Annotated in this window: 99 protein-coding genes, 2 tRNA genes and 1 riboswitch (1 of these 102 only partly in view); of the genes, 35 read left to right on the top strand and 66 right to left on the bottom strand. The window is 68.3% G+C overall.

What is annotated here, in order from left to right:
- The 3 genes in view from AC4D2R_RS15550 to AC4D2R_RS15540 are tightly spaced (at most 5 nt apart) and all read right to left on the bottom strand, a layout consistent with a single transcriptional unit that may run on beyond the window.
- Positions 1-945, bottom strand: the 5' portion of a protein-coding gene (locus AC4D2R_RS15550; protein ID WP_490941024.1) for an acyl-CoA dehydrogenase family protein. The gene continues 228 nt to the left of window position 1, outside the view; 945 of the gene's 1,173 nt are visible here — the first part of the coding sequence; it begins with the start codon at positions 943-945; its stop codon lies off the left edge, out of view.
- The gene (locus AC4D2R_RS15545) at positions 942-3,137 is read right to left on the bottom strand and encodes an acetyl/propionyl/methylcrotonyl-CoA carboxylase subunit alpha (protein WP_490941023.1); all 2,196 of its coding nucleotides are present in this window, start codon (positions 3,135-3,137) and stop codon (positions 942-944) included. Before AC4D2R_RS15545 ends, AC4D2R_RS15550 begins: the two co-directional genes overlap by 4 nt.
- Before the next feature lie 5 nt (positions 3,138-3,142).
- Positions 3,143-4,747 (bottom strand): carboxyl transferase domain-containing protein, encoded by a 1,605-nt coding sequence (locus tag AC4D2R_RS15540; RefSeq protein WP_490941022.1) that lies wholly within the window; start codon positions 4,745-4,747, stop codon positions 3,143-3,145.
- Between the two features lie 120 nt (positions 4,748-4,867).
- On the opposite strand from AC4D2R_RS15540, the gene AC4D2R_RS15535 reads away from it, so the two are divergent.
- Positions 4,868-5,479, top strand: coding sequence for an SACE_7040 family transcriptional regulator (locus AC4D2R_RS15535; RefSeq protein ID WP_490941021.1), 612 nt, complete (start codon positions 4,868-4,870; stop codon positions 5,477-5,479).
- Positions 5,480-5,555: 76 nt separating this feature from the next.
- Complete coding sequence (locus AC4D2R_RS15530) at positions 5,556-6,023, top strand: GNAT family N-acetyltransferase (protein ID WP_490941020.1); 468 nt, start codon at positions 5,556-5,558, stop codon at positions 6,021-6,023.
- Between the two features lie 82 nt (positions 6,024-6,105).
- Here AC4D2R_RS15530 and AC4D2R_RS15525 read toward each other — a convergent pair whose 3' ends face one another.
- Complete coding sequence (locus tag AC4D2R_RS15525) at positions 6,106-7,383, bottom strand: MFS transporter (protein WP_490941019.1); 1,278 nt, start codon at positions 7,381-7,383, stop codon at positions 6,106-6,108.
- A 116-nt stretch (positions 7,384-7,499) separates the two neighbouring features.
- Between AC4D2R_RS15525 and AC4D2R_RS15520 the strand changes: the two genes are divergently transcribed.
- The 5 genes from AC4D2R_RS15520 (at position 7,500) to AC4D2R_RS15500 (ending at position 11,550) form a co-directional block, all read left to right on the top strand.
- Complete coding sequence (locus AC4D2R_RS15520; RefSeq protein WP_490941018.1) at positions 7,500-8,099, top strand: DinB family protein; 600 nt, start codon at positions 7,500-7,502, stop codon at positions 8,097-8,099.
- A 9-nt stretch (positions 8,100-8,108) separates the two neighbouring features.
- Positions 8,109-9,422: a DUF2252 domain-containing protein gene (locus AC4D2R_RS15515; RefSeq protein ID WP_490941017.1), complete on the top strand. Its 1,314-nt coding sequence runs from the start codon at positions 8,109-8,111 to the stop codon at positions 9,420-9,422.
- 69 nt (positions 9,423-9,491) lie between these two features.
- Positions 9,492-9,848 carry a hypothetical protein gene (locus AC4D2R_RS15510; RefSeq protein ID WP_490941016.1) on the top strand — a complete coding sequence of 119 codons (357 nt, stop codon included), beginning with the start codon at positions 9,492-9,494 and terminating at the stop codon, positions 9,846-9,848.
- Positions 9,849-10,136: 288 nt separating this feature from the next.
- On the top strand, positions 10,137-10,559 hold the full coding sequence (locus AC4D2R_RS15505; protein WP_490941015.1) for a DUF6098 family protein: 423 nt from the start codon (positions 10,137-10,139) through the stop codon (positions 10,557-10,559).
- Between the two features lie 223 nt (positions 10,560-10,782).
- Positions 10,783-11,550, top strand: coding sequence for a GAF and ANTAR domain-containing protein (locus AC4D2R_RS15500; protein WP_490941014.1), 768 nt, complete (start codon positions 10,783-10,785; stop codon positions 11,548-11,550).
- A gap of 68 nt (positions 11,551-11,618) precedes the next feature.
- On the opposite strand, the gene AC4D2R_RS15495 is transcribed toward AC4D2R_RS15500, so the two are convergent.
- The 4 genes from AC4D2R_RS15495 to pdhA all read right to left on the bottom strand — a co-directional run bounded on the left by AC4D2R_RS15495 (position 11,619) and on the right by pdhA (position 16,586).
- On the bottom strand, positions 11,619-12,773 hold the full coding sequence (locus AC4D2R_RS15495; protein ID WP_490941013.1) for a glutamate--cysteine ligase 2: 1,155 nt from the start codon (positions 12,771-12,773) through the stop codon (positions 11,619-11,621).
- A gap of 227 nt (positions 12,774-13,000) precedes the next feature.
- Positions 13,001-14,431 (bottom strand): dihydrolipoamide acetyltransferase family protein, encoded by a 1,431-nt coding sequence (locus AC4D2R_RS15490; RefSeq protein WP_490941111.1) that lies wholly within the window; start codon positions 14,429-14,431, stop codon positions 13,001-13,003.
- A gap of 8 nt (positions 14,432-14,439) precedes the next feature.
- A complete protein-coding gene (locus AC4D2R_RS15485) occupies positions 14,440-15,447 on the bottom strand; it encodes an alpha-ketoacid dehydrogenase subunit beta (RefSeq protein ID WP_490941012.1) in 1,008 nt (335 codons plus the stop codon).
- Positions 15,447-16,586: a pyruvate dehydrogenase (acetyl-transferring) E1 component subunit alpha gene (pdhA, locus tag AC4D2R_RS15480; protein ID WP_490903824.1), complete on the bottom strand. Its 1,140-nt coding sequence runs from the start codon at positions 16,584-16,586 to the stop codon at positions 15,447-15,449. The genes AC4D2R_RS15485 and pdhA overlap by 1 nt, the downstream gene beginning before the upstream one ends.
- 191 nt (positions 16,587-16,777) lie before the next feature.
- Between pdhA and AC4D2R_RS15475 the strand changes: the two genes are divergently transcribed.
- Together AC4D2R_RS15475 and AC4D2R_RS15470 are read left to right on the top strand one after the other, a co-directional pair.
- Positions 16,778-17,251, top strand: a complete 474-nt coding sequence (locus tag AC4D2R_RS15475) for an Lrp/AsnC family transcriptional regulator (RefSeq protein ID WP_490903825.1) — start codon at positions 16,778-16,780, stop codon at positions 17,249-17,251.
- A 159-nt stretch (positions 17,252-17,410) separates the two neighbouring features.
- Positions 17,411-17,737 (top strand): hypothetical protein, encoded by a 327-nt coding sequence (locus AC4D2R_RS15470; RefSeq protein ID WP_490941011.1) that lies wholly within the window; start codon positions 17,411-17,413, stop codon positions 17,735-17,737.
- A gap of 99 nt (positions 17,738-17,836) precedes the next feature.
- On the opposite strand, the gene AC4D2R_RS15465 is transcribed toward AC4D2R_RS15470, so the two are convergent.
- Positions 17,837-19,474, bottom strand: coding sequence for a solute symporter family protein (locus AC4D2R_RS15465; RefSeq protein WP_490941010.1), 1,638 nt, complete (start codon positions 19,472-19,474; stop codon positions 17,837-17,839).
- A complete protein-coding gene (locus AC4D2R_RS15460; protein ID WP_490903828.1) occupies positions 19,471-19,893 on the bottom strand; it encodes a DUF485 domain-containing protein in 423 nt (140 codons plus the stop codon). Before AC4D2R_RS15460 ends, AC4D2R_RS15465 begins: the two co-directional genes overlap by 4 nt.
- Positions 19,894-20,125: 232 nt before the next feature.
- Here AC4D2R_RS15460 and AC4D2R_RS15455 point away from each other — a divergent pair, with 232 nt between their 5' ends.
- The 4 genes from AC4D2R_RS15455 to AC4D2R_RS15440 are packed head-to-tail and all read left to right on the top strand — an operon-like array spanning position 20,126 to position 24,016.
- Positions 20,126-21,313: a sensor histidine kinase gene (locus tag AC4D2R_RS15455; protein WP_490941009.1), complete on the top strand. Its 1,188-nt coding sequence runs from the start codon at positions 20,126-20,128 to the stop codon at positions 21,311-21,313.
- Positions 21,314-21,331: 18 nt separating this feature from the next.
- Entirely contained in the window at positions 21,332-22,051 is a 720-nt protein-coding gene (locus tag AC4D2R_RS15450) for a LytR/AlgR family response regulator transcription factor (protein ID WP_490903830.1), read from the top strand.
- Between the two features lie 8 nt (positions 22,052-22,059).
- Positions 22,060-22,500 (top strand): DUF485 domain-containing protein, encoded by a 441-nt coding sequence (locus tag AC4D2R_RS15445; protein WP_490941008.1) that lies wholly within the window; start codon positions 22,060-22,062, stop codon positions 22,498-22,500.
- A 58-nt stretch (positions 22,501-22,558) separates the two neighbouring features.
- On the top strand, positions 22,559-24,016 hold the full coding sequence (locus AC4D2R_RS15440) for a sodium/solute symporter (RefSeq protein ID WP_490941110.1): 1,458 nt from the start codon (positions 22,559-22,561) through the stop codon (positions 24,014-24,016).
- Between the two features lie 9 nt (positions 24,017-24,025).
- On the opposite strand, the gene AC4D2R_RS15435 is transcribed toward AC4D2R_RS15440, so the two are convergent.
- The 6 genes from AC4D2R_RS15435 to rpsB form a co-directional block, all read right to left on the bottom strand.
- Positions 24,026-24,607 (bottom strand): DivIVA domain-containing protein, encoded by a 582-nt coding sequence (locus AC4D2R_RS15435; RefSeq protein WP_490941007.1) that lies wholly within the window; start codon positions 24,605-24,607, stop codon positions 24,026-24,028.
- 55 nt (positions 24,608-24,662) lie between these two features.
- Positions 24,663-25,622: a phosphatidate cytidylyltransferase gene (locus AC4D2R_RS15430; RefSeq protein WP_490941006.1), complete on the bottom strand. Its 960-nt coding sequence runs from the start codon at positions 25,620-25,622 to the stop codon at positions 24,663-24,665.
- A complete protein-coding gene (gene frr, locus AC4D2R_RS15425; protein ID WP_120166711.1) occupies positions 25,622-26,179 on the bottom strand; it encodes a ribosome recycling factor in 558 nt (185 codons plus the stop codon). The genes AC4D2R_RS15430 and frr overlap by 1 nt, the downstream gene beginning before the upstream one ends.
- Before the next feature lie 102 nt (positions 26,180-26,281).
- A complete protein-coding gene (gene pyrH / locus AC4D2R_RS15420; RefSeq protein WP_490903834.1) occupies positions 26,282-27,022 on the bottom strand; it encodes a UMP kinase in 741 nt (246 codons plus the stop codon).
- A 135-nt stretch (positions 27,023-27,157) separates the two neighbouring features.
- Entirely contained in the window at positions 27,158-27,994 is an 837-nt protein-coding gene (gene tsf, locus AC4D2R_RS15415; RefSeq protein ID WP_490903835.1) for a translation elongation factor Ts, read from the bottom strand.
- Positions 27,995-28,104: 110 nt separating this feature from the next.
- Positions 28,105-29,025, bottom strand: a complete 921-nt coding sequence (rpsB, locus tag AC4D2R_RS15410) for a 30S ribosomal protein S2 (protein ID WP_490941005.1) — start codon at positions 29,023-29,025, stop codon at positions 28,105-28,107.
- A gap of 581 nt (positions 29,026-29,606) precedes the next feature.
- On the opposite strand from rpsB, the gene AC4D2R_RS15405 reads away from it, so the two are divergent.
- Positions 29,607-30,449, top strand: coding sequence for a murein hydrolase activator EnvC family protein (locus tag AC4D2R_RS15405; protein WP_490941004.1), 843 nt, complete (start codon positions 29,607-29,609; stop codon positions 30,447-30,449).
- A gap of 97 nt (positions 30,450-30,546) precedes the next feature.
- Here AC4D2R_RS15405 and AC4D2R_RS15400 read toward each other — a convergent pair whose 3' ends face one another.
- The 6 genes from AC4D2R_RS15400 to AC4D2R_RS15375 form a co-directional block, all read right to left on the bottom strand.
- Entirely contained in the window at positions 30,547-31,737 is a 1,191-nt protein-coding gene (locus tag AC4D2R_RS15400; protein WP_490941003.1) for an acyl-CoA dehydrogenase family protein, read from the bottom strand.
- 220 nt (positions 31,738-31,957) lie between these two features.
- Positions 31,958-32,031, bottom strand: a tRNA-Ile gene (locus tag AC4D2R_RS15395).
- Positions 32,032-32,165: 134 nt separating this feature from the next.
- Complete coding sequence (locus tag AC4D2R_RS15390) at positions 32,166-33,365, bottom strand: glycosyltransferase (protein WP_490941002.1); 1,200 nt, start codon at positions 33,363-33,365, stop codon at positions 32,166-32,168.
- 52 nt (positions 33,366-33,417) lie between these two features.
- Positions 33,418-34,293 carry a DMT family transporter gene (locus tag AC4D2R_RS15385; protein ID WP_490903840.1) on the bottom strand — a complete coding sequence of 292 codons (876 nt, stop codon included), beginning with the start codon at positions 34,291-34,293 and terminating at the stop codon, positions 33,418-33,420.
- Positions 34,294-34,365: 72 nt separating this feature from the next.
- Positions 34,366-35,043 carry a CDP-alcohol phosphatidyltransferase family protein gene (locus AC4D2R_RS15380; RefSeq protein ID WP_490941001.1) on the bottom strand — a complete coding sequence of 226 codons (678 nt, stop codon included), beginning with the start codon at positions 35,041-35,043 and terminating at the stop codon, positions 34,366-34,368.
- Between the two features lie 46 nt (positions 35,044-35,089).
- On the bottom strand, positions 35,090-35,905 hold the full coding sequence (locus tag AC4D2R_RS15375; RefSeq protein ID WP_490941000.1) for a phage holin family protein: 816 nt from the start codon (positions 35,903-35,905) through the stop codon (positions 35,090-35,092).
- Between the two features lie 437 nt (positions 35,906-36,342).
- Here AC4D2R_RS15375 and AC4D2R_RS15370 point away from each other — a divergent pair, with 437 nt between their 5' ends.
- A complete protein-coding gene (locus tag AC4D2R_RS15370; RefSeq protein ID WP_490940999.1) occupies positions 36,343-37,566 on the top strand; it encodes a multidrug effflux MFS transporter in 1,224 nt (407 codons plus the stop codon).
- Between the two features lie 88 nt (positions 37,567-37,654).
- On the opposite strand, the gene AC4D2R_RS15365 is transcribed toward AC4D2R_RS15370, so the two are convergent.
- Both AC4D2R_RS15365 and AC4D2R_RS15360 read right to left on the bottom strand, forming a co-directional pair.
- Positions 37,655-39,127: an SDR family oxidoreductase gene (locus AC4D2R_RS15365; RefSeq protein WP_490940998.1), complete on the bottom strand. Its 1,473-nt coding sequence runs from the start codon at positions 39,125-39,127 to the stop codon at positions 37,655-37,657.
- 69 nt (positions 39,128-39,196) lie between these two features.
- Positions 39,197-39,871 carry a hemerythrin domain-containing protein gene (locus AC4D2R_RS15360; protein ID WP_490940997.1) on the bottom strand — a complete coding sequence of 225 codons (675 nt, stop codon included), beginning with the start codon at positions 39,869-39,871 and terminating at the stop codon, positions 39,197-39,199.
- 123 nt (positions 39,872-39,994) lie between these two features.
- Between AC4D2R_RS15360 and AC4D2R_RS15355 the strand changes: the two genes are divergently transcribed.
- Positions 39,995-40,639 (top strand): TetR/AcrR family transcriptional regulator, encoded by a 645-nt coding sequence (locus tag AC4D2R_RS15355; RefSeq protein ID WP_490940996.1) that lies wholly within the window; start codon positions 39,995-39,997, stop codon positions 40,637-40,639.
- Between the two features lie 232 nt (positions 40,640-40,871).
- On the opposite strand, the gene AC4D2R_RS15350 is transcribed toward AC4D2R_RS15355, so the two are convergent.
- The 5 genes from AC4D2R_RS15350 to AC4D2R_RS15330 all read right to left on the bottom strand — a co-directional run bounded on the left by AC4D2R_RS15350 (position 40,872) and on the right by AC4D2R_RS15330 (position 47,165).
- Positions 40,872-40,944: transfer RNA gene (locus tag AC4D2R_RS15350), tRNA-Asn, on the bottom strand.
- 55 nt (positions 40,945-40,999) lie between these two features.
- The gene (gene dnaG / locus AC4D2R_RS15345; RefSeq protein WP_490903847.1) at positions 41,000-42,889 is read right to left on the bottom strand and encodes a DNA primase; all 1,890 of its coding nucleotides are present in this window, start codon (positions 42,887-42,889) and stop codon (positions 41,000-41,002) included.
- A 97-nt stretch (positions 42,890-42,986) separates the two neighbouring features.
- Complete coding sequence (locus AC4D2R_RS15340) at positions 42,987-44,270, bottom strand: deoxyguanosinetriphosphate triphosphohydrolase (protein WP_490940995.1); 1,284 nt, start codon at positions 44,268-44,270, stop codon at positions 42,987-42,989.
- Positions 44,271-44,357: 87 nt separating this feature from the next.
- Complete coding sequence (dusB, locus tag AC4D2R_RS15335; RefSeq protein WP_490903909.1) at positions 44,358-45,524, bottom strand: tRNA dihydrouridine synthase DusB; 1,167 nt, start codon at positions 45,522-45,524, stop codon at positions 44,358-44,360.
- 222 nt (positions 45,525-45,746) lie between these two features.
- Entirely contained in the window at positions 45,747-47,165 is a 1,419-nt protein-coding gene (locus tag AC4D2R_RS15330; RefSeq protein WP_490940994.1) for a YibE/F family protein, read from the bottom strand.
- A gap of 205 nt (positions 47,166-47,370) precedes the next feature.
- Here AC4D2R_RS15330 and AC4D2R_RS15325 point away from each other — a divergent pair, with 205 nt between their 5' ends.
- Positions 47,371-48,129, top strand: a complete 759-nt coding sequence (locus tag AC4D2R_RS15325; RefSeq protein ID WP_490940993.1) for an alpha/beta hydrolase — start codon at positions 47,371-47,373, stop codon at positions 48,127-48,129.
- An 88-nt stretch (positions 48,130-48,217) separates the two neighbouring features.
- Positions 48,218-49,033 (top strand): lysophospholipid acyltransferase family protein, encoded by an 816-nt coding sequence (locus AC4D2R_RS15320; RefSeq protein ID WP_490940992.1) that lies wholly within the window; start codon positions 48,218-48,220, stop codon positions 49,031-49,033.
- 90 nt (positions 49,034-49,123) lie between these two features.
- On the opposite strand, the gene AC4D2R_RS15315 is transcribed toward AC4D2R_RS15320, so the two are convergent.
- The 3 genes from AC4D2R_RS15315 to AC4D2R_RS15305 all read right to left on the bottom strand — a co-directional run bounded on the left by AC4D2R_RS15315 (position 49,124) and on the right by AC4D2R_RS15305 (position 52,656).
- Positions 49,124-50,032 carry a GNAT family N-acetyltransferase gene (locus tag AC4D2R_RS15315; RefSeq protein WP_490940991.1) on the bottom strand — a complete coding sequence of 303 codons (909 nt, stop codon included), beginning with the start codon at positions 50,030-50,032 and terminating at the stop codon, positions 49,124-49,126.
- Positions 50,032-51,420, bottom strand: a complete 1,389-nt coding sequence (locus AC4D2R_RS15310; RefSeq protein ID WP_490940990.1) for a glycine--tRNA ligase — start codon at positions 51,418-51,420, stop codon at positions 50,032-50,034. Before AC4D2R_RS15310 ends, AC4D2R_RS15315 begins: the two co-directional genes overlap by 1 nt.
- Before the next feature lie 147 nt (positions 51,421-51,567).
- The gene (locus AC4D2R_RS15305) at positions 51,568-52,656 is read right to left on the bottom strand and encodes a DMT family transporter (protein ID WP_490940989.1); all 1,089 of its coding nucleotides are present in this window, start codon (positions 52,654-52,656) and stop codon (positions 51,568-51,570) included.
- A 51-nt stretch (positions 52,657-52,707) separates the two neighbouring features.
- Between AC4D2R_RS15305 and AC4D2R_RS15300 the strand changes: the two genes are divergently transcribed.
- On the top strand, positions 52,708-52,959 hold the full coding sequence (locus AC4D2R_RS15300; protein ID WP_490940988.1) for an RNA-binding S4 domain-containing protein: 252 nt from the start codon (positions 52,708-52,710) through the stop codon (positions 52,957-52,959).
- 14 nt (positions 52,960-52,973) lie between these two features.
- Here AC4D2R_RS15300 and AC4D2R_RS15295 read toward each other — a convergent pair whose 3' ends face one another.
- Positions 52,974-53,648: an alpha/beta hydrolase gene (locus tag AC4D2R_RS15295; protein ID WP_490940987.1), complete on the bottom strand. Its 675-nt coding sequence runs from the start codon at positions 53,646-53,648 to the stop codon at positions 52,974-52,976.
- A gap of 222 nt (positions 53,649-53,870) precedes the next feature.
- Here AC4D2R_RS15295 and AC4D2R_RS15290 point away from each other — a divergent pair, with 222 nt between their 5' ends.
- Positions 53,871-54,683: an SGNH/GDSL hydrolase family protein gene (locus AC4D2R_RS15290; RefSeq protein WP_490941109.1), complete on the top strand. Its 813-nt coding sequence runs from the start codon at positions 53,871-53,873 to the stop codon at positions 54,681-54,683.
- Between the two features lie 119 nt (positions 54,684-54,802).
- Here AC4D2R_RS15290 and AC4D2R_RS15285 read toward each other — a convergent pair whose 3' ends face one another.
- The 3 genes from AC4D2R_RS15285 to AC4D2R_RS15275 form a co-directional block, all read right to left on the bottom strand.
- Positions 54,803-55,045, bottom strand: a complete 243-nt coding sequence (locus AC4D2R_RS15285) for a hypothetical protein (protein WP_490903857.1) — start codon at positions 55,043-55,045, stop codon at positions 54,803-54,805.
- A 147-nt stretch (positions 55,046-55,192) separates the two neighbouring features.
- A complete protein-coding gene (gene metX, locus AC4D2R_RS15280; RefSeq protein WP_490940986.1) occupies positions 55,193-56,335 on the bottom strand; it encodes a homoserine O-acetyltransferase MetX in 1,143 nt (380 codons plus the stop codon).
- Positions 56,336-56,341: 6 nt separating this feature from the next.
- Positions 56,342-57,658, bottom strand: coding sequence for a bifunctional o-acetylhomoserine/o-acetylserine sulfhydrylase (locus tag AC4D2R_RS15275; protein ID WP_490940985.1), 1,317 nt, complete (start codon positions 57,656-57,658; stop codon positions 56,342-56,344).
- Between the two features lie 68 nt (positions 57,659-57,726).
- A riboswitch (SAM riboswitch) is annotated at positions 57,727-57,843 on the bottom strand.
- A gap of 107 nt (positions 57,844-57,950) precedes the next feature.
- Here AC4D2R_RS15275 and AC4D2R_RS15270 point away from each other — a divergent pair.
- Positions 57,951-58,592: a VOC family protein gene (locus tag AC4D2R_RS15270; RefSeq protein ID WP_490940984.1), complete on the top strand. Its 642-nt coding sequence runs from the start codon at positions 57,951-57,953 to the stop codon at positions 58,590-58,592.
- A gap of 23 nt (positions 58,593-58,615) precedes the next feature.
- Positions 58,616-59,386: a glycosyltransferase family 2 protein gene (locus AC4D2R_RS15265; RefSeq protein ID WP_490940983.1), complete on the top strand. Its 771-nt coding sequence runs from the start codon at positions 58,616-58,618 to the stop codon at positions 59,384-59,386.
- Between the two features lie 4 nt (positions 59,387-59,390).
- Here the strand turns inward: AC4D2R_RS15265 and AC4D2R_RS15260 are convergent, their stop codons facing one another.
- The 6 genes from AC4D2R_RS15260 to AC4D2R_RS15235 form a co-directional block, all read right to left on the bottom strand.
- Positions 59,391-60,173, bottom strand: a complete 783-nt coding sequence (locus AC4D2R_RS15260) for a CPBP family intramembrane glutamic endopeptidase (RefSeq protein ID WP_490940982.1) — start codon at positions 60,171-60,173, stop codon at positions 59,391-59,393.
- 52 nt (positions 60,174-60,225) lie between these two features.
- The gene (gene hutI, locus AC4D2R_RS15255; protein WP_490940981.1) at positions 60,226-61,431 is read right to left on the bottom strand and encodes an imidazolonepropionase; all 1,206 of its coding nucleotides are present in this window, start codon (positions 61,429-61,431) and stop codon (positions 60,226-60,228) included.
- Positions 61,428-62,846, bottom strand: coding sequence for a formimidoylglutamate deiminase (locus tag AC4D2R_RS15250; RefSeq protein ID WP_490940980.1), 1,419 nt, complete (start codon positions 62,844-62,846; stop codon positions 61,428-61,430). The genes hutI and AC4D2R_RS15250 overlap by 4 nt, the downstream gene beginning before the upstream one ends.
- A gap of 10 nt (positions 62,847-62,856) precedes the next feature.
- Positions 62,857-64,065 carry an allantoate amidohydrolase gene (locus tag AC4D2R_RS15245; RefSeq protein ID WP_490940979.1) on the bottom strand — a complete coding sequence of 403 codons (1,209 nt, stop codon included), beginning with the start codon at positions 64,063-64,065 and terminating at the stop codon, positions 62,857-62,859.
- Positions 64,066-64,155: 90 nt separating this feature from the next.
- A complete protein-coding gene (gene hutU, locus AC4D2R_RS15240; RefSeq protein WP_490940978.1) occupies positions 64,156-65,853 on the bottom strand; it encodes a urocanate hydratase in 1,698 nt (565 codons plus the stop codon).
- Positions 65,850-66,518 (bottom strand): IclR family transcriptional regulator, encoded by a 669-nt coding sequence (locus AC4D2R_RS15235; RefSeq protein WP_490940977.1) that lies wholly within the window; start codon positions 66,516-66,518, stop codon positions 65,850-65,852. Before AC4D2R_RS15235 ends, hutU begins: the two co-directional genes overlap by 4 nt.
- A gap of 103 nt (positions 66,519-66,621) precedes the next feature.
- Here AC4D2R_RS15235 and hutH point away from each other — a divergent pair, with 103 nt between their 5' ends.
- Together hutH and AC4D2R_RS15225 are read left to right on the top strand one after the other, a co-directional pair.
- Positions 66,622-68,223 (top strand): histidine ammonia-lyase, encoded by a 1,602-nt coding sequence (hutH, locus tag AC4D2R_RS15230; protein ID WP_490940976.1) that lies wholly within the window; start codon positions 66,622-66,624, stop codon positions 68,221-68,223.
- A 101-nt stretch (positions 68,224-68,324) separates the two neighbouring features.
- Positions 68,325-69,155: a siderophore-interacting protein gene (locus AC4D2R_RS15225; RefSeq protein WP_490940975.1), complete on the top strand. Its 831-nt coding sequence runs from the start codon at positions 68,325-68,327 to the stop codon at positions 69,153-69,155.
- 29 nt (positions 69,156-69,184) lie between these two features.
- Here the strand turns inward: AC4D2R_RS15225 and AC4D2R_RS15220 are convergent, their stop codons facing one another.
- The 4 genes from AC4D2R_RS15220 to AC4D2R_RS15205 all read right to left on the bottom strand — a co-directional run bounded on the left by AC4D2R_RS15220 (position 69,185) and on the right by AC4D2R_RS15205 (position 76,946).
- On the bottom strand, positions 69,185-70,066 hold the full coding sequence (locus tag AC4D2R_RS15220) for an AfsR/SARP family transcriptional regulator (protein WP_490940974.1): 882 nt from the start codon (positions 70,064-70,066) through the stop codon (positions 69,185-69,187).
- 321 nt (positions 70,067-70,387) lie between these two features.
- Positions 70,388-74,548 (bottom strand): Pls/PosA family non-ribosomal peptide synthetase, encoded by a 4,161-nt coding sequence (locus AC4D2R_RS15215; RefSeq protein WP_490940973.1) that lies wholly within the window; start codon positions 74,546-74,548, stop codon positions 70,388-70,390.
- Positions 74,549-74,704: 156 nt separating this feature from the next.
- Positions 74,705-76,018, bottom strand: a complete 1,314-nt coding sequence (locus tag AC4D2R_RS15210; RefSeq protein WP_490941108.1) for an aspartate kinase — start codon at positions 76,016-76,018, stop codon at positions 74,705-74,707.
- 199 nt (positions 76,019-76,217) lie between these two features.
- Complete coding sequence (locus AC4D2R_RS15205) at positions 76,218-76,946, bottom strand: 4'-phosphopantetheinyl transferase family protein (protein ID WP_490940972.1); 729 nt, start codon at positions 76,944-76,946, stop codon at positions 76,218-76,220.
- A gap of 178 nt (positions 76,947-77,124) precedes the next feature.
- On the opposite strand from AC4D2R_RS15205, the gene AC4D2R_RS15200 reads away from it, so the two are divergent.
- Positions 77,125-78,132 (top strand): M20/M25/M40 family metallo-hydrolase, encoded by a 1,008-nt coding sequence (locus AC4D2R_RS15200; RefSeq protein WP_490940971.1) that lies wholly within the window; start codon positions 77,125-77,127, stop codon positions 78,130-78,132.
- Between the two features lie 137 nt (positions 78,133-78,269).
- Here AC4D2R_RS15200 and ectB read toward each other — a convergent pair whose 3' ends face one another.
- The 10 genes from ectB to gatC all read right to left on the bottom strand — a co-directional run bounded on the left by ectB (position 78,270) and on the right by gatC (position 90,126).
- Positions 78,270-79,589, bottom strand: a complete 1,320-nt coding sequence (ectB, locus tag AC4D2R_RS15195) for a diaminobutyrate--2-oxoglutarate transaminase (protein WP_490940970.1) — start codon at positions 79,587-79,589, stop codon at positions 78,270-78,272.
- Between the two features lie 569 nt (positions 79,590-80,158).
- A complete protein-coding gene (locus AC4D2R_RS15190; RefSeq protein ID WP_490940969.1) occupies positions 80,159-81,343 on the bottom strand; it encodes a cation:proton antiporter in 1,185 nt (394 codons plus the stop codon).
- A 3-nt stretch (positions 81,344-81,346) separates the two neighbouring features.
- Positions 81,347-81,829, bottom strand: coding sequence for a cation:proton antiporter regulatory subunit (locus tag AC4D2R_RS15185; RefSeq protein ID WP_490940968.1), 483 nt, complete (start codon positions 81,827-81,829; stop codon positions 81,347-81,349).
- A gap of 88 nt (positions 81,830-81,917) precedes the next feature.
- A complete protein-coding gene (locus tag AC4D2R_RS15180) occupies positions 81,918-83,045 on the bottom strand; it encodes an NAD(P)/FAD-dependent oxidoreductase (protein WP_490940967.1) in 1,128 nt (375 codons plus the stop codon).
- A gap of 98 nt (positions 83,046-83,143) precedes the next feature.
- A complete protein-coding gene (locus AC4D2R_RS15175; protein ID WP_490940966.1) occupies positions 83,144-84,343 on the bottom strand; it encodes a glycine C-acetyltransferase in 1,200 nt (399 codons plus the stop codon).
- An 18-nt stretch (positions 84,344-84,361) separates the two neighbouring features.
- The gene (gene tdh, locus AC4D2R_RS15170) at positions 84,362-85,405 is read right to left on the bottom strand and encodes an L-threonine 3-dehydrogenase (RefSeq protein ID WP_490940965.1); all 1,044 of its coding nucleotides are present in this window, start codon (positions 85,403-85,405) and stop codon (positions 84,362-84,364) included.
- Between the two features lie 230 nt (positions 85,406-85,635).
- Positions 85,636-86,559 carry an aminoglycoside phosphotransferase family protein gene (locus tag AC4D2R_RS15165; RefSeq protein ID WP_490941107.1) on the bottom strand — a complete coding sequence of 308 codons (924 nt, stop codon included), beginning with the start codon at positions 86,557-86,559 and terminating at the stop codon, positions 85,636-85,638.
- A gap of 247 nt (positions 86,560-86,806) precedes the next feature.
- Complete coding sequence (gatB, locus tag AC4D2R_RS15160; protein WP_490940964.1) at positions 86,807-88,321, bottom strand: Asp-tRNA(Asn)/Glu-tRNA(Gln) amidotransferase subunit GatB; 1,515 nt, start codon at positions 88,319-88,321, stop codon at positions 86,807-86,809.
- Positions 88,321-89,826: an Asp-tRNA(Asn)/Glu-tRNA(Gln) amidotransferase subunit GatA gene (gene gatA / locus AC4D2R_RS15155; RefSeq protein ID WP_490940963.1), complete on the bottom strand. Its 1,506-nt coding sequence runs from the start codon at positions 89,824-89,826 to the stop codon at positions 88,321-88,323. Before gatA ends, gatB begins: the two co-directional genes overlap by 1 nt.
- Positions 89,827-89,829: 3 nt before the next feature.
- Positions 89,830-90,126 carry an Asp-tRNA(Asn)/Glu-tRNA(Gln) amidotransferase subunit GatC gene (gatC, locus tag AC4D2R_RS15150; protein ID WP_198812287.1) on the bottom strand — a complete coding sequence of 99 codons (297 nt, stop codon included), beginning with the start codon at positions 90,124-90,126 and terminating at the stop codon, positions 89,830-89,832.
- A 192-nt stretch (positions 90,127-90,318) separates the two neighbouring features.
- Between gatC and AC4D2R_RS15145 the strand changes: the two genes are divergently transcribed.
- Entirely contained in the window at positions 90,319-90,690 is a 372-nt protein-coding gene (locus AC4D2R_RS15145; protein WP_490940962.1) for a nuclear transport factor 2 family protein, read from the top strand.
- A 10-nt stretch (positions 90,691-90,700) separates the two neighbouring features.
- Here the strand turns inward: AC4D2R_RS15145 and AC4D2R_RS15140 are convergent, their stop codons facing one another.
- On the bottom strand, positions 90,701-91,246 hold the full coding sequence (locus tag AC4D2R_RS15140) for a GNAT family N-acetyltransferase (protein WP_490940961.1): 546 nt from the start codon (positions 91,244-91,246) through the stop codon (positions 90,701-90,703).
- A 194-nt stretch (positions 91,247-91,440) separates the two neighbouring features.
- Between AC4D2R_RS15140 and AC4D2R_RS15135 the strand changes: the two genes are divergently transcribed.
- From AC4D2R_RS15135 to AC4D2R_RS15120, 4 genes are all read left to right on the top strand, one after another.
- Positions 91,441-92,715 carry a sugar ABC transporter substrate-binding protein gene (locus AC4D2R_RS15135; protein ID WP_490940960.1) on the top strand — a complete coding sequence of 425 codons (1,275 nt, stop codon included), beginning with the start codon at positions 91,441-91,443 and terminating at the stop codon, positions 92,713-92,715.
- Between the two features lie 108 nt (positions 92,716-92,823).
- Positions 92,824-93,696 (top strand): carbohydrate ABC transporter permease, encoded by an 873-nt coding sequence (locus tag AC4D2R_RS15130; protein WP_490941106.1) that lies wholly within the window; start codon positions 92,824-92,826, stop codon positions 93,694-93,696.
- Positions 93,693-94,580, top strand: a complete 888-nt coding sequence (locus tag AC4D2R_RS15125) for a carbohydrate ABC transporter permease (RefSeq protein ID WP_490940959.1) — start codon at positions 93,693-93,695, stop codon at positions 94,578-94,580. The genes AC4D2R_RS15130 and AC4D2R_RS15125 overlap by 4 nt, the downstream gene beginning before the upstream one ends.
- The gene (locus tag AC4D2R_RS15120) at positions 94,577-96,112 is read left to right on the top strand and encodes a glycoside hydrolase family 3 protein (protein ID WP_490940958.1); all 1,536 of its coding nucleotides are present in this window, start codon (positions 94,577-94,579) and stop codon (positions 96,110-96,112) included. The genes AC4D2R_RS15125 and AC4D2R_RS15120 overlap by 4 nt, the downstream gene beginning before the upstream one ends.
- A gap of 155 nt (positions 96,113-96,267) precedes the next feature.
- On the opposite strand, the gene ligA is transcribed toward AC4D2R_RS15120, so the two are convergent.
- The 6 genes from ligA to AC4D2R_RS15090 all read right to left on the bottom strand — a co-directional run bounded on the left by ligA (position 96,268) and on the right by AC4D2R_RS15090 (position 103,075).
- Positions 96,268-98,535: an NAD-dependent DNA ligase LigA gene (ligA, locus tag AC4D2R_RS15115; protein ID WP_490940957.1), complete on the bottom strand. Its 2,268-nt coding sequence runs from the start codon at positions 98,533-98,535 to the stop codon at positions 96,268-96,270.
- Between the two features lie 44 nt (positions 98,536-98,579).
- Positions 98,580-99,350: a PP2C family protein-serine/threonine phosphatase gene (locus AC4D2R_RS15110; protein ID WP_490940956.1), complete on the bottom strand. Its 771-nt coding sequence runs from the start codon at positions 99,348-99,350 to the stop codon at positions 98,580-98,582.
- A gap of 148 nt (positions 99,351-99,498) precedes the next feature.
- Entirely contained in the window at positions 99,499-100,662 is a 1,164-nt protein-coding gene (locus AC4D2R_RS15105; protein ID WP_490940955.1) for an adenylate/guanylate cyclase domain-containing protein, read from the bottom strand.
- Complete coding sequence (locus AC4D2R_RS15100; protein WP_490940954.1) at positions 100,659-101,246, bottom strand: PH domain-containing protein; 588 nt, start codon at positions 101,244-101,246, stop codon at positions 100,659-100,661. Before AC4D2R_RS15100 ends, AC4D2R_RS15105 begins: the two co-directional genes overlap by 4 nt.
- Positions 101,247-101,290: 44 nt before the next feature.
- Positions 101,291-102,172: a biotin--[acetyl-CoA-carboxylase] ligase gene (locus AC4D2R_RS15095; protein ID WP_490940953.1), complete on the bottom strand. Its 882-nt coding sequence runs from the start codon at positions 102,170-102,172 to the stop codon at positions 101,291-101,293.
- Positions 102,173-102,208: 36 nt separating this feature from the next.
- The gene (locus AC4D2R_RS15090; RefSeq protein ID WP_490940952.1) at positions 102,209-103,075 is read right to left on the bottom strand and encodes an SDR family oxidoreductase; all 867 of its coding nucleotides are present in this window, start codon (positions 103,073-103,075) and stop codon (positions 102,209-102,211) included.
- Positions 103,076-103,316: 241 nt separating this feature from the next.
- On the opposite strand from AC4D2R_RS15090, the gene AC4D2R_RS15085 reads away from it, so the two are divergent.
- Positions 103,317-104,900, top strand: coding sequence for an acyl-CoA carboxylase subunit beta (locus AC4D2R_RS15085; RefSeq protein ID WP_490941105.1), 1,584 nt, complete (start codon positions 103,317-103,319; stop codon positions 104,898-104,900).
- The gene (locus tag AC4D2R_RS15080; RefSeq protein WP_490940951.1) at positions 104,897-105,115 is read left to right on the top strand and encodes an acyl-CoA carboxylase subunit epsilon; all 219 of its coding nucleotides are present in this window, start codon (positions 104,897-104,899) and stop codon (positions 105,113-105,115) included. The genes AC4D2R_RS15085 and AC4D2R_RS15080 overlap by 4 nt, the downstream gene beginning before the upstream one ends.
- Before the next feature lie 76 nt (positions 105,116-105,191).
- On the opposite strand, the gene AC4D2R_RS15075 is transcribed toward AC4D2R_RS15080, so the two are convergent.
- Positions 105,192-106,445 (bottom strand): serpin family protein, encoded by a 1,254-nt coding sequence (locus tag AC4D2R_RS15075; RefSeq protein ID WP_490940950.1) that lies wholly within the window; start codon positions 106,443-106,445, stop codon positions 105,192-105,194.
- Positions 106,446-106,639: 194 nt separating this feature from the next.
- Here AC4D2R_RS15075 and AC4D2R_RS15070 point away from each other — a divergent pair, with 194 nt between their 5' ends.
- From AC4D2R_RS15070 to AC4D2R_RS15060, 3 genes are all read left to right on the top strand, one after another.
- On the top strand, positions 106,640-108,307 hold the full coding sequence (locus tag AC4D2R_RS15070; protein WP_490941104.1) for a DUF885 domain-containing protein: 1,668 nt from the start codon (positions 106,640-106,642) through the stop codon (positions 108,305-108,307).
- Positions 108,308-108,340: 33 nt separating this feature from the next.
- Positions 108,341-108,973 carry a Maf family protein gene (locus tag AC4D2R_RS15065; protein ID WP_490940949.1) on the top strand — a complete coding sequence of 211 codons (633 nt, stop codon included), beginning with the start codon at positions 108,341-108,343 and terminating at the stop codon, positions 108,971-108,973.
- 122 nt (positions 108,974-109,095) lie between these two features.
- Positions 109,096-110,937 carry an acetyl/propionyl/methylcrotonyl-CoA carboxylase subunit alpha gene (locus AC4D2R_RS15060; RefSeq protein WP_490940948.1) on the top strand — a complete coding sequence of 614 codons (1,842 nt, stop codon included), beginning with the start codon at positions 109,096-109,098 and terminating at the stop codon, positions 110,935-110,937.
- Between the two features lie 16 nt (positions 110,938-110,953).
- Here AC4D2R_RS15060 and AC4D2R_RS15055 read toward each other — a convergent pair whose 3' ends face one another.
- A complete protein-coding gene (locus AC4D2R_RS15055; RefSeq protein WP_490940947.1) occupies positions 110,954-111,619 on the bottom strand; it encodes a hypothetical protein in 666 nt (221 codons plus the stop codon).
- Complete coding sequence (locus tag AC4D2R_RS15050) at positions 111,616-113,139, bottom strand: serine/threonine-protein kinase (RefSeq protein ID WP_490940946.1); 1,524 nt, start codon at positions 113,137-113,139, stop codon at positions 111,616-111,618. The genes AC4D2R_RS15055 and AC4D2R_RS15050 overlap by 4 nt, the downstream gene beginning before the upstream one ends.
- Positions 113,140-113,331: the final 192 nt, after the last annotated feature.

Here is a 113,331-nt window from a genome sequence, read left to right as displayed (position 1 = left end):
GGAGGCGGCGTCGTAGTAGGCGAGCCGCGCCGTGTGCGCGCGGGCCTGCATCCGGGCGATCTTGAACTGGATGGACTGGTAGGAGCCGATGTTGGTGCCGAACGCCTGCCTTTCCTTGGCGTACTTCAGCGACTGCTCAACGCAGCCCTGGGCGGCGCCGGTGGCAAGCGCCGCGATGGCGATCCTGCCCTCGTCGAGGATCTGCAGGAAGTTCGCGTAGCCGCGCCCGCGGGTGCCCAGCAGGTTCGCTTCGGGCACGCGGACGTCCCGCAGCGTGAGCGGGTGCGTGTCGGAGGCGTTCCAGCCCACCTTGTTGTAGGCCTTTTCGGCGGTGAAGCCGGGAGTGTCCGAGGGCACGAGGATCGTGGAAATCTCCTTCTTCACTGTGCCGTTCGCGCCTTCGGAGGTGCCCGTCACAGCGGTGACGGTGACAAGGGTGGTGATATCGGTGCCGGAGTTGGTGATGAATTCCTTGGTGCCGTTGATGACCCACTCGGGACCGTTCGGTCCGTCCTCGAGCCTCGCGGTCGTCCGGGTTCCCGAGGCGTCGGACCCGGCCTCCGACTCGGTGAGGCCGAACCCGCCGAGGGCCTTGCCCGAGGCAAGGGACGGAAGCCACTGCTGCTTCTGCGCTTCGGTGCCGAACCGGTACACGGGCATGGCGCCCAGTGAGACGCCGGCCTCGAGCGTGATGGCCACCGACTGGTCAACCCGGGCCAGCTGCTCGAGGGCGAGGCACAGGGCGAAGTAGTCCCCGCCCATTCCTCCGTACTCCTCGGGGAAGGGAAGCCCGAACAGGCCCATGTCGGCCATCTGCTTGACCACTTCGTACGGGAAGCTGTGTTCCTCGTCGTGCTTGGCGGAAACGGGCGCCACTACCTCATCGGCGAAGTCGCGCACCGTGTCGACGAGGTCCTGGTATTCCTCGCTGAGTTCAAAGTTCATCGTGCTGGCACTTCCTTCACTGTGGGTTGCTGAGGTGACGGCTCTGTCTGGCCGTTCGTCGGGTCTTCCGCTGACCCGGGGCCGGCCGGCTCGACGTGGATGCTCGCCACAACCTGGTTGGCCTTGACGAGGTCGCCCGGCTTCAGGGTGAGGTGGACGGTTCCGGCCACGGCGGCCACGAGTTGGTGTTCCATTTTCATTGCCTCGACGCCAAGGAGCACCTGGCCCGCCTCCACGGTGTCGCCGTCGTTCACCGACACCGAGACGACTGTCCCGGGCATGGGACTGCGGACGAGCGGATCGGCCGCCGCTCCGGCGCGGGCCACCAGTGCGAGCTGTGCCTGCAGCCGTGCGCTCCGGCTCTGCCGGCGCACCGAGACGGACCAGCCGTCCTCCCCCAGCCAGGCCACTCCGTCGTGGTGGGCGGTTGCGGCGGGGGTGCGCAGGCCGTCGACGACGGCACCGCCGGCGCCGTCGAGCTGAACGCTCAGTTCGGTGCCGCCGTCGACGGCGACGGCATAGGTGGTGCCGGTGCCGGACGGCTGTCCATCCGGCACCGGCCGGAGCGTCACCTGCCGGACGTCGTCGGGCCCCACTTCGAGGCTCAGGGTGCGGGGCCGGGGCGCACCGACGCGGAAGCCGTCCCTGCGCTGCCATGGCGGCAGTTCCGCTGCGCCGTCACTCCCGGCGGCGTTCGCGGATGCGGCCGTCGGATCCGTCCCGGCGGCGCCCGCGCCGGAACGAACCGGTGTCTCGGCCTCGAGCATCCCCGCCGCGAGAACGGCGAGTTCCGCGTCGGTGACGGCCCGGAATGCCAGCTGCGGCATCTTCCGTTCGATGAGGGTCGTGTCGAGGCGGCCGGCACGGACGTCGTCGTCGCGAAGGAGCAGCCGCAGGTATTCGGTGTTGGTGTCTATGCCGAGCACAACGGAGGATCCGAGCGCCGCGTCGAGCCGGTTCAGTGCCTCGGTGCGGTCCCTGCCCCAGGCGATGACCTTTGAGAGCATCGGATCGTACGCTGCGGGGATCGTCAGGCCGGGCAGCAGCGAACTGTCGACCCGGATGCCCTCACCTGCCGGTTCCTCGAGCCGCAGCACGGTGCCCGTCGAGGGGAGGAATCCCGCCTCGGGGTTCTCCGCGTACACCCGAGCCTCGACGGCGTGCCCGGTGAGGGCGACGTCGTCCTGGGTGAAGTCCAGCGCCTCCCCGGCCGCGATGCGCACCTGCCACTCGACGAGGTCGATCCCCGTGACAAGTTCGGTAACCGGGTGCTCGACCTGGAGCCGGGTGTTCATCTCCATGAAGAAGAACTCCTCCGGTGCGGCGTCGGAGACAAGGAACTCGACCGTTCCTGCTCCGGTGTAGTCGACGCTGCGGGCCGCGTTGCATGCCGCTTCGCCGATCCGGGCCCGGGTGGCCTCGTTCAGCAGCGGCGAGGGCGCCTCTTCGATGACCTTCTGGTGCCTGCGCTGCAGGGAGCATTCCCGCTCCCCGAGGTGGACGACGTTGCCGTGGCCGTCGGCGAGGACCTGCACCTCGATGTGGCGCGGCGCGGAGATAAGGCGTTCGAGGAACAGGGTGTCGTCCCCAAAGGCCGATGCCGCTACCCGGCGGGCGGTCACCAGCGTGGCCGGGAGGTCCGCCCGGTCGTGGACGGCGTGCATGCCCTTGCCGCCGCCGCCGGCCGACGGCTTGATCAGCAGCGGGTAGCCGATCGCATCGGCCGCCTCCACCAGCTGCGCATCGGTGAGTCCGGGCTCGGCAAGGCCCGGCACCACGGGAACGCCGTGGCCTGCGACGTGGTTCTTGGAGCGGATCTTGTCGCCCATGACATTGAGGGCATGAACCCCGGGCCCGATGAACACGATGCCAGCCTCGGCAAGGGCCTGGGCAAACCCGGCGTTCTCGCTCAGGAAACCGTAGCCGGGGTGTACCGCTTCGGCGCCGGTGCGCCGGCACGCCGCAATGATCGCCTCGGCCTTGAGGTAGCTTTCGGTGGGCGACGCGGGGCCGATCCTCACGGCGGTGTCGGCCTCGCGGACGTGCCGTGCCTGCGCGTCGGCGTCGCTGTACACGGCGACGGAACGGATGCCGAGGAACCGCAGGGTCCGGATGACCCGGCAGGCGATTTCGCCGCGGTTGGCGATCAGTACCGTCGAAAAGACTGGCCGCTGGGGGGTTGTTGGGGGCATGGGGCTCACATCCGAAAGAGGCCGAAGGAGGTTTCCGGCAGCGGGGCGTTGGCGCAGACATCAAGCGCCAGCCCGAGCACGGTGCGGGTGTCCGCGGGGTCGATGATTCCGTCGTCCCAAAGCCGGGCGGTTGAGTAGTAGGGGCTCCCCTGCGCCTCGTACTGCTCCCTGATGGGAGCAGCGAAGGCAGCCTCCTCCTCGGCGCTCCAGGACTCCCCGCGGGCCTCGAGCTGGTCGCGCTTGACGGTGCTGAGGACGGAGGAGGCCTGGTTGCCGCCCATGACCGAAATGCGGCTGGCCGGCCACATCCACAGGAAGCGGGGCGAGTAGGCCCGCCCGCACATCGAATAGTTGCCGGCACCGAAGGAGCCGCCGATCACGACCGTCAGCTTGGGAACCCGGCAGGTGGCAACGGCGGTCACCATCTTGGCGCCGTGCTTGGCGATCCCGCCGGCCTCGGAGTCCTTGCCGACCATGAACCCGGAGATGTTCTGCAGGAAGATCAGGGGAATTCCGCGCTGGTCGCACAGCTCGATGAAGTGGGCGCCTTTGAGCGCCGATTCGCTGAACAGCACCCCGTTGTTGGCTACGATGCCCACCTTGTGCCCGGAGAGCGTGGCGAATCCGGTCACCAGCGTTGTTCCGTATTCGCGCTTAAACTCGTGGAAGAGGCTACCGTCCACGAGGCGGGCGATGACCTCGCGGACGTCGTATGCGGCGTTCACGTCAACCGGCACAGCACCGTAGAGTTCGTCCGGCTCCACCGCGGGAGGCTGGACGGGAACGGTGTCCCAGGCGGGCTGCGGAACGGGAAGCGTCGAGATGATGTCGCGGACGATCTCCAGCGCGTGGGTGTCGTTCTCAGCGAGGTGGTCGGTGACGCCGGAAACGCGGGAGTGGAGCTCGCCGCCGCCGAGTTCCTCGGCCGTGACGATTTCACCGATGGCGGCCTTCACCAGCGGCGGGCCGCCGAGGAAGATGGTGCCCTGGTTCCGGACGATGACCGTTTCATCGCTCATCGCGGGAAGGTAGGCTCCGCCGGCGGTGCAGGAGCCCATCACCGCGGCGATCTGGGGGATTTTCCGGGCGGAAAGGGTTGCCTGGTTGTAGAAGATGCGCCCGAAGTGGTCCCGGTCGGGGAACACTTCGTCCTGTTTGGGAAGGTAGGCGCCCCCGGAGTCAACGAGGTAGACGCAGGGAAGGTTGTTCTCGAGCGCCACTTCCTGGGCGCGCAGGTGCTTCTTCACGGTGAGGGGATAGTAGGTGCCGCCCTTGACGGTCGCGTCGTTGGAGATGACGAGCACCTGGCGTCCGTGCACCAAGCCGATGCCGGCGATCACTCCCGCACCGGGACTTTCGTCGTCATACATGCCGTTTGCCGCAAGCGGCGCTATTTCGAGGAAGGGGCTTCCTTCATCGAGCAGGACGTCGATGCGTTCGCGCGGAAGGAGCTTGCCGCGGGCGAGGTGGCGCTCCCGGGACTTCTCCGGCCCGCCGAGGGCGGCCTCGGCCAGGCGTTCGCGCAGTTCCTCCGCCAGCCGCCGCTGGGCGGCATCGTTTTCAGCGAAGGTCTCGGCGGTGGTGTCCACCTTCGACGACAGCGTCTCCATCGACTACTTCCTCAAATTGCTCTGAGTTAGTGTGCACTAACCGAGTTTTAGGTTAGTGGCTATTAACCGGCCTGTCCACCAGAATAGGGAGCACCCTCGTCTCCCAGTAAAGGATTACCCATGGAGTCACCGCCCGCAGTAGACCGGATGACGGGCCGCAGCATCGCCAAGGCTTCCCGCCGCGCCGCCCTCCTTTCGGCTGCGGCCCAACTCTTCGCCGAGCGCGGGTACAACGGTGTCTCGATCGAAGACCTCGGGTCGGCGGCCGGCGTCAGCGGACCCGCCGTGTACCGCCACTTCAGCGGCAAGCCCGCCGTGCTCTCGGCGCTGCTCACGGGAGTCAGCGAGGACCTGCTCGAGGGCGGCCGAACCGTTGTGGAGACCTCGGCCGATCCGGAGAGCGCCCTGCGCGGACTCATCGAGTTCCAGGTGGATTTCGCGCTCAGCAACGCCAACGTCATCCGGGTCCAGGACCGGGACCTCAGCAGCCTCTCCCGGGAGGACGAACAGACTGTCCGCTCGCTGCAGCGCCGCTACGTTGAGGTGTGGGTCGACGTGATGGCCGAGCAGGCCCCCGGCGCGGACCTGCTGCGCCTGCGCCGGAAGGCCCACGCCGTCTTCGGGCTGATCAACTCGACTCCGCACTCAAGCGCAGGAAGCAAGACCTCAAAGGATATCGCCGGGCTGCGCGGCCTGCTCGAAGACATGGCCTGGGCCGCCCTCAACGCCTAGCCCGCCATGGACCCCCGCTGCTAGTACGCTGGTTTCCAAGCAACGCCCGCACCGTCCCCTAACCGAAAGTTCCGCTGTGATTGAGCTCCGCCCCGTTGAAGCCTCCGATCTGGACGAATTTTTCGCGCACCAACTCGATCCGAGTGCAAACCACATGGCGGCGTTCGCGGCGAAGAACCCCGCCGACCGCGGCGTGTTCGACCACCACTGGCAGGACATCCTCAACAACCCGCGCATCACGGTGCGCACCATCCTCTCCGACGGCGTCGTGGTGGGCAGCATCCTTGCCTACCACGACGACGAGACACCCGAGATCAGCTACTGGATCGACAAGTCCCGCTGGGGGCAGGGCATCACGACGGCGGCGGTCGGCCAATTCCTCAAGGAAGTGACGGTCCGCCCGCTGCGCGCCCGCGCTGTGGCCGACAACGTCAGCTCCATCCGCATCCTTGAGCGCTGGGGTTTCGAGCAGGTCGGCGAGGCGCAGGGCTTCGCCAATGCCCGCGGGGCGGTCGTCAAGGAACTCATCCTCGAACTGCGCTAGCCGGTTCCCGCAGCTCTCACGCGGGGAACGCACACCGCCGGTTCGGGCGGCCCAGGCTGGCCGGCACGTGTGGTGAGCGCCCTCAGCCGGCCTCGGCTTCGCGCTCGGCGGCCCGGATGGCCGGCTCGGTGACGATCTTCATGCCCAGCAGCAGCGCGAGTGTCACAACCCCCATGATGGCGAAGACCGCAGGCAGCCCGAGAAACTGGGCGAGCAGCCCGCCGGCCGCGGCACCGGCCGGCATCGTGCCCCATGCCACGAGCCGGTAGGCGCTGTTGACCCGGCCCAGGAGCCGGTCCGGGGTGATCCGCTGCCGCAGCGACACGGAAATTACGTTCCACACCGCGATGGCCGCGCCGCCCACGAAGAAGGCGGTGCCGATGAGCAGCGGCTCCGCGGTCAGTGCCGGCGTGGCAATGAGGAGAGTGCTCGCAAGGATGGCCAGCGCCAGAGAACGTGAACGGCCAATGCGCTTCTCCGCCTGTTCGGCGACGAAGGAGCCCATCAGGCTGCCGACGGCAACGGAGGTCAGCAGCAGCCCGTAGCCTGGCGCCGAGAGGTTCATGGCCGAGCCCGGCCCCACGGCGAACAGCACGAGAACCGTGAATGCGGCATTCGAGGCGAAGTTGAATCCCCCAACCATGACCGCGAGGGTGCGCAGGAGCGGCCGGCTCCACAGGAAACCGAGGCCTTCGGCGATATCGGCGCGCACCGTCGATGAGCCGGTCCGCTCCACCCGGAACGACCCTCGGACGAACATCAAGGCGCCAACTGCACAGACCCACAGGGCCGCGGGAACGGTCAGGGCAAGGGCGGCACCAACAACGACGAGCGCTGCGCCCAGCGGCGGGCCGATGAACTGGTTCGCCGTCAGTTCAACGGCGAAAAGCCGGCCGTTGGCCCGGGACAGCGCGGAGCGGGACACCACCTGCGTCAGGATCGACTGGGCGGAAGTGTCGTAGGCGGTCTCGGAACAGCCGATGCCGAACGCCGCGAGGTAAAGCACCACCAGCGGATCGAGCCGCGTCAGGAGCGCAAGGGCAAGGGCCAACAGGAGGGCCGCACGGGCGGTGTTTGCCGCGAGCATGATCCGGCGCCGGTCGCTCCGGTCGGCGAGCGCTCCGGCCGGCAGGGCGAACAGCAGCCAGGGAAGCGACAGCGCGACGGCGAGCCCCGCGATCAGGGTGGGCGAATCGGTGAAGCGCAGGGCGATCAGCGGCAGGGCGACCTTGAGGATGCCGTCGGCGAGGTTTGACAATCCCGAGGCACTCCACAGGGTCCAGAAGGCGGCGCCAAGGGGCGGACCCTCACCGCCGGGCAGTCCCGGCCCGTGCTGTGCAGGCCCGCCGTCATCGTCCACCCGACGACAATTGCATTGACTCCCCCATTCCACAATGCTTCGCACCTGCCTCCGTGCCCCAAAAGGCGCGGAAAGCGCCGACGCCGGAGGCAGCGCCTCCCGGGTAGAGTGCGTCAATGGACGAGAAAGCAACCCTCCTCACGTACCTCCGCATCCGCCGGGCCGACCTGCTGGGGAAACTCGAAGGGCTCGGTGAATACGACATCCGCCGCCCGCTGACGCCGACCGGAACGAACCTCCTTGGGCTCGTCAAGCACGTGGCAAGCGTGGAACTCGGTTACTTCGGTGAGGTCTTTGGCCGCCCCAGCGGCCGCCTGCTTCCCTCGCTGGCCGAGGACGCCGAGCCGGACGCCGACATGTGGGCGGCCCCGGAAGAATCCAGGACGGAGATCATCGAACTGCACCGCTTCTCGGCCGCGCACAGCGACTCGACAATCGAGGCTCTTCCGCTCACCGCCGTCGGCGAGGTTCAATGGTGGCCGCCGGAGCGCCGGCGCGTGACGCTCCATCAGATCCTGGTGCACATGTGCGTCGAAACATCCCGGCACGCCGGGCACGCAGACATCCTGCGCGAACTCATCGACGGCGCCGCAGGCAACGGCCCCGACGATCCGAACGTGACACGGCGGACCAACAGGGAATGGGAGCGGCACCGCGCCAGGATTGAAGCGGCCGCCCGGCAGGCTGAAGCCGAAGCACGCGTCTCCGGGGCGTAGGCTGGGCGCATGGTCGACTCCGCGCACCGCCAACAGCACATTATCGACACCCTTGTTGAGGCCCACGAGGCGCTCATGGGAGCGGATCCGCGGGCCTTCCGGGCGCGCTTCCGGAAGATGGCAGCCGACCCCTACGCGTTCTACCGTGGCAGCGCCTCAATCTTCTATTCCGACATGGAAGACCTCGAGGACCGTTGGGCCAACGAGCGCACCGGCCGGGTCTGGATCCACGGTGACCTGCATGCGGGGAACTTCGGCACCTACATGAGCAACCAGGGCCGGCTCACCTTCGATGTGAACGACTTCGACGAGGCGTACGTCGGCCATTTCTCCTGGGACCTGCGCCGGTTCGTCGCTTCCCTGGCGCTGCTGTGCTGGCAGAAGGCGCTGCCGGCACAGGCCGTTACCGACCTCGCGGAAACCTATCTCCGCAGCTACCTCGACAGGGTCCGGGACTATGTCAAAGCCGAGGACGCCGACTTCGCCTTCGGGCTCCACAACACCGACGGCGCCATCCGCAGGGTCCTCCACGCTGCCCGCGCCTCGCGGCGGACGCAGATGCTCGAATCGCTCACGCGGGTCGAAGACCACGAGCGGCACTTCCGCGACAACGGGTCGACCCGCCGCCTCGACGAAACTGAATATGCCAAGGTCGCCACGGCGTTCGATGAGTACCTCACCACCATCCCGGAAAACGAGCGGTCGCGGCGCGGAGTGTTCTACGAGGTGAAGGGCATTGTCGGCCGGAACGGGTTCGGGATCGGCAGCGCTGGGCTGCCCGCCTACAACGTGCTGATCGAAGGCTATGACGAGGCGCAGGAAAACGACATCATCCTCAGCGTCAAGCAGTCGAACATCGCGGCGCCGAGCCGCATCGTCAACGACGAGCGCGTGCGGGACTACTTCATCGACGACGGCCACCGGGCTGTCATCAGCCAGCGCTCCCTCCAGACCCACACCGACCCTTTCCTTGGCTACACCACCATTGACGGCGTCTCCTATGTTGTCTCGGAGCTCTCCCCCTACAAGCGCGACCTCGACTGGGAGGACCTGACCGAGCCGGCCGACATGGACCCCGTGCTGCAGGGCCTGGGCCAGGCAACCGCGAAGATCCACTGCTCCACCGACGAGGACAGCGACCACGATCTCGTGCCATTCCGCACCGAGACAGCGATCATCGAGGCGATTGAAGGAAGACAGGACGAGTTCCTGAGCGACATCATCGAGTTCTCAATCGGCTACGCCGCCTCCGTTCGCGAGGACCACGCGCTTTTCGTCGAAGCATTCCGCGAGGGCAAGATCAGCGCCGTCCCCGCAACCTGAAGACCCGGCCCAAGACCCCGGCGCCCGGCAGGATCCCCCTGCCGCCCTGAAGGGCAGTAGGCTTGTGCCGTGAAAACTTTCCGCGCCGCCAGGATCATCGTTCCGCTGGCCGTTGCCTCGGCCGCTCTCCTTGGAGGGTGCGCCCAGGTCGAAGAGAAAGCCCGGGACGCCGTTTCCGAAGCCGCATCGGCCGGAGCCCGCGAGGTCCAGGAGCGGGCCTGTGCACTGGCGGAGGACGGATTGATCAGCGCCAGGGAGATGGAGGCCCTGTCGGGCCTTGTGCCCGCCGCGCGAACAGCGGGCGTCCCTGACACAATCCTTGCTCCGTTGGAGCGCATCACCGAGGCCGGCGACAACGCGCCCGACGGCGCAATCGACGACCTGCGCCGGGCCTGCGGCCAGACCGCGGAGCCGTCGGCCGGCTGATCCGCGCGCCCCCGCTGCCGAACCGGTGCCGCGTCGACCTCGATGGGTTTCCACTGCAGCTCGTGGTTCCTTGACCGCACCAGTTCCTTGACCGCACCAGTTCCTTGACCTCGCGAAATGCTTGACCGCAGCTCTCAGCGGCACGCATCGTTGAGTGTACTAAGCATGCTTACGGATTGCCCGTGAAGGAGATTTCGGTTTGCGGGAAACGCCGGCGTACCCTCGACGGGCGGCTGCCCGCCGTCCCGGTCGAGGGCCCGGCGATCCCGCCACCACAAGGAGGTAGCAATGGCAGCCAGGACGGACTCCAGCGTTGTGAAGGACCTCGGCGAACTGGAGCGGCTCGTTGCAGCCGGGGAAAACGTCTACATCAGGTACTCCGAGGGATACGAGGCCGACTCCGGCTCGCAGAGCACCGACTCGGAGAGCGGATTGACACTCCCCGGCCTGTCCGTCAACCCCCTGACCCCGGAGGGCTGGTGGACGCGGCCTTTGAGGGACTGGCTGGCCCGGCAGGTGTGCCAATACAGGCACCTGGGTGACAGGAAGGACCGCCACGCCTGGGTCCTCACGGGCCGGTGCGTTGGACGCGGGCCCGACTGCGAGCCGCTGCTGGTCGACGTTCAACCGCTCGGCAGGCTCGACGACGCGCTCCTCGGGGAAGCCGAGAGGGTGTACGAGGAGCAGTTCGCCGCCCGGCAGGGACCTTAGACTTCGTCGGCATTGCGCGCCCGCGCAACTGCCCCGAAAGCGTATGGCAAAACGCAGCGGCGGGAGAACTGGTGTTGCGCCGTTCCGGCCCGGGCGGCCGGGTCCCGGCCGGCTGGTGAGGAGTAGAGTGGGGAGTGTCGCTTAGCAGCAGGCGGCACAGGCACCCTTCCCGTCTTTGGCTTCAATGCCGGCACCAGGGCGTCGCGACCCTGGCGGGAGCGGTATGTCAATCGAGGAAGTCACTGGAGCCGAGTCGGCAGGGCAGGCCGCAGTCGGCGGCGACATCTCCGGACTGCTTCAAAACATCGTTCTGGAGTGCCGGGACGTCAAGGAGTTCCTTGACGACGTCGCGGGCCTGGCCGTTGACCAACTGGCAGGACCCGGCCGGGAGGTGCACTGCGGGATCACGCTGATGCGGCCGCGGAAGAGCGGTACTGTCGCCAGCAGCAGCTGGCAGGCGCAGGACATGGACGCGATACAGTCCTCCCTCGACGACGGGCCATGCCTGACGGCTGCACGCACGAACGAGACCGTCGACGTACCCGACCTCCAACAGGACCGCCGCTGGCCGGAGTACCGGGCCGCCGTGGCCAAGTACGGAATCCGGTCCATCCTTGGGGTCCCCATCCCGTTGGACGGCGACGCCGCATGCGGGCTCAACCTCTACTCGACCTCCCCCGCGGCGTTCGACGAAACCGCGGTCGACGCCGCCGAACAGTTCGCCCGTGAGGCGTCGAAGTCGCTCCGGTTGGCGGTGCGCATCGCCAACCTCACCGACAACGGCCGGAACCTCAAGGCGGCGATGGACTCGCGCACCACGATCGATCTGGCCGCGGGCATCATCATGGCGCAGAACAGGTGCAGCCAGGCCTCCGCAATGACCATCCTGAAGGCCGCCTCGAGCGCCAGGAACGTGAAGCTCCGTGACGTGGCGGCCGCCGTGGTCGACTCCACGGGCCATCATGCACCGTCTGCTCACTTTGAAAGCTGAACGGCGCGGTGCAGCGATCCGGTGCCAGCCCGCGGCGGGATGACCGGGTGTCCGGGCGGATGGATGGACTACCCGCGTCGGCCGTTCCGCACGGGCTCGACGGAGAACGCCCCAAGTGACGCGTCGTGCCGCCGGCCTATCGGTGCGAGTGGAAGATTGCTGATGAACACGCAGTCCGCGACAACGTCCCTCAGGTCCCCCCTCTGGTCGTAGGCCGCCCGCTGTCGGCGGGCGCCGGTTCCCCGGGCCAGGATCTGGCGTACGAGGGATTGCACGAGGGGCAGTTCGCCCTGCTCGCAGAGCACCGGCCGAACGTGATTGAGGAGTGCGGAAACCACGGCGGGCGCAGGGCGTGGTAGGTTCTCGACCGGGTGCAGCAGCTCCCCGTCGAGGCCGAACCGTCCAGCACGCCATGAGGCAACGCGCAGCTGGGCGGTGGGAACGGCGGGCGGGGGTGACCCTTCACGCCACTGCCTTGCCGCCGTCTCGACCAGGGCGCGCACCAGCGCCGCGATAAGCACGGTGTCGTCCGGATGGAGGCACACATCACCCACCCGCACTTCAACCGTGGGGTGGTTATGGCTGAGGCGGGCGTCGAAGTAGATCTGCCCAAGGTCAAGCGGCACATCCGAGTCGAGCAGGCCGTTGACGCACCGGTGGTAGTTCTCGGCCGACCCGAAGATGTCGCAGGGGCCGGCAGTGGGCCACCGGTTCCAGGCCTGCGTCCTGAAACTTGCGTAACCGGTGTCCTCACCATTCCAGAAGGGCGAATTCGTGCTCAGCGCCGCCAGCACCGGAAGCCAGATCCGGATCCTGTCCAGGACCGCCACGCCCTCCTCGTCGGACTCCACCCCCACGTGCACGTGGCAGCCGCAGGTGAGCTGTTCGCGCGCCGTCAGTTGGAACCGGTCCACCATTTCCGCGTACCGCCGCCCCGGGCTGAGGCGGGACTGGACAGGCAGCGGCGACGTCGCGATCGCGGCCACCCGGGCCCCCCCCGCGTGCGCCGCCGAATCGGCGGCAGCACGGCACCCGGTGATATGGGCCGCTAGTTCCTCGAGCGAGTACGAGGGCCGGGTGCAGGTTTCGATCTGCTCCTGCTTCATCTCGATCGTCAGGCCACCGCCCAGCGGCGAATCCTGGATCGCCTGCGCCAATGGGAGCGCAACGCCTTCCACTTCATCTACGAGGAGGAACTCCTCCTCAACGCCGAAGGACCGCATCAGGTAACCACCCCCGGGGGAAGCAGGAACAAAGGGACGAGCCGCAGCGGGCTGCGGGCGTGCGGAAATGCTGAAAGTGCGGCGAGCCCTCACGGAGCGCTCTTGGAACGGGAAACACCGGGCCGCTGCTTAACCCCAGTTGATCGGAAATCAAGGCTAAACCGGCTGCACCCGCCGTGCAAGGTCTTGCCCGGCCCGGGACTGGACGGCGGCCCGGGCCGGGACGGCTACACCATGGTGACGAGCATTCCCGGGTCGTTGAGGATGGTTCCGATGTCGGCCAGGAACCGCGAGCCCTGTTCGCCGTCGACGAGGCGGTGGTCGAAGGAGAGACTCAGCGTCAGCACCGACCGCAGGGCGATGCCGCCCTCGAACTCCCACGGCATGCGCCTCACCGCTCCCATGGCAAGGATCGCCGCCTCGCCGGGGTTGAGGATCGGCGTTCCGGCATCGATGCCGAAGACGCCGATGTTCGTGATGGAGATGGTGCCGCCGGAGAGATCCGCGGGCGCCGTGGTGCCGGCCCTGGCCGTGTCGGTGAGCTCCTTCAGTTTCCCGGCAAGCTCAAGGAGGCTGAGCCCGTGCGCGTTCTTGATATTGGGGACGAGCAGCCCCCGGGGCGTGGCCGCCGCGATGCCGAGGTTCACGTAGTGGTAGGTGACGATCTCCCCCGCCGTTTCGTCCCACCGCGAGTTCAGGCTGGGGTTCCGCGCCAGGGCGATGCACAGGGCCTTGGCGACGATCGTCAGCGGAGTCACCCGCGCGCCGGCGAACTGCCGCGAGTCCTTGATCCTGGCCAGGAGGTCGATCGTTGCAGTGACGTCGACGGTGAGGAACTCCGTCACGTGCGGCGCCGTGAAGGCGCTTGCCACCATCGCGGCGGCGGTATGCTTCCGCATCCCCTTGATCGGGGTCCGGGTCTCAAGGGCTCCCTCAACCACCCCGGAGGACGGCGCCTGCGAAGAGCCGTCCGGGACTGCGCCCTGCACGGGAGCAGGGGAAGGAACGCCATCGGCACGGGCCGCGCGGAGCACGTCCTCGCGCAGGATGAGCTGGCTCGGGCCCGTGCCTTCGATGTCCTCGAGGTTCAGGCCGAGATCGCGGGCGAGCTTCCGCACCGGCGGCGTTGACCGCGGCCGCTCGAGCCGCACCGTCGGGCCCGCAGGACCGGCCGGCGCCCCCCGCCCGGCATCCGGTGCCGGGTTCCGCAATGCCGGAGGCGGCGGAACGGCGAGGGCAGCAGGCGTGGCGGCCTCAAGCAGGCTGACGCCCGCGGGAGGGAAGCTGCGCGAGCGCCGGGCGGGTCGTCCGCTCTTCTCAACTGCCGCACCATAGCCAACGAGGTTCGGTTCCCGCTTGGCGGGAGCCTGGGCTCCTTCGAGGGAGCGCGCCTGGCCCTCGGACGCCGGCACCGCGGGCGCCGGAACCTCGAAGGAAACGATCGGCGCTCCAACCGCCACGACGCTTCCCGGCTGCTCGTGGAGCGCCGCAACGATGCCCGCGTACGGTGAGGGGAGCTCGACCACGGCCTTCGCCGTCTCGACGTCGGCAATCACCTGATTCAGTTCAACCGTGTCTCCGACCGCCACGTGCCAGCTGACGATCTCCGACTCGGTGAGTCCCTCGCCGAGGTCGGGAAGGCGGAATTCCTTGATCATCCCGGCGCTCACGCGTCGATTCCGCTCAGCGAGTTGGGCCGCCCCAGCGCGCGGTCAACCCCGTCGAGGATGCGGTCGAGGTCGGGCAGGTGGTGGAACTCGAGCTTGGAGTACGGGTAGGGAATGTCGAAGCCGGTGACCCGGACCGGAGCGTGCTCAAGGTGGTAGAAGCACCGTTCGGTGATGCTCGCTGCGATCTCGGCACCGAGGCCGCCGGACTGGGCCGCCTCATGGGTGATAACAAGGCGTCCGGTCTTCCGCACCGACGCTTCGACAGTGGCGAAGTCGATCGGGGCGAGCGAGCGCAGGTCGATGACTTCGATGGAGATGCCCTCGTCGCCCGCCGCAACCGCTGCGTCGCGGGCCGTGGGCACCAGCGGACCGTAGGTGACGAGGGTGACGTCGGTGCCGGGGGTGACCACGCGCGCCTGTTCCATTGACGACGACCCCGGGTCGGAGCCCTCATCGACCTCGCCCTTGGTGTGGTAGCGGCGCTTGGGCTCGAAGTAGAGGACCGGGTCGTCGCAGGCGATCGCCTGCTGGATCATCGTGTAGGCGTCCTGGGGGTTCGAAGGGCTGATGACCCGCAGGCCCGAGGTGTGGGTGAAGTAGGCCTCAGGTGATTCGGAGTGATGCTCGGGCGAGCCGATCCCGCCGCCAAATGGGACGCGGACGGTGATGGGCATCTTCACGGCACCCTGGGTGCGGTAGTGGATCTTCGCCACCTGGCACACGATCTGGTCGAAGGCCGGGTAGATGAATCCGTCGAACTGGATCTCCACAACCGGACGGTAGCCCCGGTAGGCCATTCCGACGGCGGTGCCCATGATCCCCGCTTCCGCGAGGGGGCTGTCGAGCACCCGGTGCGGGCCGAAATCCTTCTGCAGGCCGTCGGTGATGCGGAAGACACCGCCGAGCTTGCCGATGTCCTCCCCCATGAGGACCACCTTCGGGTCGGCGTCCATTGCGCGCCGCAGGCCGGCGTTGATCGCGCGGCCGAAAGTCATCGTCGACATCAGTTGCTCCCCTCGGAGGTTGCGCCGGCGGAGAACGACGCGAGATACCGCTCGTACTGGTCCTGCTGCCGCTCAAGCCAGGAGTTCGGTGTGCTGTACACGTGGCGGAAGACGTCGGCCGGGGCCGGTTCCGGCATCGAGAGGCATCCTGCCCGCAGTTCGGCGGCAACGGCGTCGGCCTTCGCCCGCACTGAATCGGTGTAGTCGGCGTCGAGAAGGTCCATCGAATCGAGGAGCGAGGCGATGCGTGCCAGCGGGTCCTTGGCGGCCCAGTCTTCAAGCTCGTTCGGGTCCCGGTACCGGGTGGGGTCGTCGGCCGTGGTGTGCGGTCCCATGCGGTAGGTGACGGCCTCAATGAAGGTCGGCCCGCCGCCGGAGCGGGCCCGCGCCAGGGCCTCCCGGGTCACGGCCAGGCAGGCAAGGACGTCGTTGCCGTCCACCCGGACCGAGGGGATCCCGAAACCCGGGGCGCGGTTCGCGATCGGCACATGGGCCTGGAGCCCGACCGGTTCGGAGATCGCCCAGTGATTGTTCTGGCAGAAAAAGATCACCGGCGCCTGGTAGCTGGCCGAGAACACCATCGCCTCGTTGACGTCGCCCTGGCTTGTGGCTCCGTCGCCGAAGTAGGCCACGGCGACGGCGTCGTCTCCGTCGTGGAGGATGCCCATGGCGTACCCGGTTGCGTGAAGCGTCTGTGCGCCGATGATCACCTGCGGGGTGGCCATGTTGATCGTGTAGGGGTCCCAGCCGGAGGACGCGTTGCCCCGCCAGACGCGCAGGATGTCGGTGAGGTCGACTCCCCGGCAGTACGCCACGGCGTTCTCGCGGTAGCTGGAGAAGACGAAGTCGTCGCTGCGCAGTGCGCGGCCCGACCCGATCTGGGCGGCCTCCTGGCCGAGCAGCGGCGGCCACAACGCGAGTTCCCCCTGGCGCTGCAGCGCCGTGGCTTCGGCGTCGATGCGGCGCACCACGACCATGTCCTCGTACAGCGAGCGCAGCGCGGCGCCGTCGATATCGGAAACCAAGGGATCATAGTGGGCGTCCGGAACGCGGACGCCGTCAGCGGTAATGAGCTGGACAAGTCCGGAAGCAGGCTCCGGTTGGCCGCTGCTTGGGGACAGGCTGTTGTTCGGAGCCACGATTCCACGCCACCTTCATGTGCTGGGCGGTACTCCCCCGGCCTCGCTGTAGCGCCGCCGGAAGCCTCCGGGCACCATTACCCGAAGTACTTGTGACCCTACTCACACCGCACAGGCGGCACAACCGATCGTTCGTTGACTGAGCAGAGTGCCCTGTACTGGCGCGGCCGCCCGTGTTAGCGTTGCGCATTATGCACCCCCTTGACGGCACGGACATGCGTCTGCTTCTGGCTATGGCAAAGGACCCGCGCCGCACCGTCGTCGCCATCGCCGAGCGGCTCGGAATGTCCCGCAACACGGTCCAGGCCCGCATGACGCGGCTTGAGGAGAAATCGGTCTTCCTCTCCTTCGAACGGCGCATCAACCCGGCGGCCCTGGGTTACCCCCTGATGGCTTTCATCCACGTTCACGTGCAGCAGCAGAAGCTTTCCGAGATCACCCGCCAGCTCGGCCTGATTCCCGAGGTCGTCGAGGCGCACGGGCTCTCCGGCCACGCCGACATCCTCGTCCGCGTGGTCGCGACCGACGCCGAGGACCTCTTTCGGATCAACGGCAAGATCCTTGCCTGCAACGGCGTCGAACGCTGCGACACTTCCCTGGCGATGGGCGAGCTTGTGCCGTTCCGTGTCGAGCCGCTGCTCACGCGCGGCCCCCTCCCCCGGTAGCAGCCGAACGCAGCAGCGGGCCCCGCTTTCAAGTCCCGCACTTCCCCTTTCCGGGGCCGGCGGGCGGGGTTATGGTTCTATCACCGGATGCCCTCGCGGACGGGCTGAAGCACAGCCGTCCGGGCTGGCACACGGATCCGGTCGGCGAAGGAGAGCGCAATGGATTCGAACACCGAAGAGCCGTCGAGCCCGGCCCGCGACGGCCTCGAGCAGGCAGGAAACCCCATCCCACGCGACGATGTCGACCTCGTCGAGGACCCCTCGCCGGCCGATGCCCCCGCCGGCGAATCAGCCGGTGATGCAGCCGGTGAGGATCTCCCCGCAGCAGACAGCGCGGGAGGGATTACCTACGTGCCGGACCACGAGGAGACCGATCCGGCAGGACGCGCGCCGGGCCTGAACAAGGCGACGGGGCCGGCCGAGGAAAAGGACGAGCAGACCGCCGACGAGCGCGACCTCACGACGGACATCAGCCCGAGCGACTAGGCATACCCCAACGAGGCCGGACCCAAAGGAAGGGGCCGAAGCACCGGAACTCCGGTGCTTCGGCCCCTTCCAGTGCCGGGCGTCAGCCCGGGGCAGGTCCTAGTGCTCGACCGCCTTCTCGGCACCGACGCCGGTCAGCGAACGGACCTCCATCTCGGATGCCGTCAGCGGATCCTCGGTGCGCTTGGAGAGGGTTGTCCCCAGCCAGCCGAGGAAGAACGCGAGCGGGATCGAGACGATGCCGGGGTTGCTGAGCGGGAAGAGCGAGAAGTCCGCCCCCTGGATCATCGACTTCTCCCCGCCCGAGACCACCGGCGACAGCACAATCAGCAGGATCGCCGAGCCGAGGCCGCCGTACATGCTCCACAGCGCGCCCTGGGTGTTGAACCTCCGCCAGAACAGGGAGTAGAGGATGGTGGGAAGGTTCGCACTCGCCGCAACGGCGAACGCCAGCGCCACGAGGAAGGCGATGTTCTGGCCCGAGGCGCCGATGCCGCCAAGGATCGAGAGCAGGCCGATGACGACAACGGTCCGCCGTGCCACCTTGACCTCGCCGTCGGGGTCGACCTTGCCGCGGCGGACGACGTTCGCGTAGATGTCGTGGGCGAACGACGCGGCCGCGGTGATGGTGAGCCCCGCCACCACGGCGAGGATCGTTGCGAACGCGACCGCCGAGATCAGCCCCAGCAGCAGCGGGCCGCCAAGTTCGAAGGCGAGCAGCGGTGCGGCCGAGTTCACCCCGCCGGGGGCGGCGGCGATCCGCTCGGCGCCGATCAGGGCGCTTGCGCCGTATCCAAGCACGAGGGTGAACAGGTAGAACGCGCCGATGAGCCAGATCGCCCAGACCACCGAGCGGCGGGCTTCCTTGGCCGTCGGGACGGTGTAGAAGCGCATGAGCACGTGCGGCAGTGCCGCCGTGCCGAGCACCAGGGCGAGCGCCAGGGACACGAAGTCGAGCCGGGTCGTTCCGGTGAGGCCGTACTGCAGGCCGGGGCTGGTGATCGCCGCGTTGCCGGAGGTTTCAATTGCGGCGCCGAGCAGGGCGGAGAAGTTGAACCCGTGGATCGCCAGGACCCACACGGTCATGATGAACGCACCCACGATGAGGAGGAAGGCCTTGATGATCTGCACCCAGGTGGTGCCCTTCATGCCGCCGATCAGTACGTAGAGGATCATGAGGATGCCGACCACGGCGATCACGAGGGACTGCCCGACGCGGTCGTCGATGCCCAGCAGCAGCGAGACGAGTCCGCCGGCACCGGCCATCTGCGCCAGCAGGTAGAAGAAGCAGACCGCGAGGGTGGTGATTGCGGCGGCAATCCGGACCGGGCGCTGTTTCAGCCGGAAGGAGAGGACGTCGGCCATCGTGAACTTGCCGGTGTTCCGCAGCAGTTCGGCAACGAGCAGCAGTGCAACGAGCCACGCGACGAGGAAGCCGATCGAGTAGAGGAAGCCGTCATAGCCGTTGATGGCGATGGCACCGACGATGCCGAGGAACGACGCCGCGGAGAGGTAGTCCCCGGCGATCGCTGTCCCGTTCTGCGGGCCCGTGAATGAGCGGCCGGCCGCGTAGTAGTCGGCCGCGGTCTTGTTGTTGCGGCTTGCCCGAAGCACGATCACGAGGGTGATGGCCACGAACAACCCGAAGATGGTGATGTTCAGCCACGGCTCGCCGACGCGGGTTGACGGCACGGTCTGCAGGGGCAGGATCAACCCCGTGGTGAGGGAGGTTGTCATTTCGTCCTGCCTGTCGGGTCGTCGAATACCTCGGGGGCCGCTGTCTCAAGCTGGTGGCGGATATCTGCGGCGATGGGATCGAGCCGGCGGTTGGCGTAGCTGACGTACCACATGGTGATGGCGAAGGTGCTCACGAACTGGAGCAGCCCAAGGATGATGCCGATGTTGATGTTGCCAAACACCGGGGTCGCCATGAACTCGTGGGCGTAGTCCGCGAGGAGGACGTACGCGAAGTACCACAGCAGGAACACAACGGCCATGGGGAAAACGAAGCTGCGGTGCCGCTTGCGCAGCTCCTTGAACTGCTCGGTGTTCTGGACCTCGGTGAAGTCCACCGGGGGGATCCCGGCGTCATGCGCCGGCGATCCCGCCGCGGACGACGGCGTCCCGGCGTCCGGTTCGATTGGGTGCGAACCCATGATTCCTCCTCTACTCGGGCCGTCACCCCTGCGGAGCCGGCGGCGTTGCCGGGCAGGCTCGGCCCTCCCGTGTGACTCCCATCACTGTGGCGCACGGCCCGCGGCTTTTCCAGCACTGAACGGCTCCTGTCGCCGAGCGCGCAGCCCGCTGCGACGAACGGTCGGCGGGTGCCGGCACGGAGTGATGACACGGCGGCGGCGCCCCGGGCGGGCGGGGCGCTACTGTAGAGCCATGTTCAGCGCCGCCGTCGACACCGCCCTGGTGTGCGCCATAGCGGTACTGACCCTCGTCGCGGTCGCCGCCGTCGGGTTCCGCCTGACGCGCTCCGCGCGCGAACTGGGATCCGATGCGGACCGGGCCACCTATGCAACCCTTCACACCGCGGCCCTTGCCTCCGAGCACCTCCGCGAGGGTCTGACGCCGGCGGGTGCCTCAAAGGCCAGCCGCCACCTGCGGGGCCTGCTTCACTGCGACACCCTCGTGATCACCGACGAGGACGCCGTCCTGGGCTGGGACGGGACCCGCACCGTGCCCGGCCAGTACATGGAACTCGTCCGGGAGGTGCTTGGATCGGGGCGTACGCAAATCATCCGGCGCACACAGCTCGACGCGGCACGGCTGCCGGGGGAAGGCGAGCTGGTCGTCTCACCGATCCGGGTGGACAAGCGCGTTGTCGGCACTGTCGGGGCGTTCGCCCCCGACGCCAGCGCCGGCCTGGTCCGCGCCGTCAACGAGCTCGCCGGCTGGGTCTCCACCCAGGTCGAACTGGCCGAACTGGACTCGTCGCGCCGCCTGCTCATCGAGGCCGAGGTCCGTGCCCTCCGGGCGCAGATCAGCCCCCACTTTATTTACAACTCGCTCAACGCCATCGCCTCATTCATCAACACCGACCCGGAGCGGGCGCGGGATCTCGTGGTGGAGTTCGCCGACTTCACCCGGTACTCCTTCCGCCGCCACGGCGACTTCACGACGGTTGCCGAGGAACTCCGCAGCATCGACCGGTACCTTCTGCTCGAACGCGCCCGGTTCGGCGACCGGCTCAAGGTTTCGCTCGAGATCGGGCCGGAGGTGCTCAGCACGGTGATCCCGTTCCTGAGCCTCCAGCCGCTTGTCGAAAATGCGGTGCGCCACGGCCTCGAAACGAAGGACGGCGTGGGCCATATTTCGATCACCGCCCACGACGCCGGCGCCTTCGCCGAGGTCACGATCGAGGACGACGGCGTGGGCATCGAACCCGAGCATCTCCGCTCTGTGCTGGCCGGGCACACCGAGGGCGTCCACGTGGGCCTGCGCAATGTCGACGCGCGGCTCCGCCAGGTGTACGGCGACGACCACGGCCTCATTATCGACACCGCACCCGGAGCCGGCACCCTGATCACCCTGCGGGTTCCCAAATCCCAGCCCGGCCACCACACCTGACCGCGTAACCTAGGGTGCATGGTCAATGTGGTCATCGCCGACGATGAGCTTCCCGCTGTCGAGGAACTCGCCTTCCTGCTGTCCAAGGACCCCCGGGTCGGGGCGATCCACAGGGCCTCAAGCGGCGCCGAGGCGCTGAGCGCGCTTGAGAAGCACGACGTCGACGCATTGTTCCTCGACATCCACATGCCCGCACTGTCAGGGCTTGACCTCGCGCGGGTCATTGCGGGTTTCCCCAAGCCGCCCGCCGTCGTGTTCGTCACGGCAGACGAGGACCGCGCCGTCGAGGCCTTCGAGCTGCGCGCGGTCGACTACCTCCTGAAGCCCGTGCGGCGGGAGCGGCTGGCGGAGTCGGTGCGAAGGATCTGCGAACTGGCAGCGGGCGGCACCCCGGCTCCCGAACTCATCACCGTCGATCAGGGCGGGGTCAGCCGCATGATCCGCAGGGACGACGTCCGCTACGTGCAGGCCCAGGGCGATTACGCCCGGCTCCACACCTCGGAGGCGAGCTACCTGATCCGCATCCCCCTCAACGACCTCGAACGGCAGTGGGCGGATGCCGGGTTCCTGCGCACCCACCGGTCCTACCTTGTGGCGATGGACCAGGTCCGCCTCGTACGCATTAACGCAGGCCGGGCCAGCGTCATGGTCGGCAACGCCGAGCTCCCGGTGAGCCGGCGCCATCTTCCGGACCTGCGCGGCAAGCTCGAAGCAACACGCCTGCGCCCGGGCCAGTAGTGGCCCCGATGCCCGACCCCAGAACGCCCGGCCCCCTGCCCGGCGGGCCCGCTCAGCCCGTGCCGGAGGTGATGCCTGCCGGTCCGCCGCCGCGGGTACGCGTCACTGCGCCGCGCACCAGCGCCCGGCCGAGCAGCGGCGCGTTCCCGGTGACGCGCGAACTCGAGGAACACTCGGAGGTCGGTGAGGTCTTCGTTGCCTCCCTCATCCGTTCCCAGCTGCGCCTGGCCCTTGTTGTCGCTGGAGGATTCCTGCTGATCCTCATCGGGATTCCGGTGCTCCTTGGCCTGTTTCCCGCCATCAACGAGGTGGCGGTGTTCGGCGTACCGGTGCCGTGGCTGCTGCTGGGCGTCGGTGTGTATCCGCTCTCGATCGGCTGCGCAGCACTGTATGTGCGAAGCGCGGCGCGCAACGAAAGACGCTTCAAGGAGCTCATTGGTGAGGGCTGACGGCTCCACCGCGCTGGCCCAAGCGCTCCCGGGATGGGCCGGCGCAGGCCTCAATCCCATGGTGGGGTACACGGCGCTTGCCGTCGTCGCGGCGAGCACGGTGCTGATCGGCATCTACGGGCTCCGCATCTCGCGCACCACAAGCGACTTCTATGTCGCCTCGCGGACCGTCCGCCCGTGGTGGAACGCCTCGGCGATCGGCGGCGAGTACCTTTCGGCGGCGAGCTTCCTCGGTGTTGCCGGCCTGATCCTTGTCTCAGGGGTTGACGCCCTGTGGTTTCCCATCGGCTACACCGCCGGGTACCTGATGCTGCTGCTCTTCGTCGCCGCCCCGCTGCGCAGGTCTGGCGCCTACACCATCCCCGACTTCGCCCAGGCCCGGCTCGAGTCACTGTGGGCCCGGCGGGTGACGAGCCTGCTCGTCGTCGTGGTCGGCTGGCTGTACATCGTTCCGCAGCTGCACGGTGCGGCGCTGACGGTGAGCATCACCACCGGCCTTCCCTCCTGGGTGGGCCCGCTCGCCGTCGTCGTCGTTGTGTGCGCGAGCGTCATGAGCGGAGGGATGCGTTCGATCACGTTCGTCCAGGCGTTCCAGTACTGGCTCAAGCTCACCGCCCTCGCCGTCCCGGCGGTCTTCATCCTCCTGCGGCTCGGCGCCGAAGGCCAGCCGATCACCGGCGGCGGGGCGGCGTTCACCGCCGACCTGAACGCGACTGCCGGGGCGTCCCTCTATACGACGGTGTCGCTGGTGATCGCGCTGCTGTTCGGCACGCTGGGGCTGCCGCACGTGCTGGTCCGCTTCTACACGAACCCGGACGGCACCTCGGCCCGGCGCACCACGCTCCTGGTGCTCGGCCTGCTCTCGGTGTTCTACCTCTTTCCCACCGTGTACGGCATCCTGGGCAGGATCCACACCCCCGGCCTTGCCGCATCCGGGTCGGCTGATGCGACGGTGCTGCTGCTGCCAAGCACCGTCTTCTCCGGCGCCGCGGGCGATCTCCTCTCGGCGCTCGTAACCGCCGGGGCGTTCGCCGCGTTCTTCTCGACGACCAGCGGCCTCGTGGTGTCAATCGCCGGGGTTCTCAGCCAGGAGTTCTTCAAAGGCAGCGTGCGAGGGTTCCAGCGCGCCGCCGTGCTTTCGACGCTTATCCCGCTGGTCCTTGCCCTGCTCACCAGTTCGCTGGCGCTGGCCGGGAGCGTGGGGTCGGTGTTCGCCTTCACCGCCTCGACAATCTGCCCGCTGCTGCTGCTGGGCATCTGGTGGCGCGGGCTGACCGACGTGGGTGCGGTCGCCGGGATGCTTACCGGCGCCGTCCTCTGCGGCGGTTCGATGCTTGCCGCCTCGCTGATGGGCCCCGGCGCTGCCGCGGGGTTCGAGTGGCTGAGCCAGCCGGCCCTGTGGACAGTCCCGGCCGCGTTCCTGGTCACCGTTGCGGTGTCACGGGCGACGCGCGGAAGGCGGCCGGTGAGCGCCTCGCGGGTGCTGGCGAGGCTGCACAGCCCGGAAACGGACTAGCAGCCGGCGTCAGTCGATCGCTGCCATGAGCTCGACGACCCGGTCAAGGAAGGCATCGACCTGGGTCTCTTCGTATCCTTCCGCTCCGGAGGCTTCACGGAACACGGCCCGGCGCACCACATCGACGCTGAGCGGCATGTCGTTCTCGAAGTAGCCGCGGAGCTTCTCGCACAGGGCGTCGACGTCGTCGACGTTGTAGCTTGGGCCCTTCTTCCGTGACGACGGACGGCGGAAGCGTTCCCCCGGGGCCCGGCGCAGCCTGCCGCGGATCACGGCCGAGGTGCGCCCAATCTGCATGAGCCAGGCATCTTCGCCTTTCGACTCGATGAGCTGGTCACGCTCGCGCTGCGCCAGGACGTCCTCGAGCCGGTCGAGGGCCGCGTCGACGGCCTGCGGGTTGTAGCCGTCCTTTGCGGGATCGAAGGCCGCGGAGCGCACGTCGGTGCTGGTGACGGGTTCGACCCCGGGTTCGACCGCGTTGTAGAACGCCCGCGCCCGGGTGAGGAAGCGGTCCACCTGCCGGGTGTTGTAGCCGTACTCGCGGCGTCCGACGCGCGCGAACGGTGAGCTGCCCTGGCGAGCATCGTCCATGATGAAAGTGTCTTTCTACTGAGACCAAAAGTAGGGTTGGCGGAATCCCCTTCCGCTACAGCAACCCCGGAACCAATGTAGCCGACAGAAGGAATGCCATCGGTGAGGCGAACACGATGGAGTCGAGGCGGTCCATGATGCCGCCGTGCCCGGGCAGGAGGGTTCCCATGTCCTTGACGCCCAGTTCGCGCTTGATCATCGATTCGGCGAGGTCTCCGGCTGTGGCTGCGGCGACGATCGCGACGGCGAGGATCAGTCCCACCCAGAAGGGCTGGTCCAGCAGGAAGACGGCGCACAGCACGCCCACGACCATCGCCCCGCCGATCGAGCCGCCGAAGCCCTCCCACGACTTCTTGGGGCTGATCGCCGGCGCCATCGGGTGTTTGCCGAACATCACGCCGATCAGGTATCCGAAAGTGTCATTGGCCACGACGAGCAGCAGCAGGGTGGCGATCACCAGGTCCCCGCCCGGGGCCTGCAGCAGCAGCATCGCGAAGCTGAGCATGAAGGGAACCCACAGCAGCGTGAAGGTTGCGGCCATGATGCTCCGCGGCGCCTCGGGCGCCGGGTCCAGCGTGCGCCACAGCAGCAGCGCGAGGACGGAGAATACAGCGGCGAACGCAAAGCCTTCCGCTCCCCCGAAGTACGCGGCGAAGGGCAGGGCAACGCTTGCCGCGAGGGACGGGATGACGGGAACGCTGATCCGCCGTACCTCAAGGGCGCGGGCAACCTCCCAGACGCCAACGACGCCGAAGACCGTGACGAGTGCCACGAAGGCGACCGGGACAAGGAACAGGCCCGCGAGCACCGGCACCAGAAGCGCCGCGCCGACCCCGATCGCCGCAGGCAGGTTGCGGCCGGCACGCGAAGGCGCCCCGGGCTCGCGGGGAGCCCGGGGTTTCCGCGTGAAGAGTCCGGTACTGCGCTTGCGCGCTTCGCGCAGTTCTCGGCGGGTGGCCCAGGCTACGGCGGGATCGGAGGCCCCGGTTGCCCGCACAGGCTCAGGCTCACTCATTAGACTTCGAGGAGCTCGGCTTCCTTGCGCTTGAGCATGTCGTCGATGGTGTCGGTGTGGGACTTGGTCAGGGCGTCGAGTTCCTTTTCGCCGCGCGAGCCCTCGTCTTCTCCGGCGTCGCCGTCCTTGACGGCCTTATCGAGCCCGTCCTTGGCCTTGCGGCGGATGTTGCGCATCGAAATCTTCGCGTCCTCCGCCTTGGTCCGGACGAGCTTGACGTATTCCTTGCGGCGCTCCTGCGTGAGCTCGGGGAGCACCACCCGGATGACGTTGCCGTCATTGGAGGGGTTGGCGCCAAGGTCGGAGTCGCGCAGGGCCCGCTCGATGTCGTTGAGCGCAGCGCGGTCGAACGGGGTGATCAGCAGGGTGCGCGCTTCGGGGTTCTGGAAGGAGGCGAGCTGCTGCAGCGGCGTCGGTGCACCGTAGTAGCTGACCATGACCTTGGAGAACATCGCAGGGTTGGCCCGCCCGGTCCGCACCGTCGCGAAGTCGACTTTCGCCGCCTCCACGGCCTTGTCCATCTTTTCGGTGGCCTCTAGCAAGATCTCTTCGATCACGATTTCTCCTTAGCTCTGCGTTCAGTTGCCCGGCAACCGGTCCAGTGTTCAATCCTAGTTCACGGGCCGGAGCCCGTGGCCCCGGCTTCCGGGGCCGTGCGGCTAGTTGCTGACGCGGGTGCCGAGCTTCTCGCCGCGGATCGCGCGGGTGACGTTGCCCTCGCCCTCCATGCCGAAGACAACCATCTCCAGGTTGTTGTCCTTGCACATGGTCATTGCGGTCTGGTCCATGACGCGGATGTCGCGGCGCAGCGCCTCGTCGTAGGAGAGCGTGATGAGCTTCTCGGCGGTGGGATCCTTGTGCGGGTCGGCGGTGTACACGCCGTCAACCCCGCTCTTGGCCATCAGCACCTCGTCGGCGTGGACCTCGAGGGCCCGCTGGGCGGCGACCGTGTCGGTGGAGAAGTACGGCAGGCCCGCACCGGCGCCGAAGATGACGACGCGCCCCTTCTCGAGGTGGCGGATGGCGCGCCGCGGGATGTAGGCCTCGGCGACCTGGCCCATGGTGATGGCACTTTGGACGCGGGTCTCGACGCCTGCCTGCTCGAGGAAGTCCTGGAGGGCGAGGCAGTTCATGACGGTGCCGAGCATGCCCATGTAGTCGGCGCGGGAGCGGTCCATGCCGCTCTGGGAGAGTTCGGCGCCGCGGAAGAAGTTCCCGCCGCCGACGACGATCGCCACCTCCACCTCGCCGACGGTGGCGGCGATCTGCTTGGCGACGGCCCTCACGGTTTCGGGATCGACGCCGAGCTTTCCGCCTCCAAAGACCTCACCGGAGAGCTTCAGGAGCACCCGCCGCCGGCCGTTTTTTCCACCGGTGATTGCCGATTCAAGGTTGTCCATGGTGCCTCCCGGGCATCGAGCAGGTGTGTTCACACAGTTTGTAAAAAGGATACGGTGCGCCGATTCGGGCGCGAAAAAGGGTGGCCACCACGGGCGGCCACCCTTTCACTTGTCACAACCAGCCGACTTCAGGCCTTAGGCTCCAACGCGGAAGCGGGCGAAGGCTGTTGCCTTCACGCCTGCGTCGCTGAGGACCTGGGCGATCGACTTCTTGGTGTCCTTCGAGAACGGCTGGTCAACCAGCACTGAGTCCTTGAAGAAGCCGGTCAGGCGGCCTTCGACGATCTTGGTGAGCGCGGCCTCGGGCTTGCCCTCGGCGCGTGCGGTCTCCTCGGCGATGCGGCGCTCCGACTCGACGAGGTCCGCGGGAACCTCGTCGCGGGTCAGGTAGGTCGGGGTGTAAGCGGCGATGTGGAGGGCGACGTCGTGAGCGGCCTCGACCGCGGCGTCACCTTCGCCTTCGACGGCGAACAGGACGCCGACCTGGGCGGGGAGGTCCTTCGAGGTGCGGTGCAGGTACGCGTCGACGACGGCGCCTTCAACGCGGGCCACGCGGCGGATGTCGACCTTCTCGCCGAGCAGTGCGCCGGCCTCGATGAGGTGCTCGGACATGGGCCGGCCGTCAACCTCGAAAGCCACAAGCGACTCGACGTCGGTGGCACCGGAGGCGATGGCCGCGTCGAGGACCTTGTTGGAGAAATCGATGAAGGGTCCGGCCTTGGCGACGAAGTCGGTCTCGCAGTTGACCTCGACCATGACGCCGACGTTGCCGTCGACGCGTGCGGCGACGAGGCCTTCAGCGGTGGAGCGTCCCTCGCGCTTGGTTGCGCCCTTGAGGCCCTTGATGCGGATGACCTCGAGTGCCTTGTCGGCGTCGCCGTTGGCTTCGTCGAGGGCCTTCTTCACGTCCATCATGCCGGCGCCGGTGCGCTCACGGAGGGCCTTGATATCAGCGACAGTGTAATTCGCCATATGAAACTCCTAAGTTCTGGTTGTTCTACAAAGGGGATCCCTGCCGGCGCTGGGCCGGTGGAACATGCGTAAGGGGCGCGGAATCACCCACACCCCTTACGCATTGGGAATTACTTCGAGTCGTCTGCTGCGGTTTCCTCGGCAGGAGCCTCTGCAGCTGCAGGGGCTTCTTCGGCGGCGGGAGCCTCAGCGGCAGGGGCCTCGGCGGCGGGGGCCTCGGCGGCAGGCGCTGCTTCAGCGGCCGGAGCTTCGGCGTTGGCCTGGGCTGCGCCAAGCAGTTCGCGCTCCCACTCGGCGAGGGGCTCTTCGGCTGCTGCCGTGTCGGTGCCGTTGGCGCGGTTGTTGCGGGCGATGAGGCCCTCGGCAACGGCGTCGGCGACAACGCGGGTCAGCAGGTTGACGGCGCGGATGGCGTCGTCGTTGCCCGGGATCGGGAAGTCGACCTCGTCGGGGTCGCAGTTGGTGTCGAGGATCGCGACGACGGGGATGTTGAGTTTCTTTGCCTCGTCGATGGCGAGGTGCTCCTTCTTGGTGTCGACAACCCAGATGACCGAGGGAGCCTTGGTCAGGTTGCGGATACCGCCGAGGTTGCTCTCAAGCTTGGTGAGCTCACGCTTCAGGAGGAGGAGTTCCTTCTTGGTGTGGCCCGAGCCGGCGACGTCGTCGAAGTTGATCTCTTCGAGTTCCTTCATGCGCTGGATGCGCTTGGATACGGTCTGGAAGTTGGTGAGCATTCCACCGAGCCAGCGCTGGTTGACGTAGGGCTGGCCGACGCGGGTCGCCTGGTCGGCGATTGCTTCCTGGGCCTGCTTCTTGGTGCCAACGAACAGGACGGTTCCGCCGTGGGCGACGGTGGCCTTGACGAACTCGTACGCACGGTCGATGTAGGACAGCGACTGCTGGAGGTCGATGATGTAGATGCCGTTGCGCTCGGTGAAGATGAAGCGCTTCATCTTCGGGTTCCAGCGGCGGGTCTGGTGTCCGAAGTGGACGCCGCTGTCGAGCAGCTGGCGCATTGTTACTACTGGCATGGGATGCCTTTCATTTCAGCAGGGCGTGCGCAGCGCGCTTCCTCTGCTTAGTTGACGGTTGTTAGCGTTCCGCCCAGGCTGGGCGGTACTCCTGGCGCCTGTCCGTTGCTGAGACCCATTCCCCTCCACCGGATTGCTCCGGACCGTTGGAGAAATGGCCCGCTTCATTTCAGAGCGGGTCACAGGCACGCGTAGTCAGCCTGCCCTGCGCCGCGACCCACGGGCGAAAGGCCCGATGCCACAGCGAAAACCAGCAAACTGCTCTGTTCAGTGTACTACAGCGGTGTTATCGCCTCGGACACCGCAGGGGCCCGGGAACCGGCGGAACGGCGGCGGTCGCGCGCCGCCCGGGGCGGTTGTTCGGCGTGGTGCATTGGCCGGCGGGGCGCTCGACGTCGTCATCGGGTGCCGGCGCACCCCGTCCCGCCCGGCGCACCCCGGAATGACAGGCGCCCCCGGGATATTGCATGCGACTGTCGCATTCGGGTGCGGAGGCATCCGAGCGGCGCCCCAGGACGCGCTTTTCCACATATGGCGGGATTGCTGAGGCGGAAGCGGGCGGCCGGTGCATAGTCGGTGATGTGAGGAGCGATCCTGTCTTCTGGTTACCGCTGGTGCTGGGGCGCCTGCCGCACGGCCCATGCGTGTCGGCTCGAACGCCGGCGCGGATGGGGGCGCTCGTGCTTGTCCTGGTGGCCGCGCTCTCGCTGCCCGCCGGCTCCTCCTCCCTTCCATCCGCGGACGGGCAGGTGGGGGCGGCTTTACATGCCGCGGCAACCCGCACCCACCCAGCGGCCGTCCGCACCGATGACCGCATCGATGACCGCGATGCCGGGACGCGGCCCAACGACGGCAGGGCAGGGGCACAGCCAGGTGACGGTAACGCCGTATCCCCTGCCGGTGAAGGACAGCCGCGTACACCACCGGGCTACCGGCACAGCCAACCGCTCGGCGAAGTCCGACCAGGACCAGCGCCGGGTGGCGCTGCCGGCGGCTACAGCCCACCATGGTCGTGGCCGCTGCAGCCGGAGCCACGGGTCCTGCGGCATTTCCTGCCGCCGCCCGAGCCGTGGCGGGCCGGGCACCGCGGGGTTGACCTCGCAGCCGAGATTTCAAGGCACGTCTCGAGTCCGGCCGCCGGCAGGGTGCACTTCGCCGGGGTGGTCGTCGACCGTCCGGTGATCACCATCGATCACGGAAACGGACTGCTGAGCACCTTCGAGCCGGTGGCAAGCCCGTTGAAGAAAGGCGACGACGTCGCCGAGGGCGCCGCACTCGGCAGCATTGCCGGCCCCCCGCACTGCCCTCTCCCCTGCGTGCACTGGGGGGTGCGCCGCCACGGCAACTACGTCAATCCACTCAGCTTCGTTTCGGACAGGCGCCCCTCGATCCTGCTGCCGCTGAACGGCCCGCCGGGAACCTGATGGATCACCACCGAGGGGGCAGCATAGGAAGGGCCACGGCGGCCCCCGCTCCCCCGGCGCCCAACCCGCCCCCTCCGATGGGCGCCGGGGGAGGTCTTTAGACGAAAGCCGAAATGCCCGTGATCGACCGGCCCGCAACGAGGGTGTTGATCTCCTGGGTTCCCTCGTAGGAGTAGATCGCCTCGGCGTCCGAGAAGATCTTCGCCATTTCGTAGTCGGTCACGATTCCGTTTCCGCCAAGGATGTTCCGTCCCGCCGCCACGCTTTCGCGCATCCGGGCCGTGGTGAACGCTTTGGCAAGGGCCGACTGCTCGTCCTTGGCCTGGCCCGCGTTTTCGAGCTGGGAAAGGCGCACCATCATGCCCATCGAGCTCATCGCATTGCCCAGGATCTGCACCAGCTGCTGCTGGATGAGCTGGAAGGAGGCGAGCGGGCGGCCGAACTGCTGCCGTTCAACGGCGTACCGCCGAGCGACGTCGAACGCGGCGAGCTGCTGGCCCACGGCCTGCCAGCCTACGGACAGCCGGGTCACTTTGAGGACCTTGTTGGTGTCCCTGAAGCTGTTGGCGCCCTTGAGGTGGAATTCGTCGGGCACTACGACGTTTTCGAGGGAGATGTCGGCGTTCTCCACGGAGCGCAGGGAGATCTTGTTTTCGATCCTTGTGGCGGAGTAGCCGGGCAGCGTCGTATCAACGAGGAAACCCTTGACCTGGTTGTCGGCGACGTCGCGGGCGTAGATGATCACCCAGTCCGAGAAGGTTGCATTGCCGATCCAGCGCTTTGCGCCGTTGAGGATCCAGTTTCCTCCGTCCCGCCGCGCCGTGGTGCGGGTACCCCCGGCGACGTCGGACCCGCCAAGGGGCTCGGTCAGCCCGAAGGCGCCGATCTTGCGCAGGGCGTAGATGTCCGGCAGCCATGCTTCCTGCTGCTCCTTCGAGGCGAGCACTTCTATGGAGCCGGTGAACAGGCCGTCGTGGACACCCAGAAACGTTGCCATCGAGGTGTCGGCACGCGTGAACTCCGAGTGCACGATCCCGGCGAACAGGTTCGAATACCCCTGGCGGCGGATTGGACTCATCACGTCCAGTTCGGCAAGCCGCGGAACGATGCTCTGCGGGAACACGCCCTCATTCCACCAGCGGACGGCGTTCGGGCGCACCTCGGCAGCCAGCCAGCTCCGGATCTCGGCGAGCCGGGAACGCTCCTTGTCGGTCAGGAGTGCTTCAAAGGCGAGGAAGTCGCCGTCCGCATAGGGCAGGTTGTTGAGATCGATGCTCGGCTTGCTCATGATTGTTCCCTTACCCCTGATCCTCGATGATCGGCGTCGTTGATTCCCGGGCACCCGCCCGACACTTCCTTCACCACCTAGGTTACCCGCCGGTAACATAGTGCGCCAGCACCCAACGGGCACGGGGTGGGTCCGCCTCATGAAAGCGGATTAAACGAAGGCACCCCGTGAAGCGAACTTCACGGGGTGCAACAAATGGCGGAAATCGGGTCCACCGGGGTAGGGCTGCTGGGGCTTGAACCCAGGACAAACGGATTATGAGTCCGCTGCTCTAACCAGCTGAGCTACAGCCCCCGGAGGCGGCATCCGCTGCGGTCGCGCCGCAGCCAAGGCCGTCTGCACGCACAATTGTATCGGCTGGGCCGGGCCCCGGGCGCCGCCTTCCCGCGCCGGCAGGTGCCGTGCAGCCGGAACCGGATGACCGGCGGCTAAACGGCCGCCGTGTCGACCGGCTGCCCTCGGTACAGCTTCTCGAAGGTCGCGAGGGTCGCCTCGAGGCTGTGCTTCTCGACGATCGACCGGCTCGACTTGCCCATCCGCTCGCGGTCAGCCTGCGAAAGGCGGAGGATCTCGGTGATCCGTCCGGCGAGTTCGTCGCTGTCGTGCGGCGTGAACAGGTAGCCGTTCTCGCCGTGGTTGACCAGGTGCGGCAGTGCCATCGCGTTCGCGAGGAGCACCGGGGTCGAGGCGGACATCGCCTCGAGCGTCACGAGGGACTGAAGTTCGGCAGTTCCCGGCTGGCAGAAGAGGTCGGCGCGCAGGTAGGCAAGCCGCAGGTCCTCATCGCTGATCAGTCCAAGGAATTTCACGCGGTCACCGAGCCCCAGCCGCGCCGCCCGCGCCTGCAGGGCATGCTTGATCTCGCCCCCGCCGACGATCTCGAGGTGCAGGTTGAGCTCGGACGGTGTCTTCGCAACGGCGTCGATCAGCACGTCGACGTGCTTTTCCTCGGCAAGGCGCCCGACGAAGAGCACTGTCGGGTGGTCCTTCTCGGGCAGTTGCTCGCCGGGGCGCACCTGGTACACGTCGGCGTCGATGCCGTTGGAGATGGGCAGCACCGTGCGGAGGAAGGCATGGTCGTGCATTGCCTTCGCCGCAAGCGGTGTCGGCGTGGTGACGGCGTCGGCCTTGCCCATGACCCGGCCCATGTCGCGCCAGGAGTTCTTCGCGACGATCCGCTTGAACCAGTCGGGGAACGGAAGGAACGGGTTGAGGTTCTCGGGCATGAAATGGTTCGTTGCAACAACCCGGATTCCGCGCTTCACCGCCTCGTACAGGGTGTACTCCCCCACCATGTAGTGGCACTGGATGTGCACAACGTCGGGCTGCACCCGGTCGAAGAGCATGCTGATGTCGCGCTTGATCTCCCACGGCAGGCAGATGCGCCAGTAGTCGTGGGTCGGCACGCTGTGCGAGCGCAGGCGGTGGACCGTCCAGTCCCCGGCGGGCTCTTCGGTGTAGCTCCTGCCGTTGGCCGGGTTCGGGGCGAGGACGTGCACGGTGTGGCCACGGGATGCCATTCCCTTGGCGAGCCGGTAACCGAACTGGGCGGCGCCGTTGATGTTCGGCGGGTAGGTGTCTGCGGCAATCAGGACTGTCAATGGCTTGTTTACAGCCGGATAACTCACTGTGGATCCCCCAGATTGGTTTGGAAGCGGCAGGTGGTGGCCTACGGCACCGTCATCGCTGCCGCTTTATTACATCGGGATGATGGCGGGACAACGCAACTACTCCAACGATAGCAATCAAAGCCGCGGCTGCCATGCCGATTGCTATGACGGCGCTTACCTGTGGCTGCAGTTCGCCGAGGATGGTAATGCCCACGGCGATTCCGACGATCGGGTCGATCACGGTGAGCCCGGCGATGACGAGGTCCGGCGGGCCGGTGGCGTAGGCGCTCTGGACGAACCACGACCCGAGGGCGGCGGCGGCGACCAGGGCGAACACCGTGTACCAGGGGACGTTGAGCAGGAAGCGGCCGTTGGGCTCGAGCAGGTGGGTGGCGATGATCTTGGTCAGCACCGCGACGAAGCCGAAAAGCACGCCGGCCCCGAGGATGTAGGCGAAGGCGTTGAGCCGCCGCCGACCGAGGAGCGCGAGCGAGCCGAAGAGGACGACGGCGAGGGTCAGCAGCAGCACCACCGAGAGTTCCTGGCCGACCGCGACCGCATGGTTGGCGCGGGTCACATTGACGGCGAGAAGCACGAAGAGCGCGCTGCCGGTGACGCACGCCGTGATAGCGGCGACTGTGGGCCGGTTGATCCGGATTCCCTGGTCCTTGGAGTTGACCACGGTGGTGATCACCAGCGCGATCGCCCCGATCGGCTGGACAACGGTGAGGGTTGCCAGGGAAAGGGCGACGACGTTGAGGGCCATCCCGGTGACGAGCAGAAAAAGTCCGAAGACCCAGCGCGGGTTGCGCAGCAGCCGGGCGAAGCTCGTCGAGTTCAGCGAAAGCCCACCCGTGTTCACGCGCACGGCACTGCCCTGGCGCTGGGCGCCGAAGGCGAGGAAGGCCGCCCCTGCGAGGGCCAGCACGATGGCGAGGAAGGTCATCGGGGACCTGCGGCCTGCCGGGGATCCCCGGCGTCCGGCTGCGGACCGGACCGGGATCTGTGCGGCGCGGGCTCAGAGCTCACGTGCTGAGTCCCCGGCTCCATCCGTCTGCTCGCCGGCTGAACGGGCCGCCTCCGCCTCCGCGCTGTATTTCTCGGCACGGTACTTCCGGTGTGCCGCGGTGAAGTAGCCGTAGAAGGCAATGAGGTGGCCGATGCACCCGGCGACGAGGAGGGCATTGGCCGTCGTGAGAATCCACTGGCCCTCATAGCCCGGAACCCGGTGCAGCAGCAGCAGGGGCGATCCCACGAGGAGCAGCGCCGTCCGCACCTTGCCGACGGTGCTCACCCGCAGCCGAAGCCGTCCCCGGAAAAGGATGAGCGCGTTGACGATCAGGATGGCGTCGGGAATGACGATGGTCCAGACGAGCCAGGCAGGGGCCACCCCGTCGACGACGAAAGTCACGGCGACGGTGATCAGTGCGGTGCGGTCGGCCACCGGGTCCAGCCACTTGCCCACCGACGACACCTGGTTGAAACGCCGCGCCACGTACCCGTCGACCCAGTCCGTTGACCCAAGGATCACGAGGGTCAGGACCGCAGCGCCGTAGTCCTTGTCGATGATGAACCAGACGAAGAGGGGAACTCCAAGGAACCGGACGAGCGTCACCACGTTCGGCACCGTCCAGGGCGTCGTCAGTTCGACGGGCGTCGCGCCGGTGCGCGTGCCAGCGCCGATCAATCGAATCACTAGTTCCTCCCCTGCCCATTATGCAGGCAGGCGCACGGCAGAGCGGTTATTTGGAGAGCAGGCGCCTGAGCATCACGACGAGCGCGGCGAGGGAGGCGGCTAGCACGGTCAACGGCTGCCAGCGGTCGGCAAGCGTAACGGTGTGCGGAACCTGCTTCTCGACGGCGACGGCAGCGACGTCGTCGCTGCGGCGGCCGGTGTTTGCGCTCTTGGAGCGGGCGGCCCGTGCCCGGGCCTTCTTCTTCGCCTCGGCGATGCGTGTCTTGATATCGAGCTGGCTGCCCAGCGAGTCGCGGGCGTCAGCCAGATGCATACGGCGCTCCCCGGAGCGGCCGCGCAGTTCCTCGTACGAGGGACCCGGCTGTTTGGGCGCCTTGTCGGCTTCCTTCTCGGCTTCCTTTTTCTCGTCGCGGGGCTCGGGCCTGTCGAGCGTGGCCGGATCGAAGCTGCGGCCCTCCTTGAGCACACCCAGGTCGTATTTGACTCCGCGGATCGCGTCCTCGGGCAGGAGCGGGAGGGTCTTCTTGAACCGTGAGATTCCAATGAGCGCCAGGATTCCCGCGATAATCAGGAACAGCAGTGCGACGAGGAGCGCGGCAAGCCAGGCCGGCATCACCTCGGCAAGCCCGGAGATGGCTGCGACCACCAGGGCGACGGCGAGGAACGCGACAAAGACAACGGCGACGGCGAGGATGGCTGCCGCAACACCGGCCTTGACGCCCTTCTGCTTCATCTGCTCCAGTGCGAGCGAGAATTCGTCGCTGGCCTGACGCGGGGTGAGCCGCGTGAAAAGCCTGATGAGCCCAAACAGGGAGAGCGAACCGGTTGACCGCTTACCGCGTGTGCTAGCCGAGCTGTTCATTGTGCCCCGCCTCCATTCCTGGTCCTGTGCCGAAGATACTGCCCCTAAAATTACCACCGGTGCCGTCCGGGCCCTTTTGGAAATTCTTTCCCGTTCACATTCGCGCAGCCGCGGCTGAGCGGGTATGCGGGAAAGCCGATCCGGGGCCGCAGCCGGTATTTCCCCGACCCCCACCACCCTACGGTAATGGGAAGCCTGCTTAGCGCGGCGGAACGGACTCAGGCAAACTAAGATACTAGTGGTTTGCTCCGGCAACTAAGAGCACCGCTTTCGGCGTTCTCCGTGTGTGTCACGGTGCGCGCTTCATCAAACGGCGCAGTGCGGCGCCACCCTACCGCTCGATACCCCCGGTGGAATAGCGTTGCTTGGAATGGCGCTGCTGAAGAACCCGGGGCTCCGACACCGACCCCGCTCGCCCCTGGCACGATAGGTACGCTTTGACCACCCTGACCTCCCCCGGTGACACCCTCTCGCGCAGGGAAAAACTGCTTTACGTCGTCATCCTCGGCGCATTGACTGCGCTTGCGCCGTTCACGATCGACCTCTACCTTCCGGCCTTCCCATCGCTGCAGCGCGATTTCGGTGTTACTGAGGCGGCCGTTCAGCTGACGTTGACCGGAACGATCATCGGACTTGCCGCCGGCCAGCTCGTGGTTGGCCCGTTGAGCGACAAGGTGGGTCGTCGAATCCCCCTGATCGTCTCCACGTCGGTGCACGTGCTCGCCTCGTTCGGGGCGGCAATGTCGACCGACATTGAAATGCTCATGGTGTACCGAGTCCTCCAGGGCATCGGCGCGGCCGGCGGCGGCGTTGTGGCTTCGGCCATGGTGCGCGACCTGTTCAGCGGTTACACGCTGGTGCGGATGTTCTCCTACCTGGCGCTGATCAACGGCATGGCGCCTATTTTCGCGCCGGTCATTGGGGCGCAGCTGCTGCTTGTCACGGCTTGGCCCGGCGTCTTCTGGTTCCTCGCGGCCTACGGAATCCTCGTCATCATTGCGGTATCCGTTTTTATCCGTGAAACTCTGCCTGCCGACAGGCGAAAGAGTTCCGGGTCGACGGCGTTGCAGCGCTACCGCGCAGTACTCACCGACAGGATCTTTCTTGGTGTGCTGCTGGTGGGAGGACTGAACTTTTCGGGGCTTTTCTCCTACCTTTCGGCTTCACCATTCCTCTTCCAAAATCTTTACGGATTCAGCGAGCAGCAGTTCGGTTTGCTTTTCGGCGTCAATTCGCTGGGCATCGTTGCCGGGGTGCAGATCAGTGCGCGGAGTCTCCGCAGGGTGGGGCCGCAGTGGGTGATCGCCTGCGCCACGGCGGTCATGCTCCTGATGGCGCTGCTCATCATCACCTTCGACCAGCTCGGTTTTGGGCTGTGGGGAACCGCCGTGCCGCTGTGGTTCTACATCCTTGCCACGGGCTTCATGTTCCCCTGCGTCCAGGTGCTCGCCCTGGCCAACCACGGGGCGCAGGCCGGAACGGCGGCCTCCCTGCTCGGTGCAGTCACCTTCGGCCTTGCCGGAGCCATCTCGCCGCTTGTCGGCCTGATGGGCATCGACAGCGCAACGCCCATGGCACAGGTTATGGCAGGGTGTATCGCCCTGGCCATCGTGGTCCTGTGGACCGTGGTGCGCCCGCGCCGCGTCCCGCCGCTCCAGTAGCGCGGCGGCAGGGCCGGCCACCGCTGCGCCGCGCGGGGCGGCCGCGGCAGATCTGTGCGCGCACGTGCGGGAAGGGACGTGCGAAGGCTTACACCCTTGCTTCGGCAGCCTTCGCGATGTTCCGGGCCATCGGCTTGAAGATGAAATTGTGGAACGGAAGCACCGCGAGCCAGTACAGCCTGCCCGAGAGCCCCCGGGGGAAGAACACGGCACGCTGGCGGTAGGTACTCCCGGCGCCGTCGGGCTCGACGCTGAGTTCCAGCCAGGCCCTGCCGGGCACCTTCATCTCGGCCCGCAGCCGCAGGCGCTCACCCCGGACCAGCTCCTCGACGCGCCAGAAATCGAGCGCCTCGCCGGTGAGGAGCTCGTCGGCGTCCCGGCGGCCCCTGCGGAGGCCTACGCCGCCGACGAGCTTGTCCATCCAGCCGCGGGCGGCCCAGGCGACCGGCCAGGAGTACCATCCGTTGTCGCCGCCGATCCCTTCGACCACGCTCCAGAGCGTTTCGGCAGGAGCAGACGAGCGGTAGGTCTGCAGGTCCGTGAACACGGTATGCCCGGCCCACTGGGGGTCGGACGGCAGCGGATCGGCTGCCGCGTCGGAGCTTGAGGCGCCGGCCCAGCTGGTTTCGACCTCGCCGCTGCGCATTTTCCCGAGGGCCAGGTCGACGGCCTTGCGGTACCCGGTCAGTCCGCCCTCGGGCAGGGGAACGAACCCGTCGATGTCGTGTTCGGCGGTGATGGCATCGTGCTGCAGCGACTCGATGAGCGGCATGGCCATGACCCGCGGGATGGGCGTCACGAGGTTCACCCAGTGGCCGGCGAGGCGGGGTGTCAGAACGGGCAGGGCGAGGATCTTCCGGCGCGGAAGACCTGCGGCCTCGGCGTACTGGTTCATCATTTCGGCGTAGGTGAGCACCTCGCGGGACCCGAGGTCGAAGGTCCTGTTGGTTCCCTCGGGGATGGCCAGGGCACCGATCAGGTAGTGGATGACGTCCCGGACGGCAATCGGCTCGATCCGGTTCAGCACCCACTTGGGAGCGGGCATCACCGGCAGGACGTCGGCGAGGTGGCGGATCATCTCGAAGGATGCCGACCCTGAACCGATGACGACGCCCGCCTGGAAGGCGACGGTGGGGGTGCCCGACGCGAGCAGGATGCGCCCGACCTCGGTGCGCGAGTTCATGTGCGTCGAGAGCTGGACGCCCTCGGGATGCAGCCCCCCGAGGTAGATGACCCGGCGCACCCCGGTGGCCGCCGCAGCCTCGGCAACGGTTGAGGCTATCGCCGACTCGCGGAGTTCGAATCCCCTGCCCGATCCCATCGAGTGGACAAGGTAGTACAGGGCGTCGACCCCCCGGCAGGCGTCCTTCATGGTTTCGGCGTCCTGCAGGTCGCCCTGAACGATCTCGACGCTGCCCGTCCATGGAACGTCCTTGAGCTTCTGGGGCGAGCGGACGACGACGCGGACCCTGTGGCCCTCGCTGATCAGGCGTGAGACGAGCCGTCCACCGATGTAGCCCGTGGCTCCGGTGACGAGGATGACGCTGCCTTCGTTGTTCATGGATCAACCCTACGCCCGGACTCCCCCGCCGCAGCAGGGCAGCGGCGCCCACCGGAGCGGAGCCGCGGGCTAGGCTCCGCGGATGGCGCGGAGGTACCTGCTGTACATCCGGATGCCGATCAGCTTCGACAGCAGCCGCGCCGGAGCGGGAAGTTCGTTCATGAACCAGGCACGCTCCCGGCCGGCCGCGCTCTCGATGACCATTCCCGCCAGCATCAGGCGGGAACGGAGGTCCTTGGGCATGTTTGCGGCCGCATCCTTCACCGGAGCGTCCCACTCGGCCACAGTCAGGTTTTCGTGGATCAACGGCAGCACGTCGGCCTCCTCGGCGTCGAGGTGCTCTCCGAGCGCCGCGTCAAGGCTCGTGAGCAGCGGAAGGATGCGGTCGCGGCCGGCCGCCGATGCGTCGGCGCGCCACGCCGCCAGTTCACTTTCGAGCGAGGCGATAAGGTCCGCGACAACCGTGTGCTGGGCCTCCATTGTTTCAACGAGGGCCTGCTCCAGGGGAACGCGCTGCTCGAGGACCGGCCAGAGCAGGCGGTCCTCGCTCTCGTGGTGCTCGTGCAGGAAGCGCAGGGTGAGCTTCGCGTGGTCAGCAACGATCCCGGCGCGGTTCGTGTCGCCGACCGCGACCTGCCCGACGATTCCGGGGAGCAGGGCGAACTCACGGCGCAGGGCCTTGTGAATGACGATCATCTGGGCCGTTTCCGGCTTGTCCGCCGGTGCTGAGGGGTCGATCTGCATTGCTGCTCCTAAGGAGGTGATGATGTGACGGGTCGGCCGATGCGTGCCGCAGGACCGCTGCAGGGCGGACCTTAATTGGGGTAACAACAATTCTATCGAATAGCAGCGGGGTACAGTGCTTTTGTGAGCGATCTCCCATCCCCGGCCTCCGGCATAACCGGCAGGCGCTCCTACAGTTCCCCGTACCGCGAGAGCGGGGCCGCCGAAACGAAAGCCTCGATCCTGCGCCATGCATCGGTGCTCTTCGCCGAGCGCGGATATGCCAGGGTCACGGTGGCCGACATCGCGGCGGCGGCAGGAGTCGCGTCGAAGACGGTTTACGCGAGTGTCGGCAGCAAGGCCGCAATCCTCAACGAAGTCGTCGATCGGGCTGTCGCCGACTCTCCCGGAATCGCGACTGTCGAGAAAGTCCTCGGCCTCAGCGGAATCGACGAGGTGATTCGGGAGCTCGCACACGGCACCCGTAGGGGCAACGAAACCCAGGCCGTACCCCTTGAAGCGGTTTACAAGGCGCTTCCGGTCCACGAGCACGGCGAGGCGCTGTGGCGGCGCACAACCGCCGCCTACCTGGCCCTGCTGGCGCAGGTGGCCGAGCACCTCCACTCCCTCGGTGCGATGCGCGCCGACCTGTCCGCCGAAGAGGCAGCGGACCTCTTGTGGTTGTGGTTCGGCCCGGCGGCGTGGCGCACGTTGGTCCTTGAGCGCCGGTGGAGCTGGGACAAGGCAGAAGCGGCCCTGTCCCGCTCCGCACTCGCCTCACTGCGCTAGCGCGGCACGGGGCCCGCTGCCGCGCCTGCGGGAGTGCGCCTGAGGGCGGTCCCCCGCTCCTGCCGTTTGGCACCCGGCCGCCGCGCCGGTGAAGCGGGGCCGATGAAGCAGCACCCGCGAAGCCGGCCCTGCGAGCCGGCCCGGCGGTGGGACTTCGGTGACCTCGGCGCATCGAAAAGGACAAATGAAAAAGGGCCGCTGACGGGGATAATCCCGTCAACGGCCCTCGTTGCTCCTCCGACTGGACTTGAACCAGTAACCCTTCGATTAACAGTCGAATGCTCTGCCAATTGAGCTACGGAGGAAAGCGGCAGGTACAACTTTACATACGAATCGGGGTGAAGTGAAATTGGCGCTGGATCAGTCCGGACGGAGCTGCCGGCGCTGCATTTCCAGCTCCATCAGATCGCGCTGCAGCTGGTTGTAGAGCACGGGATCGGAGTTCGGGTCCATGCGCTGAAGTTGGCCCAGTTTCTCGGCCTTCTGGCGGGTGATCCGCAGCTCGGCCAGCCGGTTGAGGATGTCGCGGCAGTAGATCACCATCGCGTCGGCATCCTTCGCGGGCAGCGGCCGGACGGCCAGCTCGCTGACCATGGGGCGCAGCACGTCGGGGACTTCCCGGCGCACCCGCTCGATCCACTGGGCGGTGTCCGCTCCGGGATCGCCCGCGGCAAGCACCGCACTGTGCAGGGCGGCGTAGACGGGCACGGAGAACGGCGCCTGCGCGAATCCTTCCCATTGCGCCGGCTCAAGCAGCCCCGGCTGCTGCAGGACCACTTCGAGGGCTTCGCGTTCCATGCGCCCCACAGGGTCGCGCGGATCGGGCCGGGGAAACTGCTGCGGCCCGGGCTCGGCGTCGGCAGCAGGAACGGGCCCCCGCGCCTTCTCTGCACCGGCGGAGCCTTCGCGGCGGGCGGCCGCCGCAACAGCCCTGGCCACCTGGTCCTCCCCCACGAACTGCATTCCGAGCCACCGGGAGAGCTCCCGGGTGTAGGTCGAGCGCAGGGACACGTCACGGATCCGGGCGACGATCGGCGCGGCGTGGCGCAGCGCCTTCACCTGGCCCTCCCCCGTGGTGAGGTCGAAGTTGGCGAAGGACGCCTTGATCGCGAATTCGAACAACGGCCTGCGGTCGGCGATGAGCGAGCGGACGGCGTCGTCGCCGCGGGTCTGCCGCAGGTCGCACGGGTCGGCGCCGGTTGGCTCGACGGCGACGTAGGTCTGGGCGATGAACCGCTGGTCTTCCTCGAACGCGCGGACAGCGGCCTTCTGGCCCGCCTCGTCGCCGTCGAACGTGAAAACCACCTCTCCCCCGGTTCCGTCATCGGAGAGCAGCCGGCGGGCGATCTTGATGTGGTCGGCCCCAAACGCCGTGCCGCACGTGGCGACGGCGGTTCCCACGCCGGCCAGGTGGCAGGCCATGACGTCGGTGTAGCCCTCAACAACCACGAGCTGGCGGGTCTTGGCGATCTCGCGTTTGGCAAGGTCGATGCCGTAGAGCACCGACGACTTCTTGTAGAGCGAGGTTTCAGGGGTGTTGAGGTACTTGGGCCCTTGGTCCTCCTCGTAGAGCTTCCGGGCGCCGAAGCCCACGGTGTCGCCGGTGATGTCGCGGATGGGCCAGATCAGGCGGCCACGGAAGCGGTCGTAGAGCCGTGAGGCGTTGTTCGACGCGACGCTGAACATTCCGGTCAGCTTGAGCTCATCGAAGGTGAACCCGCGCCCGGTGAGGTGGTTCAGGAGTGTGTCCCAGCCCTGTGGTGCGTAGCCGACGCCGAAGTGGGCTGCTGCGTCGCGGTCGAATCCGCGCTCCTGCAGGAACTGGCGGCCCGCCGCCGCGCCCTGGGTGAGCAGCTGGTCCCGGTAGAACTCGGCCGCGATCTTGTGGGCGTCAAGCAGGCGCTGGCGCTTGCCGACGTCCTCCCTGCGCGGCCCGGTGCCGCCGTCCTCGTAGCGCAGTTCATAGCCAAGCCGGGCGGCAAGCTTCTCAACGGTTTCGGTGAAGGAGGTGTGATCGAGTTTCTGCAGGAACGAGATGACATCGCCGCCCTCGCCGCAGCCGAAGCAGTGGTACGAGCCCATCTGGGGGCGCACGTGGAAGGACGGGGACCGTTCGTCATGGAAGGGACAGAGGCCCTTCCACGAGCCGACACCGGCGGACTTCAGGGTCACATACCCGTCGACGACTTCCTTGATATCGGTGCGCTGGCGTACCTCATCGATGTCTTCACGCTTGATGAGTCCGGCCATGAAAACAGTCTAAGCCCGCAGCGGTTGCCGCCCGCCGTCCGCCGGGGAGATGTGGAACACCACCAGGGGCCGGGCGTGCGGGCTGGGCCGATTCCCGCTACCAGAGGGACGGGACCGGACCGACGATCCTCTCGTGCAGGGCCAGCGCCGAGCCGTCGGTGAGGGAGGCGACCTGGTCGATGACCACCCTGAGCCGGGCGTTGTCGTCGGCGGCCTCGCGGAAGTCGGCCGCGAAGGAAGGCTCGAGGTAGGCCTCGCCGTTGGCTGCGATCTGGGCGACGAGGGAGGCGAGCACCTCCCGCTGGCGCTCATACACCGGCTGGCGCTGGTCCGTCGTCATCACGTAGGTGGTGGCGAGGCCCTTCATGACGGCGATCTCGAAGAGGGTCTCCTCGGGCACCACCATCTGCGCCGCGTAGCGGGTCAGCGGATCGGTGCCGTAGATGGCCCGGGTTGCCGCGAGCGCGCTGAGGCAGAACCGGCCGATCAGCTGGCTGGTCATATTCTTCAGGGCCGCCATTGAGCGCCGGCTGCCGTCCGCCTCGCGGACCCACACCGCGGTCTTCTCGAGTCGTGCCAGTGCCGCGTCCACGGCCGCAGGGTCGCTGCCGGGCAGGTACCACTGGCGGGTGTAGCCCACTACGCGGGCCCGGGCGTCGGGGCTGTCCATCCAGCGCAGCTGAAGGTGTCCTGCCACGATCGCATCCTCGACGTCGTGGACCGAATAGGAGATGTCGTCGGCGAGGTCCATGACCTGGGCCTCGAGGCACGACCTGCCCTCGGGCGCCCCGTCCCTCAGCCAGGAGAAGACCTGCAGGTCATCTTCGTACGCTCCGAACTTCGAGGTCCGGTGCCCGTTCAGGACCGGCGCCCCCGCGGCCGTCCACGGGTACTTGCACGAAGCGTCGAGGCTTGCCCGCGTCAGGTTGAGCCCGGCGGGCGTGCCGTCGGCGCGGATGATCTTCGGTTCGAGGCGGGTCAGCAGGCGCAGCGTCTGCGCATTGCCCTCGAAGCCGCCGATGCCGTGGGCGATGTCGTTGAGGGCGGTCTCCCCGTTATGGCCGAAGGGCGGGTGGCCGAGGTCATGGGCGAGGCACGCCGCGTCGACGATGTCCGGATCGCAGCCCAGCGAGCGGCCGAGTTCGCGGCCCACCTGGGCGACCTCGAGGCTGTGGGTGAGCCGGGTGCGCACGAAGTCGTCGGTGTCGGGGGCGACAACCTGGGTTTTGGCTCCGAGCCGCCGGAGGGCCGACGAGTGAAGCACCCGTGCCCGGTCGCGTTCGAAGTCGGAGCGGTGCGAGCTCTTGGCCGGTTCGTCGACCCACCGGTGCATGTCGGCGTCGGTGTATCCGTCGGTCAGGGGGGCGAGGGGGAAGCTCATCTAACCTTTCTACCTTCCGCTGGGTGGGGTGCCTTCGCGGCCGGAGCTGCTTTGGGCCGGATTGCCGAGTGAGCTGCCACGGGCCGGTCAGCCGCCCGAAACGTCGAGTTCGGCGGCCGAGATGTCGGCCTGCTGCGCGTCGTCGAGACGGCGCGAGTCGAGCCAGTTCTGCGGCAGGGAGGTCTTCTTCGGGGTGCCTGCCCGCCCGCGCGGGCCTTCCGCGTCGGCGCCGGGGTAGGGCGATTCGGCATCGAGTTCCTCAAGCAGTGCGCGCAGCACCTCCAGGGTGGGAACGGTGGCAAGCTTGGCACGCAGCTCCCCTCCGACAACATAACCCTTGAAGTACCAGGCCATGTGCTTGCGGATGTCGCGCAGCCCCATCATCTCGTTGCCGAACGCATCGACGAGCAGTTCCGCGTGCCGGTACACGGTCTCGGCCACCTGGCCGAGCCCGGGCCGGTGGCGCTCGGCGCTGCCCTCGAACGCGTTCATCAGGTCACCGAACAGCCAGGGCCGGCCCTGGCAGCCGCGTCCGATGACGACGCCGTCGACGCCGGTCTCGCGGACCATGCGCACGGCGTCCTCGGCGCTCCAGATATCGCCGTTGCCGAGGACCGGGATGTCGGGCAGGGCGTTGCGCAGCTCGGCGATGGCGGCCCAGTCGGCCTTGCCCGAGTAGAACTGGGAGGCCGTCCGGCCGTGGAGGGCGACGGCGGCGACGCCGCTGTCGCGGGCGATGCGTCCGGCCTCGAGGAACGTGAGGTGGTCATCGTCGATGCCCTTGCGCATCTTGATCGTCAACGGAAGGCCCCCGCGGGAAGCCTCCCGGACGGCGGTCTGCACGATGGAGGTGAACAGGTCGATCTTCCAGGGCAGGGCCGCTCCCCCGCCGCGCCTGGTCACCTTGGGCACGGGGCAGCCGAAGTTGAGATCGATGTGGTCGGCGCGGTCCTCTTCGACCAGGATGCGCACGGCCGCCCCGACGGTGACGGGGTCGACGCCATAGAGCTGCACCGAACGCACCTTCTCGTCGTCGTCGTGGGAGATGATGCGCAGCGACTCGGGGCTGCGCTCGACGAGCGCGCGGGAGGTCACCATTTCGGAGACGTAGAGTCCGCCGCCGTACTCGCGGCAGAGCCGGCGGAACGCCTTGTTGGTAATGCCGGCCATGGGGGCGAGGATCACCGGGGTATCCACGGTGATCGGGCCGAGGCGCAGCGGCGGAAGGTCGAGCCGGTCCACCGGCCCTGACATCGTGTCGGCGGAGCCGGAGGCTGCGGCGGCGTCAATGGTGTCGGCGGGGCTTGGGGCGGGCCCGGCGGTCCGGGTTGATACAGCAGTCACTTAACCATTCTCGCAAGTGCGGGCAAATCGGGGGATCCGGCATCCCTAAGCGCGTGCCGGCGGGCCCGCCGCGTTATGTGCCGGCCCGCCCGCGCGGCCAGGCGTGTTGGCATGGTCAGCCTGCCGGCGTGGTCAGCGCGGCTGCGGGTCCCGCAGCGCCCGCCGGCCCTGCTGAAGGGGATCGGGTCCGGGCCCGGTGGCGGTCAGGGTGTGCCCTTCCGAGAGGGCGCGGGCGTTTTCCGCTGCGAGGACCGTGGCGTTGACCTCCTCATGCGCCGAATGCGCAGGGTGGGCCGGGTGACCGGGATGGCCGGGTTCGGCGCCTGCCGCGCCGCGGCTGCCGACGGCCTTCACCACGAGCACGGCGATCAGCGTTGTGACCGGGATGGCGAGGACGAGCCCGATCGATCCGACGAGCGTGCGCACCACCTCCTCCGCGAGCTCTCCGCTGGTCAGCGTGTCGACGAGGGCGCGGTCGTAGAGGGATACAAGGATCAGCACCGGCAGGGCCGCCCCGGCGTAGGCAAAGGCGATGGTGTAGACGGTTGAGGCGATGTGGTCGCGGCCGATGCGCATTGCGCCGGCGAACAGGCGCCGGGCCGACGTCGAGGGTGCCAGTTCGTAGAGCTCCCAGACAGCCGAGGACTGGGTAATCGTCACGTCGTTGAGCACGCCGAGGCCGGAGATGATCAGCCCGCACAGGATGATCGACGAGATGGACAGCTGGTCCGAGGCATTGACCAGCGTGTAGGCGTTCTCGTCGCCGACCCCGGTCAGGTGCGCCGTATCGGTTGACCAGGCGGCGAGCAGCGCCGTGATGGCCAGGCCGAAGACAGTGCCGAGCAGGGCCGTCGAGGTCCTTGCCGAGAACCCGTGGGCGAAGTAGAGCACCCCGATCATGATCATGACCGAGCCGACAAGCCCGAGCAGCAGCGGAGGTTTGCCCTCAACCAGCCCGGGCAGGATGAACTGGGCGAGGATGAACAGGGCCCCCACCAGACCGAGGATGGCACGCAGGCCGCGCCAGCGTGCCACAGCGATCACGACGGCGGCATAGAGGACGGCGAGCGCTGCGATGGGCACGGTGCGCACGAAGTCAACGAACACGTAGGGGGCCGAGCCGCCCTGGATCACCCCGGAAAGGTCGAGATAGCGGATGCGGTCGCCGACGCCGACAGCACTTGCCTTGGCGAGTTCGGGGGTCACCTCGACCGGCACGAGCGGGCCTCCGGCGTCCGGCGCGGCGTAGGCGACGGTGCAGCTGAGCGCCTCGCCGCCGGCGTCGACGGTGGGCTGCGACGAGGGGCAGTCCTCAAGCGAAACGCGTTGGACGGTTCCCGTCTCGAAGGCGACGCCCTCGGCTGTGGCATAGGGGTTGGCCACGGAGATCGTCGAAGCATCCCCCGAGGGCCACAGCAGGAACATCCCGACGATCGTGAGCAGTCCCACCGGGACCAGGATCGCCGCAAGCAGCGCATTCGCCCGGCGCCGCGCGGCAATCGCTGCTGGCGACGGCTCCGAATTGCCGGTGGTGGAGTGGCTTGTGCCCACGGACTTCCTTTGAAAGTGGTCGGTGCGGTGTTGGTGCGGTGGACGTGGAATCCGCCGCGGGCCCGCGCTGCTGCTACGGATTCTACGCAGGGTAGACACGCGCAATGCGCCTCCTAGGCTTAGAAACGCGGTAAGTGGGTAGAGAGCAGTATGTGACAGACGAGAAAACCAACGGAAGGTCGGCAGGAATGGGTTGGAGCCGGGGATGAAACGGAAAAGCAGAACGCAGGGCTTCTATACACCTTTTGCCGCCGGGCCGGCGGTTGAACCGGTCCTCACCGTCCGGCGCGCCCGGGGCGCCGTCAGGGGTGTGGCACTGGTCCTTCACGGGGGAAGGGCGAACAGCTTCGATCCCGTGCGCGGCAGGCACCTGAGCCCGGCGCGGATGATTCCGTTCGCCGAGCTTCTCCACCGGTGGGCGGGCGGGCAGGGCCTTGACGTGTGGTCGCTGCGGAACCGGGTGCGCGGCTGGAACGGGTCCGAGATGTCGGCTCTGCGCGACGCCCAGTGGGCTCTTGAACGCATTGCCGCAACACATCCGGGGGTGCCCGTGTATCTGGTGGGCCACTCGATGGGCGGGCTTGTGGCCCTTCTGGCGGCCGATCATCCGCAGGTGGGTGCAGCGGCGGCGCTCGCCCCGTGGCTTGAGAGCAGGACACCGGTCGAGCAGGTGCGCGGGCGGCACCTGCTGATCGTTCACGGCGATGCCGACCGGTGGACGAGCGCGCGCCAGTCACTGTTGTTTGCCGAGCGCGCCCTGCCGATTGCGGCGTCGGTCCGGTACGTGCGGCTTCGTAATGCGGGGCACTTCATGTTCCGCAAGGTTGGGCTCTGGCATTCAATGACGGCGTCGTTCGTGGTGCGGGCCTTCGCCGCCGACACCGGCGCCGCCGTGGATCCGGCCCGGTTCCGCCTTGCCGAGACCCTGCTGAACCACGAGGAGCCCCTGGGGATCACGCTGTGACCGCCACCGGACACGTCCGCGCCGATCAGCCCGCCCCACCTCCGGCAGCGGCTTTTCCAATAACCAACCCAGAACGGGGTGCTTGACCATGGCACGCGAGCTCCAACCCAATGACCGGCTTTACCGCTTCATCGTCCGCACCGGCCTCTTCCTCCGGTGGGCGCTGCGGCTGCGCGTCGCAGTGAGCGGAACTGAGAACCTCCTGCCCGCTGAGCCGGCGGCCGGCCGCTCCCGGCGCGCAGTTCCGGGTACGGGCGCGGTGGTGGCAATCACCCACTTCGGCTACCTCGACTTCGCCTTCGCCGAACTGGTGCTGTGGCGCCATGCCCGCATCCAGATGCGCTACATGATCACGAAGGCCGCGGCGTCCAACCGCTTCCTCCGCCCCGTGGTTCACGCCCTAGGCCATGTGGTGACCGACCGCAGCGCCGGTGCCGCGGCCTATGCTGACGCGCTCCAGAAGCTGCGTGCCGGTGAGTATGTCGCAATCCTTCCGGAGGCGGGGGTCAGCCGCAGCTTCACGGTGCGCCCGCTGAAGACCGGTCCGGTCCGGCTTGCAGCCGAAGCGGGGGTGCCGATCATTCCCGTGTCGGTGTGGGGTTCACACCGCCTGCTTACCCGCGGGCACGGTTTCTCCCTCCGCCGCGCCTGGCGGTCCCCTGTGCGCGTGCACATCAGCGAGCCGATCTGGCACAATGCGGAGGCCGATGTGGCCGCCGAGACCGAGAAGCTCCGCGCGGAGCTGCAGGACGGGATCAACCGGGGCATTGCGGACTTTGAAATCACCCCGGAGCCCGGCGCCTGGTGGCAGCCGGCGCATCTTGGCGGCGGGGCGATGACCGAGACCGAGCGCATCGCCGCCGACCAGCACGACGCCGCGACCGGACGGCACAGCCGGGGCTGAGCACGGCGTGTACCACCGCCTGGCCGCCGGCGGAGTGTGCCGCCGGCACGCAGGCCGTGCTGCCGGTCCTGCAGGCCTCCCGTTGTCCGGCTATCCGCCGACGACGAGCGTCTCCGGCGCCGCGGGTGCGACGCTCCCGGCAGCAAGCAGCGGCTCGAGCACGTTGACCAGCGCCGTCATCGAGTCGTCGACTTCGAGCTGCACCGGGTACTGGTGCACAAGCATCGCCAGCAGCGTTGCAACCGCGGCCTCCTGCTCGGCCGGCGGCAGCGTGGTGTCATAGCCCAGCAGCACATCGGCCGGGTTGTCGGTGCGCGCGGAGGTGTAGCTGACGGCGAACGCCGCGATCCTGCCGCCGTCGTTCTTTGGCTTGTCGCGCAGCACGATCGCCCCTCCCGCCCCGGTCGAATCGGCGAGGAGCAGCTGCTGCGCCCGCCCGAGCGTCATGTCGGCGCGGTCCCAGCCGTGGACGGCGTTGTAGAAGTCGGCGACGGCCCGGGTCAGCTCGACGGACCCGGTTGCCGCTTCCTCAAGCTGCGGCCCGGAGGCGTCATCGAACCGGGGCGCGGCAAGGGCACCCGGACTCACGACGAGGATCCGGGAACGCTGGATCGTCGAGAAGCCGACGGCCGCGGCAAAGCCCGCGCCGCTGGTTCCGGGCTGCACCTTGCTGCGCAGCGCCGGCACGCCGGAGGGCGCCGTCTCCGCCTCGTGGCGCAGCATTGTCAGCAGCGTGGAACCGACCCCCGCCCGGCGGTGGTCCTGCGCCACCTCGACATAGCACCAGAGCCGCTCGGGGTGCAGCGCCGTCTCATAGACAAATCCGGCCGCCACGGGAATGCCCTTGTCGACCGCCGTGATGCAGCGGTTCCACGGGGTGTCCGACGGCGGGCGGAACGAGCCGCGGAACTGCTCCGAGGGAGCCGATTCCGGCCCGCCCCACAGCTGCAGCAGCTCGAGGTCGTCCCCGTCCTGCCAGGCACGGTATTCCAGCGGCATCAGGCGCCGATCAAGCGTTCGGCGAGGTAACCCTGGACCTTGTCGAGGGAAACCCGCTCCTGCGCCATCGAATCGCGTTCGCGGATGGTGACCGCCTGGTCCTCGAGGGTCTCGAAGTCGACGGTGATGCAGAACGGGGTCCCGATCTCGTCCTGGCGGCGGTAGCGGCGGCCGATGGCGCCCGCGTCGTCGAAGTCGATGTTCCAGGTCCTGCGCAGCTGCGCCCCGAGTTCCTTCGCCTTCGGTGAGAGGTCCTCGTTGCGGCTGAGCGGAAGCACAGCAGCCTTCACCGGTGCCAGGCGCGGGTCGAGCTTGAGCACCGTGCGCTTGTCGACGCCGCCCTTGGCGTTGGGAGCCTCGTCCTCGGTGTACGAATCGACGAGGAACGCCATGAAGGATCGCGTCAGGCCCGCGGCCGGCTCGATGACGTACGGCATGAACCGCTCGTTGGTGCCCTGGTTGAAGTAGCTCAGGTCGGTGCCCGAATGCTTCGAGTGGGTCGAGAGGTCGAAGTCGGTGCGGTTGGCGATGCCTTCGAGCTCGCCCCACTCGGAGCCCTGGAATCCGAACCGGTACTCGATGTCGGTGGTGCCCTTGGAGTAGTGGCTGAGCTTGTCCAGGGGGTGCTCGAAGAGGCGCAGGTTCTCGGGATTGATGCCGAGGTCGGTGTACCAGTCGAAGCGGTTGGATATCCAGTACTTGTGCCACTCGTCGTCGGTGCCCGGCTCGACGAAGTACTCCATTTCCATCTGCTCGAACTCCCGGGTCCGGAAGATGAAGTTGCCCGGGGTGATTTCGTTGCGGAAGCTCTTGCCGATCTGGCCGATGCCGAACGGGGGCTTCTTCCGGGCCGTGGTCAGCACGTTGTTGAAGTTCACGAAGATGCCCTGGGCGGTCTCGGGGCGCAGGTAGTGCATCCCCTCCTCGCTCTCCACCGGGCCGAGGTAGGTCTTCATCAGGCCGGAGAAGCGCTGCGGCTCCGTCCAGCGGCCCTTGGTGCCGCAGTTGGCACAGGTGATGTCGAGCAGCCCGTTCTCGGGCGCGCGGCCCTTCTTCTCCTCGTACTCCTCCTCGAGGTGGTCCCCGCGGTACCGCTTGTGGCAGTTGAGGCATTCGACGAGCGGGTCGCTGAAGACCTCAACGTGCCCGGAAGCCTCCCACACCTTGCGGGGAAGGATGACGGCCGAGTCGAGACCGACGACATCCTCGCGTCCGCGCACCATCGACTGCCACCACTGCCGCTTGATGTTTTCCTTGAGCTCGACGCCGAGGGGCCCGTAGTCCCAGGCGGAGCGGGAACCCCCGTAGATTTCCCCCGACTGGAAGACGAAGCCCCTCCGCTTGGCGAGGGAGATGATCGGGTCGAGCGCTGATTTGGGTGCTGCCATGGGATGGTTCTCCGGTCGTCAGCGGGCCGCTGGGTGCGGTCCGCAGGGGTGGGCGGAATCCGAAAGCGGGACTGCGGTATTCCGGTGGTGAAGTTCGTCCATTAGCCTACCGGCAGCGGTGCCCCGGGCCGAATAAGCGTCGGTTGGCTACGGGCTCTCCGCCGGGTGTCCGGGACCCTGCGGAGAGCCCGCGGCGTCAGGGCCTGCCGTGCCCCGGCCCGCCGTATCCGGAGCTGACTTCCCGGCGTTCCGTCCCGCCGGGACCGGACCGGGGCGGCGGAAGGGGCGTCGCGGCCACGGCAGGGTGGTGAGCACGATCGCCCCGAGGGTCAGGAGGGTGCCGGCGACGGTCGCGAAGACCACGACCGTGCCCGGTGCCGGAAAGACGAGGTCGAGCAGCAGCGAGCCGATGAGCTGGCCGCCGATCAGCCCCAACCCGGTCAACAGGACGCCCAGGGTGCGCACCAGCACCGCCCCGAGCCCGATGAACACGCAGCCGATGGGCCCACCCAGGTAGTACCACCACTCGGCGGGCAGCGGGTTTCCCGGTCCCGCGAGGAGGACCTTCAGCGCCCAGGCCGCGAACAGGACCGCCGATCCGGTGATGAAGTTAACGAGCGTGGCGGTGATCGGGGTGCCGTAGTGCATGGCGGCGGTACCGTTCATCGCCTGCTGGAAGCTGATCAGGATCCCGGCCGCGACGGGGAGCAGGACGGGGAGCACGAGCGAGGATGCCTCCTCTGCGGTGCCGAACCGCGGCGACACGGTCCACGCCACCGACACGACGGTCAGCACCACGCCGATGATCCGCATGGGCGTCGCAGGCTTCTTGCCCGCGGGCCCCAGCCCCGCACGGTCGACGAGGAGCCCGCTGAGGGCCTGGCCCATGACGGTGGAGACGGAAAACAGTGCCACGCCGATGATCCCGATGGTCAGGGACTGCGAGAACACGAAGAACGCCCCAATGGCTCCCGCCGCGAGATACACCGGAGGGAAACGGCGCTCCTTCACCGCAGGGACGATCGTGCGGAAGCCCGCCCGTCCCCGCGGCAGTGCCAGGGAGATGAGGATCATCAGCACGAGCCCCGTGCCGAAGCTCACCGAGGCTGCCGCAAGCCCGTCGTCAAGGACGCTCCCCAACGCTCCATTGATTCTGCCCTGGAGCGGGATGGCCGTACCGGCCACCAGCGCCAGCGGCAGGCCGATCAGTGGGGAAAGGGAGGAGGGTTTGATCACCGATCAAGTTTAGTCGACCGGGACTGCCGGCCGGTCGTGCAGAATTGGAACATGAACAGCGAATTCAACGCGAAGAATCCGGCGGAAAACGTCAGCGACCTCCCGATCCGCGACGACATGATCCGGCTGGGCCAGCTGTTGAAGCTCGCTTCACTTGCCGAAGACGGCGCCGAGGCAAAGACCCTGATCGACAACGGGCTCGTCCACGTCAACGGGGAGATCGAAGAACGCCGCGGACGCCAGCTCCATCCCGGCGACACAGTGAGCGTCAACGGGCAGAGCGTGCGCATCCTCAAGGGCTGACACGGGCGGCGGCGCTAGGCCCGGTTGAGCACCGTGAGGGTGAGGAACTCGCGTACGTGGGCGAGTTCCTGCTGGCTGATGCTGTGCCACATGTTGGAGTAGAGCACCTTGGTCAGCTTGGTGTGTGAGGTCAGCCACCGGTGCGTGTACTCGATCATCTCCGGTGCGATCACGGCGTCCTCTTGGTCCCGTCCCCAGAAGAACGGCACCGAAGCCGCGGCGAGTGCATCGTCCTTGAAGAACGGGTGCTCCTGATGCGGCACCGCGAACCCGGAGAGCCCAACAACACTTGCGAAGTCCTCGGGGCGGTTGCGCAGCAGCGAGGTGGCAACGCCCATCCCCATCGAGAAGCCGAGGAGGCTGACGCTTGAATGGGCTCCCTTCACCGACTCGAGCCACTGGCCCACCCGTGCGACGGCGTCGACGACGGCTTCGACCGAATAGTCGGCGTCACGTGCGAGCGGGAACCAGGAGAAGCCCTGTCCGGCGGCGTGCGGGGCGCGCACCGACACCACCGTGAATTCTCCGGGCAGGTGGTCGGCGAGCCCCATGAGGTCAGCTTCGTCTGCCATGTAGCCGTGGAAAAGCACAAGCAGCGGTGTGCCGGCGCGCTGCTCGGGGGGCCGGGACCACAGGGCCACAGGCTCCCGGACGGGGGCGGAGACGGCGTCGGATCCGGGATTTGTCATTCCGATATTCTGGCACGCAGCCCTCTGTGCCGCGGAATCGGGCGGAAGCCGCCGCTGCACCCGGCCGGCCGTTGCCCACGTCACGGGGTGGGCGTTCGCTCGCTAAAGAGGGTAGGGACTTGGCAGGATGGAACTGTGCAACCAAAACTTTCCGAGCAGCCCGACGACTCCCTCTCCGGGACGGGAGGCGATGCGTCCGCTGCCGAGCGCCCGCCGGAACCCGTGCGCGACGACCAGGCCGCCGGCCTGCCGCACCCGTGGCGGCGCTACGTGGCCCTCGGTGATTCCTTCACCGAGGGAATCGGCGACCCGAACCCGGAAAGCATGGGCGGCAACCGCGGCTGGGCCGACCGGGTGGCCGAGGAGCTCGGCCGCGGCTGCAGCAGCTTCTCCTACGCCAATCTTGCGGTGCGCGGGCGGCTGCTTCAGCAGATCGTCGACCAGCAGGTGGAGCCGGCCCTTGCACTCCACCCCGACCTGATCTCGATTTCGGGAGGCGGGAACGACCTGCTGCGGCCCGGCGGAGACCCCGACCGCCTTGCCGAGCGCCTCGATGCGGCGGTCCAGGAGCTGTCAAGCGGGGGTGCGACGGTTGTTCTGTTCACCGCCCCGGATGTCCGCGACAGCGTTCTCGGTACGGTGAGGTCCAAGGCCGCGATCTTCAATGAGAACCTCCGCACCGTTGCGGCACGGCACGAGGCGGTGGTTGCCGACATGTGGGCGCTGCGCGAGCTGGTTGATCCCCAGATGTGGTCTGAGGACCGCCTTCATTTTTCGCCGCTGGGGCACCATACGATCGCCATCATGGTCCTCGACACGCTCGCGGTGAACCACACCCTTGAGCCGCTGCATCCCAAGGCGGTTCCCGTGAAGAACTGGCGCACCGCGCGCGCTGAGGATTTCGTCTGGGCGCGCGAGTACTTCGTGCCCTGGGTGCTTCGCCGGCTGCGCCACCGCTCGTCCGGAGACGGACGGGCTCCCAAGCGCCCCGAGGCCTCCGCAATTTTCGGCCCGGGGATGCCGCCGGGCGCCTAGCGGCAGCCCGGCCGGCGCCGGCGCTGCGTCCGCACCGCGGTGGCCGGCATTTTCCACCTGCCCGGCGTTTTCCACCTGCCCTGCCAGGCCTCCCCGCCGCTGTCCTGGCGGCCGGCGTCCTAGCTGCCGGCGTCCACCTCACCGTTCGCGACGGCGTCGGCGTACGTGCTGAGGTCCGGCCCCGGCTGGAAGTCGACGAACTGGGGTTGGAGCTTCTGGAAGAGGAACTCGTAGACCTCCTCGCGGCTGCGCCCGCCGAGGGTCTGCGCCGCTTCCTTCACCGCCTCCTGCAGCGCCCGGTCGGCGTCAAGCAGGATCTTTTGGCGTGCTTCTTCGTTCCAGCCGATCGTGTTCAGTTCCATTAACAGCTCCTCCTGCAGTGTGGAAAGGTTGAAAAGACACGCCGGAGGCATGCCCGGCACGCTCAGTCCGAGCCTAGGTGCGATCCCGGGCAAACCCAACGGGCAATCCGGGCCCGTCGGGGAAGTTGCCCCGTGCGCGGGTTGGAGCTACCGCGGGTAGAACGCCCGCTCAAGCAGGCGGCCAAGCTGAGCGGTTTCGGCGAGGAAGGCGTCGTGGCCGATGCGCGAGGTGATCAGCGACACCGGCACCTCCCCCGGTAGGGCGGCGGCAAGCCGGTAGGACTGTTCGGCCAGGTACAGCCGGTCCGAATCAACCGCTGCGATGAGGAACTCGGCGGTGGCCCCTCCGAGCGCCTGCTCCACCGATCCGCGCCCGCGGGCGGCGTCGTGGCTCATCAGAGCCTCGGTCAGGATGAGGTAGCTGTTGGGGTCGAACCGCTCGGCGAGCTTCTCCGCCTTATGGTCGAGGTAGCTTTCAACCGAGTAACGGCCCCGCTCCACCGACCGTGCGGCCCCGAGGGGCCGCTCGGCGCCCTGGGCGGCATTGCCGAAACGGTCCTCAAGCTCGGATTCCGACCGGTAGGTGATGTGCGCGATGCGCCGCGCCAGCCCGAGCCCGGCCGCGGGCGGGTCTGCCTCGTCGTAGTCGCCGCCGGCGAAGGCCGGATCGAGCCGGATCGCCTGCAGCTGCGCCTGCCCGAAGGCGATCTGCTCAGCGGAGCTCGCAACCGTGCACGCGATGACGGCACAGCGGGCCACGCGGTGCGGATACATCAGGGCCCATTCGAGGGCCCGGGCCCCGCCAAGGGAGCCTCCGAGCACCGAATGCCAGCGGCGTATGCCCAGCTGGTCGGCAAGACGAGCCTCAGCGGCAACCGAGTCGCGGATTGTGACGAAGGGAAAACGCGAACCCCAGCGGCGTCCCGACGGGTCCGGACTCGTGGGGCCGGTGGAACCGTAACAGCCCCCCAGCATGTTCGCGCACACAACGAAGTAGCGGTCGGTGTCGATGGCCCTGCCCGGACCCACGAGGGGGTCCCACCACCCTTCCTCATCGGAAGCACCGCGGGCCACATGGGAGCTTCCGGTCAGGGCGTGGTGGATCAGGACGGCGTTCGACGCGTCGGCGTCGAGCGTTCCCCACGTCTCGTAGGCAAGGCTGACTTCGGGCAGGCTGCCGCCCGTTTCGAGCCCCAGGGCCCCGATCGCCGCGGTGCGCAGCAGCCCGTCGGAGCTGCGGTGCGGGGCCTCGGTGCTCGCGCGGGCGGCGCCGGGAGGATAGACACTCACGCCGCGCTAAGCCCCTTTCGCGGCGCGGAAACCGGCGTCGAGGTCCGCAAGGATGTCCGCGATGTTCTCCAGCCCGACCGAAAGGCGCACGAGACCGGGGCGGACTCCGGCCGTGAGCTGCGCTTCGGCTCCGAGCTGGCTGTGCGTTGTTGAAGCCGGGTGGATCACCAGGGAGCGCACGTCCCCGACGTTCGCCACGTGGGAGTGGAGTTCGAGCCCGTCGACGAAGCGCTTGCCGGCCTCGATTCCGCCGGCGATGTCGAAGGAGACGATGGCGCCGGTGCCGTTCGGCCCGTACTTCAGCCCGCGCTCGTACCAGGGGCTGGAGGGCAGTCCGGCATAGGCAACGGATTCGACGTCGTCGTGCAGCTCAAGGAACTCCGCGACGGCGCGGGCGTTGGCGATATGGCGCTCCATGCGCAGGCTGAGCGTCTCGAGGCCCTGTGCGATCAGGAAGGCATTGAACGGGGAGATCGCTGAGCCGAGGTCGCGCAGGAGCTGCACGCGCGCCTTGAGGATGTAGGAGAGATTGGCCCCAAAGGCGCTTCCGACCCCGAGGTCCCGGGCGTAGACAAGCCCGTGGTAGCTCTCATCCGGGGTGTTGAAGCCGGGGAACTTCTCCGGGTCGCGGCCGTAGTCGAAGCGGCCCGAGTCGACGATGACGCCGCCGATGGCCGTGCCGTGTCCGCCGAGGTACTTCGTGGCGGAGTGGACAACGATGTCGGCACCCCACTCGATGGGCCGGATGAGGTACGGGGTCGAAACTGTCGCATCGGCGATCAGCGGGATGCCGTTGTCGTGGGCGACCGCGCTGATCCCCTCGATGTCGAGCACGTCCTGGCGGGGGTTGGAGACGACCTCGCCGAAGAACGCCTTGGTGGTGGGCTGGACGGCGGCCCGCCACTGCTCGAGGTTGTCGGGGTCTTCGACGAAGGTGGTTTGGATCCCGAATTTCCTGAGGGTGTGCCGGAAGAGGTTGTAGGTGCCCCCGTACAGGCTCGGGCTTGCAACGATGTGGTCGCCCGCCTCGGCGATATTGAGGATGGCGTAGGTTTCGGCCGCCTGCCCCGAGGCGAGCAGGAGGGCACCCACCCCTCCGTCGAGTGAGGCGATGCGCGTCTCAACGGCCTCCTGGGTGGGGTTGCCGATGCGCGTGTAGATGGGGGCAAGCTCCGTGAGGGCAAAGCGGTCGGCGGCGCTCTGGGCGCTGGGGAAGACGAACGACGTCGTCTGGTAGATGGGCAGCGCACGCGCGCCGGTTGTTGAATCGGGGGTCTGGCCGGCGTGGATCTGCCGGGTTTCAAAAGACCAGTTGCTGGACATGGCGCTCCCTTTGGTGCTCAAGGGGCCCCGTCGACGCCGCGCCATCGAGGCGACGGTGGATCGGTAAGGACCCGCGCTTGCGCAGCATCCCTGTGACGCTGCGCCTGGTCTTCACCCGGGGCACCCCACCGCGGTTGGAGGGTTGCCGGCCAGCAAGCCGGGGCTGTGTGCTGGCACTCATGACCTGCCTCAATGAAAGCCGAGGGACCGGATTTCGGCAACCCATATGACTTCCCGTTAAGTAAGGTGCCCCTAAGTCGAGACGGGCGTCACAAAGTGCCACTATGTAGCCATGCGCTTGGACCATGTTTCTTATGCCTCTGAACCTGATGGACTCGCTGCCACCGCGGAGCGTATTTCGGCCGCGCTGGGCGTAGAAGCGGTGAAGGGTGGTGTCCACCCCCGTTTCGGCACACGGAACATGATTCTGCCCCTCGTCAACGGCCAGTACGTCGAGGTGGTCGAGACCCTGAACCATCCCGCCTCGGACAAGGCACCCTTCGGCCAGGCCGTGCGGTCCCGGTCCGAAGCAGGCGGTGGCTGGATGGGCTGGGTAGTCGCAGTCGATGACCTCACGCCGTTCGAAGAGCGCCTGGGCCGGCGCGCCGTGCCCGGCAACCGCAAGTTCCCCGACGGCCAGGAACTCACCTGGCAGCAGATCGGCATCAAGGGCCTCATCGCCGATCCGCAGGTCCCCTACCTGCTGCGCTGGGACGACGGCACCGAAGCACTCCACCCCTCGCAGGCACGCCCTGCGACCGCACGGCTCGACTCGCTGACCATCGCCGGCTCATGCGCACGCGTGACCGAGTGGCTCGGAATGCCCGTCGAAGCGCCCCTGGGCGATGTCTCGGTCAAGTGGATTGCGCCAAACGGCACCCCGGGGCTCATGTCGGTGACCTTCGACACCGCGAACGGCCGCGTCGAGATCTAGTACCGGATCCCCCGGAGACCGGCATGGCCGAGCGGCTCGCCGTCGTGGTCCCGGTGTTCAACGAGCCCGGGATCGGCCGCACCCTTGAGGCACTGTACCGGCAGTCGGAGCGCACCGGGATGGTGCTCTATGTGGTGGACAACGGCTCGTCGGATGACACCCGGGTGCGCATCGAGGCGTTTGGCCGGCTTAGGCGCGACTTTCCGCTCGTGGTGCTCGATGAGGAGCAGAAGGGTACCGGCGCGGCGGCCGACACCGGTTTCCGCAGGGCCATCGCCGACGGTTTTCCATTGGTGGCGCGCACCGACGGCGACAGCGAACCCCGGCCGGACTGGACGGCGCGGATCCGCCGCAATTTCGCCGGGCACCCCTCGGTGCAACTGCTGGGCGGCACGTCCGTGCCCCTGCCGGACGCCTACCGGCGCCGGTTTGACGGCGTGCTCCTCGCCTTCCTCTTCCCTGCCCTCCGCGGAGCCCTCGCGCTGCGCCACCGCGACCCGGCTTGCCTTCGCATTGTCGCCGGCCACAACCTTGCCGTCCGCTCGTCCGCCTATGAGCGCGCGGGCGGTTTCCCCCGCTCGTCGACCGATGAGCGCGACGAGGATGTCGAGCTCACCCTTCGGGTGGCCCGCACGTTCGGCCGGCGGGCGGTCCGCATCGACCGGCGGCTGAGAGTCGCCACGTCGATGCGCAGGATCCGCCGTTACGGGGTGCTGCGCACCGGCCTGCGCCATCTGCGCGCCGGAGCGGGACCCGGCGGTTCCGCGCCCGGCGGGTCAGCCCACCTGCCCTGAATGCTCAGCCGCCCACCCCGATTGCCGGTCCGAGCAGGGCGAACCCGACGAACCCGGTGATGTCGAGGGCGGCGTGGGCAACGACGAGCGGCATGGCGCGCCGGGTCCGGGTGTAGATGTAACCGAACACGAGCCCCATTGCCGCGTTTCCGAGGAACGGTCCGATGCCCTGGTACAGGTGGTAGCTGCCGCGCAGCAGGGCGCTCGTCACAAGGATGGCCGGCGCCGACCAGCCGAGGGCACGCAGGCGTTCAAAGAGGTACGCCACCACGATGACTTCCTCGAGCAGTGCGTGCCTCAGGGCGGAGAGCACGAGCACCGGAACCGTCCACCAGTAGGCGTCGAGGGCCGCAGGGACGATCGCCGTCGTGACCCCCAGCGCCCGTCCGGCGGCGTAGACCCCGAGGGTCCCGACGCCGATGCCCGCGGCGAGGCCGAGTCCCAGTCCGAAGTCGACGGCGGGTTTCTCGAAGGTGAGCCCGATCTTCCGGAACACCGATCCCCCGCCGGCGCTGAGCAGGAACAGGACAAGCGCCACCGGAACCAGGGCGAAGAAGATTCCGAGAAGCTGATAGGCGAGGTCGAAGTACTCGCGGTCGTTGAGCACCGGGTTCAGGGTGCTGGTCTGCGCCGAGAGGGGCCCGCGGCTGAGCTTCTCGAGCAGGTCGACGATCGAATAGACGGCGGATTGCCCAAGGGAAAGCCCGAGCACCAGGAGGATTTCGCCGGTGGTGCGGCGGCGCTGCGCCGTATCTAGCCGGCCGGCCGGGGCGGTGGGAGCGCGCATGGGCCTATCTTTCCAGCGGAAGCGGCGGATTCACAGCCAAAGGGATGAAGCGTCAGCGGATCCGTTGCCCGTTGCGCCACACTGCGCCGGTCAGGGGCATGCCCGGGCGGTAGGCGAGGTGGGTCACCGAGGGTGCGTTGAGCAACTGCAGGTCCGCGCGGTGGCCCACGGCGAGGGAACCGACGGCGCGCGCACCGTCCGCGTCGGTTCCCGTGTGCCTGCCCAGGGCCAGGGCGCCGCCGTACGTGGCGGCACGGACCGCTTCGGAGACGCTCAGTCCCATCTGCAGGACGGCGGTGGTAACGCAGAAGGCCATCGAGGTGGTGTAGGAGGTGCCGGGATTGCAGTTGCTCGCCAGGGCCAGCTGCACCCCTGCGTCGATGAGGCGCCGGGCGGGAGGGAACGGCTGCCGGGTCGAAAGATCACAGGCCGGGAGGCAGGTTGCGACGGTTCCGCGCCCTTCGCCGCCGTCCCAGCCCGACCAGGACTGGGCAAGGGCGTCGACGTCCTCATCGCTGAGATAGTTCGCGTGGTCGACGCTCGCGGCGGCGAATTCCACGGCGAGCGCCACGCCCTCGCCGTGGCCGAGCTGGTTCCCGTGGACGCGCAGGCCCATGCCGGCGTCCCGGCAGGCGGCGAGCACGGCCCGGCTCTGCTCGGGGGTGAACGCTCCGCGTTCGCAGAACACGTCGGCCCATGCAGCGTAGGGGCGGACGGCCTCGAGCATCGGCCCGCAGACAAGTTCCGTGTAGTCGTCGGCGCTGATTCCGGCCGGAACGAGATGCGCCCCCAGGAAAGTCACTTCGTCGACGGCACCCGCGGCGATCCGCGCGCTTCGGGCCTCCTGCTCGACGTCGAGCCCGTAGCCGGTCTTCGTCTCAAGGTAGGTGGTGCCGCCGGAGGCGGCCTCCTCCACGCGTCCGAGCAGGAGCCGGGTGAGGTCGTAGTCGCCGGTCCGGCGGGTGGCCTCGGTGGTGACGGCGATCCCTCCGGCGGCGTACGCCTCCCCCGCCATGCGCGCCTCGAACTCGGCGGTGCGGTCGCCGGCGAAGACCAGGTGGGTGTGGCTGTCGACCCACCCGGGCAGGGCGGCCCGGCCGGCGGCGTCGTGGACCGTATCGGCGGCCGGGGCCGAGGCTGCCTGCCCGATCCAGCTGATCCTCCCGCCCTCGAGGACGACCGCTGCATTCGGGAGGACCCGCTGCTCGGCGTCCTGCGTTGTCAGCTCACCGATGTTGGTGACGAGGGTCGAACTCATTGCTGCTCCTGGGTGGCGGCGCCGGAGGCCGCGGCGTCGAGGTGGCTGATGGCGGCCGCCATCAGGGCGGCGGGGTCCCCGAGCCGCAGGTGCCGGCCGTTGCGGGCCCGGGGAAGGCCTCCGATGACGACGTCGGTGACATCGGCGGCCGTTGCGGAAAAGACGAGCTGCCCGGGGCTGCTCCCTGCGGTGCGCAGTGATGCGGGGTCGACCGCCATCAGGTCGCAGACCTGTCCGGGCTCAAGCCCGGCGGCCGGGCGGCCCTGGGCGGCAAGCCCGTTGCCGCTGCCTGCGGCGAGGAGGTCGTCGGCGGTGAAGCGGGACCGCTGCCCCGAGGAAAGCCGCTCGCCGTATTCAAGGGAGCGCATCTCAAGCCAGGGATCGATTGCCGCGTGCTGGTCGGTGCCCAGGGCAATGCGCGCACCTGCCCGCTGCAGCTCAAGGGCGGGCCCGATGCCGTCGGCGAGGTCGGCCTCGGTGGTCGGGCACATCACCACTGTCGCACCGGCACCGCCAAGCAGGCCGATGTCCCCGCGGGTGAGGTGGGTTGCGTGGACGGCGGAGAGCCGCCCGCTCAGCAGCCCGTGGCGCTCCAGGAGACCGGCGGGCGTAAGCCCCGTCGCCGCGAGGCAGGCCTCGTTTTCGGCGGGCTGTTCCGAGAGGTGGATGTGCAGCGGTGTCTCGGGCGGGAGCCCTGCGGCGAGTTCGGCCAGGGCCGCTTCGGGGACCGCGCGCACCGAGTGGATCGCGGCCCCGAGGACAACCGGGGATTCCGGAAACCGGCCGGCAAGGGCCCGGCGGAGGGAGCTGTGCCGGCGGAGCCAGGCCGCAGCGGAACCGTCGCCGAACCGGGCCTGAGCGGGTTCGAGGGGAACCCCGAAGCCGCCGGTGAGATAGCAGGTGTCGAGCAGGGTCAGCCGGATTCCCGCCGCTTCGGCGGCGCGGGCGAGGGCGAACTCCATGGCGTGCGGCTCGTCCGCCGGGTTCGGGTCTGCGCCGCCCGCGGCTCCGGCGGACGAGCCGTACGGCGTTCCGTTCCCGCGGTGGTGCACGTAGTGGAATTCGGCCACACTTGCCCAGCCGGTCACAACCATCTCCGCGAAGACCGCCGTGGCGAGTTCCTCGTACAGCTCAGGGGTGAGGGTGCGAGCCGCGGCGTACATCTGCTCCCGCCAGGTCCAGAAGCTGCCCGGGCCCCCGGCATGGGTGCGCCCCCGCAGCACCCGGTGGAAGGCGTGGGAGTGGGCGTTGGCCGCTGCGGGGAAGACGACGCCCCGCAGCACCGTGTCGCCGTCCTCCGCGGGCACTCCGGTTTCGACGGAGTCGATTGTTCCGTCATGCCTGAGCCGGGCCCGCACACCCGCGGTGATGCCCCGGCCCTCCCGCCACGCCGATTCGCACCACACCGGCCTCACGGTGTGCGCCTCACAGCAGGTCCTCAAGCACATCGGCGAGCGCCGACGCTCCGGCGTCGGCGTCGTCGCGCTCGACGTGTTCCTCCGGGGAGTGGCTGATCCCGGTCGGGTTGCGCACGTAGAGCATGGCCGAGGGAACGATTCCGGAGAGCACCGCGGCGTCGTGCCCGGCGCCGGTGGGAAGCACCGGCGCACCGCCCAGTGAGTTGGCGAGCCCGCGCTGGAGGGCGGGGTCGAAGGCGACGGTTCCGCTGAGGGATTCCTCGGTGAGTGTCACCGAGCAGCCCTCGAAGGCCGCGGCCTTCTGGGCCTTGCCGTGGATCCTCTCCACGAGGGCGGCGGCCACGGCGTCGTCGGGGTGGCGCACATCGAGCCACAGGTCAACGCGCGAGGCGATGACGTTCGTGCCGCCGGGCACCGGCTGAAGCCGTCCCACTGTGGCCCGTGCATCCTCCTGGGCGCGTGCGGCCTCCCGCACCGCGAGAACGATCTGCGCCGCGGCAACCATCGGGTCGGCGCGGTCGGCCATAAGGGTGGTCCCGGCATGGTTGCCCTGCCCGTGCACCGAGAGCCGCCAGCGTCCGTGGCCGAGCACGAAGGAACCGACCGCGACGGCGGAATCGAGGTCGGCGAGCCCGCGGCCCTGTTCGACGTGGAGTTCGATGAAGTCCCCGATATTCCTCAGCGCCTCGTCGTCGCGCCCCATCCGGGAGGGGTCGAGCCCGGCGGCGCGGGAGGCATCGGCGAAGCTCGTGCCGTCGGCGTCGGTGAGGCTGCGCGCCCTGTCGGCATCGATGGTGCCCGTGAGCAGGCGGGAGCCGAGGCAGGCAACACCGAACCGTGAGCCCTCCTCCTCAGGGAAGACGGTGATGGCGAGCGCGCGGTTCGGCTGCACGCCGCGCCCGCGCAGGATGTCGACCGCGGCGAGGGCCGAGGCGACCCCAAGGGGTCCGTCGAAGGCTCCGCCGCCCGGCACCGAATCGAGGTGGCTGCCGGTGACGAGGGATCCGGTACGTCCGGCGCCCGGCACGTCCCACCACCCCCACAGGATGCCGTTACGGTCGGTCTCCACAGCCAGTCCGCGTTTGCGGGCCTCGGTTTCGAACCATTCGCGCAGCTCGTTCTCCGCCGCTGAATAGACAGGGCGGGAGTACCCGCCGCGGCGCGCGTCGCGGCCGACACCGGTGATCGAGTCGAGCAGGGTTGAAACGGAATCCATCAAGCCTCCGGGGGGTCTGGGCGAGGGCGAACGCGGTCGGCGTTCCGTGGCGGAGGGCGGCCGGGCGTTGATACCGGACCGCGCGGCCGGCTACTGCTGCATCGGGATGCGCACGCCGCGTTCGGCGGCGACGTCGGCGGCGCGGGGGTAGCCGGCGTCGACGTGCCGGATGACGCCCATTCCGGGATCGTTCGTCAGGAGCCGCTCGAGCTTCTGCGCGGCGAGCTCCGTGCCGTCGGCAACCGAGACCTGGCCGGCGTGGATGGAGCGGCCGATGCCGACCCCGCCGCCGTGGTGGATCGAAACCCAGGTGGCGCCGGAGGAGGTGTTGAGCAGGGCGTTGAGCAGCGGCCAGTCGGCCACGGCGTCCGATCCGTCGGCCATGGCTTCGGTCTCCCGGTAGGGCGATGCGACGGAGCCCGAGTCGAGGTGGTCGCGGCCGATGACGATGGGCGCGGAGACCTTGCCTTCGGCGACGAGCCGGTTGAACAGCAGCCCTGCCTTGGCGCGGTCGCCGTAGCCGAGCCAGCAGATGCGCGCCGGGAGGCCCTCGAACTCGACGTGTTCGGCGGCGGCGTCAAGCCAGCGGTGAAGATGGGTGTTCTCGGGAAACAGTTCTTTAAGCGCGGCGTCGGTGACGGCGATGTCGGCCGGGTCCCCGGAGAGGGCGACCCACCGGAACGGCCCGAGGCCCTCGCAGAACAGCGGGCGGATGTAGGCGGGGACGAAACCGGGAAAGTCGAACGCACGGGCATACCCGCCGGAGCGGGCCTCGTCGCGGATCGAGTTCCCGTAGTCGAACACCTCGGCGCCGGCGTCGAGGAAACCGACCATCGCCTCGACGTGGCGGGCCATTGAGGCCTGGGCCTTCTTGGTGAAGCCCACCGGGTCCGCCGCGGCCTCCCGTGGCCAGTCCTCGAGGGCCACCCCTTCGGGGAGGTAGCTCAGCGGGTCGTGTGCGGAGGTCTGGTCGGTGACGATGTCGATGCCGATGCCGCGTTCGAGCAGTTCCGGGAACACCTCGGCGGCGTTGCCCACGACGCCGACCGACAGCGCCCGCTTTTCCGCCTTGGCGGCGAGGACCTGCGCGACGGCGTCGTCGAGCGAGTCGGCCACGGTGTCCAGGTAGCGCTTGGCGACGCGGCGGCGCAGGCGCGATTCGTCAACGTCGACAATGAGCACCGCTCCCCCGTTGAGGGTGACGGCCAGCGGCTGAGCCCCGCCCATGCCGCCGCAGCCGGCGGTGAGCGTGAGGGTTCCGGCGAGGGTGCCCCCGAAGCGCTTCTCTGCAATGGCGGCGAAGGTTTCGAAGGTGCCCTGCAGGATCCCCTGGGTGCCGATGTAGATCCAGGACCCGGCGGTCATCTGCCCGTACATCATCAGTCCCTCGGCCTCGAGCCGGCGGAACTCTGGCCAGGTGGCCCAGTCCCCCACAAGGTTCGAGTTGGCCAGCAGCACCCGGGGGGCCCAGGGGTTGGTGCGGAAGATGCCCACGGGCTTGCCCGACTGCACCAGCAGGGTTTCGTCGTCCTCGAGGTCCTCGAGCGAGCGCACGATGGCGTCGTAGGCCTCCCAGCTGCGGGCGGCACGGCCCGTTCCGCCATACACCACCAGGTCCTCGGGCCGCTCGGCCACCTCGGGGTCGAGGTTGTTCATGAGCATCCGCAGCGGCGCCTCGGTCTGCCAGCTCTTGGCCGTCCGCGCCGTTCCGCGGGCTGCGCGGATGTTCCGGGACGGATCGTGGGTTGTGGCAGGGGACGCGGTGCCGCTGGCCTCGGTGGGGCTCATGCTGTTTCTCCTTCAGGGGTTTCTGGGATGCCGGGCAGGATGCCCGCGGCCTCGCGGGCCACATGCGCGCCGATCCCGGCTGACTGGTCTTCACTGATGCGGTAGCTGGGCACGACAACGCTCAGGGCCGCGGCGATGCGCCCTCCGGCGTGGACCGGGGCGGCGATGGCGGTGACGTCGGACTCCACGCCGTCGCGCACCACGACGTAGCCGGATTCGGGGACGTCGCCGGAGAGCACTGCACCCACCGCCGTCCCCTGGAGCGGAATGCTCCGGCCAACCCAGCTGGCGTGCCGGACGGAGTGCGTTCCTTCCCTGACGGCGAGGTAGACGCCGTGCCCGTCGTGGGAGGGGACGCTGAGGTAGGCCGATTCCCCGGTGAGGCCCACGAGCCGGTCGAGGGCGGCCTCGGCGAGGGAAACCAGCGATTCGGAGCTGAGCGCCTGCGCCCCGAGCTGCACCACCCGCAGCCCTGGACGGTACCCGCCGGCGTCGTCACGGCGTACGAAGCCTGTGGATTCGAGGGTCCGCAGCAGCCGCAGCGCGGTTGAGGCGGAGAGCCCCGCATCGCGCGCGGCCTCGGCCAGGGTGACGGTTCCGCGCTCGCACACGGCGCCGAGGAGCAGCAACGCCCGCTCGACGGTTCGGGTTGAGGTATCGCCCACCGGAATCCCCTTGCGCATAGGTTCCATTTGTATTTCACTTATTGAAACTCCATTTTCACTCAATGGCAATACTTTTGAGTGCTCCGCGAAGCGAGGCTCCCCCATGACCGCTCATCCGACCGCCGAGACAGTCACCCTCGGCACCGTCACCATCGGTACCGGCGCGCTCAGCCCGGACGACGTCGTTGCCGTGGCCCGCTATGGCGCCCCGGTGTCCCTGGCTCCGGAAGCCGTCGAGGCGATGTCCGCCTCGCGGCGCGTCGTCGAGCAACTCGCCGACGACCCCACTCCCCACTACGGGGTCTCAACGGGCTTCGGGGCCCTGGCCACCAAGCACATTCCCCTTGAGCAGCGCACCCAGCTCCAGCGCAGCCTGATCCGCAGCCACGCCGCTTCCTCAGGGGCCGAGGTGGACCGCGAGGTGGTGCGCGGGCTGATGCTGGGGCGGCTTTCGACGATGGCGACCGGACGCACGGGCGTCCGCCCGGTTGTGGCGCAGACGTACGCACAGATGCTGAACGCGGGAATCACCCCGGTCGTTGGCGAGTATGGCTCGCTCGGCTGCTCCGGGGACCTCGCCCCCCTCTCCCACGTGGCGCTGGCGCTGATGGGCGAGGGCACCGTGCGGACCGGCGGCGGGGCGCTTGTTCCCGCGGCCGAAGCCCTCGCCGAAGCAGGCATCGCTCCGGTCGAACTGCGGGAGAAGGAGGGCCTCGCCCTGATCAACGGCACCGACGGGATGCTGGGGATGCTCATCCTCGCCGCAGCGGACCTGCAGCGGCTGCTGGAAACGGCGGATCTTGCCGCAGCCATGAGCGTTGAGGGACTGCTGTGCACCGACGCCGTCTTCGCCGAGGACCTCCATGCGCTGCGCCCGCATCCGGGCCAGCGCGACTCCGCCGCCAACATCCGCTCGCTCCTCAGGGGCTCCGCGCTCATCAGCGACCAGCTCACCTCGGAGACCGGCCGGCACCGTTTCACCCGCGTCCAGGACGCCTACTCGCTGCGCTGTGCGCCTCAGGTCCACGGGGCGGCACGCGCGACGCTTGCCCACGCCCGCTCGGTGGCGGACATTGAACTCGGATCGGCCATCGACAATCCTGTGATCACCCCGGACGGCCGGATCGAGTCGAACGGCAACTTCCACGGCGCCCCGGTCGGGTACGTCCTCGATTTCCTCGCCATCGCCGTCGCCGACGTCGCCTCGATGAGCGAACGCCGCACCGACCGGTTCCTGGACAAGGCGCGCAGCCACGGGCTCAACGCCTTCCTCGCCGATGACCCGGGCGTTGATTCGGGCCACATGATCGCCCAGTACACCCAGGCCGGCATCGTCTCCGAACTGAAGCGGCTGGCCAATCCGGCATCCGTCGACTCCATCCCCTCCTCCGCCATGCAGGAGGACCACGTCTCAATGGGCTGGGCGGCCGGCCTGAAGCTGCGCCGCGCCCTCGACGGGCTCACCCGCGTCCTTGCCATCGAGATCCTCACCGCCGCCCGCGCACTCGACATGCGCGACGGCGGTATCGCGGTGGCGCGCAGTTCCGAGGCAATCGCCTCCGTCCGGCGGGCGCTGCGCCGGGAGGTCGAAGGCCCTGGAACCGACCGTTACCTCGCCCCGGAGATCGAGGCGGCCCGGGTGCTCGTGGACAACGGCGCCCTGGTCGGAGCCGCCGAGGAGGCGTTGGGAGCGGCACTGGTCTGACGCGACGGCGCGGGCCGCTGGTGCCCCGGCCGCCCGGGGCGCCCCCGACGTTTGTTAGGGTTGGCTAACAAACCCTCCTCGGAAAAGAGCCGCACCCTGCCATGACCGCACCTGCCGTGAAGAAGCCCCGCCGCCAGGTGGTGCTCAGCGTCCTCGAGACCACCCGGGTCAGCCCGCACCTCGTCCGTGTGGTTGCAGGCGGCGAGGGATTCGCCGACCTGAACCCCAACGACAACACCGACAAGTACGTCAAGCTGCTCTTCGCCCGTCCCGAGCTCGGACTCCATCCCCCCTACGACCTCGAAGCGCTTGCGGTCCAACTCCCGCCTGAGGATCTCCCGGTCAAGCGCACCTACACGGTCCGGTGGATGGATCCGGCACGGCAGCGGCTCGCCATCGACTTCGTTGTCCACGGCGACGAAGGGGTCGCCGGCCCGTGGGCTGCACACGCCCGGCCCGGCGACCGTCTCGTGCTCATGGGGCCGTCGGGGGCGTGGTCTCCGCGGGCCGACGCGGACTGGTACCTCTTCGCCGGCGACGAGGCGGCCCTCCCCGCCATCGCGGCAGGCCTTGAGGCACTCCCGGAGGGTGCCACAGGCACGGCCTGGCTCGAAGTGGACTCCGAGGCGGACACCATACCCCTCATTGCGCCCGAGGGCGTCGCGGTCCGCTGGCTGTTCCGTCGCGGCCGCCCGGCGGGCACGACGTCGCTGCTGGCCGACGCGGTGGCCTCCGCCGACTGGCCCGACGGCCGGGTTGACGCATTCGTCCACGGCGAGCGCGGCGCCATGAAGGCGTTGCGCGACGTCCTGTTCCAACAGCGCGGGCTTGCGCGCGACCAGGTCTCGCTCTCGGGCTACTGGGCGTACGGCCGCGCCGAGGACCGGTTCCAGGCCGAGAAGCGTGAACCGATCGGCAAGATCCTCGACTGAGCTGGGCGCCGGGTCGGCCCTGACGGCCCCTAACTTGCTTCGCGTGCTCGCTGGATGAAGGTGTCGAGGATCCGGCCGGCGATCTCGCTGTTGAATTCGCGGCCGTTGTCAGTGACCTGGGATGCGCCGGTTCCGTGAAGGCGCCTGCCAAGGTACAGCAGCGCGGCGAGCTCGTCGGACAGGTCGGCGTCGGCCTCGGCCGTCTGTCGAAGCAGCCGCCGATAGGCGGCCTGGAGGGCCGGTCCCGGACTGCAGCCGAGGTCGGTGCCGAAAATTCTCCGGCAGCGCTCGAACGCCGAGAGACCCTCGGCCGCCATCCCCGCATTTTCGAAGGCGACGATCAAAGAGTTCCAGGCCCGTTCGCTGAGTTGGTCATTCGAGACGGCGGTCTGTGCCAGGCGGATCGCTTCGCCCGGTTCACCAAGCAGTGAAGCGGTTTCGGCGGCCTTGATCCGTGCCTCCTGCGCCGTGGCGGCATGGTCGAGGCGGGCTTCCTCCGCCCACTCCGACGTCAGCTCATGCCCCAGCAAGGGTCCCGTGCACAACTCAAGTGCCGCCAGCAGGCGGGAATACGCCTCGGCCGGAGTGCACCGCCCCGCGGAACGGACGAGGTGGCGGAAGCGCGCCAGATCCAGGTCGACAAGCTTCGCGTCGAGCACGTATCCGCCATTGGCGGTCCGCAAGGGCCCGGTCCGCGTGTGCCCCGGCTGGATGGTCCTGCGCAGGGCACTGACATAGCTTTCCAGTGTGGCCACTGCACCGCTTGGAGCCCGCCTGCCCCACAGCACTTCGATCAAACGGTCCTTCGACACGGGAGTACCGAGCTGCACCAGGAGCAGCTCAAGGATCAGCCGTGTCTTACATCCACCCAAATCTCCGGCGCGCAGGACCGTGCCGTCCCCACGCGTCACTGAAAAGTCGCCGATCAACTTTACGGAGATGGACCTTGGGAATTCCGCCTCTAGTTCCATAAGGTTCTTCAATTTCTCCGAGACAACACTCTTACAATCGCCCGAGGTTCATGGCCAAAATCCTTTCTGTCGGGCCATATCGGACGGTCTGCAGCAACCGTGGCACGGTCCGAAGGCGTCGGACAAGGAACACGGGTACTCGTTCCGCGGGATCAGGCGGAAGACAAGTGTGAACCGTGTTGTCTATGAGTATCCGTACGAGTAGCCGTGCAGCGGGGCAGCGTCTCTGCCCCGCTCCTCTGCGGGTATGGCACCTGCTTTTCAGCCCACGTAGGGCAGGGCCTTACGGCGCGGATGTGTTTCGGCCTTCGCTGCTGCGGGAAGGCCGACGGCGGAGCGCGTGAGCTCCTGGGCCGGATTGCCGCCGAAGCGGCTGCCTGCGGGGAGGTCCTCGCCCTTCATGAGGAAGGAGTCGGGCTCAAGCACCGCCCCGTCGCCCATCGTGACCCCGTAGTGGATGAAGCCGTTGACGCCGACGGTGCAGCCGGCTCCGATCGTGATCCCTTCGACCTTGAATGCTCCGTCCTCCATCGAGTGGCACTGGATGGTGCTTAGGGCGTTGAGGGTGCAGTCGTCGCCGATCGACACAATTGTCTTCTCCGGAATTGAGCAGCCGTCGTCGAAGACCCTTCGTCCGACCCGGACACCGAGCATCCGCCACACGAGGTTTTTGAACGGGGTTCCGTTGTAGAAATCCAGGTAGGAGATTGCACTGAGCTTCCAGAAGCGCTCGTGGCGCCAGAAGCGGTTGTCGTAGATCGAGCAGAAAAGGGGGTTCAGCCTGCGGAATCCGAGGGAGGCCCTCTCGATGAGGACGAAGTAGAAGGTGGTGAATACGAGCAGTACGGTGAAGCACGCTGCGACAGCGAGGACGTCGAAAATGGTGTGAAGGGCAACGCCGAAGGATCCGATGACGAGGGCAACGAAAGTGTAGATCCAGCGGCTGATCAGGAAGAAGGCAATGGTAAACCCGTTGTGGCCGTTCTTGGCGCGCAGCTGCGTCTTCAGCTCCTCGGGCCGAATCGCCTTGAACTCGCTGTCACGCTGCACCGAGCGCGGGATTTCGAACGGCGGCGAGCCGAGCAGGCCGACTCCTTCCCGCTCAGGCCCGTCAATGGGAACCATGACCTTCGTGGCTAGCAGGCAGTTGTCCCCAGTCCTTCCCGCCGAGGGATAGACGATGTTGTTGCCGAAGAAACTGCGCGAGCCGATCGAAGTGGGCGAGATCTTGAATGAGCTGTTGGAGAAGTCGGCGTTCATGATCGAGAGACCATCGGCGACCATTGTGCCGCTGCCGATGGTCGCCGCGAATGGGTTCTCGTGCTTGAGCGCCACGCCGAAGTTCGAGCCGGTTTGGACAAGGCCCGGCTGCTTGTAGCCCAGCAGCCGCAGGTAGTGGACGATCAGCGAACTGTCCCCTGTCAGCTCCATGAAGAACCTCAGGTTCGTCATCCCTGCTATGGCCTGGTGAAGCATGTACGGCAGGCTGTAGAGGGGGTACACCTTCCCGGGCTTGAGGAAGAGGTTCAGCAGTCGGGGCACTGTCACGACGAAGAGCAGCCCGGTCACTACGGCTCCGAAGAACAGCAGGAATGAGAACGTCAGGGTGTCGACATAGAACATCAGGTCTGTGTGGTTCAGGTGCTCCGTGGTGGTGTACATCGGGATAAGCGTTGCAAGACCGGCGAGGCCGATCGGAGCCACGAGGAAGACACGGTTGATCACGGCGAAGGTGCCGTACGTGATGCGTCGGCGGGGGCTGCAGTTGGCCGGGGCCACGGCCCGGTAGTCAGTGGTGCTGCGCTGGGCCGGCGATCCGTGCCACCGCTCGTTCGCCGGGATGGCCTGGGACGCATACAGCGACGAGGCGTGTCCAAGCTGCGAGCCGTCACCAATCGACGAGCCGATGTCGAGGATCGCCGCCTCGCCGATCACGACGTCGGCCCCGATAGTCACGGTCCCGGTCTGGATCGTCCCCCGGTGGGCGCGGTAACCGTTGAACGCGGCGTCCTTCCGGATGACCGTTCCGTCACCGATGGTGAGCAGGTCGGTGCAGATCGGCACTGCCGAGGCGAAAATCGCGACATTGCGGCCAACCTTCGCGCCAAGCGCCCGCAGGTAGAGCACATAGACGGGGGTTCCGACGAACATCCTCAGGGGGCTGCCCCGGAGGATGGTCTTCACCAGCCAGAACCGGAGGTAGCGCATCGACCAGATGGGGATCTCCTGCACCTTCCACCGGCCGATGAGGAGCCATTTGGCGGCGATGGGCAGCAGGGCGAAGACAACGAAGCTCACCGTCCCAAATACGAACGAACGCCAGAGCACCTCGCCGAGCGTGTCGCCTCCGGAGGCAAACCGGTAGCCCACAAGCAGCAGCAGTGACGCGGCGAAGGTCGAACCGAGGAAGAACAGCGCCTGCAGGGTCCCGCACAGCACGTAGGACGCCGTGCTTGCCGGTGCCGGCGGTGGGCTGTCGGGGTGGACCAGCTGGGCCGCCGTGGCTCCCGTCGGTTCGCCCAGCGAGGCGGCGAGGGACGCGATCGTCGGCTTGAGGTAGATCTCGCGCATTGGAACCGGCGGAACCCGCCCGTCGTTGCGCAGCCGGGCGGAAAAGTGGGCAAGCAGCAAGGAGTTCGCGCCGAGATCCTTGAAGAAGTGGTCGGTTGTTGAAACCTTTTCGACCTGGAGCACGGCGGCCAGGGCATCGGCGAGGATCTCCTCCGCCGCGGTGACGGGTGCGGTGTAGGTACCGCTGCTGCTGACGGCGCTGAGCTTGCTGACGGGCTTCGGCAGGGACTTGCGGTCGGCCTTGCCGCTGGTGAGCATCGGTATGACCTCGAGCCGGTCCAGGTAGGCCGGCACCATGTACCCGGGCAGCCGATCGCGGAGGACCTCAAGGATCATTGCCTCGTCGATGGCCTCGGTGTCCTTGCGGAGGCTGTAGTAGGCGGCCAGCTCAGTGTTTCCCGGACTCGACTCGTGGGTGGTGACGACCGCCTGAGCTATCCCGGGGATTTTCAGCATCACGGATTCGATTTCCGTCAGTTCGATGCGGTAGCCGCGGATCTTGACCTGGGTGTCGATCCGGCCGAGGTAGTCGATCTGGCCCGCCTCGGTGAACCGGCCGAGGTCCCCCGTGCGGTAGATCCGCCCCGACGGGTTGTTGGCGAGGTTGAGGAAGTCCGGAATGAAGGCGCGGTCGGTGAGGTCCTGGCGGTTGACGTAGCCCTTGGCGAGGCCGATGCCGGCCAGGGCGATTTCGCCCACTTCCCCGCGCGGCACCTCCCGGGATTCATGCGGGTCGAGGATGACCGCGGAGTAGGTGGGAAGGGGGACGCCGAGGGTGACCGGCTCGCGCGGATCAGCGATGGCCCAGGTGGCAGTGACTGTGGCTTCGGTGGGGCCGTAGACGTTGAGGAAACGCCGGCCGGGCCGGTGCCAGCGGGCAATGAGGTCGCGCGGGCAGGCCTCCCCGGAGACGAGGAGGAACCGAAGCTCCGGCAGGTCGTCGTCGATCGTCGCCAGGAGAGTGGGCACACAGCACATGGCGGTGACGTGCTTCTCGCGCAGGAAGTCGGCGAGGTCGGCACCGAGAAGGCTCGATCCGCGGGGTTTCGGAACGAGCGTCGCTCCTGCCATCCACGGCACCCAGATCTCCTCGATCGAGAAATCGAAGGCGATTGTCATGCCCTGGTAGAACCGGTCGGTGGGTGCCACCCCGTAGATGTCGGCGGCAACCCGAACGAAGTTGCAGATGCTGGCGTGCTCGATCGCCACGCCCTTGGGCCTGCCCGTCGAACCCGAGGTGTAAATGATGTAGGCCAACTCGCCTGCCCCGTCCTGTCCGGGGATTGCGTCGAGCCGTGAGGGATCCTGGGCATCGATCCGGGGCTGCTCCGTGTCGACGAACAGGGCCCTGCGCCCTTCGGGCACGAGCTCCTCGAGGTGGGACAGTGAAACCACCAGCGCCACGTTCGCGTCGTCGAGAATGTACTTTAGCCGGTCCGGCGGGAATCCCGGGTCCAAAGGGACATACGCGGCACGGATCTTCAGGACGGCGAGCATTCCGACGTAGGCGCACCAGGGCAGGTCGAACAGCAGGGCGATCCGGTCGCCGGGGCGTGCTCCCTGCGCCAGCAGGTGGCGGGCGAGCTGGTTGGCCCGTGCATCGAGTTCGTCATAGGTGAGGGTGACATCTTCGGCATCGACAGCAAGCTGGCTGCTTCGGCCTTCGCTCCGCAGCCGGTCGCACCGGTCCTCGAACAGGTGGTTCAACCGCTCGCCCGGTGTCCACCGGACGCCCTGTTCAGGGCGGGCCAGCGGCTTTGTGCGCACGCCATCCATGACGCGCCCGTTTGAGCGGTGGGTGCGGGTGAACGCCCTGCTGGCGGTAACCGGTTCGGCTACATGTCGCCCCATTCAGGTCTCCAATCTCTTCTGCGTTTCGGAACGGCGCCGTGCGCCGGGGTGCTTTCCTGCCGTCCCTGGTGGTGACGCCGGGCCAGGTGGCCGGTGCCAAGTTTCTCCAACCGCGGTGTTGCCCGCGGAAGCGTCAATGAACTGCATGGTCCCGGGCTAGGCCGACGCCTCCTCGCCGGCAGGGACCAGGCCGAAAGCCTCTCGGACGGCGTGGACGGCGGCGTCAAGCTGGCCGGTCCGGGTGACCGCCGCTATGCAGATTTCGGAGATCTCGACAAGCTCCATGTCGATGCCGGCGTCGGAGAGTGCCCGAAAGAACGTTGAGAAGACATGGGGCGAGGACCGCATGCCAAGTCCGGCGACCGATACCCTCCCCACGTGCTCGTTGATCTCAATGCCTTCGAACGCGATGTCGGTCCGCGCCGACTCGAGCGCTTCCATGGCGGCGGGGGCCTCGGCTGCGGGAATGGTGAAGGAGATGTCGGTACGTCCTGTGTCGGCGGGCCTTGGGCTCTTGACGATCGTTTCCAGGGTCAGGCCCGATCCGGCGAGGTCGTGCACGATCCGGGCCGTGGAGTCCGGGCCCTCCGGCACCCCGACGACAGTGATCCGGGCGCTGGAATTGGCCCCGACCACCTCGGTGATCACCGGTTGTTCCCGTGCGGGTTCCCCGGGCCGCCGGTCGAGGCTCGGCAGGATCAGCGTTCCCCGGTGCTGGGCGAAGGAGGAGCGCACATGGAGGGGGACGCCGAAACGGCGCGCGTACTCGACGCACCTCAGATGCAGGATCTTCGCCCCGGATGCGGCGAACTCGAGCATCTCCTCGCTGGAGATCACATCGATCTTGCGGGCTGTGGGGACAACCCGCGGGTCGGCCGTATAGACGCCGTCGACGTCGGTGTAGATCTCGCAGATGCTTGCGCCAAGCGCTGCGGCAAGTGCGACGGCGGTGAGGTCGGACCCACCCCGTCCAAGCGTCGTGAGTGACTTCTTCCTGCGGGTCCGGCCCTGGAATCCGGCGACGACTGCGATTCCGCCCCGCTCCAGGCAGGAGACGATCCGCTCGGGCCGGACGTCGAGGATGTGCGCCTTACCGTGGAGGTTGTCGGTGATGAGCCCCGCCTGACTGCCCGTGAAGGTGGTTACGTCCTCCCCGAGGTCCGCCAGGGCAAGCGCGAGGGCAGCCATCGACACCAGCTCGCCGGTGGCGATCAGGGCATCGAGGGCCCGGGGATGCGGGCGGGTCGAGACCGCGGCCGCAAGGTCGAGCAGCTCATCGGTCGTATCGCCCATTGCCGAAACCACCGCGACAACGCGGTGCCCTGCTGCCCGGGTTTCCGCGATGCGGCGGGCGGCGCGGAGGATCCCGGCCGCATCGGCGACCGAGGAACCACCGTATTTCTGCACGATGAGGCTCGTGTCGGGACCCGCCGGGCGTGGTACTGCTCCCGGGGCGCCCGCCGGGACCACCGAGGTGACCGCAGGTTCCGGCAGCAGGGGCGCTACAGAGGAAAGCTCGGGCCCGGATGGAGCATCGGATCCATGCAGGAAATTATTCAAGACGGCCTCCTGGGTCAATCAGGAGCGGGGTGCAGGGTTTGGGCTTCGGTCACCTTTCGACTGTGTGACCAGCACCTTGGAAAAACCTTGGGCGGGAGCCGTTCTTGACCTAGGCAGTGCCCCGTGATCTGCGGAATACCGCCAATGCCGCAGTGAATCCCCCGGGCAGCCCGACAGAACGGGGCGTGATGTCCCGGGTCTGCCACTGACCACTCAATTGCTCCCCGCCAGGCATCACGGGAACGGCCGCGGAGACGTCAAGACTCGACGGATCAACGTCCATGCCGGTGCCCAACGCCTTCAGCACCGCCTCCTTGCGGACCCAGAACCGTATCGTCGAGGCGGAGCGCCGTGCCTTCCATACCCGGGAGAGCTGTTTCAGCTCCCCCGGCGCCAGCGCAACCTCCTCGAAGCCTTCAGGTCCCGGCAGCGAGGGGCCTTCAAGGTCGACCCCGAGGCCGGAGATGCCGGGATCAACACTTCCCGCGCTCAGGCACCAGTCTCCGGACCTGCTGAGGCTCATGCGGAGAGCAGGTTCGGGGCCGTGTCCGGGCAGGGTGTACCAGGGCTGGCCGTGGGCACCGTCTCCCGGGGAGCAGGTGGGACACCGGTAGTCTGCCCGCAGCCGCTCAGGGGCCTCCTGCACCAGCCGGGCGGCGTGTTGCCTGAGCAGGATGCGCCCGGCAAGGAACCGCTGGCGCTGGGCCGGCTGGCGGAAGGCGGCGGCCCTGCGCCGCTCCGCGTCATCGAGCAGGACGGCGAGCGCGGGGTCCACCTCGGAGAGGCGCCGCGCGGCGAGAAAAACGCCGTCGATTACGCCATCTGCCGCGTTTTCCATTTCGCCTCCGGAGCCGGCGGGAAAAGCCGGTGTCCGCCTTCGCGGCCGGACCCTGACTTTTCCGTAGTTGGTGACATCCATCACAGCCTATGCCTACGAATGGTAGGTAGGCTTGGCCGTCTCAAAGGCACTTCTGCGTCGGTGGGCGACCTATGAGGTTCATCGAAGGAGGACCTGAATGAAATCCCGAACACGATTGGCGGTCGCCGCCGGCCTGGTGCTGGCAGCGCTCACCTCATGTTCTTCCCCGCCGCCGCTTGTCCCGACGTCGGCCGGAGACGCAGACGAGATTCGGGAAGTCGTCGGCGATCGCGATGTCTTCGCCCATGTTGGGGCACTGCAGGCGGTCGCCGACGCGGAGGGGGGAATCCGCGCCTCCGGCACCTCCGGCTACGAGGAGTCTGCCCGGTATGTCGAGGAGCAGCTGCGCGAGGCCGGGTATGTGCCCGTCCGGCAGCAATTCAGCTACCGCAATGACTGGACCGGCCAGGAAGTTCAATCCTTCAACATCCTGGCGGACAGCCCGGGCAGCGCCGAGCACACCGTTGTGGTGGGCGGGCACCTCGACTCCGTGGCCGAAGGCCCCGGGATCAACGACAACGCAACCGGTGTGGCCGCCATCCTCGAGACTGCCGCCTGGTTGGCGGAAAGCGGGATCGAGCCGGCCAACCGGGTCCGTTTCGCGTTTTGGGGCGGCGAGGAAGACGGATTCTATGGCTCAAACCACTATGTCTCCGAGCTGAGCGGGGAGGAGGTCGACAGGACGGCCCTCAACCTCAATCTCGACATGGTCGGATCACCGAACGGAGTCCGTTTCGTCTACGACGGCGACGGCTCGGATTCGGACGGCGGGCCGAAGGGCTCGGACGCCATCGAGAATGTCTTCCTCGATTATTTCGAACAGAACGAGCTGGCCACCGAGCCAGCGTTCCTGGACGGCGGGTCGGACTACCTGGCCTTTCAGGAGGCCGGGATCGCGGTCGGCGGGCTTTTCACCGGGGACACCGGAATCAAGACCGACTCAGAGGCGCGGCTTCACGGTGGAACGGCAGGGCGGGTACACGACCCCTGCTACCACGAGCGCTGCGACACCATCGACAATGTTGACCCCGAGATGCTCAGCGAAATGACAGGGGCCCTGGCCTACGCGACAAGGGCTTTCGCCATGGCTCCGCCGCCGGAGTAGGTCCGCCGCAGGACCCGGCCCGGGTCCGCCATCTCCGGCCGAACGCGCTTCCATGGCCCAGCGGGGCTGCCCCGGCAGCAGGGCCCGCAGGTGCGGCACACGGCCCGAGCGGGCCCGGGCCGTGTGCCGCAGCGGGCCTAGCTTGCTCCGCTGTAGCTGACGGTCTCCCCGTCGAACGGCGGGGCAGCCGCTTCCGGGACCTGCTGCGGAACCGATCCGGTGACAGCTCCCGCGGCATCGGCGAGGATGTCCAGTCCCCGGCGCAGCTCGCTCGTCTCGATGGTCAGTGCGGGAAGGGTCTTCAGCACCTCCCCCTTCGGTCCTGAGGTTTCGACGAGCAGACCCCGGGCAAAGGCTTCGGAGGCGATGTTCCCCGCCGTGTTCGGGTCGGGGTAGTAGATGCCGGCCATCATTCCGCGTCCGCGCACCCGGGCTCCCTCGGTGCGCACTGCGATCTGTTCGAGCCCGTCGTGGAGTTGAACCGACCGCGCGGCAATCTGGGCTTCGAATTCAGGCCCGGACCAGAAGTGGCGCAGAGCCGCGGCACCGGTCACGAAGGCGGGGTTGTGGCCGCGGAACGTGCCGTTGTGCTCACCGTGCTTCCAGATATCGAGTTCCGGCCTGAACAACGTCAGGGCCATGGGCAGTCCGAAGCCCGAGATCGATTTCGAGAGGCAGACGATATCCGGAATGATGCCCGCCTCCTCGAAGCTGAAGAAGGTTCCGGTGCGCCCGCATCCTGCCTGCACGTCGTCGACGATGAGGAGTACGCCATGCTGGCGGCAGATCTCGGCGAGTCCCCTGAGCCAGGACGGGCGCGCGGTCCTGAGCCCGCCTTCGCCCTGGACCGTCTCGACAATAACCGCCGCCGGCAGATCCAGACCCGAGCCGCTGTCCTCGAGGATCCGGCTGAGCCACTGGAAATCCTCACCCCCGTCGAGGTATCCGTCATAGGGAATACTCGACGTGTTCGTCAGGGGAATTCCGGCCCCCCGGCGCTTCATTGAGTTGCCCGTGACGGACAGCGAGCCGAGGGTCATGCCGTGGAATGCGTTGGTGAAGCCGAGGATGTGATGCCTTCCGGTAACCTTCCGGGCAAGCTTCAACGCCGACTCAACCGTGTTCGTCCCCGTGGGGCCGGGGAACATCACCTTGTAGTCAAGGGCCCGCGGCGCGAGGATGAGCTCGCGGAAGGTCTCGAGGAAGTTCCGCTTTGCAGGAGTCTTCATGTCAAGGGAATGGACAATGGCGCCCGACTGGAGATACTCGATCAGCGGCTTAAGCAGCAGCGGATTGTTGTGTCCGTAATTCAGTGCCCCGGCGCCGGAAAAGAAGTCAACGTACTCCTTGCCGTCCTCGCTGTAGAGCATGCTTCCCGCGGCGCGTTCAAAGACTGTGTCCCAACCGCGGCAGTAACTGCGGACTTCGGATTCGAGGGTTTCAAAAATATCCGTCACTGGTCTTCCTTCGGTCTGTCGCTGCCCGTCTGGCGGTCTCCGTCCAGGCAGCTCTTCATCGGATCCGGTCGGCCGGCCGCCGGAGCGCGCCGTCCACCGGCTACGGAAGTCAGGTCGAGGCGGTGGCCTTCCTGATCCATTCCGGTGTCAAGGGAATTTTCGATGCGGGGCTGGGAAGTGTGGTGCCGCGCGTGGGCAGATTCACTGCGGAACGCCGCGGTGCGCGGGAATGAGTGCCAGACGGGCTGGCTGGGGCCTGGCGCACGATCCGGCGGGTATGATCCGCACATCGCGTGCACTGTCGAGGCCAACGGAGGGATAACCCTTCGGGCAGCGTCGGCCTGCCATGACCGGCGCGGCAGTGGAGACCAAGCAGAGCAGTGGAGACCACGAACAGCACCGGTAGCGCGAGACCTACGCTGGTTCGCCCTGCTGCTCGGCGGGCGAATTCACCGTTCAATCACCGTAGCGTCATCTACTGAGGTTGACCAGAGCATCTTTTCCCGGCCGGAAACTCCAACGGGTCAGCCCGAGTCCCGGCAAGCCCTTCCGGCTCAGGAGCGAACAGGTCAGGCCTGAAGCGGCTGTTGCGCGCGCCAGCGTTTGCGCAGCCCCATGGCCGGCTCCGCGATCCGTGCGAGGATCGGCCCGAGGATGGCCATGATGAGGACGTAGGTCGTAGCCAGCGGAGCGATCTCACTGTGCACGGCACCCGAGGCGACGGCCAGACCGGCAATGACGATTGAGAACTCGCCCCGGGCCACCAGCGCCGTTCCGGCTCGTGCCCTGCCGCGGGGGCCAACGCCCTGCCGGGCCGCCGCCCACCATCCGGTGGCGATCTTGGTTGCCGCGGTCACCACGGCGAGCAGGACCGCCCAGCCGAGGACGGGCGGTATCAAGGCCGGGTCGGTGTTCAGCCCGAACACAACGAAGAAGATTGCAGCGAAGAGGTCACGCAGCGGTTCGAGCACCCGCGCGGCACTTTCGGCGGTGACCCCGGAGATGGCAATGCCGAGGAGGAATGCCCCGACCGCAGCGGAGACCTGCACTGCCGAAGCGAGCCCTGCCACAAGCAGCGCCGCTCCGATCAGGGTCAGGAGGAAAACCTCACGGTCCTTGCTGTCAACGATCGCAGAGACGACGTTGCCCCAGCGCAGCGCAACGACAAGCACAACTGTCACAGCGACGAGGGAGATGCCCACCGTCTGGACTCCCGCGACGAAGCTCAGCCCGGCGAGGACCGCGGTGAGGATCGGGAGGTACACGGCCATCGCGAGGTCCTCGAAGACGAGGATGGCCAGGACGGTCGGTGTCTCCCGGTTGCCAAGGCGCCCCAGGTCGCTGATTACCTTCGCCGCGATCCCGGAGGAGGAAATGTAGGTCACTCCGCCCATGACGAGCGCGCCGACGGGCCCCCAGCCGAGGATCAGGGCCACGGCTGCCCCGGGCAGGAAGTTGAGGACGGCGTCGACCACCCCGGCCATCCAGGACTGGCGCATGCCCGTGACGAGCTCCGTCGCCGTGTACGCGAGCCCGAGCATCAGCAGCAGGAGGACGACGCCGATCTCGCTGGCCACCTCGCTGAACCGCGCAATCCCCTCCAGCTCGAGGAACCCGCCCTGCCCGAAGAAGAGCCCTCCCACCAGGTAGAGCGGGATGGGCGAGAGGCCGAAGCGCCCCGCCAGGCGGCCCAGCACTCCGAGGCACAGCAGAACAGCACCAAGTTCAATCAGGGTGAGCGCAGTTGTGTGCACTGCTTAGCCGTGCCGCAGGATTTCCGCCGCGGTGTCGAGACCTTCCGAGGTTCCAACGACCACCAGAAGGTCACCGGCTGCAAGGACGAAGTCCGGGGTGGGCGAAGCCTGGACCTCGCCGGAACTGAGCACGGCCACCACCGAGGCGCCCGACCGGGACCGCATGCGCGTATCACCGAGGGGCCGGCCGGCGAAGGGTGAGCCGCGCTCGACGAGGAACTGCCGCGTGGTCACCCCGGGGAGGTCGCGGTGCTCCTCGGTGAGCCGGGCCACGAGGTGCCGCGCGCCGAGCAGGTTCCCGATCGTTGCAGCCTCATCGGGGGTCAGCGGGATCGAAGCGACGCAGGCATCCGGGTCGCTGACCGCCGAGATAATCAGGTCGAGGCTCCCTTCCCGGTGCGCGACGATGCCGATGCGGCGGCCCGAGGCCGTTTCGATGTCCCGGCGGACCCCAATTCCGGGCAGGGGTACTTCATCAACGTTCATTGAAGGATTCTATGCCCGACCGGCTGTGCCGCTGCCAGCCTCGGGAACGCGGGTGCGCACTTTGGTATGACTTCACGGAACGATCAGCCTATCCGGAGGAGGAATTTCGGCGCGCGGCGGCTGGTGTGAGTTCGGAGGCCGCCTGAGGGTCCCTCGGCGCTGATCCGGTCAGCAGGGACGCAGCAAGTTCGGCCACGGCCGAGGATGTCTGGAACCCGTAGCCGCCCTGGCCTGCCAACCAGAAGAAACTGTCAATCTCCGGATCGAAGCCCACGACCGGAAGGCCGCTCGGCGGGGAGGTCCTGAGCCCGGTCCACTTCCTGACGACGCCCGTGATGCCGAGGGTCGTCAGCCGGTTCAGCCGCCCGATCAGGGCCTCCACGTCTCCCGGATTGGGGCGTGCGTCCTCGGGAATGCTCGGCACGCTCTCGCTCGGCGAGATGAGCACGCCGGATTCGTCGCGGCGGAAGTAGAAGGAGTCGTCGGCGGCGGCGACCATCGGCGTGCCCGGCGCGGGCTGTGCCGCGGCGGTGACCACTGCTGCGGTGCGCCGGTAGGGCACCAGCGCCTGGGGTTGGGCTCCGCACATGCCGGCGATCCCGTCGGCCCAGGCGCCCGCCGCGTTGACGATCACCCGGGCGGACAGTGTGTGCTCCCCCGCCGTGACGTGCCATCCCCGGGCCTCCCGGCGGGCCGCGGTGACGCGCGCACCCGTTACGATCAGCGCGCCGAATGCCGCTGCCTCGGCCCGGTGGTACTCAAGCAGCGCGTCGGTGTCCGTCCCCACGCAGGTAGTGTCGAGCCCGGCGGCCTTAAAGGTGTCGGGAAGCAGCTGGGGGCACAGCCGCAGCGCCTCGGCGTGGGACACCTCGCGCATCGACCCGCTCGCCTTGGCGGCCACGTCGGCTTCGCTGCCGATGAGCAGGAAGCTCCGCGGCGCGGTCAGTGCCAGCGAGGTCCGTTCCTGCACGCCGGCAAGGAGGTCGAGGGTGCGCCGGGTGAGGTTTCGGACGACGGGCGGACCGTAGCTGGGGATCAGCTGGCGGGCCGAACGGGACGAGGTGTGGTAGCCGAGGGTCGGTTCCGCCTCGACCAGGATGACCCTGGGTGCCCGGCCGGGAGCCACCCGGTAGGCGGGCTGGCCGGCCAGCTCGGAGGCCAGCGACAGGCCCGCAATGCCTCCGCCGATGATCAGCACCTCGCAGGTGAGCTTCATTGCGCCATCCTAGGCGCATCCCTGGCCGGGCACGCCCCAGCACGCCGGCGCCCCGGCTGCTGGGCGCCGGCCGGATGCAAGGAAACCGGGCGGAGGTGTCAGCTGCCGGCGGTTTCAGCGCGTGCGGCGACGAACGCCGCAACGCAGGCTTCGATGTCTTCGCTGCTGTGGGCCGCGGAGAGCTGGACCCTGATGCGGGCGGCGCCCTTGGGTACAACCGGGTAGCTGAACGCCGTGACAAAGACGCCGTGGGCCAGCATTGCATCGGCGGTCCGTGCCGCAAGCACTGCATCGCCGAACATCACCGGGATGATTGCGTGCTCGCCTTCGAGCAGGTCGAAGCCCTCCTCGGTCATCCGGCGCCGGAAGTGAGCGGCGTTCGCCGTCAGGGCGGCGCGGAGGTCTGCGCTGTTCTGCACCATGTCGAGGGCCGTGAGGGTCGCTGCGACGATCGACGGGGCCAGCGAGTTGGAGAAGAGGTAGGGACGGGCGCGCTGGCGCAGCAGCGCAACGATCTCGCTCCGGGCCGCGACGTAACCGCCGGAGGCTCCCCCGAGGGCCTTGCCGAAGGTACCGGTGTAGATATCCACGCGCCCGCTCACACCTGCGTGCTCCGGGGTGCCCGCGCCGGTGGCGCCCATGAACCCGACGGCGTGGGAGTCATCGACCATGACCAGGGCGTCGTGCTTCTCCGCGAGGTCGCAGATCGCCTCAAGCGGCGCGAGGTAGCCGTCCATCGAAAAGACGCCGTCGGTGACGATCAGGCGGCGTCGGGCCGTCGACGCCTCCTTGAGTTTCGCCTCGAGATCGGACATGTCCCGGTTGGCGTACCGGAAACGCTTGGCCTTGCTCAGCCGGATGCCGTCGATGATCGAAGCATGGTTGAGGGCGTCGGAGATGACGGCGTCCTCGGCGCTCAGCAGCGATTCGAAGACTCCCCCGTTCGCGTCGAAGCAGGAGGAGAAAAGGATGGTGTCCTCGGTTCCGAGGAACTCCGAGACCCGCTTCTCGAGGTCGAGGTGGAGGTCCGAGGTGCCGCAGATGAACCGCACCGAGGCCATGCCGAAGCCGCGCTCGTCGAGCGCGGATTTGGCCGAGGCGATGATGTCGGGGTGGTCGGCGAGCCCGAGGTAGTTGTTGGCGCAGAAGTTGAGCACGTCCGCCGAGCCGCCGTCGAGGCTTCCGGCGCGGATGTGGCTCGACTGCGGCGAGGAGATGCGGCGCTCATGCTTGAAGAGGCCCGCACCGCGGATGTCGTCAAGCTCACCGGTGAGCTGGTCCCGAACTGAGGTGTACATTGTGCTTCTCCTTAAGTCTTAGAGGGCTGTCCAGTCGAGGACCACTTTGCCGCTTGCACCGCGGCGGGCCGTGTCGAAGCCTTCCTGCCAGCGCGATGCGGGAAGGGTGTCGGTGACCACGCTCGCGACGGCATCGCGCAGGCCGGCGTTCGAGGAAAGCATCGCGCTCATGGCGTACCAGGTTTCGAACATCTCCCGCCCGTAGATGCCCTTGAGGGTCAGCATGTGGGTGACGACCTTGCCCCAGTCGATCGAGATGGACTCCGAGGGCAGGCCGAGCATGGCGATCTTCCCGCCGTGGTTCATGTTGTCGATCATTTCGGGAAGGGCGGAGGCGTGGCCCGACATCTCCATTCCAATGTCGAATCCCTCCTTCATCCCCAGTTCCCGCTGTGCCTCGGAAATGCGCATGCGGCTGACGTCCACGGCGATGTCGGCCCCGACGGCGCGTGCCAGTTCAAGCCTCGGTGCGGCGACGTCGGTGATGGCGATCTTGCGCGCTCCGGCGTGGCGGGCGACGGCGACGGCCATGAGGCCGATCGGCCCGGCGCCGGTGATCAGGACATCTTCCCCGACCAGCGGGAAGCTCAGGGCGGTGTGGACCGCATTGCCGAAGGGGTCGAAGATCGCGCCGAGCTCGGGGCTGATCTCGTCGCGGTGCACCCAGGCGTTCGTTTCGGGGATCACCACGTATTCGGCGAAGGCGCCGTCGCGCTGCACGCCCACGCTCGAGGTGTGGATGCACATCTGGCGGCGGCCGGCGCGGCAGTTCCGGCAGATGCCGCAGACGATGTGCCCCTCGCCGGAGACCCGGTCTCCGATGCGCACGTCCCGGACCCCGCCGCCGAGTTCGACAACCTCGCCGTAGAATTCGTGGCCTGGAATGAGCGGGGCGTTGATCATGCCCTGCGCCCAGGAGTCCCAGGATTCGATGTGGAGGTCGGTTCCGCAGATCCCGGTGGTCATCACGCGGATCTTCACTTCGCCAAGTCCCACTGTGGGCTCCGGGCGGTCGACCATTTCGAAGCCGGCTTTTGCCCCGGCCTTGTACAGCGCCTTCACGTGCGTCCTTCCCCACCTCCCGCGCGGGCGGCGGGTTGCGCTGCACGGGGGAGGTTTCCTGTGTGGCTGCGGTGACAGCCGAATTCAGATTATCAGTGGTCGCGGAAGGACCGGCCCTCCCCCACCTCCGGAGCCCGCCGCGGTCCTGCCCACTGACGGCCGCCGGCCGGTGGGCATGTCCGGATATGACCACCGATGGGAGGAGTTGACCGGGCAGGCTGGTTGTGCGGTCAGCCCGGTCCGGGACCGGCGTCCTCGAGGACGGCCCGGATGCCCTGGTGTCCGAGGCTGCGGAACACCGGCTGGTCGTCGGAGGAGGCAAGCATGGCGCCGGCCATGCTCAGCGCCCAGCCGCGGGCCCGCTGCCAGGTGGCGGCGTCGGTGGGCCGCACCGCATCGACCGCAGCCATGAACCGGCGCCGGGCGTCGGGGGCGAAGACGAGCCACGCGGCGGCGAGGTCGGTGGCGGGGTCACCGCTGGTGAGGTCGCCGAAGTCGACGACGGCCGAGAGCCCGCCCGCGCGGGTCAATACGAGGTTCCCGGCATGGAGGTCGCCGTGCAGCCACAGCGCGGGCCCCGTCCATGCGGGAACGGCGCACGCGGCTGCCCACACCTCCCCCAACCGTTCCGTCGGCCCGGGTCCCAGGACCGGCGCGAGCTGGGCAAAGCGCTCCTGCACTGCGGCGTCCCTTCCCGTGAGGGGTCCGCCGCGCCCGACGGGGCTGACCGGCGCTTCTGGCGGGGCCGGCGTGCCGAAGGCGGTGAGGAACGCGGCGAGCGGTTCGGCTGCCTGGTCCCGTTCGGCGGGGGAAGCCGTTGCCGCACTGCGCCCGGGGTGCCACGCACAGATGCTCCAGTGCCAGGGGTAGAGGGCGGACGGCGATCCTGTACGCAACGGCGCCGATGTGCCGACGGCAACGGAAGGCCCCAACGCGGCGGCGAGGCCGGGGAGCCAGCGCTGTTCATTGAGCATCAGCTGCGCCGCGGAGGCCCTCCGGGGCAGGCGGACCACGAGGGAGCCGCCCAGCCGGTAGAGCCGGTTGTCCCAGCCCTCGTCGGCGGGCCGCAGCTCGAGCCCGGCGAGGTCGGGGTGCTGCTCCTCGAGCAGCGCGCGGACGAGTCCCGGGGTTATCCCGACCTCGGCGCCCGGCATGTTGGCCACCGGCGTCCTCCCCCTTCGGTTCGTGTTCCCACATCGCGGGCTGTGTCTGCGGGGCTGCCCACTGACCGGCCCGTTTCACTGGGCAGGTCCGGACATGCCCGCCGGTGCCATTGTGTCAGTGGGCACCCGTGCTTGGATTCCTCCCAGGGGCGACCGGAAGCACGCCCGGAAACACCCCTGCCCACCGACGCGGTGCTGTCGGTGGGCAGGGGTGATCAGTGGGGAGCGCTGCCGGTCCTCAGCCCTCGACGCCGAGGCGCTGCAGGATCAGTTCGCGCACGCGGCCGGCGTCGGCCTGCCCGCGGGTTGCCTTCATGACGCCGCCCACAATCGCGCCGACGGCCTGGACCTTGCCGCCGCGGATCTTATCGGCAACGTCGGGCTGGGCCGCGAGGGCTCCGTCGATCGCCTCAAGGAGCGGCCCGTCGTCGGAGACAACGGCAAGGCCGCGCGCCTCCACGACCTCGGCCGGGGTGCCCTCACCGGCGAGGACGCCGTCGAGCACCTCGCGGGAGAGCTTGTCGTTGATCTTGCCCGATTCGATCAGCGCGTTGAGCTCGACGATCAGCTCTGGAGTGACTCCGAGCTCGGCGGGCTCGACGTCGGCGACCTTGGCGCGGCGGGAGATCTCGCCCATCCACCACTTGCGGGCGACAGCGGGGGTGACTCCGGCGGCGATCGTGTCTTCGACCGACGTCATGACGCCTGCGTTGACGACGTCGCGGAACTCGGCGTCGGAGTAGCCCCAGTCGGCCTGAAGGCGCTTGCGGCGCTCGGCGGGGGGCTCGGGCAGTTCGGAGCGCAGCTTCTCGATCCAGGCCTCGTTCGTGACGACGGGAACGAGGTCGGGCTCCGGGAAGTAGCGGTAGTCGTCGGCGTCGGACTTGGGCCGCCCGGCCGTCGTGGAACGGGTGTCCTCGTGCCAGTGGCGGGTCTCCTGCACGATTGCGGCACCGGAGTCGAGGACCGCGGCGTGCCGCTGGATCTCGTAGGTGACGGCGTGCTCGACGGAGCGCAGGGAGTTGACGTTCTTCGTCTCGGTGCGGGTGCCGAACTTCGTCGTGCCCTTGGGCATCAGGGACACGTTCGCGTCGCAGCGCACGTTGCCGCGCTCCATCCGGGCGTCGGATACGCCGAGGTTCTTCACGATTTCGCGGATTGCGGCGACGTAGGCCTTGGCCAGCTCGGGGGCGCGCGAACCGGCGCCGACGATGGGCTTTGTGACGATCTCCACGAGGGGAACGCCTGCCCGGTTGTAGTCGACGAGGGAGAACTCGGCCCCGTGGATGCGCCCGGTCGAGCCGCCCATGTGGGTCAGCTTCCCGGCGTCCTCCTCCATGTGCGCGCGCTCGATCTCAACGGTGAACACCGTGCCGTCGGCGAGTTCGATGTCGATCGAGCCGTCGTAGGCGATCGGCTCGTCGTACTGGGAGGTCTGGAAGTTCTTCGGGGTGTCGGGGTAGAAGTAGTTCTTCCGCGCGAAGTGGCACCGCTCGGCGATCTTGCAGCCAAGGGCCAGCCCGATCTTGATCGATGACTCGACGGCGACCCTGTTGATCACGGGCAGCACCCCGGGCAGGCCGAGGTCCACCGGGGTGATGTTCGTGTTCGGGGTGTCCCCAAAAGCGTTGGGGGCCGAGGAGAACATCTTGGTCTTGGTGTTCAGCTCGACGTGCACCTCGAATCCGAGGACCGGGTCGTACTTTTCCATTGCCTCGTCGAAGGAAAGGATTTCTTCGGTAACGGCCGTCATTACTTCACTCCTGCAAGGTCGGGGGCCTGCGCCAGGAGCGGTCCGCCCCACTTGTCTTCGAGCAGCGCTTCGAGCACGGCGCCCACGCGGTAGAGCCGGGCGTCCTTCCGTGCGGGGGCAAGCAGCTGGATGCCCACCGGCAGGTTGTCCTCGTCGGCGAGCCCGCCGGGCAGGGAGAGCCCGGGGATCCCTGCCATGTTGGCGGGGATGGTGGCGACGTCGTTGAGGTACATCGCCAGCGGATCGTTGAGCTTTTCACCGAGTTTGAACGCCGTCGTGGGCGCGGTCGGGGAAATCAGGACGTCGGCCTGCCCGAAGGCGGCGGCGAAGTCGCGCTGGATCAGCGTGCGCACCTTCTGGGCCGAGCCGTAGTAGGCGTCGTAGTAGCCGGCGCTCAGGGCGTAGGTGCCGAGGATGATGCGGCGCTTGACCTCGTCGCCGAAGCCCGCGGCCCGGGTGGCCCCCATGACGCGCTCGATGGTCGGGGCGCCGTCGGGCACGACGCGCAGGCCGAAGCGCACGCCGTCGTACTTGGCCAGGTTGCTCGAGGCCTCCGAGGGCATGATCAGGTAGTAGGCGCCAAGGGCGTACTTGAAGTTCGGGCAGGAGACCTCGACGATCTCGGCGCCTGCTCCGCGGAGCAGGTCGAGGGATTCCGCGAAGCGGTTCAGGACGCCGGCCTGGTAGCCCTCGCCCTGGAGTTCCTTGATGACGCCGATGCGCAGGCCCTTGACCTCGCCGCGGGCGGCTGCCTCGACGAGCGCCCCCACCGGGTCGGTCAGCGAGGTCGAATCGTGCGGGTCGTGGCCGCCGATCACCTCGTGGAGCAGTGCGGAGTCGAGCACTGTGCGCGAAACGGGGCCGATCTGGTCGAGCGAGGAGGCCATGGCGATCGCCCCGTAGCGCGAGACGCCGCCGTAGGTGGGCTTGACGCCGACGGTGCCGGTGACGGCGCCGGGCTGGCGGATGGAGCCGCCGGTGTCGGTGCCGAGGGCCAGGGGCGCCTCAAAGGCCGCGACGGCGGCCGCGGAGCCTCCGCCGGAGCCGCCCGGAATCCGGTCGAGGTCCCAGGGGTTGCGGGTGGGCCCGTATGCGGAGTGCTCGGTCGAGGACCCCATGGCGAACTCGTCGAGGTTCGTCTTGCCGAGAATCGGCATGCGCGCATCGCGCAACCGGCGGACGACGGTTGCGTCGTACGGGCTGTGCCAGCCCTCGAGGATCTTCGAACCGGCGGTCGTGGGTTGACCCTTGGTGACGATGAGGTCCTTGACCGCGATGGGCACGCCGGCGAGAGGGTGGAGCACGTCGCCGTCGGCGCGGGCCTTGTCGACCTCGGCCGCCACGAGCAGCGCCTCTTCGGTGTTGACGTGGAGGAAGGCGTTGACGGCGCCGTCAACGGCCGCGATGCGGTCAAGGTGGGCCTGGGTGGCCTCGACGGCGGAAACCTCGCCGGACTGCAGCTTCTGCGAGAGCGCCGCGGCGCTCAGTCGGATGATGTCGCTCATCGGTTATTCCCCGTCCAGGATGGCCGGGACCTTGAAGCGTCCGTCGGCGTTGTCGGGAGCGCCGGCGAGCGCCTCCTCGTTGCTGAGGGTCTCCCCCACGACATCGTCGCGGTAGACGTTGCTTAGCGGAATCGGGTGACTGGTGGCGGGGACGTCGTCGCCGGCCACCTCGCTGACGCTCTTGATCGAATCGACGATCACCGCCAGCTCACCGGCCATGCGGTCGAGCTCCTCGGAGCTCATGTCGATGTGGGCCAGCCGCGCCAGATGCGCGACGTCCTCACGGTTAATCTCAGCCATGGATCTCCCCTGGAAGTGGATGGGTATCTGCCTCTAGTCTACGGGGGCCGGACGCCGGTGAAGGTACTGCCCCGGCGCCTCGCCCCCGCCGCGCACGGCAGGGCGGCCCCACCGCCGCACCGGCGCGGACGAGCTACAGGCCGGGCGGAAAGCGGGGCTTTGATGGGGGAACTACAGGCAGAAGGAGGCGGGATGTCCGGGGACTGGGCGCCGGTGAAGGAATGGCACCGTGCGGTGAACGAGCAGGACCAGGCGGCAGCGCGCGCCGTCAGCACCGACACGGTGCGGCTTGGCGGACCCCGGGGCGAAGTGGCCGGGGTGAATTCCCTGCTGGAGTGGATCTCCAGGGCCGGCATCCACCTGGTGCCGGTGGCGTGGCACCCCGTCGACGGCACGCGGGTCGTTGTGGAACAGGAGGCGTCGTGGCCCCGGCACCCTGAGGCCGCCGGGGCCGGGGAGCCGGTGCGGACCGCGACGCTCTTTGAGCTTGAGGGCGGCAGGGTGGCTGCGGCGCTGCGCTTCGACACTCTTGCCGAAGCGCTTGCCGCGGCAGCCGGCTCCTGAAGGGCGGGGCCTACAGCTCCAGGCGGAAGACCCAGAGCAGGATGTCCTCGTTGGGCACCAGCCAGTCGCGCTCGGGGACGCGGTGGAACCCCAGCGACTCGTAAAGCCGGTGGGCCCGGACCATGTCGGAGCCGCTGGTGAGGCTGACAGCGTCGATGCCGGGCAGGGTCCGGGCGTGGGCGATGATCGCCTCGACCATGGCCCGGCCCACCCCGGCGCGCTGCACGGCGGGGTCGACGGCGAGCATGCGGAACTCGAGCTCCCCGGCGACGGCGATGTCGGTGTAGCGCTGGCCCTCAAAGGTCAGCGCCACCGATGCGACGACCCGCCCGCCGCGTTCTGCCACCCAGATTTCGGCGTGCTCGGCGCGGTGCTCGACGTCGGAAAGCACCGCCATGTAGGGGTGGTCTTCGCTGTCGAAGTACCCGGCTTCGAGATAAGCGGTGCGGGTGATCCGCCGGACGTCGTCATAATCTGCAGGCCGCACGGCACGGATGGTTGTCGTGTCCGTCGAGAGCGGGCTGGAATTGCTGGCGGTTTCCACTGTGTCCTTCATCGAGAAAACACCAATTTTACCGCGCTGGGCCGGCGGCTCTGCACGCGCGCTGCGAGGGCCTGCCGCCACGCCGGTCCGCCAGCGCTGAAACTTTGTTCCGTTGACTTAGACTGTGATGAAGATTACTTTCATCCTATGGGCTGTGGCACATTCCGCTGCTACCGCCCTCGCCACGATTGAGGGGACAGCAGCAAGTGAAAAGACTAAAGCGCTCCATCGCCGTGACTGCGGTTGCGGCACTGGCGTTGACGGCCTGTGGAAACGGTGACGATTCAAACGCCGAGGGGGACTCCCTCAGCGTGTGGATCATGGAGGGGACGAACCCGGATGCGGAAACGTACTTCGAGGACGTGAAGGCACAGTTCAAGGAGGAGACCGGCGCAACCCTCGACGTCCAGTTCGTCCAGTGGGCCGACGCCCACGACAAGTTCGTGACGTCCATTGCAGGCAACTCCACGCCCGACGTCGCCGAAACCGGAACCACCTGGACCGCCGAGTTCGCCGAGGCCGGGGCGCTTGCCCCCCTTGACGAGCAGGTTGAAGCCGCCGGCCTGAAGGACGACCTGGTGGAGGGCCTCGTCGAGGCCGGAACGCTCGACGGAAGCCTCTACGGCATGCCCTGGTACGCCGGCGTGCGCTCGGTGGTGTACCGCACCGACATCTTCGAGGAGCTCGGCCTCACCCCGCCCACCAGCTGGGACGAACTTCTTGAGGTCGGCCTCGCCCTCAAGAAGGCAAAGCCCGATATGACGCCGTTCGCGATACCCGGTGACTCCGCCTACCTTGCCTACCCGTTCATCTGGGGCGCCGGCGCGGAGCTCGCAACCCAGGAAGGTGAAACCTGGACCTCCGGCCTGGACTCCCCCGAAGCCCGCGAAGGCGTCAAGTTCTACACGGACCTGGCCCTTGAGCACGGGCTCTCCTCGGCCGGTGCGACGACGTGGAACGAAAAGGACGTGCTCGACAACTTCGTCAAGGGCACCCTGCCGATGGCGACAATGGGCTCGTGGGCCATGCCGACAATCCTTGAGCAGAACCCCGACCTGGAGGGCAAGATCGGCGCGTTCCCCATCCCCGGACCGGAGGAGGGCTACAGCCCGTCCTTCCTGGGCGGCTCGCACCTGAGCGTATTCGAGGGCTCGGACAAGCAGGAGCTTGCCTGGAAGTTCGTCGAGATGATGACGACCGGTGAAAAAGCCGCCGAGTGGGCTGAACAGACCAACTACTTCCCCGGCCAGGCGTCGCTGCTCAAGGAATCGACGGCCTCCGATGACCCGATGGTCGAGCCGTTCGCCACGCAGATGGTCGAGGCCGGCACCTCGGTGCCGGTGGCTCCGGGATGGGGCGCCGTCGAGGCGAAGAAGACGGTGCCGGCCATGATCCAGTCGATCCTCTCGGGAGACAAGAGCGTCGATGAGGCGACCGCTGACGCCGCAGCCGAAATCGAAGAACTGCTGAACGGGAAGTAGTTCTTGAGCACCCCAACGAAGGCGGTGGCCGCACGCCAGGAAACGCGTGCGGCCCCAGGCCGTTTCCCCTCCCCCCGCCGGGCACCGCCCGTCCTGCGCCTTGCGGTGATGCGGCCGTGGCTGCTGCTGGCGCCCACCCTGATCGTGCTCGCCGTCCTGCTCCTGTGGCCGCTGGCCCGCGTCGCCCTCTTCTCCTTCCAGGACTACGGGCTGCGCGAGATCGTCAGCGGACGCTCCAACTACATCGGGCTTGCCAACTACGCGGAGGTCTTTCGGGACCCGATGCTGTGGCAGGTGGTCCTCCCCAACACCGTGGGCTTCGCCGTCGTCGCCGTCGGAGGCACCGTTGTGCTCGGCACGCTCGTCGCCCTGCTCCTTGCCACCCTCAACCGGGTGTGGCGCACCATTGTCAGCAGCGCGATCATGGTCGCCTGGGCCATGCCGGCGGTCACCGGCACCTACGTGTGGATCTGGATCTTCGACGCCGACCGCGGCCTCGTAGGACAGCTGCTGCAGGGTGCGGGGCTCCTGGACGGGCCGCACAACTGGTTCACCGACCGCTGGTCGTTCTACGCCGTCGTCCTGGTGAACATCATCCATCACGGCTTCCCGTTCGTGGCGATCACCGTCCTGGCGGGCCTGCTCGGGGTCTCGAAGGAGATGCTCGAAGCGGCAACCGTCGACGGCGCCGGAAGCATCCGGCGCTTCTTCTCGATCACCTTCCCCACCCTCAAACCGGTCTTTGCCGTCGTGGTGATCCTTTCGACGATCTGGGACTTCAAGGTGTTCGCGCAGATCTACCTCATGCCCGGGGGCTCGGGCTCGAACCGCTCAGTGTTCAACCTCGGGGTGTGGTCCTACGTCGAGTCGTTCGCCCAGAACCGGTACGGGTTCGGTTCGGCTATCGCCGTGCTGCTGACCGTGCTGCTGCTTCTCATCAGCGTCGTCTATGTGCGGACGCTGTTCAAGGAGGAAAAATGACAACCGCTCCGCTCCCGGCTCCGGTGCCGCTGGGCAGTGCCCCGCTCCGCCGTCCTCGCAGCCGCAGGGCGCGGTGGATCCTCGCGGGCCGCTGCGTCGCCGTCGCGGCACTCCTGCTGTTCACGCTGTTTCCCACCTACTGGATGATCAGCAGCGCCTTCGACGGACGCGCCTCGAGCGGGGCCCGGTCGTTCCTGCCCTCGGAGCCGACCTGGGAGAACTTCCGCTACGTCCTCACCGAGGGAGGGTTCGGCACCTTCCTGCGGAACTCCGCCGTCGTCGCCCTGCTCACCGTCCTGCTCTCCGGGATCCTCGCCCTCTTCGCGTCGATCGCCGTTGCACGGTTCAAGTTCCGGTTCCGCACCGCCATCCTCATGCTGATCCTTGTCATCCAAATGGTCCCGCTCGAGGCGCTGGTGATCCCCCTGTTCATCCAGGTGCGGGACCTGCAGATGCTCAACAACCTGCTCGGGCTCGTCATCGTCTACGTCGCGTTTTCCCTGCCCTTCGCGATCTGGATGCTCCGCGGGTTCGTCGCGGCGGTGCCCGAGGAGCTCGAGGAGGCCGCGTACATCGACGGGGCGGGCTGGGGCCGCATGTTCTGGTCGGTGCTGCTGCCCCTCGTCGCGCCCGGACTCGTTGCGACGAGCGTTTTCGCGTTCATCATGGCCTGGAACGAGTTCATCTTCGCGATGACTTTCCTTGACACCCCCGGCAAGTACACGGTGGCTGTCGGGCTCCAGCAGTTCTTCGGCGAGAACTCGAACGAGTGGGGCTACGTCATGGCCGGCTCGACGCTCATCACCCTGCCGGTGATGATCTTCTTCGTCCTCGTCCAGCGCCGGCTCAGCGGCGGGCTCGTCGCGGGAGCGGTGAAGGGATGAGCGGTGAAGGTATGACGGATCCCGGCCTGCTCCGCCTCGTCAACAGCGTCATCCTCCCCGGCTTCCTCGGAACCACCCTGCCGCCGTGGCTCGAATCGGCGCTGCGCGGGGGCCTGGGCGGCGTTGTCTACTTCAGCCAGAACATCGATCCCGACCTTCCGGAGGCGGTGCGGGAGCTTTCGGCGTCGGTGCTCGCCGCCAATCCCGATGCCGTCATCGGCATCGACGAGGAGGGCGGCAACGTCACCCGGCTTCAGTCTGCGCAGGGCTCGGACATCCCCGGTGCCGCCGTCCTGGGCGTCCTTGACGACGTCGGCCTCACCGAGGACGCCGGACGGGACATCGGGGCACTGGCCCGTGCGGCCGGGGTGAACCTGGTGCTCGCGCCGGTGGCGGATGTCAACACCAACCCGCTCAACCCCGTGATCGGCGTACGCTCCTTCGGTGCCGAAACCGGCCGGGTCTCCGCCCACGTGGCGGCGATGGTGCGTGGAGTGCAGTCCTCGGGCGTGGGGGCTTGTGCCAAACACTTCCCCGGGCACGGGGACACAAGCACCGACTCACACCTTGCCCTGCCGCGGGTCGACCTGACGGTCGAGGAGGTGCTCAGGGACCACCTCCCGCCCTTCGCGGCCGCGGCCGAGGCAGGGGTTCAGGCGGTGATGAGCGCGCACATCGTGATTCCGGAGCTCGGCGGGCAGCCCGCGACCCTCAACCCGGCGGCCGTTTCACTGCTGCGCGGGCTCGGCTACGACGGGCTGCTCGTGACCGACGCCCTCGACATGGCAGCGGTCCGCTCGACGGTGGGCTCCGGGCCCGGCGCGGTGATGGCCCTGCAGGCCGGAGCCGACCTGCTGTGCGTCGGGAATCCCTCGAACCTCGGCCCCAAGGCCGGCAGCACCTCCGACGAAGACGACTACCTCGAGGTGCGCGACGCGCTCCTTGCCGCCCTTGGCGACGGCACCCTGGCGCCGGCCCGCTTCGAGGCCGCGTCCCGGCGCGTCCGGCGCTTTGTCGAGTGGACACGGCAGGCCCGCACGGAGACCCGGGACCCAACCGGCAACGCGCCGGCGGGTCCCTCCGGCAGGGACTGGGTGGACGCCGCCGGACGCGCGATCACCGGCACGGGACCGTCCTGGTCAGGGAACGGCACGACGTCGGGCCCGGTCCGGATCCTTGACGCCCGCGGCCGTTCCAATATCGCCGCCGGCCCGCTCAGCGACGTGTTCTCCGCTGCCATCGCACGGCGCACCACCGTCTGCAGGGACGCCCTCGCCGGTCCGGGCGGGGCCGCGTCGCTGGTGAACGCGCTCGGGCTGACCCCGGCGAGCCGGGTGCTGGTGCTGACCGACGATCTCTCCCCGCGCAGCACCCAGCTCGAGGCGGCGCAGGCGGTCCGTGGCCTGCTGCCTGGGGCAGTCTGGGCGCACACCGGGATCGTGCCCGCCGGCGATCCTGGCCAACCGGTCCTGTACACCCACGGCACCTCCCGGGCCGGCGCAGAAGCGCTGGCCGCCCGGCTCCTCGGCTGAGGGGTCCGCCCGGCCCCACCGCCCCACCGCCTATCACCCCACCGCCCCACCACCGCACCGCCGAGACTGCAGCTCACCACCCTTTGCGGCGCCGCAAGCGTGGTGACGTGGTGTTTCGACGGGGAAGGCGGGGACGCAGCGCGGACCCCGGGGGGTTACTCCTCCTCGGGCTCCAGGGAAACGTGTTCGGCGTCGGACGGTTCCGCATCCGCAGGACCGTCCGGCGCGGCGACGCCCGCGGGCCCCTCGGCCAGGAGGCGGACGAAGCCTTCCTCGTCAAGGACCGGAACGCCGAGCTGTTCGGCCTTGTCGAGCTTGGTTCCGGCGTTGTCGCCGGCCACAACGTAGCTCGTGTTCTTCGACACCGAGCCGGCCGCCTTTCCCCCGCGCAGGATGATCGCTTCCTTCGCCTCGTCGCGGTTGTAGTTCTCGAGGGATCCGGTGACGACGACGGTCAGGCCTTCGAGGGTGCGCGGCATCGATTCGTCGACGTCGTCCTTCATCCTCACACCGGCCGCCGCCCACGAGTCGACGATCTCCCGGTGCCAGTCCTCGGCGAACCACTCCTTGAGGGCAGCGGCGATCGTCGGCCCGACGCCGTCGACATGGGCCAGCTCCTCCTCGCCTGCCGCGCGGATGCGGTCCATCGACCCGAACGCCGTGGCAAGCGCCCGGGAGGCCGTGGGCCCGACGTGCCGGATCGACAGGGCGACGAGCACCCGCCACAGCGGCTGCTTCTTCGCCTTCTCAAGTTCCTGGAACAGTTTGCGCGTTGTGGCGGTGGGCTCGGAGGGTTTCTTGTCGGTGCCTTTGGAGTAGAAGTAGGGAACGAGTTCGCGCCCGACGACGACGCCCTTGAGCTTCTTGTCCCGCTCGATCTTCACGTCGGCCAGCAGTCCGGGGGTCAGGTCAAAGATCGAGGCCTCGCTGGTCACCGGCGGCACCGCCGGTTCGGACGGCTGGGTGAGCGCGATCGCCGCTTCCCAGCCGAGTGCCTCGATGTCGAAGGCGCCCCGCCCCGCGAGGTGGAAGACGCGTTCGCGCAGCTGGGAGGGGCAGGAGCGGGCGTTGGGGCAGCGGATGTCGACGTCGCCCTCCTTCGCCGGCTGCAGCGGGGTCCCGCAGGAGGGGCACTCGGTGGGCATGACGAAGTCTCGGACCGGCGGATCCTGCTGATCGCGCAGCGCGATGACCGGCCCCACGATCTCGGGGATGACGTCGCCGGCCTTGCGCAGCACAACGATGTCGCCGATCTTCACGCCCTTGGCCTTGACCACCTCCTGGTTGTGGAGGGTGGCCATGCTCACGGTCGAGCCTGCGACCTTGACCGGTTCCATCAGCCCGAAGGGCGTCACCCGTCCCGTACGGCCCACGTTGACGAGGATGTCGAGGAGCTTGGTGTTGACCTCCTCGGGCGGGTACTTGTAGGCGACGGACCACCGCGGCACCCGGGAGGTGTGGCCGAGGGCGCGCTGCAGGGCGAAGCTGTCGACCTTCACCACGATGCCGTCGATCTCGTGGCGCAGCGAGTGGCGCTTGCTGCCGTAGCGTTCGATGAATTCCACGATGGCCTGCTCGTCGGGAAGCACCTCCGAATACGGGGAGACGGGCAGCCCCCAGTTCCGGAGCAGGTCGTAGGTTTCGGACTGCGTCTCGGCGGCGAGGCCGGTGCGTGCCCCGATGCCGTGCATGTAGGCGTCGAGGGGCCGTTCCGCCGTCAGTGCGGGGTCTTTCTGCCGCAGTGAACCGGCCGCAGCGTTCCGGGGGTTCGCGAAGGGTGCCTTGCCTGCCGCGACCATACGCTCGTTGAGTTTGAGGAACTCCTTCGAGGGAATGAAGACCTCGCCGCGGACCTCAACCTCCTCGGGGAAGCCGGTGCCGGTGAGCTGCTGCGGGATTGAGGCGATGGTGAGCACGTTGTGGGTGATGTCCTCGCCGGTCACCCCGTCACCGCGGGTGGCAGCGCGCACCAGCGTCCCATTGCGGTAGAGCAGGTTCACCGCGAGGCCGTCGATCTTCAGCTCCGTCAGCCAGGAGATGGTGCTGCCCGGGCTGCGCTGCTCCGCGCCCGCGGCGGCCCTCCGCAGCCACACCGTCAGTTCGTCGAGGGAGAACACGTCCTCGAGGCTGTACATGCGCTGCAGGTGCTTGACCGCGGCGAAGGCCGAGGAGGCCTCTCCGCCGACCTCCTGGGTGGGCGAGTCGTTGGCGACGAGTTCCGGGTGGAGGGCTTCGATCGTCTCGAGCCGCCGGAACAGCGCGTCGAACTCGGCGTCGGAGACTGTCGGCGCGTTTTCCTGGTAATACGCGAACCGGTGGGCGCGGATCTGGTCCGCGAGGCTCTGGTACTCCTCCCGCAGGGCGTCGCTGGGCGCGCCGCCTTCCGGGCTGGACAGGGAAACGGCGTCTGTATCGGAAGTCACCGTTCCATCTTGCACTAAGGCAACTGTGCGTTCTAGCGCCGCGCTCAGGCCGGGGCCGGCACTCCTGCGGCGTCGATGACGATGACGGAGACGTTGTCCCGGGCGCCCGCGCGCAGTGTCTGGTCAATGAGCGAGTCCACCGCGGCCTGCGGGTCGGCGATGGTGTTCAGCGTTTCGTAGATCGCGTCGTCGCTCAGTTCGCCGGTGAGCCCGTCGGAGCACACGAGGATCCGGTCCCCTTCCTCGACCGGCAGGAGCCAGCAGTCGGGCTCGGCGTCATCGCCCGTGCCGAGGGCCCTCGTGACAACGTGGCGGCGGGGGTGGGTGCGCGCCTGGGCGGGGGTGATCTGGCCGCTGTCGACAAGTTCCTGGACCTCGGAGTGGTCAATCGAGACCTGCCCGAACCGGCCCTGGCTCAGCCGGTACGTGCGCGAGTCGCCAACATTGAAAACCAGCCAGTGGGGCGCGCCGGCTTCCTCGACGAGCACGACCCCGGAGACCGTTGTGCCTGCCATTCCCGCGGCTGCGGCCCGGATATCCGCGTCGGCCTTGCGGATCAGCGCTTCGAGGTCGCCGGAGGTGAACTGCGGCAGTGAAACACCGCTGATCGGGCTTCCCTCAAGGGTCCGCACGCAGATGCCGCTTGCCACCTCACCGGCCTCGTGTCCGCCCATGCCGTCGGCGACGGCGAAAATCGGCGGCGATGCGATAAGGGAGTCCTCGTTGTTGTCGCGGCGCAGGCCCTTGTCCGTCCCGTAGCCGACCGAAATGCTGAACGGAGGCCCCGCTTCCTGCGCGTCGGCGGGTCCGCTCATGCGCACCCCGCCAGGTGCGCCGGGGTGCCTGGCTCGGAGAGGTTCGGGGGGCCGATCAACTGATCCGTCATTTTCCCATTCTGCACTGCCCGGGCGCAGCCATCCACCAGCGGCCCCCTTCCGGGGTGTGGAGTGCCGCTGCCACGGCTCAGTCCAGGACGAGTCCGGGGCCGCTCCCGCGGGCGAGCGTCACCGGATGGACGTCACCGAATCCGCGCACTGTCCGCGCCTGCTGCGGGATCAGGATGAACTTCTCATCCCCGCTGAGGGTCGCCGCTGTCGAGGCGTCGATGAGGACGGTGCCCGGTTCGGCGAGGGAGGTCAGCCGCGCGGCGAGGTTCACCGTCGGGCCGTAGATGTCGCCCAGCCTCGACAGGATGCGCCCCCACACCATCGAGACGCGTGCCGAGGGAAGGAGGTCGTCCTCGGTGAAGGCCTTGGCGAGGGCGAGCGAAATTTCGGCACCGGCCTGCGGCGATTCGGCGATGTAGAGCACTTCGTCGCCGATGGTCTTGACCAGCCGCCCGCCGCCGACGGAAATGATTTCGGCGCACTTGTTCTCGAAGCGCTGCACCAGCTGCGCCAGCGTCCGCTCGTTCATCTGCCGGGACAGGCTGGTGTAGGAGACGAGGTCGGCGAAGCCGACGGCGCGGGCAAGCGGCAGCGGGGCGTCGTCCTCATCGCCGTCCCGGCCCTCCTCGCTGGCCCGCAGCCCCGACTCGGCGCGCAGCGCAAGGCGCTGCACCGCGGCGTTCATCTGCCGGCGCCAGGCATAGACGAGCGTCTTTTCGAGAGGGGCGATCAGGTCGGGGAGCTCGCTGACGAGTGTCCTGCGCGCGACGGCGTCGGGGATGCCCCGCTGGACCACCATCTCCTCGACGATCGCCTCGATCTGCCACACGACCATGCGGTCCGTCATCTGGCCCACCGCACGGGTGATGGAGATCGCCGCGTCCTCGGTGAGCTTTTCCCGGCGCACCAGTTCGATGATGGTGGTGAGGGCTTCCTTGTCCTTTTCGGTGAAGGCGATGTCTTCGTCGCCGATGTTGGGAAACCCCATCGCGCGCCAAAGCTTGCGGGCGGAGAGCAGCGAGACGCCCGCACGGGCGGCGACTTCGCGGCGGCGAAGCGTGCGCTCGGCCCCGAGCAGCTCGATCTCGAGCTGGCGGATGGTCTCCCGGCTCAGCTCCGGCGGCGTGCTCCCGCCCGGCCCGGGCGGGACCAGGGGCTCGGGGGCGGGGTCGGCGAGCTCGGGCTGCCACACGGCCTTGGGAACCGGAACGGCGGAGTCGGCGCTGTTGTCCAGCGTCATCCCGCATCACCTCTTTCGACCTGCTCGTACCGGTTCCGCCAGTCCTCGGCGGGAATCTCCCTGTCCGCACCATCGAACATCGCCGTCCGGGGCAGGCCCCGCACCGCCTCGACAAGGTACTCCCGGAAGGTGGAGACCTGGGGCACGTCCCGGTACCGGAGGACCCTGCCGTAGCCGAGGTCAAGGGTGAGCGTGCCGCTGCCCAGCATCCGCTGCACCAGGGACTGCGTTGTGCCGAGCTGGTACACGGCGGCGAGGGGAACTTCGTTGTCGCTGCGGCGTGTCGCCCCCCGGCGGTGGACGAGCCGCATGTTGGTCAGGATGTAGCGGTTGTTCAGCCAGCGCAGCAGCGGCCGGAGGAAGATGCGGGTCAGCAGCGCCGCGGCCACGCCGGCAACCAGGAGCAGCCCCACCGGCTGCCACTCCTGGAGCTGGTCGCGCAGCGCGGGCCTGCCGAGCCAGCCGAGGGCGTACCCTGCGGCTGCCAGCAGCACCAGGGCGGCGGCGGTGGGCCAGAGAAGCGGACGCGGGCTGGGCCGGGTGCGCACGAGGACCTGTTCCCCGGGGGCGAGCTTCAGGCGCATGGCACCGCTGATTCCGGCCGGATAAAGACTGTCATTTCAGCGCCCTAACCCGCCGGGCGGAGGTGCACGACGTCCCCCGCGGAAACCACGTGCCGTTCGCCGTCGCCGTCGCGCACTACAAGCGCCCCGGATGCGTCGAGCGAGAGCGCGCGCCCGTTCAGTTCGCCGCCTCCCGGCAGCTCCGCCCGCACTTCCCGGCCGAGGGTGTGCGTCCGCTCGGAGACCTTCGCCCGCAGGGACTTGCCGTCGCCAAGGGCGGCAAGGGCGTCGCCTTCGACGGCGCAGAACTCCGCGTAGAGGGCGGCGAAGGTCCGGAGGAAGGACTTGATGAGGATGTTGCGGTCGGTGGTTCCCGCGTACTCGAGGAGCAGGCTCGTCGCGGTGGGAACGGGCAGTTCCGAGTCGGTGAGGCTGACGTTCAGCCCGGCCCCCACGACCACCGCCGGCGGTGCGCCGTCGGCTGACGGAACGAACTGGGCGAGGATGCCCGCGAGCTTCCGCCCGTCGACGGTTACGTCGTTTGGCCACTTGAGCCGGGCGCGGATCTCGGTGCGGGCCTCGATGCTCTCGGCGAGGGCCAGGGCGGCCAGCAGCGAGAGCCAGGAGTAGCTGGTGGTGGTCAGCGGGCGTCCGGAGGCGCCGACCGGGCGCAGCAGGATGCTGACGATGAGCGATGAGCGTTCAGGGGCCACCCAGCTGCGGCCGAGGCGTCCCCTGCCTGCCCGCTGCATTTCCGCGGTGAGCACGCTGAGGTTGGGCCACTCCCCGGGGCCGAGCCCGGCGCGCTCGACGAGGTCGGCGTTTGTCGATCCCGTCTCCTGCACGAGCTCGAACCGGGCGAAGGGTCCCCCCGGAGCGCAAAGCGCCGCCGAGAGGGCCGCCGCGTCAAGGCCGGGGCGCTCGAGGTTGGAGTAGCGGGAGGTCATGCACTCGATTCTACCCAGCCGGGCACGCCGGACCGGCTAAAGGAAGATGTCCTGCACGAGCCGGTCTTCGGGGGCGCCGAGGCTGTAGGGGGTGAAATCGGTGACGCCCTCCTCCCGGAGCACCTCCTCGTCGGTGAAGAAGTTCCCCGTGCACTCGCGGGAGTCCCGGCCCAGGATGGCGGCGGCGGCGTCGGCGACGATCTCCGGGCTGCGGGCGGCCTGCGCCAGCGAGCCTCCCCCTGGCATGTTGCGGATGGCGGCGGTGTCGATGAGGGTCCGGGGCCACAGCGAGTTGACGGCGATCCCTTCGCCGCGCAGCTCCTCGGCCAGGCCGAGGGTGGTCAGGCTCATTCCGTACTTCGCCATGGTGTACGCAAGGTGCCTTCCCGCCCACCGCGGGTCGAGGTTCAGCGGCGGGGAAAGGGTGAGGATGTGCGGATTCCGCGAGTGCTGAAGGGCATCGAGCGAAAGTTTGCTCAGCAGGAACGTTCCGCGCACGTTGATGTCCGCCATCAGGTCATAGCGTTTCATGTCGACCTCCCGGGTGCGCGAGAGGTCGATGGCCGAGGCGTTGTTGATCACGATGTCGATGCCGCCGAAGGCCTCGACCGCAGCCTTCACGGCGCCGGCGACGTCGTCGTCGTTGCGCACGTCCCCGACAAGGGGAATGGCGGCACCGCCGGCTTCCTCGATCTGGGCTGCCGCCGTGTGGACTGTTCCTTCGAGGCGGGGGTGGGGCTCGCCGGTCTTGGCCAGCAGCGCCACGTTGGCGCCGTCTCGGGCGGCCCTGAGGGCGATCGCGAGGCCGATGCCCCGGCTGCCCCCCGACATCAGGATCGTGCGTCCCTTGAGGGACTGCGCTGGTGCGGGGGCCGGTTGGAAAGCGTCGTTGCTCGCGGTCATGCCCCAAGAATACGCACCGGGGCCTCCCCCGACGGAGCGACTCACCGAAGGGTTACTGCGCGGTAACCTTCCGGGGCCCGGCTAAGCGATTGGGGGAGAAACTGTAGGGGTTCTACAGCCGGGACGGCCCCATGCCTCATTAGACTGGGACAGTCGCCCGCCTTTTTGGAGGATTCCTACTTAAACGGGAGGCGCCCCTGACCGCTACCGATGCGCACCCGGAGACTCGATGCACCAAGACCTGAAACCCGACCTCACGACGACCGCCGGGAAGCTCGCCGACTTCCGGGCACGTTCGCTCCAGGCCGAGCTGCCGTCGGGGCCCGAGGCCGTGGAGAAGCAGCATGCGCGCGGAAAGAACACCGCCCGCGAGCGCATCGAGCTGCTCGTTGATCCCGGGTCATTCGTCGAGTTCGACGCCCTGGCCGTTCACCGGTCCACCGCCTTCGGGATGGAGAAGAAGAAACCCCTCGGCGACGGCGTCGTCTCCGGCTACGCGACGGTGGACGGGCGCCTCGTGGCGTTGTACAGCCAGGACTTCACCGTGTACGGCGGGTCGCTGAGCCAGGTCAACGGGGAAAAGATCGTCAAGGTCCAGGAATTCGCGATGCGCAACGGCTGCCCGATCGTGGGGATCAACGACGGCGGCGGCGCGCGCATCCAGGAGGGTGTCGCCTCGCTGGCGATGTTCGCCGACATCTTCCGCAACAATGTGCACGCCTCAGGGGTGGTGCCGCAGATCTCGCTCATCCTTGGCCCGTGCGCCGGCGGTGCCGCGTACTCCCCCGCCCTCACCGACTACGTGGTGATGGTCGACAAGACCTCCCACATGTTCATCACCGGCCCCGACGTGATCAAGACGGTCACCGGCGAGGACGTCGACATGGAGACGCTCGGCGGGGCGCGCCAGCACAACACGACAACGGGAACCTCGACCTACCTCGCCACCGACGAGCAGGACGCCGTCAGCTTCGTGCGCGAGCTGCTCGATTTCCTTCCCTCGAACAACCTGGCCGAGGCGCCCCTTGCCCCGTTCGCCGAGCTGCTCGAACACACGGAGGAGGACGAAGCCCTCGACGCCCTCATTCCCGATTCGGCGAACCAGCCCTACGACATGCACGCCGTCATCACGGCGATCGTCGACGACGGACACTTCCTCGAGATGCAGTCCCTCTTCGCCCCGAACGTGGTGATCGGCTACGCGCGGGTCGAGGGCCACACCATCGGCATCGTCGCCAACCAGCCGATGCAGTTCGCCGGAACCCTCGACATCAACGCCTCGGAGAAGGCGGCCCGGTTCGTGAGGCACTGCGACGCCTTCAACATCCCCATCCTTACCCTCGTCGACGTCCCCGGGTTCCTGCCGGGCAAAGACCAGGAGTTCAACGGCATCATCCGCCGGGGTGCGAAACTGCTCTACGCCTATGCCGAGGCCACCGTTCCCAAGATCACGGTGATCACCCGCAAGGCCTATGGCGGGGCCTACATCGTCATGGGCTCGAAGAAGCTGGGGGCGGACCTCAACCTTGCCTGGCCCACGGCGCAGATCGGCGTCATGGGCGCGCAGGGGGCGGTGAACATCCTCTACCGGGGACAGCTCAAGGCCGTGGCCGACGCCGGAGGGGATGTCGAAGCAGCACGGGCCGAGGTCGTCTCCCAGTACGAGGAGGAGCTGCTCAACCCCTACCAGGCGGCCCAGCTCGGTTACGTCGACGCCGTGATCGCGCCGTCGGACACCCGGATCCAGGTTGTCCGCGGGCTGCGCGCCCTGCGCGACAAGCGGGCAAGCCTGCCCGCCAAGAAGCACGGGAACATCCCGCTGTGAGCACCGGCCCTGCGGCGGAGGAACCGCTGCTCTCGGTTGTCTCGGGGAACCCCACCGACGAGGAACTTGCAGCGCTCACGGCCGTCGTGCTCGCTGTCCAGGCCGACAACGCCGCCGATGAGCGCCGGGGCCAGGGCCGCTCCTGGCTGCGCCGGGCGATGCTGCGCCTCCACCCGCTGCCCGGTCCGGGCTCCTGGCGCCGCAGCGGCAGGTAGGCGGCGCCGTGACCCTGCCGGCCGGCAGGGGTGGTCAACAGCGGTTGGTCAGCGCGGGCCGGTCAACAGCGGCCGGTCAGCGCGGGTCGGTGACGGTCCCGAGGAACAGCGGCAGGCCCGTGGCTTCGTGCACGACGGCGTAAAGGAACGGCCGGTCGACCTCAAGGACCAACTCGGGGTCGGCCGGAACCGAAGTGGCGATCATGTCGAACTGGGTCACCGCCGCAGCGACCGTTCCCTTCTCGCCAACGGTGATCGAGGCATTCTGAGCCGCGGCCGAGACGACCGCGTCCGGCTGGATGGCGTCGAGGTCCGGCGCCTCCCCCAGGGTTTCCCGCAGCCCGAGTCCCAGCAGCAGCGGCAGCAGGTCCAGGGCGGTGTCGGACTCCCAGCGCGGCAGGCCCAGCCGCAGGAAGACCTCCCCGGCTCCGTCCATGACCCGGGAAACCTCAAGCAGCGCCTCCTCGGTCTGCGCCGGCAGGAACGGCGGCTCTCCGGCACCGGCTGAGGAGGCACCGGCTGAGGAGGCACCGGCCCCGGCCAGCACGAGCCGAAGGACGAACCCCTCCGTGTAGGGGAGGTCAACAGCCTGCCAGTCCGGCCCTGCTGCATACCGGGCGGTGGTGAGGTTGTGCATCATCTCGACGTCAACGGAGGTTCCGTCGGTCAGCCGGAATTCCTCAGGGTAGGTGCCGGACGGGTCGAAGGGATCAGCCCAGGCGGCAGCGAAGTACGCGGCGTTCAGCAGCGACAGGGTTGTCGACGGGTCGTATCCCACCGGTGCCGTTTCGATCCGTCCGCCTGTATGGGTCGCCACCCAGCCGTCCAGCACCGCCTTGGTGGCGGCATCGGCGTAGTCGACGGGGTGGACCTCGGCCCCGTGGTGCTGCGCCAGCGTGGCGAGGAACGTCTCCCCTGTGGGAATCCCCCGATCGACGAACACTCCGTTGGCCAGATGGAGCACCGGCCGAACGGGAAGCTCGTCCTCGTTCACCGCGCCGGGATCACCGTCGTACCGGCGCAGCCGGGCCAGCAGCGATCCCATTGCCTCGTCGCGGCCCGTCACCGGAAGGGCGAGCACCTCGTCGAGCTCGGCGGCCGTGCTCGAGCCGGCACCGGCACGCAGCAGCATCAGGGCGCACAGGGCGCTGACGGGGCTGGTGACGCGGTTCTTTCCGCCCGGGCCTGCCAGCAGCGCCGCGCCCACCCGGTAGGCGGAGCGGCGCAGCGCCTCCTCCGGCGGCGGAACGGGCCCCTGCGCGTTGCCCGATCCGTTCTTCCGCTCGCTGTCCTGTGTCTGCTTCTGCGGGTCCCCCGCCGCTTGGTTCATTCCCCCACCCTAGGTGCTCGTCGGGGCGCGCGGGGTTCATCGGCCGCAGGCGGTGCAACCCGGCGGCGCCGGGACTGTGCGGGTTTTTCGGGCGACCCGTAGCCCGGGGCAACGGACGGCGCTAGGCTCGGGCTGTGAACAACGAGACCACTCCTGCCCCTGCCTCCTCCGACCCGGGCTCCGCCGGTGCCGCCGTGCGCCAGCCGACGGCGGTCGACGCCGTCGCCGAGTCCTATACCGAGCGGCTCATCGAACTGAACCCCGGCTTCGCCACGGTGCTCGGGGTCTCCGGCCACGAAAGCGAATACCGGGACTTCTCCCCCGCCGGCCTTGAGGCGCTCGCACAGGCTGCCCGGGAGGCACTCGAACGCCTCTCCGGTCTCGAGCCGGCCGACGACGTCGACGCCGTCACCCTCGACGCGATGCGCGAGCGGCTCGGCCTTGAACTCGAGATCCACGAAACGGGCCTCCGCCTCGCCGAACTCAACAACCTTGAGTCGCCCGCCCAGGAGATCCGCGACATCTTCGACCTCATGCCCACAGCCACCGCCGAGCAGTGGGGTTTCATCGCCGGCCGGCTGGCCAACGTGCCGGAGGCGCTCTCGCAGTACGCCTCCTCCCTTGGCGCCGCCCGGGACCGCGGAATCGTTGCCGCCCGCCGGCAGGTCCTCAACGTCATCGAGCAGGCCTCCCGGTACGCCGGTGACGGAGGCTTTTTCGACAGTTTCGCCGCCGGCGCGGTGACCGAGGACGGGCCGCTTCCCGGGCCGCTTGCCGCCGAGCTGCGTGCCGCCGCCGGGTCAGCCCGGCAGGCGTACCGCGACCTCGGAACCTTCCTGCAGGAGGAACTGCTTCCCGCCGCCCCCGAGAAGGATGCGGTGGGCCGGGAACACTATTCCCTCATGTCGCGGCTCTTTCTCGGCTCGGCCGTCGATCTCGACGAAACATATAAGTGGGGCGTCGAGGAGCTCGACCGGATCATCGCCGAGCAGGAGGCTGTCGCCGCGGAAATCCGCGAGGGCGCAACCATCGAGGAGGCGATGCGGCTCCTCGATGAGGACCCTGCGCGCCAGCTCCAGGGCACTGCCGCCCTGCAGTCCTGGATGCAGGAACTCTCCGACCGTGCGGTCGCGGCCCTTGCAGGAGTGCACTTCGACATTCCCGACATCATGAGGACCCTCGAGTGCCGGATCGCCCCGACCCATGAGGGCGGCATCTACTACACCGGGCCAAGCGACGACTTCTCGCGGCCGGGCCGCATGTGGTGGTCGGTGCCCGAGGGAGAGGACTCCTTCACCACGTGGAAGGAGACAACGACGGTCTACCACGAAGGCGTCCCGGGCCACCACCTGCAGATCGCCACGGCGGTCTACCAGCGGCGCCTGCTCAATTCCTGGCGGCGCAATGCCGTGTGGGTGTCGGGCCAGGGCGAGGGCTGGGCCCTCTACGCGGAGCGGCTCATGCAGGAACTCGGCTTCCTCGACGATCCCGGGGACCGCCTTGGCATGCTTGACGCCCAGCGGATGCGGGCGGCCCGCGTTGTCTTCGACATCGGCGTGCACCTCGAGCTTGAAGTCCCCGAGCGGTGGGGCACCGGAACCTGGACCCCGGAAAAGGGGTACGACTTCCTGCGGCGCAACATCGCCATCAGCGAGGGCCAGCTGAACTTCGAGTTCAACCGCTACCTCGGCTGGCCCGGCCAGGCGCCGTCCTACAAGATCGGCCAGCGGCTGTGGGAGCAGATCCGCGACGAGGTCCGGCAGCGCGAGGGGGACGCCTTCGACCTCCGGAGCTTCCACACCAGGGCCCTGAACCTCGGCTCGATCGGCCTTGACACGCTGCGGCGTGCGCTGCTCGGCTAGGACCGCGCCGGAACCGGTGCATAGGGTAGGGGGATGACTCAGCGCCTCATCCTCGCCTCGGCCTCCCCCGCCCGCAGCAAACTCCTGCGCGAGGCCGGGATCGCGCACGACGTCCTGGTGTCCGACGTCGACGAGGACGCCGTCGCCGCTGCCGCCGGGGAACTGAACCCGCACGACACCTCCCTGCTGCTCGCCCGGGCGAAGGCGGAGGCGGTCGCGGCCGTGCCTGCCGCCGGCGGGGCGCTGGTGATCGGGTGTGATTCGATCTTCGAGTTCGAGGGGGAAGCGCACGGCAAGCCCTACACTCCCGAGGTCGCGCGCTCGCGCATCCGCCGGATGAGCGGATCCTCCGGGGTGCTCCATTCGGGCCACTGGCTCATCGACAACCGGGACGGCGGCGACGGCGCCGGGGTCGGCGCCGTCTCCTCCGCGTCCGTTCACTTCTCCGCCCTCTCCGAGCAGGAGATCGAGGCCTACATCGCCAGCGGCGAGCCGCTGCACTGTGCGGGCTCGTTCACCATCGACGGCCTGGGCGGAGCCTTCATCGACCGGATCGAGGGCGACCACCACGCGGTGGTCGGACTGAGCATCTCGACGCTGCGGAACCTGCTCGCCGAGGCAGGCGTGGGAATCACGGACCTGTGGGCGCCTTCGACTGACGTGTGAGCCGGGCTTTGTAGCATCCCTACAAAGGAAGGGGGCACAACACGCGCCATGGCCACGGTTTATAGGCGGATCCAACAAATAGACGCTAGGCTCCGAACAGGAACGAAGGAGCACGAAACCCCATGAGTGAGACCCCCTCCGGAGCAGCACAGCAGCCTGTTGCAGCCCCCTACACCGCAACGTCCCCTGCCGGCCCGGCCTCCGTCACGAAGGTCCTGATCGCCAACCGGGGTGAGATCGCCGTGAGGGTGATCAGGGCGGCGCAGGATGAGGGGATCGCCTCGGTCGCCGTCTACGCGGACCCCGACCGCGACGCGCTGCACGTGCGCCTCGCCGACGAGGCCTTTGCGCTCGGCGGCAACACGGCAACCGACTCCTACCTGGTCATGGACCGCATTCTGGAGGCGGCCCGGCGCAGCGGCGCCGACGCCATCCACCCCGGTTACGGGTTCCTCTCCGAGAACGCGGAGTTCGCCCAGCGCGTTCTCGATGCAGGCCTCACCTGGATCGGTCCCTCCCCCGAGTCGATCTCCAAGCTTGGTGACAAGGTGCAGGCCCGCCACATCGCCGAACGCGTCGGCGCGCCCCTGGTGCCCGGTACGAAGGACCCGGTCGAATCGGTGCAGGAAGTCCTCGACTTCGCCGACGAATTCGGGCTGCCGCTGGCGGTCAAGGCCGCGTTCGGCGGTGGCGGACGCGGCATCAAGGTCGCCCGGACCCGCGAGGAGATCCCCGAACTCTACGAATCTGCCGTACGCGAAGCCACCGCCGCGTTTGGCAGGGGCGAATGCTTCGTTGAGCGTTTCCTCGATGCCCCGCGCCACGTCGAAACCCAGTGCCTGGCCGACGCCCACGGCAACGTCGTCGTCGTCTCGACGCGTGACTGCTCGCTGCAGCGCCGCAACCAGAAACTGGTTGAGGAGGCACCGGCTCCCTTCCTGAGCCCCGAGCAGAACGAGCGGCTCTATTCGGCGTCGAAGGCGATCCTCCGTGAAGCCAACTACCAGGGTGCCGGCACCTGCGAATTCCTCGTGGGCCAGGACGGCACCATCTCCTTCCTCGAGGTCAATACGCGCCTGCAGGTCGAGCACCCCGTCTCCGAAGAGGTAACCGGAATCGACCTGGTGCGCGAGCAGTTCCGGATCGCGCGCGGTGAAGCGCTGGGCTACGCGGACCCGGAGATCCGGGGCCACTCCTTCGAGTTCCGCATCAACGGCGAGGACGCCGGCCGCGGGTTCATGCCCTCCCCCGGCACCGTACAGACCCTCCGGCTGCCCTCCGGCCCGGGCGTGCGCGTTGATTCCGGCATCGAAGCCGGAGAGGTGGTGGGCGGGAACTTCGACTCAATGCTTGCCAAGCTCATCGTCACGGGCGCCACCCGCGACCAGGCCCTGCAGCGCTCACGCAGGGCACTCGCCGAAATGCAGATCGAGGGGATGCCGACGGTGCTGCCCTTCCACGCCGCCGTCGTGTCCGACCCTGCGTTCGCCCCTTCGGCGGGGCCCTTCCGGGTCCACACCCGGTGGATCGAGACCGAGTTCGACAACCGGATCGCGCCCTGGGTTCCCGACGGCGCCGATCCCTCGGCACCCGAGGACGATGCCCGGCAGCGCATCACCGTCGAGGTTTCCGGAAAGCGGCTCGAAGTCGTGCTCCCGGCCGGCCTCGGCGCGGGCACCCCCCGGCAGGCCGCCCCCGGCAAGCCCCGGAAGTCAACACGGCCCCGTGCCGGGGCAGTCGTTGCCAACGGAGACGAACTCACCTCGCCGATGCAGGGCACGATCGTGAAGGTCGCCGCCTCCGACGGCGACCGGGTGTCGGAGGGAGACCTGATCGTCGTGCTTGAAGCGATGAAGATGGAACAGCCCCTCACCGCCCACAAGTCAGGCACTGTCGCGGGGCTGACCGCCGCAGCGGGCGACACAGTCTCGGCCGGTACGGTGATCGCGGCAATCCGCGATTGACCGCCGCAGCGGAGGGTCAGCCGTTGTCTTTTCCGGCTTTCTCCCCGGCCTTTTCGGCTGCTTTCTCTGCCGCCTTCTCTCCGGCTTTGTCGAACTTCTCCTGCATTTCCTTCTTGAACGAGTCAAGGTCGGGCTTGTCAGGCTTATCCGGTTTGTCGGGCTTGTCCGGCTTGTCAGGTTTATCCTCGTCGGAGTTCCCGCTGCCGGGGTCCGGCTGATCCTCCTCCGGGGCCTCGGGCTCGGCGGGCGCGGGTTCCTCGACGCCCGGTTCCGGGTCCGCGGGCGCGGGTGCCGGTACTTCGGGCTCGGGAGTCGGCACCGGAACCGGAGCCGGAGCCGGCGGAGCTGACTCGACCGGCGCGGGAGCGTCGTCCCCCGCCGCACGGAGCGACTCGATCACCTCGTCGATGCGCGCCGTAATGCGCGCGGCACGGTCCAGTGAAACCGACCCCTCGGCCTGCGCCGTGTCAACGTCGCCGCGCAGCCGCTCCGCCCGCGCTATCGCCGCCGCCTCGTCACCGGAGGCCGCCAGTGAGGCTACTTCGCGGACAGCGGCCTGGAGCCCCTCCGCGGCGGCCGGGTCAAGGGCCGGGCTCCCGCAGCCCGAGAGCAGGAGGCCTCCGGCGAGGACTGCGGTCAGGCCGAGCCGCTGCGGGCGGCGGTGCGGAGCGTTGAGTTTCACGGAGTCACGCTTTCGTAGAGTTCCTTGAGCTTTTCACCGGCCGGCCCCGACACCGCGGGCAGCGGCTCGGGCGTGGCCCGCCTTTCGGGGACCAGCGTAACGGCGGCGGCGAGCACGGCGACTACCAGCAGCGCGGCCGCCATCAGGATTAGACCCACCCGGGTCCGCCTGCGCCTGCCCCGGGTTCCCGCCGCGTTTCCGCGCGGTTGCCGGGAACCCTGGGCCGGGTTTCCTGAGACGACGCCCCCTCGGGCAGGGCCGGCCGTCGAATAGCCGCCCGCGACGGGGTCCGCGTGCGGAGCCCGGTTCCAGTCGGCTTCCCCGTCGTCGTCAACCGTCAGCGGCGGAAGCTGCGGCCGGCGCCCTGAGTCACCCTGGAGCCCCACCGGATGCCCCGCTGGAACCTCCGGGCCGCCGGCGCGGGGAGCGTGCGCCGGGGAGTGCCCCGCCGCGGCGTCCTGGTGAACCCGCTCGAAAGCCTCGGTGGCCGGTTCCACCCGGCCGCTGCCAGCCGGCGCTGCTTGCTCGGCGCCCCTCAGCGGTGCCGTTGCGGCCGCGGCGCCGGCAGCCGGTGAAGGCGCCGTTGCGTCAGCGGCACTTTCCGCCGGGGCCGCCACTGCCCCGTGCGGCCGCAGCACACTCGTCGGGGACGTGAGCGGCACCGCGGGGACAGGCGGCGGAGGGAGCACGGGAGACGGCCCCGGGCGCGCGTGCAGCGCGCCGAACGCAGCGGCAACAGCCTGGGCGTCGGGGCGCGCCGCGGGGTCATCGAGTGTCATCGCGGCAAGCAGTTCGGTCAGCTCCGGACCGGCCGACGCCGGTATGGACGGGCTGCGCTGGAGCCGGGCCAGGGCGCTCTCCACGCCGGTGCCCGGGAAGGCGCGTTCGCCGGCGAGGCTTTCGATCAGGACGAGCCCCAGCGAGTAGATGTCCGTCGCCATGCCCACGGCGTCCCCGCGTGCCTGCTCCGGACTGAAGTACGCGGCGCTGCCGATCACCTGCCCGGTGGCCGTCATGCCGCCGCCGTCGAAGAAGCGCGCTATGCCGAAATCGGTCAACAGGTAGGTGAAGATCCCGCTGTCCGGGTCGGCGTCGCGGGTGAGGATATTCGACGGTTTGATATCGCGATGCACCACTCCGCGCTGGTGGATGTGGCTCAACGCCCGCGCGAGGTCAAGGCCAAGATGGCGCACCCCTTCACCGTCGAGCGGGCCCCCGCGCAGCAGCTGCCCGAGGTCAGGGCCCGGAATGTACTCCATCACGAGGTAGGCGCTGTCGCCCGGCCGCTCCCCCGTGTCCATGTCGAGCACCCGCACCAGGCCCGGATGGTCGAGGCCCGCGAGCAGCCGGGCCTCCGCTGAGCCGCGGGCAATGCCGTCGGCCGTGCCCGGCCGGAACACCTTGACGGCGACGTCGCGGTCGAGCCGGATGTCCCGCGCGATGTATACATCAGCCATCCCGCCGGCCCCCACGCGGCGGCCCAGGGCGTAGCGGCCACCCGCCAGTGTCTCCCCAGTCATGCACGCAGTCCTTATCGTAAGCCAGCTTCGTTTATCCGATTGTACGGGCAGGCCGGCGTTCCCCGGCAACGGGATCGCAAGCACAAGCGGCGGCGGGGGGGGGGGGGGGGGGGGGGGGGGGGGGGGGGGGGGGGGGGGGGGGGGGGGGGGGGGGGGGGGGGGGGGGGGGGGGGGGGGGGGGGGGGGGGGGGG

It is taken from the genome of Arthrobacter sp. TJ-217, assembly GCF_058269255.1.
This window is presented reverse-complemented; position numbering and strand designations above follow the sequence as displayed.

Coding starts and splice junctions, on each gene's coding strand:
- AC4D2R_RS15545 (WP_490941023.1), bottom strand. CDS start 3,137: ATGCCCCCAACAACCCCCCAGCGGCCAGTCTTTTCGACGGTACTGATC.
- AC4D2R_RS15540 (WP_490941022.1), bottom strand. CDS start 4,747: ATGGAGACGCTGTCGTCGAAGGTGGACACCACCGCCGAGACCTTCGCT.
- AC4D2R_RS15535 (WP_490941021.1), top strand. CDS start 4,868: ATGGAGTCACCGCCCGCAGTAGACCGGATGACGGGCCGCAGCATCGCC.
- AC4D2R_RS15520 (WP_490941018.1), top strand. CDS start 7,500: ATGGACGAGAAAGCAACCCTCCTCACGTACCTCCGCATCCGCCGGGCC.
- AC4D2R_RS15515 (WP_490941017.1), top strand. CDS start 8,109: ATGGTCGACTCCGCGCACCGCCAACAGCACATTATCGACACCCTTGTT.
- AC4D2R_RS15505 (WP_490941015.1), top strand. CDS start 10,137: ATGGCAGCCAGGACGGACTCCAGCGTTGTGAAGGACCTCGGCGAACTG.
- AC4D2R_RS15500 (WP_490941014.1), top strand. CDS start 10,783: ATGTCAATCGAGGAAGTCACTGGAGCCGAGTCGGCAGGGCAGGCCGCA.
- AC4D2R_RS15495 (WP_490941013.1), bottom strand. CDS start 12,773: ATGCGGTCCTTCGGCGTTGAGGAGGAGTTCCTCCTCGTAGATGAAGTG.
- AC4D2R_RS15490 (WP_490941111.1), bottom strand. CDS start 14,431: ATGATCAAGGAATTCCGCCTTCCCGACCTCGGCGAGGGACTCACCGAG.
- AC4D2R_RS15485 (WP_490941012.1), bottom strand. CDS start 15,447: ATGTCGACGATGACTTTCGGCCGCGCGATCAACGCCGGCCTGCGGCGC.
- AC4D2R_RS15475 (WP_490903825.1), top strand. CDS start 16,778: ATGCACCCCCTTGACGGCACGGACATGCGTCTGCTTCTGGCTATGGCA.
- AC4D2R_RS15470 (WP_490941011.1), top strand. CDS start 17,411: ATGGATTCGAACACCGAAGAGCCGTCGAGCCCGGCCCGCGACGGCCTC.
- AC4D2R_RS15465 (WP_490941010.1), bottom strand. CDS start 19,474: ATGACAACCTCCCTCACCACGGGGTTGATCCTGCCCCTGCAGACCGTG.
- AC4D2R_RS15460 (WP_490903828.1), bottom strand. CDS start 19,893: ATGGGTTCGCACCCAATCGAACCGGACGCCGGGACGCCGTCGTCCGCG.
- AC4D2R_RS15455 (WP_490941009.1), top strand. CDS start 20,126: ATGTTCAGCGCCGCCGTCGACACCGCCCTGGTGTGCGCCATAGCGGTA.
- AC4D2R_RS15450 (WP_490903830.1), top strand. CDS start 21,332: ATGGTCAATGTGGTCATCGCCGACGATGAGCTTCCCGCTGTCGAGGAA.
- AC4D2R_RS15445 (WP_490941008.1), top strand. CDS start 22,060: ATGCCCGACCCCAGAACGCCCGGCCCCCTGCCCGGCGGGCCCGCTCAG.
- AC4D2R_RS15440 (WP_490941110.1), top strand. CDS start 22,559: ATGGTGGGGTACACGGCGCTTGCCGTCGTCGCGGCGAGCACGGTGCTG.
- AC4D2R_RS15435 (WP_490941007.1), bottom strand. CDS start 24,607: ATGGACGATGCTCGCCAGGGCAGCTCACCGTTCGCGCGCGTCGGACGC.
- AC4D2R_RS15430 (WP_490941006.1), bottom strand. CDS start 25,622: ATGAGTGAGCCTGAGCCTGTGCGGGCAACCGGGGCCTCCGATCCCGCC.
- pyrH (WP_490903834.1), bottom strand. CDS start 27,022: ATGGACAACCTTGAATCGGCAATCACCGGTGGAAAAAACGGCCGGCGG.
- tsf (WP_490903835.1), bottom strand. CDS start 27,994: ATGGCGAATTACACTGTCGCTGATATCAAGGCCCTCCGTGAGCGCACC.
- rpsB (WP_490941005.1), bottom strand. CDS start 29,025: ATGCCAGTAGTAACAATGCGCCAGCTGCTCGACAGCGGCGTCCACTTC.
- AC4D2R_RS15400 (WP_490941003.1), bottom strand. CDS start 31,737: ATGAGCAAGCCGAGCATCGATCTCAACAACCTGCCCTATGCGGACGGC.
- AC4D2R_RS15385 (WP_490903840.1), bottom strand. CDS start 34,293: ATGACCTTCCTCGCCATCGTGCTGGCCCTCGCAGGGGCGGCCTTCCTC.
- AC4D2R_RS15375 (WP_490941000.1), bottom strand. CDS start 35,905: ATGAACAGCTCGGCTAGCACACGCGGTAAGCGGTCAACCGGTTCGCTC.
- AC4D2R_RS15365 (WP_490940998.1), bottom strand. CDS start 39,127: ATGAACAACGAAGGCAGCGTCATCCTCGTCACCGGAGCCACGGGCTAC.
- AC4D2R_RS15360 (WP_490940997.1), bottom strand. CDS start 39,871: ATGCAGATCGACCCCTCAGCACCGGCGGACAAGCCGGAAACGGCCCAG.
- dnaG (WP_490903847.1), bottom strand. CDS start 42,889: ATGGCCGGACTCATCAAGCGTGAAGACATCGATGAGGTACGCCAGCGC.
- AC4D2R_RS15340 (WP_490940995.1), bottom strand. CDS start 44,270: ATGAGCTTCCCCCTCGCCCCCCTGACCGACGGATACACCGACGCCGAC.
- dusB (WP_490903909.1), bottom strand. CDS start 45,524: ATGTCAGGGCCGGTGGACCGGCTCGACCTTCCGCCGCTGCGCCTCGGC.
- AC4D2R_RS15325 (WP_490940993.1), top strand. CDS start 47,371: ATGAAACGGAAAAGCAGAACGCAGGGCTTCTATACACCTTTTGCCGCC.
- AC4D2R_RS15320 (WP_490940992.1), top strand. CDS start 48,218: ATGGCACGCGAGCTCCAACCCAATGACCGGCTTTACCGCTTCATCGTC.
- AC4D2R_RS15315 (WP_490940991.1), bottom strand. CDS start 50,032: ATGCCGCTGGAATACCGTGCCTGGCAGGACGGGGACGACCTCGAGCTG.
- AC4D2R_RS15310 (WP_490940990.1), bottom strand. CDS start 51,420: ATGGCAGCACCCAAATCAGCGCTCGACCCGATCATCTCCCTCGCCAAG.
- AC4D2R_RS15300 (WP_490940988.1), top strand. CDS start 52,708: ATGAACAGCGAATTCAACGCGAAGAATCCGGCGGAAAACGTCAGCGAC.
- AC4D2R_RS15295 (WP_490940987.1), bottom strand. CDS start 53,648: ATGACAAATCCCGGATCCGACGCCGTCTCCGCCCCCGTCCGGGAGCCT.
- AC4D2R_RS15285 (WP_490903857.1), bottom strand. CDS start 55,045: ATGGAACTGAACACGATCGGCTGGAACGAAGAAGCACGCCAAAAGATC.
- AC4D2R_RS15275 (WP_490940985.1), bottom strand. CDS start 57,658: ATGTCCAGCAACTGGTCTTTTGAAACCCGGCAGATCCACGCCGGCCAG.
- AC4D2R_RS15270 (WP_490940984.1), top strand. CDS start 57,951: ATGCGCTTGGACCATGTTTCTTATGCCTCTGAACCTGATGGACTCGCT.
- AC4D2R_RS15265 (WP_490940983.1), top strand. CDS start 58,616: ATGGCCGAGCGGCTCGCCGTCGTGGTCCCGGTGTTCAACGAGCCCGGG.
- AC4D2R_RS15260 (WP_490940982.1), bottom strand. CDS start 60,173: ATGCGCGCTCCCACCGCCCCGGCCGGCCGGCTAGATACGGCGCAGCGC.
- hutI (WP_490940981.1), bottom strand. CDS start 61,431: ATGAGTTCGACCCTCGTCACCAACATCGGTGAGCTGACAACGCAGGAC.
- AC4D2R_RS15245 (WP_490940979.1), bottom strand. CDS start 64,065: ATGGATTCCGTTTCAACCCTGCTCGACTCGATCACCGGTGTCGGCCGC.
- hutU (WP_490940978.1), bottom strand. CDS start 65,853: ATGAGCCCCACCGAGGCCAGCGGCACCGCGTCCCCTGCCACAACCCAC.
- hutH (WP_490940976.1), top strand. CDS start 66,622: ATGACCGCTCATCCGACCGCCGAGACAGTCACCCTCGGCACCGTCACC.
- AC4D2R_RS15225 (WP_490940975.1), top strand. CDS start 68,325: ATGACCGCACCTGCCGTGAAGAAGCCCCGCCGCCAGGTGGTGCTCAGC.
- AC4D2R_RS15215 (WP_490940973.1), bottom strand. CDS start 74,548: ATGGGGCGACATGTAGCCGAACCGGTTACCGCCAGCAGGGCGTTCACC.
- AC4D2R_RS15205 (WP_490940972.1), bottom strand. CDS start 76,946: ATGGAAAACGCGGCAGATGGCGTAATCGACGGCGTTTTTCTCGCCGCG.
- AC4D2R_RS15200 (WP_490940971.1), top strand. CDS start 77,125: ATGAAATCCCGAACACGATTGGCGGTCGCCGCCGGCCTGGTGCTGGCA.
- AC4D2R_RS15185 (WP_490940968.1), bottom strand. CDS start 81,829: ATGAACGTTGATGAAGTACCCCTGCCCGGAATTGGGGTCCGCCGGGAC.
- AC4D2R_RS15180 (WP_490940967.1), bottom strand. CDS start 83,045: ATGAAGCTCACCTGCGAGGTGCTGATCATCGGCGGAGGCATTGCGGGC.
- AC4D2R_RS15175 (WP_490940966.1), bottom strand. CDS start 84,343: ATGTACACCTCAGTTCGGGACCAGCTCACCGGTGAGCTTGACGACATC.
- AC4D2R_RS15165 (WP_490941107.1), bottom strand. CDS start 86,559: ATGCCGGGCGCCGAGGTCGGGATAACCCCGGGACTCGTCCGCGCGCTG.
- gatB (WP_490940964.1), bottom strand. CDS start 88,321: ATGACGGCCGTTACCGAAGAAATCCTTTCCTTCGACGAGGCAATGGAA.
- gatA (WP_490940963.1), bottom strand. CDS start 89,826: ATGAGCGACATCATCCGACTGAGCGCCGCGGCGCTCTCGCAGAAGCTG.
- gatC (WP_198812287.1), bottom strand. CDS start 90,126: ATGGCTGAGATTAACCGTGAGGACGTCGCGCATCTGGCGCGGCTGGCC.
- AC4D2R_RS15145 (WP_490940962.1), top strand. CDS start 90,319: ATGTCCGGGGACTGGGCGCCGGTGAAGGAATGGCACCGTGCGGTGAAC.
- AC4D2R_RS15140 (WP_490940961.1), bottom strand. CDS start 91,246: ATGAAGGACACAGTGGAAACCGCCAGCAATTCCAGCCCGCTCTCGACG.
- AC4D2R_RS15130 (WP_490941106.1), top strand. CDS start 92,824: ATGCGGCCGTGGCTGCTGCTGGCGCCCACCCTGATCGTGCTCGCCGTC.
- AC4D2R_RS15125 (WP_490940959.1), top strand. CDS start 93,693: ATGACAACCGCTCCGCTCCCGGCTCCGGTGCCGCTGGGCAGTGCCCCG.
- AC4D2R_RS15120 (WP_490940958.1), top strand. CDS start 94,577: ATGAGCGGTGAAGGTATGACGGATCCCGGCCTGCTCCGCCTCGTCAAC.
- AC4D2R_RS15110 (WP_490940956.1), bottom strand. CDS start 99,350: ATGAGCGGACCCGCCGACGCGCAGGAAGCGGGGCCTCCGTTCAGCATT.
- AC4D2R_RS15105 (WP_490940955.1), bottom strand. CDS start 100,662: ATGACGCTGGACAACAGCGCCGACTCCGCCGTTCCGGTTCCCAAGGCC.
- AC4D2R_RS15100 (WP_490940954.1), bottom strand. CDS start 101,246: ATGCGCCTGAAGCTCGCCCCCGGGGAACAGGTCCTCGTGCGCACCCGG.
- AC4D2R_RS15095 (WP_490940953.1), bottom strand. CDS start 102,172: ATGACCTCCCGCTACTCCAACCTCGAGCGCCCCGGCCTTGACGCGGCG.
- AC4D2R_RS15090 (WP_490940952.1), bottom strand. CDS start 103,075: ATGACCGCGAGCAACGACGCTTTCCAACCGGCCCCCGCACCAGCGCAG.
- AC4D2R_RS15075 (WP_490940950.1), bottom strand. CDS start 106,445: ATGAACCAAGCGGCGGGGGACCCGCAGAAGCAGACACAGGACAGCGAG.
- AC4D2R_RS15065 (WP_490940949.1), top strand. CDS start 108,341: ATGACTCAGCGCCTCATCCTCGCCTCGGCCTCCCCCGCCCGCAGCAAA.
- AC4D2R_RS15060 (WP_490940948.1), top strand. CDS start 109,096: ATGAGTGAGACCCCCTCCGGAGCAGCACAGCAGCCTGTTGCAGCCCCC.
- AC4D2R_RS15050 (WP_490940946.1), bottom strand. CDS start 113,139: ATGACTGGGGAGACACTGGCGGGTGGCCGCTACGCCCTGGGCCGCCGC.